We start from the raw sequence: 92504 nt of genomic DNA, 5'->3' as shown, positions 1-92504 counted from the left end.
GCGATGGTTGCTGCCGGACCCACCGGTTGACCGTTGAAGCCACCCACAGACCCTCGGGTGTCCAGCACCCGCGCCGGATCCAAGGCCGTATAGCCGCCGGCGCCAGCTGGCCCCGCCGCGTACCACCCCGCGACATCCATCAACACGTGGGTCGTGCCACCGGAGTTGAATACCGCCACCTTGCCATCGGCACCCAACCTGACCACCACTAGGTTCGGGACCGTCTGACCTGGCGAGAAGTTCAGGTTCGAGGTCACCGGTCGTGTGGACGCACTCGGAAACACCGTTAAGTAGCCGTTGGTTGTTGGCTTGGTGGCCGTGACATTGACCACGACAGCTGCAGCACCTGACGCCGGCACCCCACCACGCCCGGCGACCTGCACCGCGATGGTTGCTGCCGGACCCACCGGTTGACCGTTGAAGCCACCCACAGACCCTCGGGTGTCCAGCACCCGCGCCGGATCCAAGGCCGTATAGCCGCCAGCCGTCGCCAAAGCAATCCGCGCGGGGATGGATCCCCCGGCCATGGCGGACGGCGTGAGAACGGCGAGTACAACGAACGCCAAAATAGACGCCAGTGCCCGGACATATTGAAGGTGAACGCGGATGGCGCGATCGTGCGTCGTCGGGTTGAGCCGAACCGCACTAGCGTCGCACCACCACATGACAGCCCCATCGAGTGCAGAAGCAACGCCGGGAGCTGAGTGCTTCGCGGATCATGCCAACACTCAACCGACCATTATGGCAGGCGACCCCTGTCCGGAGCAAGCGTGCTTGTTGGCGGTCAAACTACCGATCACTACGTGCCTGATTTTGCGGGTCGCACGATGAACAAGGAACTGCGTCCACTTCACCGCATTGTGGGGGTCAACGACGTATGAGCATCGGCTCGATCCGATTCCAGGTCCACCGCGGTTCAGCGGTGGCCTGCCGTGTGCTCGACGACGATCGAGGGGCAAGAGGCGACCACGCGGCGGCCATCGCCGGTCGCAGGGGGCCCAGGCGGTCGTCCACGCGACAGGTCACGACGTAAAGTGTGATGACGATGCGGTCGGCTCCAGTCCGCGTTGTCCATGGTGCCAAGGTGGCGCGCGAGGCCGGGCCCCTTCGTCGCCGCACCGTCCGGGTGAGATCTCCAACAGCCGGCCCCTGCACGGGCAACTGGATATTCATGACGGCCAGGCAGGAACGGACGCCCACGACAGGGGACGTTGTCCACAGATGTGAAAGCCTCGGGATGCGCGGGCGTCGGAGTTGCGGTTCGCTGGAGCCAGGCACGCGGCCGCTTCAGCGGACGGCGCCAGCGCAGGGGACGGGGCGCGGTGGATGCCGTGCGCACCGAGGAGGGTGAGGTTCGCGGGTTCATCCGACGCTCGGGGCTGGACTCGGCCCGTGACGAGGGGGCCGTGCGCCGCTTGGTGCGCGAGGCCGTCAGCGACTACGACGGGCGGTCGGTGCACGGTGGCCCGTCGGTGCTCGGCGACCTCGACGCCGCCTAACGCGCGGTGTGGCATACCGTGGCCGGGTAGGGGCCCCCTCCAGCAGTACCTCGACGACCTGGCGTGGAGGGAGATCTGGATCAACGGTCGGCTGACGCTCGGATGCCCCAGCCCAAGAGTGGGTAGCTTCGACGCGAGTGGGGGCTCCGCGCCACAATGGGCGCCTCACTCCGCCCACTATGGGCGTCCCCCTTCGCCCGCCGCGACCGGGTGCGGGTGTCAGGCGGTCCTTCACACTGCGTGCTCGCCGCGGTCGCGCCGGCGGCCAGGGCTCGAACCACAACCGGGGATAGCCGGAGACGGGATCAGCTGCCGGCAGGCCACTGAGGACAGGTGATCTCGTACGCCCGTCCCGGGAAGTACTCCTTCCACTCGGCGTGGGAGAGGTTGCGGCCGGCGATCGCGCAAGCGCGGTCCACCCACGGGCCCTGTTTGGTGTCGACGGTCCAGGTCCGGCCGTCGAGGCCGGCCACCAGCAGACCGCTGCTGTCCGGCAGGTAGGTGATCCGCGCGGCGGGTGTCAGCGACGGCAGCGAGATGGTGCCCTGGGGCGCGCCGGTGGTTCCATCGAACAGCCCGATCCTGTCGGCACGCAGCGTGGCGAACTGGGTGACGGACCGGTCCTGGTGCTGCAGCGCCACGGCTCCGGCCGCCCGGGCGTCCGCGAGATCGGCCGCGCTGCGGGCCCGGTCGCGGTCGCCTTCCGAGCGCTCCGCGCTGCGCACCGCCAGCACCCCGGTGACGAGCCCGAACACCGCAAGGACGGCGACCCCTGTGAGGGCCCCTCGGAGACGGCGGTTGACCCGGCGTTCGCGACGGACCCGTTCCTGCGCGGTTCGGAGCTCAGACTCCGACAAGGCGGACGACTCTGCCAGGAACGCGCACTCGATGTCGTTGAGGTCAGGCCGCGCCCTTTCCCGCCACTCCAGCGTGCGAGTGAGCCGGAGTCCACGGTAGAGCTCGCTCTCCGGGCGGTCCATGGCGTCCCACGCGTCGGCGGCGCCGACCAGGTGGTGGCACAGTCGCTGTCCCTCGACGTCGTCGTCGAGCCAGCCACGCAGCCTCGGCCAGACGCGGAACAGGGCTTCATGGGCGATCTGGACGGTGTCCCCGTCGATGCTCACGAGTCGGGCGTCGACGAGTTGCTCGACAAGCTGGAGGTGGGCCTCGTCCATCGCCAGATTGGCTCGCGACAACCGGGCCCGCACCGCGTCGCCGTCCTCGCTGGGCGTCACCAGGCGCAGGAGGAGGCTGCGAAGCCGGCCCCGCTGGGCGTCGTCCATGGAGTCGTACAACGCCTCCGCCGACTGGGCGACAGCGTGCCGGACCCCGCCGGTGTCGCGGTAGCCCGCCACGGTGAGGGTCGGCCCCTCCCTACGCGCCCAGGTCTCGCGCAGCACGTGGGAGAGCAGCGGCAGCGCGGCGGGCTCGCCTTCCACCTCACGGACGAGGAGATCAACCAGGCCCGGTTCGAGCCGGAGGCCAGCCCGCCGCGCTGGCCCCTCGACGGCGCTGCGCAGGTCCGCCTCGCCCATCGGGCCCAGCAGGTAGAGGCCTTCCTCCAGGACTCGAGCGACGTCCGGGTACGGGGCCAGGTCACCGATGTGGTCTGCGCGCAGTGAGAGCACCAGCGCCCCGCCCGCACCGACGTGGGCGGCGAGCGCAGCGAAGTACCGTTCCCGCTCCGCGGCATGAAAGCACACGGTGACGGCCTCCTCGGCCTGGTCCACGACCAGGGTCTGCCGGCCCCGGGGCTTCAGGCCGGTGAGTGAGTCCAGGGGGTGCGCTCCGGGCGTGGTCACGAACACCGATGTCCCTGCCCGGGTCAAGGCTGGGACCACGCCGGCGAGGACGAGTGAAGACTTCCCGATCCCCGAGGGCCCGACCACCGTGAGGACCCCGGCGTCGCGAAGCCGACGCAGACACGCGGTTACGTCGTCCTCGCGGCCGAAGAAGGAGTCCGCGTCCTCTGCGCCGTACGGCAACAGCCCCCGATATGGACAGAACGCGCTGACCGTGTGCGCCTCGGGAGGACTCAGCGTCGGGTCCTGCCGCAACAACTGCTATTCGAGCTCGGCCAGCTCACGGCCTGGGTCGAGACCAAGCTCGTCGGCGAACATGGTCCGGGCGCGCTTCACTGCTCCGAGGGCGTCGGCCTGTCGCCCCGCCTGGTGCAGCGCGGTAGCGAGCAGCACCCAGCGTCGCTCCCGGAACGGCGCCTGGGCCACCAAGGCGCGCGCCCTCTCCAGCACCGCCTGCGCGTGCCCGGCGCCCACCTCGGCGGCCACGAGGAGCTCCTCGGCGTCCATGCGAAGTCCCTCGAGGCGGGTGGCCTCCACGCGCCCGGCCTCCCACTCGCCGAGGTCGGCCAGAGCCCTGCCGCGCCACAGGTCCAGCGCCTCGCGGACGAGGTACGACGCCCGCGCCGGATCGCCGCCCAGTGCGTCACGGGCCCCATCGAGAAGCCGTTCGAACCGCCGGTGGTCGACCTCGTCGTCGGTCAGCGTGAGGCGATACCCCCACGAGCCGGACTCAATGGCCGCGGCGCCCAGCACCTTGCGCAGGCGTACGACGCAACCCTGAACGAGTTTGACCGACGAAGCGGGCGGGTCGTCACCCCACAACGCGTCGGCCAAGGCGTCGGCGCTCACGGGGTGGCCGCGACCAACGACCAGCGCCGAGACCACCACGCGGTCCCTCGGGCTGAGTCCGTTCGTCCGGCCGTCCACGTCAAGCGGGCCGAGCACGGCGATACCCATGCCTCCCACTGTCGACCTCCACCGGAGTGCCGTCAACGGCGCCGATACCCAACCGATACCGCTCCGCGGCCGGGCAAATACCGGCGGAGTGCCTGCTGAACCCAACGGCTACCGAAAAGCGGTTCCGCACCACAAGGAGAAGGACAAATGACAATGACAATGACCAGGCATCAGGCCGCCGCAATCGCGGCACTCGCAGTTCTCGCCTCCTGCTCGAACGGCGACTCCCCGGCCCAAACCGGGCCATCCCCGACCAGCAGCGGGACGACCACCAACACAGCGCCTGGCACCGACTACACCGTGGTCGCCGAGACTTACCTGGAAGGACCCGGCCGCTGGGCCATGCCCGCCGCCGGCGACCCCAAGGCGCCGCTGGCCGTTCTCGACGTGCCGGCGGGGTACCAGGGCAAGGAGGACTACGTCTGGACCCACGACGAGCTCGACCTCAAAGAGAACCAAGGACAAATCCTCTACCGGGCGCCCACGCGCGTCCTCAACGACCCATGCGACACCGACGGGCCATCCCCGCGGCTGGGCCCAACCGTCGAGGATCTGGCCGAAGCGCTGGTCGCGCAGAAGCGGACCACCACGACCCAACCGCTCCCCGCAACCCTCGGCGGCTACCGCGGCCTGTACCTCGAGCTGAGTCCCTCCGAAGGAGCCAAGGCCTGTGGTCCCGACGGCGAAATGGTCCTCTGGGAGGCCGGCGATGAGGGGCGCGTGTTCGAGTACCCAGCGACCGACGGTACTGGATCCTCGACATCGAAGGCCGACGCGTCCTCGTCACCGCCTCGACTCCGATCGGCGCCCGCAGCGAGTCCGTGAAGCGAGTCACCGATGTGGCCGAGGCAATCACCTTCGTCAAGCCGGCGCCCTGATCACGCCGTGGTGAAGGCGAAGTACCCGATCTCGCGCGTTGGTGACTCGCGTCTTACCGCCGCAAGTCGGCGCACGCCCTTCACCGGATCTGCCGTATGTCGGACGTTCAAGGTGGACGGTTGTCGCGGGGCCGAGCGTCGCCGACGAGGCCACGCTCGCCGTCCTGCGGACGTGCGACCGCGAACAACCCCCCGTGTCGGCGACGACGGCCTCGTCCACGTCTGAAGCTTTCTACGTCGAGTGAGGAACTAGTCGCCGGAGACGAGTTCCGCACGCGACGCAGGGACGCTTCCGATACACGGACTGCCGCGGGGTCGGGTCTAGAAACCTGTGGCGCAGACCTGTCAACCTTGGGGGCAGTTCTCGGACCTTGGTGCATGGAAGATCCTCAGCCGGAGGTGGTCATGCCGGAGCTGTACCCGGTCACGACCTGGGCGCCCGCCGCGTCGCGCGACGACGCGATCGGCGTGCTGTTCCGCGCGCATGCTCAGGGTCTCGTCCGGCTCGCCTGTGTCCTCCTCGAGGACCGCGAGGCCGCCGAGGACGCGGTTCAGGAGGCCTACGTCTCCCTCTACCGCCACTGGAACGGGCTGCGCGACCACGGCGCCTCGCACGCCTACCTGCGCGCCGCCGTTCTCAACCGGTGCCGGTCGGGACAGGGCCAGCTCATCAGGGCCCGGCGGGTCCGTGGACGGCTCGCCTCGGTCGACTGGCTCGAACCGAGCTCCGAGACGCGGGCCGTCGAGCACGACGACGCCCGACGGCTCGCCGCCGCTGTGCGGTCCCTCCCGACCCGCCAGCGCGAGGTCGTCGTCTGCCGCTACTACCTCGAGCTGACCGAGGCGGAGACGGCCGCGCTGCTCGACATCGGCCTGGGCTCGGTCAAGCGACACGCTTACCGGGGCCTGGCCCGGCTCCAGAACCTACTCGGGGGTGCACGATGAACATCGACGAGCGCCAGGTGACCACGTCCCTGCAGCGGTACGCGCGGGGCATCATCGTGACCGACGACGACCTCGACGGACTCGAGACGCAGATCGGGGAGCGGCTGCACCCCACGCGTTCGCGCGAGCGGTCCCGTCGCCCATGGGACCTCGCGGTCGCGGCCTGCGCCGTCGTGGCGCTCGTCCTCGCGGTCACCGCCCTGTGGCGCAGCGGCCGGACCGAGACGATGCCCGCAGCCCCTCCCACCACGGGGGCGGTGTCCTCCGTCAGCCGGGCCGACCTCATCGGGGTGTGGACGCCCGACCACGGCAACAACCTTGGCTACCTGTGGCTCTTCACGGCCGACGGGCGCTGGACGACGACGAACACGGCGAGCGGCTTCCGCGACGCACACCGCGAGCTTGTGCCGTACGACGTGGAGGCCGGCGACATCCTCCGCTTCGGCACCTGCCGCAAGACCGTCCGCCTTGGCACGGAGGGCAGGATGACCCTCACCGCGCTGCCTGGCGAGACCAAGTGCGACCGCTTCCCGGAGCGGTCGATGCCATTTATCCGGATCTCGCCGTCCTCGCCCCCCGGAAGTTCCCTCGAACGGCACCCTTACGCCGGACCCCCGGAGTCCGCGCGGAAGACGGCGACGATGGACGACGTGAGCGGCACCTGGCTGGTCCAGGGGACCGGGATTATGGTCGTCGTCTCGCCCACCTCGCCCAACACGGGCACATACATCTGGGACGACGACGGTGACGGCTGGAGCGCGCCGGACATACAGGGAAGGGTGGTTCTCGGCCGCGCCGGCCACCTGGAGTTCCGGCCCACCCAGCTAGGGGACGGCGACCCGCCCCCCGACTGCGCGTTCGCCTTCGACGAGGTGACGACCACGAGAGACACCCTTGGGATGACCCCGAGCGCCGCCGGCTGTTGGGTTGACCCCGGCGAACCGGAGCCCAACCGGCAACGATGGGTCCAGCTGAACTGAACCCGTGTGCTGCTCGACCCGTCACCGGCGCCGGGCAGGTCGGGTCAGTCCTTGCCGGTCTCGCCGGGGCTAAACGAGTCCGCCCGGCTCCCAGCCACTGCTCGGATCAGCCTGCTCCTCAGCCAAGCATCCGGTCATGCCGCGATCCACTCGTCAATGCAGTGGTCTCGCGAGGTGCGTCTAACCGCCGCCTGTGTGCGTGCCTCTTGACCACACGACCGCGCGACTTGGAACTGGATCAACGGAGGGCTAACGCTCGGATAGAGCTAAGCCCAAGGACGGGCGGCTACGGCGCGAGCGGTGGCTCGCGCCACTGTGGGAGCAACGACCCTGCGCTGGTCAAGCATGCATGGGGGTGTTTTCAAGTAGGGAGGTAGGGGTCGCGGGCCGACCCAGCGGGCGGGGCAGCATTGTCTCGCATCTGGTCTTGCATCCAGCTGTACCGCGGGCGTCCGGCTGACCTTGATTCTGCCTCTAACCACGGTGGGCTGGAGGCCTGGGGTGAGGCATCGAAGGTCCACGTCCGGAACGTCTCCGGGCGCGCCACCGAACCGATAGTCTCCGAATGACTACCGAAGATAGGAGTCCTTTTGACTGACCATCTCTCCAGATGGGTGGCAGCCATCGGCGCTGTCTTGGCTGGCCTTCTTCCGTGGCTCATGGGAGACCTGGAGGTCGTTTCGCGTATCGCGGTAACGCTCGGGGTTTTGATGATAGCGCTCGTAGTGGTGGTCGCTTTGTTGCTCTTGGATCGGACATCAGCTAATAGCGGTCTGCACACAGAACCGTTCAGCAGCGCACTCGAGAAGTCTGGCGGAAGCAGTGCTATTCGCGCCTCACCCCGCTTGGCCACTGAACTGACACAGGGGGATGAACTTCTCGATGTAGCAGACCGAGCCACGTTCGTCGGGATGACTTTTCGAAGCTTGTCCGCAGCCTTGTCTGGCCACGCAACCTCACCCGTGAATCTCAAAGAAGTAACGCTTAATGTATTTGCTTTACCCGTCCTGCAACTGCTGCACCCCACCTTGCGCGGCAGGCCACAACTACTTGAGGAATGGCGAGCGAACGTCCATTCGACGATAGTCGGAATACTCGCTGCTTCTCCCAACTTGCAACGGCTTCATGTGCACTTGCTCGACGCGGATCCTACGTTCACGATGTCAAAACTTCGAGTGCCTCAAAATGACGATGCGGCCCCGTTGTGGTGCCTGCGCTGGACTCCCGTAGTCGAAGGTATCGCCCCAAATAGAATGCCTACTTTACATCTGGAGTCAAAGGACACCGATACGAACGCTTCTGACCCTATGTTCGTCGCCTTCGATGACTTGGCGTCGGAATTGGTGGAACGCCGAGCGATACGGCACTTCCCGATTTTGCGAAGAGACGTGAACTATCTACGCGCGGACATAGCAGGTTTCGTGGACTCGCTCCTCGAGGTATCCACCCATCCTCTCGTTCGAAAAAGAGACATACCGTTTTCGGTCACCTTGCAAGCGCCAATAGGTATCGTGCCCGATCTTCACTCAATCCAGCCGTGGGAACTAGGTGCCATATATCAACGATTTGTGGCGAGGGATGGCGTGACTTCCTTTGACGTGAACCTCGATGTGGCGAACCGACGAGCGACTGTGCTCGTTGACGACGGCCTGAACACGCCTCGTTTCGAGGGGAATGTTCAAGGCGATCATTACGTGGGAGCGTTCGCTCTCTTGGTGTTGGGGCCGCTGGGCGGCCGGGAAGTCTTAATGGTCGACAAGCCTAAACCAGGTTGGGAACTGGACGTACCCGGTGGCAAGATCGCTGAGGGTGATACGGATTGGTCGTCGGCGGTCCACCGAGAGCTACTTGAAGAGCTGTCCTTTCACGTGAGCAGGGAGGTTACATTCGCGCCTAGCGCCTGGGTATACGACGCCAAATCTAGGAAAGAAGGAAAACCAGTCATTGCCGGATACGCGGTGCATTATCTGGACCAAAAAGACGCGGATTACGCGCGCGCATTCTTGGTAGGTGGTGCTGAAGCGTCTGGCGCAAAAATATCCAAGGTGAAGGTCGATAGGATTCTCGAGCGCAAGCGCGAGGCCTACGGTTCTGGCTTATCAGAGGAGGTTGTATGCCACGCGCCTCTCTCAGCGATGGAGAGAATTTAAGAGCGTGTTCTAGCACTGTCGACCTGGTGGGGTCCTTGCTCGGTGGCGAGCATGTCCCCGGAACTCATTGGGATCGATTCGGCAAATACAACGCCATTGCGTTGGAGAGAGCAGATGGTGCGATTCTTGCTATCCGCGCACATGCTGGAGAGTTGGTGCCGGGTAGCACTGAAGACTTGCTTGACTTTCTGAAGGCTTGCAATGGACGGCATCCAGTCGCCCCTTTCACCCTCGAATTGGACCCAACTTATGCCTGCTCCTCAGTGTCGTGTGGTGGTGCATGCTTCTCGGCCGCCTACCGTTCTCTACGTCCAAAGGCGCAGATCTCCGAGGAGGCTGCTGAAGCGGCGATCAGGGCCTTCGCACACAATGGGGGAAGGGTCGTTAGGTTTGACGGCGGTGGAGATCCTTTGATGCATGAGGGGGTGCGTTCTGGCCGCCTGGTGGTCAAGGCAAATGAGTTGGGTTTAAGAACAACCATTTTGACTTCCGGTGACCTTCTGCATCGGTCCTCTTGGGAAGCGATTATTGACAGCGATTGCTATCTGCGGGTTTCGTTGAACGCTGCCACCACCCCGACTCGCAGGGAGATTCACGGAAATAAAGTGGACATGGCTAAATTGTGGGCAGTACTAGCGCGTATCAGCCAGTACGCCATGAAGGTTTCGGGCCCCCCTGTCGGGGCGACATTCCTTCTGACGGCTATGAATTATCATGAGGTAGCTGAGGCTGCGCGTATGGCGCGGGATGCGGGCATCCGCCACTTCTCGGTGCGTAGGGTGCTAGGTCCGGATCAGTTGCGCCCACAGTTCACCACGACGGACCTAGAAACCCTGCCGGAATTGTTGGCAGACGCGCGTGGAATGTCCAACGACGATTTCGTAGTCTTCACCCCTTTCCGTGAAGTCAACGAACCGGATCTATCACCTCAAAGTGGACAGATTGCCGCATCAAGTTGTTGGCAGTCGACATTTAAGACTGTGATGGAACCGGCTGATCAAGATAGTAAGGTGCGTGTGCAACTGTGTGGAAGATACCGGGGCGACGGCGTCGGCCAAGTCACTCAATTACCCGCGATAGCGACGAGTGCTGAGCCAAGTAGTTGGGTCTCCGATTGGAGGAACAGTTTTCACGCGTACCCTCACTCGCGTCCTTCTCTACTTCGAAAGTGCACGAGTTGTATCGACCGCGGCTTCATCGAGTTTATGGAGGCGCTCATCGAGTTCACCGAGATGGGTTCACGGGCCGTTAATGCTGAGCACTTCTACATTGCACCGCAGGATTTGGGCAGACTGCGCGGTGGCTTAACTTTGAGGTCAGGGAGACCCTCGACGTAGAAGGTGGAATGGGGGCCATGATCCTATGGCTCAACGGCTGTTCTCGTTTGGTCGCCCTACGCAGCCACGTCGGTTGGACCCAGACAGCCTCTCTGGACTTGCGTCGTGGACCGACGGCCAAGCCGAAACTTGGGTGCTTGAACTAGATCAACGGTCGGCCGACGCTCGGATGCCCCCGGCGAGTTCGGTCCATAGCCGACCGAGCAGCGCCATGGTGAGCGCAAGGGAGGGGCCGACGCGACTACGGCTTCCCCCGCTGGAGCTATGAGGTGGGGACCCAAGCTTCACCTTTGAGTGTGTAACGCACAGCCCCCACGAGGAGGGCTTCCTCTGGCTGCGTCAGATTGTCTCGGTAGATCGGTACTTGGTGGGTGACGATGCTTTGGCCCTCAATACGGGCAGTCCTCCCGACCAGGTACCGAGACTCAACGGTCCCCGACGCGTCCCGTGCGTCGGTAGGCCAGATGGATGTGCCGACGCGTCGAGGTGTGGCCCCGGAAACGTCGAGCACCACAATGACGTCCAATACGGACGATCGACCAGCGCAACACAACGCGATACGCGACCCTGAGCACTTGATCCACAGGACAGCTTCCTTGGTCCCGTCACGGGTCAGGTCGACGCTGCCGACGAGTCCGGCGTCCATGATCGACGCGCCCATGTCGCCGTTGAAGGCTTCACCTTGGCCATTGCGCAACTGGATGGGGAAGCGCTGATCCCACCCTCTTCCGTCGGGTCCGCCGCAACTCCCGACAGGGACCAGCATCGCCCTCGCGGATGCGTTCGACACCGCAGTTTTGGGGGCGGTTCGGGTCACGACGATTTGGTAGCCGTTCGTGTCGAAGGCTGTGTCGACGGCGGCGACCACACCGTCGGCGGCGGTCTTCAGACCGTTCATCAACCAGACGACGGGCGCCACGATCGTCCGGTTGATGAAGCCGACGTCGATCGTTTTTATTGAGAGGGCGATGCAGTCGAAAGCCAGGCCGAGGGCGGTCCCGAAGAAGTCCTGAGCCTCCTGAGGGGTGCCGAGCGGCGTGGTCGCCAATGACGCAAACGAAGAGAGGCACTGCTGCCCTTGAAGGGCCCCGAGTAACTTGGTCTGCGCGTCGGATGAACCGATGCGGCCCATCACCATCGTGTAGGTGCCGATCCCGAAATGCAGTGCGGACAGGAGATACCCGCTGGGGTCGGGGCTGAACTTCGCCCCCATACGACTTGGGGCGCTGCCGACGGCGAACTCGACGCGGTTGCCCGACGCGAGGAGTTGGACCTTGTTGCCCTTCATGCTCGGGCTCGGGGTGGCGAGCTTCGCGATCATCCCCAGCAGGTCGTCGGCGTCGGCATATGTTCGTGTCAAGCCTGGGGTTGACTCGGCGGCGACGCCGTAATCCGCGCGCGTTGACCGCCTTGAGCACGACCGTTCCGTTCTCCTTGCCGAGGCACCAGTAGACACGGCGGCCGTTGTCGCTAGTGACGCTGATCCCGTCAGCGCGCGCTTCTTCCTCGCCGGTGCACTTCGGGGCCCTATCAGGGGACACGCTCGCGGACTTGTCGATTTCCTGGGCGAGCCACGCTTTCGCTTCTTGCAGAAGGCCGTCCCACGATTGAGTGAACCAATTGCTGAAGTGGGTGGTCCGGACGGCGATGAACCCGTCTTCCACGGTCACCGCGGTCGCGACCTCGCGCGCCGCCCCAACCCGCGACTCGTAGGTCACCAGTGGCGGTGGTTCGCTGGTGTCCTTGCGGTCGTCGACGAACCGAATTGTGGCCTCGCCGGTGAGGGTGGCACCTGTCAGGTCGATGCTCCAGCCGAACTTCTGGTTGCTGCGTATCAGGGGTCGGATTGTCAGCCGGCCTGCAGCGTCGATGGCGCCCTTCGGGACGGTGACGTTCACGGTCTTGTCCGCGGACGTGACCACGGTGGTTTGGTTTGGCTCAACTCGCCCGTCCGTAGATGCGACAACCTTGGCGGGTTCGGTCTTCGCTGGGGCCGGCGCGGTGGTGCAGGCCGAAGTGCCGATGACCGCAGTTAAGGCGATCACTAGAATGTTGATTCGCGGCCCGCGCACGGGCCTACCGTACTGGCGCACCAAACATGATCGGAGGCGATCGCCTGAAAGTCGTTTCAGACCGGCCGTAATCGGTCCACGGTCTGTACCTGGCCACGGCTCAGTGGGTCGCGGCGGTCGACCAAGATCCAGCCGAAGGATGCGGGCGCGTGGTTTGCGAGCATTCGTATGGGGTGAGGAGGTCGATGTCGCCGAAGAGACTGAGGCCAGCCCACACCTCCAGCGCCTTCCGAGCATCGTGACCTCTTGGCCATCGAGGCGGAAGATGAGGTGGAAGTCCCGCCCGAGGGCTAGTTCAGGGCCCGACGAGTCTGGAACGGGGGAAGCGCCAGTCCGATAGTCAGACGGCTCGGAATGCCGGGGGTCGGCCGAAAGAATCAAGTCACGGCTCATCGCTCCCTGTTTTCACGACACGTGGAACTCGAGCCGCTAGAGGAGAGTTTCGTCATAGATCTGCCGGCTTGAGCCGCCCGGGAACCGGACTGCTTAACGATTGCTCTGACCTTTGCGACGCCGTGGTACCCGGTGCTAGCCGAGAAGGGCCGCCCCTGAAGCGATTCGATCTCGATGAGTATGCCGGCAGCAGGGTGGCGCTCAGCAACCTTGAACCTTGGTCGGCTCCACAGCTCCACGGCCCAAGGTGTTAGATGATGATCGCCCCGATGAGCGGGGAGTTGCTCAAGCGGCGCCCATAGGGGGCTAAAGATGTTGATGGCGCAGACGGTGAATATCGGCACGTGGCTGAGCAACATTGCGAATCTTATGACCGCTCTTCTTGCCGTGGCCGCCATCCTGGGCGCAACTAGGGGTGTCTGGCGACGAACCGTGGCGAAGAGGGCTCGGTTCAAGAGCGCGCTCAACCATCTCGGGGTCGGCATGAACCCCACGTACGTCGATTCACTGCTGGGCAGGGCAGCCATGGGCAGCCTGACAACGGATGCAGACGGCACCATGACCTGGGTGTCCGCTCATGGTTACGTGAGTGTCTCCTTCCGGCGCGGCTACGCCGTTCAAGTGGCGGTAACGGTGACCGATCCAATCCTTCGCTTCGACGTTGGTCAGCTGACGTTCGACCAGCTTCGTGGGCGTCTGGGGGATCGCATCGCACCATCCTTCGGCGAGGCGGCGGCCGGCTACTACTACTCCCTTGGAGCGCGTCGCCAGTGGAGTCTGATCGGATACTTCTTTGGGAATCCGGGCGGCTACCTGTATTACGCCCTCGCACACAACGATGCTTCCCCTCTGGGGCGCTCGGCCAGCATGGGTCCCAGCGCGAGTCCCTCTGCTTACACGCAGGGGATCTTCTCCGACCCTGAAGAGGTGTGTCCGATCGACCGTGCTTTCGAACGGCGCCTTGCGCGGGAGATGATCCCAAACACGCTCATCCTCCGTACTGCGGAGGCGACCCATTTCGAGCGAGACAACTTCGGGGCGGACCTGGACGCCGTGCGGTTGCTCCTTCGTGAAACGACATACGCGGAACGGATCCTGAGTTGGTGGCGCAGGCGTCGGTGGGAGAAGGCAGCAACAGCAGCTTTATGACCTCTGCCCATTTCGACGGGTCTGCTCAGTGCTCTCGAACGGGTTCACTCGGCGGCAGCTGGATGCGCTGCATCCAGGCTCAGGACGCGGCATGTCGCCGCGGACGCCCTGCCGGTCTCTGAACGATTGCTGGGCGACTGCGCCGTTCGTACATTTCCCTAGATTTCTCGGAACAGTTGGCGCGCTACTTCGGAGGATGCACTCTCAGAACGAGGGGTGCGACGCTCGCGCTCCTTGGAACGGTCTGATCGCGTCTGTAGCCACTCCGGCGCAGCCCCTCGGCTGTAGACGGCAACCTGCGAGTGAACAGCTTGCGCTCAGCTGGAACGCTGGGTGGGCTCGCGGTACAGCGCTGTCGCTTCCCCGTAGTGGATTTCCGCACTCCACCGGGAAGCGCACTGGCCAAGGCGTGGGGGGCGTCGTCGGAGGATCTCACAGGTCGCGAACGCTTCGACCTGTGTCGTTGCGCCACAACTGTCCGTGCTGCCGGGCCGACACGACTGCCCGTCCTAGAACTGGATCAAGGGGCAGCTGCCCCTCAGGTCCGTCGCTGCAGGACCGGCGGGCGGACTGGCGGAGGGGGTAGGCCCCCCGAAGGAAAAACCTGCCGTGGAGTGGCTTGGACCGTCGCAGCCGAGGTCCTGACTTTGACCCTGTGATTTGCCACCGCCCGCTCGGCCGCTTTTCAGCGCAGCCAACCTCGTTGCCCAACCAGGACGCGCTCAGGTAGGGTCCAGCCTTTCCTGCTGGGTCAAACTCACAGGACTTTGGCTCGTGCTGCCAACCCCGGACGTCGCTTATGCGACGGTGATCGAGAACGGACTGGTGGCGGTCCAGGCGATGGCGAGTCCGTTGGGGGCTCGAGTGGTCGGGATGACCCACCGCCAGCTGCCGGTCGCGGCCGGGGTGAACCGGTACTGGGCGACCCCGTTGGTCATCGGCATCTGCTTGACACCGACCCACCCGGTAGGGCTCCACCGCTGAAGCAGCGCCGTCGTGGACAGGCCCGGGCTCACCCACACATGCGCGGTCGACCTCTCGCCGCGACGTATCGCCGGGTCGAGGAAGCGTGCCGACCGGACCCAGGCCAGAGTTTGCGACGTCACGGCCGAGGTCACGGCCGCATTGGATGCGGCCCACGTGGCGGGCCAGGACGTTGCGCTCGCGACGACCCTGAACTGCCGGGCGCCGGTGGCCGTCGGCGCGAACCGGAAGACTTCGTTTCCGTCGGTGATGCTTCCCACGCCGTACCAAGGGGCACCGGTGCCGGTGCGTGCCTGTAGGTGCACCTTGCGGACGGGACCGGAGAACGGGGAGGAAACGCATCCGCCGCCCAAGGCCGTGCTGCGCAACCCGCCCGTGATGGCGACCGGTTGGCCGTAGGTGGTCGTCGCCGGATTGGCTATCGATGCGGTTGCCCTCGTAAACAAGACGGATTTCGAGACCGTTGTCCCCCAGGGATTGCCTACCGTCACCTGCCAGCCGGTAGGCGGGGCGGAGGCTATCGGGATGGTGTAGGTGGTGCCCTCGCGTGTCCCCTGTGGAGTAATGCAGTGGTTGAACGGGTCCGAGCCTGTCGTCCCCTCCGGGAATGAGTCGAGCGGGTCGCCGGGGGTGTGGTCGGTCGTCGCCGGCGGCACGTGCCACGCCATGGTGAGCAGGTCACCGTGGGGCACCATGCTGTCCCACACGGCGGGGCCGTCGAGCGAACGGTCGAACTCTGCCGAAAGTCCGGCGGGGCTGGTTGGGCCAGTGGCGTCGCCGACCTCCACCGAGATGCGGTAGGGCGGCGGGGAGCTAACCTGCGCCTGGGGGTTGATCAGCGCCTCATTCGCGGCGGTTGAGGCGACGAGAACGATGTCCTCGGGCTGACCGCCTGAGAACTGGACACGGTTCGGAGTGTCCGGCGGGTCCCGCCACGTCACCTTGATCATGACTCCATGGCTCGTGTCCCACGCGATGGTCACTTCCGTTGGGGGCGCGTCGGCCACGCCCGCGTGGGCCGCTCCCGTCAACCCCACCACGACCGCCCACACGCACACGACGACGACCAAGAGCAAGCGACGCCTCACGAGGCACCTCCTGACCGTGCTGTGCCCTACCGGGACCAGCAACGCTCACCTACTGTCCGCACAAGCCGCGAGGAGGCTATGCGTTGGGACCAGTCTTGCGCGCGTGGTGAGCCCTGTCTGTCACCCGATCGGGGGGTTTGCGCAATGGCGAGGCGAACTAGCCGATACGAAGGTCGGCCGCCTCCAGCCGGGCGCGGCTCCGGGTAGCGATCGGCGGTGGTGCCCCTCGAGGTCAGCGCAGGTAGGTACGCGATCCTCGCGGGCCGCACCACCACCGAGACCGGAGGCCTTCCTCATCCTCCGTGACGATCTGCTTCGCCTTCTTCCAAGGCTTCACTGTTTTCCGGCGGCGATCGACCGAAGCGGCCTCTCGAGACGCGCTTGGCCCGTAAAAATCCTTCCCCGCAGAAAAACGAGTGAAGGAGTTCATCCCTGCGGCCGAGGGTCCCTAGGCTACGACCCATTGGCGGCTCGAGATTCGCACGTGCATGTGAGTCGGCGGGCGAAGCCTATGCTCGAAAATGCATCGTGTCGGTCGCGGCGGGAAATCGTGCTGGCGAGACCAGTTGCCCTGCGACAGTGGCCAAGGTTCGGCCAGAGGTAGGAATCTCTGTGGCTGCTCTCGACGAGAAGGCCTTGACACTAAATCCTTACTCGGGGAACGGGGAGTTCGCCCTTCCAGACTCCGGATTCGAGATGCTTCCGCTCTAACATCAGAGATCTCGAAAGCCTTGTTCAATTCGTGCGTCGTCGAATGTGTCGTCGCCGTCCCGACGGCGACCCTGAGTGTTCGCGGAACTCCCAAGCTGCGTACATCCACGCGAGTGCGTGCTCCAGCGTCTGTTGGTCAGCGAGGAGAATCACGGCATCGAAGAGTGCCGCGTGCTCGTCTTCAGGTGCCTCGGCTGCAACAGCGGATCCTACTTAACGTTGAGCCACCAAACGGCCTCATCACCAAGATCGTTCACGTAGTACACGCCGAAACTCTTGAGGAAGCTCCGAGCGCTTTCCTTGTGGATGCCCCACACGACCCACCCGTCAACGGTTTCCCCCGGGCGAAAGGCACCCCAAGCCGGCCAGCTACCCTCCCTCGCTTCCACACTGGGCAGCGGGTTAATGGTCGCTATGTAGGGGTTTTCCAGGCGCATCTGTGCTGCAGGAAAAATCACCTTGGGGCCGTTCGTCATATTCTTGTACGAAACTAATGCGCTGTAATATGCAAAGTCGTCCAAGGCTTCCTTAGGTCTAATTCTTATGAACTTAGTCACGCTAATCCGGATCCCATCCAACTCAACGGCGTCTCCTAGGCTCAGCGCGTCGGCAGGCCTATCAGGGTCGGCAAGGGGAGTCGGCTTGGGGGTCGGCGTAGGAGTTGTGGTCGGCGTGGCAGTTCGTGTCGGCGTTGCAGTCGGTATCGGCGTCGATGTGGGCACCGTGGTGACCGTAGCCGTCGCAGTCACGGTCGCTTGAGTGGAGGGAATCCTAGAAGCTCCAGAGTTGCCACCACACCCAGCGAGGAGGAGCACCGACCCCATAAGTAGCCCGGCGAAGGCGGGTCCTAACGTCATAAGAATACCTTCCGACGCGAGCGTATGCTCGCAATGTGTTGTTGTGGCCGCCAACTCATCTGCAGCGACGCTGATAAAAACCTAAGGGCGTCGGCAGAATGGGAAACATGCACGCCTGCGGAGCGATCAGGCTCACTGTCATATCGGTGATCGGTCCACTTGCCGTGGCAATCCCTAGAAAGCAAAGTCCGCATACTGAGTGTTGAAGCTTTGGTCATATCCCTCTACTGTCACTACGCCACCCTTAATTGCCTTGATAGGCACGTCGAAAGCCACGTCCAACTTTAGGCTGCCGCCGGGACGGGCTTCGGTCGGAGCGTCATTGCCAGCGGAACTGGTGACGATGAATGCCTGGTCGTACACCTGTCCGTCGGAACCGCCGAATTTCCAGGTGAGAGTCGAGTTCACGTCAGCAGTGCGCTCAGAACCCACGTACTTCGCGGTGTAATTTGAGACGACGTACTGACCCTTGGCCTTCTCGTTGAACTGATTCCACTTCTGGACCTGCTTAGTATTTGGCTGGCTCACCTTGGTGACTGTCACTTCCCAGTCTCCGACTTTCGCCGTGTCGCCCACCTTGAACGAAGTCGCTATGGAAGCCTCCGCTGACGGCTCCGACGAAACCTCGACAGAAGGTTCGCTGGAGGCTTCCGGTTGCGGTTGTGTTGTGACCGCGGGGGAAGGTGTTGTGGAGGGTGTCGGCCTGCTGGCTTCGGACGTCGACGAGACCTTCTCCGCTTCCGTGGGCGCCCCGCAGGCAGATGAGCCCATGATGAGTACAGAGACAGCGAGTGCGGCCGTGATGAAGCGGTTCATTTAGTGTCCTCTTTCGCTTATGGCCAGTGGTGCGCCTTGGCAGTCGCATCGCGGTAAACGCAACGCAAACCATGTAGCCGCTTGTAGATGCGGAGCGCAGGTGATGCCCCCCGAGAAACTCTATTGCTCCGATGCTCGCGGCGAGCCAGTTTCGAGCAAAACGCCGGGTGTTGCGCGAACGTGCGGAGCAAGGCTCCCAAGTACGCCGTCTGATGCCTGCGCGTAGCCAACGCCGAACCAAGGGTTGACCTCTAGCTCAGGGTGAAAATGGCCCGGGTGTTAGCCGATCTTGCGTCTACTTCCAGGGCGGCCGTCGGGTCAGCATGACAGCACGCACCCCACGCAGACCGAGCACCGAAGGGGGTGCGAAACATCCCCCGCTACACCACCCGCAAGGGCGATGAGAACCTTTTAGAGCGGTACTGCTCAGCGGATCACGCCGTCCATGCTGCAGTTTGACCGCAAGATCCGACCCGGCTCTTCCGTGCTGCAGTTCAAGGGCCCGTTGCCTTGTCCGGAGCACCCGGCCCGCTCAACGATGGTGCACCCCTCGAGCCCCCTCGGCGATCGAACGGCTGTCCGGTGCCGTGCTGATAGATCGCTGCGGCACGCACCGTCAAATCCGCCGGTCACGCCTACTTGTCTGGCTAGGCTGACATCGGCGCAGACGAAGGAGTGGCGCAATGAAGCAATTCGATCTCAGTTACCTGGCCCTTGCCGGAACCGCCACAGGCCTCGCCGCCGGAGCTGCCCTGATTAAGGACCAGAACGACAGGTCAAGCGACTTCGTCCGCGATGGAATGGATCCTGGCATAACGGCAGTGGGCCTATTGGGGTGGCTGCTCGCCGTCCTTACGATCGTTTTGATCTTGGGTGCTGTCTTTATCAAAGCCGCACGACGCCTACGAAAAATTGATATCGAGCGCATCCCGTGCCCGCAGTGCGGCGAATTGATCGCTTCGAGCGCAAGGGTTTGCAGGTTCTGTCGGCACCGACTCGTCGGACGGTAAAGCGGTGAGCCCGTCCGGCCTGCGCCCACGCTCAAGCGGGAACCCAAGGACCTAGAGCGATGACGCCAACCCGGGGAGGAGTGCCTTTTCTACAGGTCCTGGAGCAAGGGCACCCCTATGCCGACCGCGGTCACACCAACGCCCCCGCATCCCGGCTCGAGCTACCCGCGGGGGCTGACCGCTGACGCGAAGCGCAGACCTTGCTGCCACCAGGTCATTCGAGTGTGGATGCTTTGAGGACGGCGGGATTCTACAGCTGACGGCCGAGGTCATCTGACAAGGTGCCGGCGGCGACCTGGGACTTGACCGTGCGCGTGGCCGTTCGGCACTGGTTGGCCTCGAAGCCAAGACCGAGCGCGTCGGTCAGGAACTCTTGCGACTCAGCAAGATCATTTGGTGTCTCCAAATCGGCGACCGTGCGACCGATCTGGAAGCCAGAGATTGTGCACATTGCGAGGGCCCTGCCGCCAGACGTGGCGCGACGAAGTGATCTCTCCAGGTAGTCCTCACCCGCGGTTTCTCGGTTGCGTTGCGACTCCGGCCAAGAAGTCGCGCCGGTTACCTCTATGACAAGGTGCTTTAGGTAACTGCGGCCTCCCTGGCCATGGGTACTTCGCGACAAGCCCTACCGCCCTCTGGCGGGGCTGATTCAGACGAGGCAGAGTGGGTTCATGGAACCGCGGGTTGAATTGGAACAGGGGACTGCTCCGCGTGGGTTCGGGACTGAAGTTGCCGCCGATTTGTTCAGGGACCTTGCGGACGTAGAGCGCCAGTCGGTGGCGGCGCGCGTTCGCTGTGAAAACGGGCACACCGTTGCGGTCGTAGAAGGGGTCGGCGGGCCGCAGTCGATCGTGTGTGGCAGCCTCCCGACAGACCTGTCGGAGCAGGGAGAGATCCAGGTGCGGTGTCGGTCAGAGGGTTGTGCGGACGGGGTGTACTACCTGTTGGACGTGTCACTCCTGCGAGCCTGGGTGCGGGATCGACAATCAGCGGTCGCTGAGATACCGCTGGTGGCGGTCGCGCGGGTGCACTCCGAGCCGTAACGACTCCTTGACGTCAGCGGTCCCCAACGCCTAGCGTTTGGGACCGGACACAAGAGAGCCCCAGGGCTCGTCCTGAGGTGGCGTTAACGCCGTCTACCCGACGTCGGCAGTGTGGGTACCTGCCATGACACGTCGAGGTACCCATGTCCGTTTCCACATCGAAGTCTCAACTTGGCAACGCTGTCCGCCGTGCCCGCAAGGCTCAAACAGACCCTGCACTGGACCCCCAGGTGCTCGTCGCCCGCCGTGATCTGGCCGAGGCCCGCATCGCCGAGTTCGTCGAGCGTGTTGTCGCACAGGCTCCGCCCCTCAGCTCCGAGCAACTAGCGCGGCTCGCCTCCCTGTTCCAAGCCGGCCCCCCTCAGCCCGGAGCGACTGACTCGACGGCTGCTCGGTCCGAAGAGTCGACGAAGGGCGGGCGGCGCCCCCGCACGGGCGCCCGGCATCCCCTCAACGGGCAACCTGGCTGGCAGCGGGCCGCAAATTCGGATCGAGGGTGAGCGGGATGCCACATGACGAACGGCGCTCGATGCAGGCGCCGCCTAAGTCCTCGGCCAGGAGAACACATTCAAGAGTATGCGTTGCCAGTGAGCGAGCGCCGTCGAGCCGGCTTGGCCCGGGATCGGACAATGCGGAGGAGAGTCCGCGTGCCACTCCACTCGGCTGGGGGTCCACGCCCCTTCTGAAGGCCGAGGAGGAGGTGCGGCTTTCAATCCGGATCGAGGTAGGCGTTCTCGCGGATGAGAAACTCGGCTCCGGCCGCCGTCACGAAGCGCGGTTGGCTCGCGAGCTGGCTCGGCTAGTGGTCGATGGCGAGAGGGCGAAGGAGCATCTGATCAAGGCGAACGTGCGCCTCGTGGAGCACTTCGCGCGCCGGTTCCTTGGGCGAGGCCTTGACTGGGACGACCTTGTCCAAGAAGGCATGTTCGGACTCATCCGTGCCGTCGAGGGCTTTGATTACACGAGGGGCACAAAGTTCTCCACATACGCGGCGACCTGGATCCGGCAAGCGATGGGGCGGGCAGTGGCCCAGCACGGCCGTACGATCCGGCTTCCTGCCCATGTCCACGCCCACGTCGAGCGGATCAGAGTGATGAGCGAGAAGCTTGCGGGCGATTTGGGCCGAGAGCCGGCCGACGATGAACTCGCCGGGGCCGCTGGCGTGTCATTGCAGCGCCTTCGTGAACTGAGGGGGATAGAGCGCCCCATCTGGTCCCTGTCCATGTCGTGGCCCAACCCGGACCAAGACGTGGATGGCTGGGTGGTTCCGGAGTCGAGTCGATTCGTCCCACTGGGCGACGTCGTAATCGAACTGTTCTGGTCCGAGCCCACCCGACCAGACAACGGCAACTACGACCTCCTCACAGCGGCATTGGCCACGCGGCCTCCACGCAGTCGGGAGATCCTGAACCTGCGGTATGGGAACCCTCCATGGACTCTTGAGCAGATCGGTCAGCGGTTCGGGATCACGCGTGAGCGTGCTCGGCAGATCGTGGCGAAGGAACTGTCCCATCTAGCGGACCGGCTGCGATTGGGTGTCACGGGGGATAAGCCGTGACGGTAAAGCGGGCGCTTTCCGTCCCACGGTCCTCAGGTTTGCCTCTGCGGAAGGCCGCGGTGCTGTACGCCCGAGCGGGCTGGTCCATCGTGCCGCTAGCCCCACAGTCAGATGATCCGGCGTCTCTCCTTGGCGAAAAATGGCAAGAAAGGTCAAGCTTCGACCCGAAAGCGATCAAAGAATGGTTCCGCGAGTGGCCGGACGCAGGGTTCGGGCTGGACCTAGCAAGGTCTGGAGCGGTGGCCCTTTACGTCGAAGCCGGGACTTCCGCTCCCTCGATCGATCTTTTAGGTGCCGTGGTCGACGGCTTCACTGCGAGGCATCAAGGCGAGAAGGGAAGCACCTGGTCCGTCTTGGGACTCGGCGGCCAGACCTCTCTGCCGAGTGGCGGATACGGACCTCTGAAGGGACGGGGGGAGGTGATTTGTCAGGAGCGGATCCTGGTGCCTGCAACTGACGCTCCAGAAGGCCGCGACGGCCGACCTATATGGAGCGATTCTGGCGTCATGCCTACGATCTCGGCCGAGCTGTACGCGCAACTGTCCGAAGGTGCCCCCGCTCCTCGAGATCGTCGGGTCGCAGAGGCGTCATCAAAGAAGGCTCTCCCCCGGGCGAGGACACGGGAGGCGCCAAAGACCGAAGCGCAGGCGGGGACGATCCCCGACGGTGATTCCACACGATCGAGCTGGTCACCGGTACAGCTCGAGGCGGTTCTCGCGACGCCGATCAGTCAACTGACGCCCACCCAAATGCTCAGGACAGACGGGATCGGACTGCTCTACGCGGGGCAGGTCCACACCTTCTTTGGAGAACCCGAATCAGGCAAGTCGCTTCTGCTCCAATGGGCCTGCGTCGAGGCCATCAAAGCTGGTGTGGACGTTCTCTACGTCGACTTTGAGTCTGATGCCAGGTCAGTGCTGCGCCGACTCGTCGCTCTGGGCGCCAAGCGGAAGTGGCTGGGAAAGCACCTCATGTATGTGCGTCCTGACGCGGACGTAAGGGCTCCCATCGACGCGAGTGCTTGGAGTGGCCTGCTTAGCCAATCGTTCGGTCTAGCGGTGATCGATGGAGTCACCGAAGCCCTAGATCTCTTCGGATACCAGTCCACTGACAACGACAACGTGGCGAGGTGGATGCGCGAAGTTCCCCGCCGATTAGCTGATCAGACCGGGGCGGCGGTGGCCCTGATCGATCACGTGACGAAGTCGAGCGAGGGGCGTGGCAGGTTTCCGATAGGGGCCCAGGCCAAGCTGTCAGCAATCACAGGAGCGGCCTATGCCGTGAGTGTCAGCAGCCCTCTGTTGTCCGGCGGGGAAGCGGAGTTCGTGTTGCGCGTGGTCAAGGACCGTCCCGGCGGCGTGCGTCAGCACGCCGTGGCCGGGAGTGGTCAGCTGCCTGTGATAGCTCGGGCTCAGGTCACTTCACGAGTCATGCGCGAGAGTGGAGATGCGCTGCTCGTGACGCTCCATCCACCCGGGAACCCTGAGTCGGGGGCAGAGACTCGCCTTGACTACGACAGGCGCATCCTCGATGCAGTCACAGCACATGGTGGCCTGTCGCAGACACAGCTTCTCGACAAGGTCGGGGGCAACCGTCCAGCTGCCACGGCCACATTGCGCGAGCTGGTGAAGCAGAATGCGCTCCGTATTGAGGCTGGATCCCGCTCATCCAAGCTCTACTTTCTCGAGAAGGATTGACAGACGGCAACAACCACCCCGACCGCGACCACGACCCGATCCCCTTAGGGGTCGGTCGTGGTCGCGGTTGGCGTTTCAGTGGCGCATGCGTTGAGGTGCGGCCGAAAGAAGGCTCCCTGTGACTGATCTATCGCGCGGAATGACCAGCGAGGCGTGCGTTGAGAGCCCTACAGCCAAGCACCGCAGGAGCTCGGCGGGGAACGCGAACTGGGCACCCGCCCCCCACGCGCTGCCGCGCGCGGGGGGGGGTTATACGGAAACAGATCTGTGAGCAAGGGCGTCGCAGAGCTCTGTCTGGTCCAAGCGAGACGACGGCATGGGTCCGCTGCCCGCTCTCACAGTGGCATAACACAGCAGTCAGAAAGGACTACTGATGTCTCAGTCGCAGGACGAGTGCGGAAGAGCCGCATTGTCTGAGGACGCGCACACGGTGCGGGGATGAGCCGAAGCGCGACGGTGGAGACTGAAGCGTGCCGCCAAGCGATGGAGCGACTCTCGCAGCAGCACCTCAGGTTAGGTTCCACGGGACTTCCATCCGGACAGCTCTGCGCTGCGCGCCCTTGGAACCCAGGGACTTCCCATGGAGGCCATTGCCCAATCCTGGCGGGTCGCCCCTGTCTGGGATGCAACGCTTACCAGACTCGGGACCATCATCCTGGGTTTGGCGGGACCAGGCGGCGCGCCGCCGATCGGTGGGACCTGGACTGCTACACGTCGGCCCAAGGATCGAGGAAGGCCTCCGGCCGCTTCCAGCCACCAATAACCTCGGAGGTCACGTCGCGGTCATGCAACGCGGAGACCTCTGGATCTTGAGGGGCCCCGTATTGGGCCATACTTGCGGTGACGAAGGCGCGCCTTCGTGCTCCAGCGACGCCGATGGCAAGGTCAAGACTTATTTCGTCCAGCGACCCGTAGATCTCCGCAAGCGGATGTGGCGACGATTCCGTCACGTCCCGAGTAGTTGCGTGGTGGCACGTGATTCTGAAGGCCCCGGGTGCCGTCGCAACCACCTGCCTATCTCGTACATGGACGCCGAATCGAGGTGGTGGCGGAGCTGGGGGAGCAGGCTCCCCGTTCATTTTCAGGTAGCCGGTAGGGGAAGCGTTGCGAATGCGCACCTCCGGACGAGCTTCGAAGTCACCCGCACGCAGGCGCACGTGTAGGTCTCCTTGCGGGAGGACCAGGACCCCATCTCCGACATGCTCGATGAAGATCGTCGCCGCCAAGTTCACCGTGATACGTGCCGTGCAAGACCCGATGACGCCATGGGCTTCCTTCATTTTCACGAGGATCTGCTCCACGCGCAGATGGGCGGCGGTGACAGTGAACTTAGGGACTAGCAACGTCGGCTTCAGCATGTCCAGAACCTCATGCCGGTACGCGCTTCGAGTGTGGGCCCCTGAACGCATTGGGACGTCGCGCACGCCGTCACTGCCAACGACGAGGTAGGGATACTCATCGGTTGAGAACAGTAGGCCGGTCACGTACTCACCTTCGCCAAGAGCCACTTGCTGATGCCGGACCAACCGAGGCGTGACCTTCTCGTCGAACGATTTGGCCGTCTGCGCGAACCATTCTCCCGCTTCGAAGTTTCCGGGCTCGTGAACTGCTCCTGTGGCTTCATCGATCCCGACGATCAGGACTAACCACTCGCCCGCCTGCCGGTTGGCCGAGCCGGCAAGTTGGCGGGCACCCTTCTTAGGATCTGGCCAAGTCCGCTTTACCTCGACCCCATCGTCCTCAACAGAGTGCCCATTGCGAACGGCCTTCACTCGTTCGCGAATGAGTATCTCGAACTGCTGGGGTCTCATGATGGCTCCTTCGCCGTCCGTACGTGGGCCTGTCTGGGTGCGTCAGACGTTCCCAGCTCCCAGCAGTTAAGTCCTTCGCATGTGCCGACTTCAACTCCACGGATGCGACGTGCCTCCATACGCAAGAGTGTCACGCCACGCGGCCATGCGTGGGATGACTAGGCTCGAAGCAATCGGAGCCGTGAGGGGGAGCGTTGGTGAGCAGCGTCAGGCTGGCAACCTTAGTAATCGCATGGCTTGACGATCATCCGCGTGTCGTCCGCTTAGTGCTTGTTCTGTCGGCCGCTGCGCTCCTGCTGCTGGGGTGGCTAGGTGCCGGATTCTCAGAGGTGGAGTGGAAGTGGCTCCATGACCACCACCCTCTACTGCGGCAACTTGCCGCTGTACCCACGACCGTGTGGGCTGCGTACGAAGCGACCCGCGATGTTGTCCACGGCCGCAACGATGAACGGGAGAAGGCGTTTGTAGACCAAGTGGACGAGCTGTTAGTTGAACTTCAAGACGAATGCGCGCGCCAAAACATTGCTTCACGGACTTATCACTGCGGCGTCATCGTCTGGCGCTTGGAGGAGCTTTCGAAAGAGGACCGAAAGTCTGGTGAGTCACGGCGACCCCTGGAGAGAGTCGCGAGCCGACCGATGCGGTACAGGCGCAGTACCTCTGGGCTGCAGTGGCGGGAGGGAATGGGTGTAGCCGGTGTCGCGCTAGCCGCGCATCAAGACCTTGGTGTAGACGTACACGAAGTTTGGGGACCACTTGTTGACGCCTCCCAAGACGAGTGGGAGCAGGCGTCAGAGCAGGTTAGGCAGGGGCTCACGTATGAGGAGTTCAAACGAGCGGTCGGCGCTTCGCCGTCCGGTCTGCCAAACCAGAAGGCGGGCCCGTTCATCTTGGCAGTACCGATCTGGCATGGGGCAAAAGGAGTCGGAGTCGGGGTACTAGACACGCCGCCAGAGATGAAGTTGGCTGTCACCGAGTCGAAAGCACGTGATCTTCTGTACGCGCTGACCGTCAGTCAGTTAGAGGACCAGTGACGCCTGTCAGTCGTCCCTGGCATCGTGATGAGTGTTGGATCTCGACGAGAAGGAGAAGCCCGTGGCACGAGCGATGACCCCCTCTGTATCAACTTGGGTGCGGCTAGGCCCCGGCATCTACAAGAGCGCTCGACCCGTCGACGGAGTAGCGGCCAGGAAGTTGATGCAGGAACGTCTAGAGCGAGCCGGCCGGCAGCCGAACCTCAAGCACAAGAGGTGACGGCGTTCAGCCGTAGTTACGCGACTGACACAGCCGACTGGATCGACGGTCGGCTGGCCCTCGGTTGGCCTTTCCTTGCACTGCCGTCTTGAAGGTCTTGGTCGGAGTCAGGTGCGGATGCCGTCCCGTCCAAGGCCCAAGATCGTTTGGGGCCGCCTGCCGTCGTTACATGATCCCCGACTTCGTCAATCAGGTCGCATCCGACTTGTACGTGGACATCGAACGTGTTCCGAGGCGCGCTGTTCGAGGGGTCATCGACTCCCTAGCTGGCACACCGTCGGTCGGGTCACCGAGGACCGTGTGTTCGTCGGTCAGCAGCCGGTTGCGCTGAGTGCCTGCGATGAGATGTTGATTCAGGTCAGGTGCGCTCGTGAGGACGTAGATCTGTTGGCGCGTCCTCATTCTGGACAACCCCACCAGTCCCCATGCTGCCTTTTTCCAAACCGAGCAACCGTACGATTTCGGTTCCAGCCATCTCATTCGTTGCGAAGTGCCTCGCCACCCAGACTGTCGCGACGCCGTCGTGCACGACTGTGGCCTGGCGGTCGCCAGATTGTTGCGATGAAATGAGCGTCGTCAGGAGCGGCGCCCACTCGGCCCGATTGCTGTGCGCCAATGCGAGCCCCCGCACCGGCGCCGCGCTCACCGTCGCATTTGGGTAACGCTCGCCCTGATCCAGGCGAGTGGAAACGTAGTCGACCGGCTCCCCGAAAACTCGGGACTTGTCGAATCGAGGGTTGCGAAGTTCGTAGATATTCAAGAGGCCTTGAGCGGGCTCTAGGGCCAGCAGCACATGCTCCTGGCTCTGCCTCAGACCTGCTGCCGCTCGAAAGAGGACGCTTTCCCCGAGTCGCTCTATCGCCAACCGCAACAGATGGCACACGTCCACGAAGTCTTCGACCTGACCGCGGGACGGCACCGTATACTCGTGTTCAGCAAGGTTTCGCTCGAGGTTTAACTTGCGGAATACGTTGAAAGAAATAAGGCCAACGTCGTCCAAAAGGCCCAACTTTTCTGGGAAGCGCAGCTTGGTGTTCTGCGCCAGCATTCCGTAGTTCTGAAGAAGGGTGTCTATCATTAGATGCAGAGATCGCTTCGCATTACCCAATGCGTTGATTGGCCCTTGGTTGCCATCACCTGCCAGATCGCTCTTCGCGTAGGCCAAGTAGTCGTCAGCAGTGACTTGCGTTGCAACCGGCAGCCCACTCATTTCAGAAACCGGCGATAAATACGTGAATGGTCCGTCGTCGAAGAAGTACGTAACGGCCATGCCACGATAACCTACAGCTCGTGGCCCTTGAAAGTGTTAGCAGGTGCCAGGACAACTTCGGCCGCACCCTCCCGCACTCCAACGGCGGGGCGGCGACGCACCTCCAGTCCGGGGGGTCCTCCTTGGTCTGCTGCGGCCGAATAGGCACGTCACGCTCTGAAACGCGCCCTGGCGTGTCCCTTCGTGGCGCGGCCTAGACGTCCCTGATTGCCGCGGAGAGTGCGCGCCAACGTGCCGGTCAGCGGACGTACATCGCCGGGGTCGTAGCTTACTGATGTGGAAGCAGACGCGCCCAGACTCGTCGAGCGGTGGCCCAAACTCGCTCGTCAGGTCCGAAACCCCATGGGACCTCATACCCCGACTGGTCTGCCCGTCTCGGCACCACAGCGCGGAGCACCCAATAGGCCCTGGCCGCCGCAAAGCGGTACCGCGACATGTGAGGCAAGCGCGTCTTTAATCGTCCGCTCATTGCGCGGTGAGTGAGCGCGGCGCTCTGGGCCCATGCCTGGGCAAAAACACGAAAAGGACTCCTGGCCCCCACGCGCCGCGGCGCGTGGGGGCCAGAGGGTCTTGGCTATCCCGCCGCAGACGGGGTCGTGAGTGCGTCATACAGGGTCTGCCGCGCAATCCCCAAGCGGCGAGCAATGACCGCCTTCGGCACACCTGTGCTGATCTCAGCTCGAGCCGCGGCTACCTGGGCGCCATTGAGCCTGCGGGCTCGGCCGCGGTAGACGCCCCGAGCTCTGGCAGCGTCGATCCCTTCGCGCTGCCGATCGCGGATCAGTGCCCGCTCGAGCTGGGCGAACGCGCCCATCACCTGCAGTTGGAAGACGGACAAGGGGTCGGCCTTACCAGTGGCCTGGAAGCTCAGGCCTTCCTTGAGAAAGCGGACGGTGACGCCACGAGCCGTAAGCCGACTGACGAGCTGGTCGAGGTCCACGACGGACCGTGCCAGGCGGTCCATGGAGGACACCACGATTACGTCCTGGTCGCGGAGGTGAGTGAGCATGGCCGACAGTGCCGGGCGGTCGGTGCTGCCACCGGACGAGTGGTCCGTGAACCAGCGGTCCGGTTCGGAGCCTAGTGCGGCTTGGATGGCGATGATCTGACGATCGGGGTTCTGGTCGACAGTAGAGACGCGGACGTAGCCGATGACCTGTCCGGGCATATCTAGACCTCCTTGCAGTTGTGTCCAACAACGTGAAGAAGGGCCCCAAATGGACGGTCAGGGGCCCTCGAGGTGGGTGTCCGGTTGGGGTCTACCCCAAGCAGACACATGCGACGATGCGGTGAGTCGGCGGGCAGGCTGATCGACCCTGCATGGGAATCCCTATCCCCGGGGACCTCATTCGCTCCGAATCGGTTGCCAAGGGGGTTGGCAACAGCGGCAGGGTGTCACCGCATTAGCTGAGACGGTGGGGGCCGCTTATCTCGCCCCGGCTGAGTCTTCAAGGATTGGGGAGACGCGGCGGGCCAGGCCCCTAAAGTGCCGGCATCGTATCTCCCGGTGAGCGCCAGCGTCGGTCCCGAGTCCCGACAGGAGCGAGGGACACGAACTATGGCATAGGGCACCGCGGCGCAGGTTGACTCGTGCCCATGACCATCACCAAACTATCCGCGCTGACGGAGGATTACCTCAGGCCGTACACCGGCCACACGCTCGAGCTATACACCTTCTACCTCGACCGCTTCTACGGCTGGTGCGCGGACGAGGGGATAGACCCCGCCTTGGCTGTGCGCTCCCAGGTTGAGCGGTACATCCAGCACCTGCTTGTGGGACGCCGACTGTCGCCAGCCAGTGTCTGCACCGCCCTGACTCCGGTCCGTGGCCTCTACCGGTTCGCACACCAAGAGTGCCTGATCGCAAGGGACCCTGCGCAGTACGCCCGGCGCCCGCGGATCACCAGCATGCCCAGGGACACGTCGGGCCTGGACCGGTTCCAAATGCAGGCGTTCCTCTTGGCCGGCCAGAACAGCGGCGGGCGCTACTACGCTGCGGCCTACCTACTGGCGTGCATGGCGCTGCGCGCCGCCGAAGCGTGCTCTATCCGCGTCGAGGACTACCAGAAGACCATACGAGGACACCGGGTCCTCGAGTTCCACGGCAAGGGCGGCGCTCCAGCGCGCATGCCGATTCCCGCGCCGGTCATCCGAGCCCTCGATGCGGCCGCTGACGGCCGCTCAAGCGGGAACCTCTTACTGCGCCGGGACGGCGGCGATCTCAGTCGACAAGGGCTCGGCACCATCACCAACACACTGGGTCGACGGGCTGGCATCAGCCAAGTGGTCGTTCGACCACACCTGCTTCGGCACAATTGCATCACCAACGCGTTGGAGTCTGGGGCGTCGATCCGTAAGGTGCAGGACTTGGCTCGCCACACAGAGCCAAGGACAACAATGCGTTACGACCGCAACCGGACCAGTTTGGACGACCACGCGATTCACTCGCTCGTTGCCTACCTTGCTCCGACGCATGAGGATGATTGAGCGGTATCAGGTTGCTTGGCGCGGCCTAAGGCGTGTGCCCTGCCGTGTCTGTTGTGCTGTGTCGACCCTTTTTTGGGGCGCCTCGATCGCCGCCTTGGGTGCGTCATCCCTGCCCTTTGATACGGGAACGGTGGTACCCGGCAGGCCCCCAGCTGCCACTCTCTCGGCGTTCTCGAGGCTCGTCTATCTCCGGCGGAAACTTTCCAAACCCGTAATGCCACCGTGCACGGAGCTTCGCTGTCGTCGGTCACGGGGACCGCTCTGAGCTCGTGCAGGGCGGTGGTCATGGCTCGTCCTCGTAGTCGTACCCGCGGTCGTAGGAGCCGCGGTCGGCCCACGCGGAGGCAGGGGCGGCGCCTTGGATGCGTTGGGTGCCGGCGAGGACGTCGACGACGCCTTCGATGGCCTTGGAGCAGACCAGGACGATGGCGGCTAGTTCGCGGACGGAGCGCAGCCCGGCTGACCCGGCCTCAGGTGAGTGCTCGCGGAGCTTGGTGTAGGCGACGACGGCAAGGGATGCGGCCGCGGCGATGGCGAAGACGATCAGCATGGGTGGTCCTCCTATAGGGAAGGGCTGGCGGGGCCGCTCCGGCCCCGCCAGCGGTTCGGTGGTGGTCAGTGCCGGCTGTGGCGCCGGCGTGCGCGGGCCTGATCCTGCTGCTGTGCGCGGCGTTCGGCGCGGTTGCGCGGCTCGAGGTCGAGTCCCTGATCACCCTCGTCGTCGGTGAGACCTTGGCCGTTGGAGTCAGTGGTTGCGGCAGGCACGTCGAACACCGGCTCTGGCGGTCGCCCGCCCTGAGCCGGAACCGCCGCCGCGACGGGGTCGGATGCCGACCGTCGGAAGGCGCTTGGCATCCCGGGTGCTAGGACGAACGGGAGAGCCAGGAGCTCGAGTGCCACGCGCAGCCACATGGTCGGGACCAGAAGGCCGAGGGCGCGGTGAGCGATGACGCTGTGAGTGAGCGGATGGATCGTCGTGCACAGGCCCCTCAGCGCTTGCACAAGCTGGCGGACCGCCGGGTGTGACGCCACGGCGTGGACAGCCGAGGCGACCATGGCGCCGGCGCTGGACAGGGCCGCAGACAGGCGGATTCCGGTGGCGCCTCCCCGGGCCAGCAGGCGGTGGGTCCGCGCCCACACGTGGCGGCCGAAGGTGGCGAGGGTTTTGCCGACGGCTCGGGCCCAGCGCGCTGCGGTGCGCCGCACCGGCGGGGTGCTCAGGACGGCGGCGGCAAGCGGGAGGACCCCGATGGACCGCAGGAACCGTGACGCGTCTTGCAAGCGACTCGCGGCCCAGCCCAGCAGCCGGTGCTCGCTGACCTCGTCGAGCAGGGTGCGTGCGTGACGTAGGACCCAGCTGGCAGCGCCGCGCGGAAGGGACAGGAGGGTGTCGAGGGCTTGGCGGGCCCTGCGGCGGAGGGAGAGCAAGAACCCGAACTTCTGCTTCTGCTGAGTCGGGTCTGGTACCGCATACAGCGGGGCCCGGTCGTAGGTGGCTGTGCTCATGATGGTGTTTCTCCTTCGTGGGTGATTGGGGCGTACTGGCTTGGGCTTGCGAAGGGCCCGAAGGACCGACTGGGTTGTGTCTAGATGCGGTTCTAATGAGGTCTTTAGCGAGGGTCCTTCGGGTCCTTCGGGCATGAGAAAGGCCCGCCGATGTCGGCGGGCCTGCAGGGTGGCTGGGGGTTATCGGCGGGGTGGGATGGCCAGGTCGAGGATGCGCTCGAGCAACAGGGCGAGCCGGTAGTCCGGTTGGCAGCGGAGGGCCCGGTTGATGGCGACCCGTGCCAGGGCGCCGTCGCCACGCCACCACGCCCAAGTGGCGAGCACGCCGAGCGGTGGGGCGGCGTGGCTGTCTGGGGTCATGGCGCATAGCCGTACCAGCCGGTCCTGCAGTCGGCTGTGGGTGCGGACCCGGTCCCAGCCGCTGTCGGTCTCCCACGCCGGTGTCGGCAGCGAGCGAAGCAGTCCGCCAGTGGTCCCCGGGACGTCGTCGGGGTCGAGGGTTCCCGGAGTCAGTCGGGCGACGAGAAGGTCACGGACGGAGACGTCGTGGATGGCAAGGACGGCGCGGGACGCGACCTTCGGTGTCATCTGCGGAATGCCGTCCCGGGTGTCCAAAACGACAGGCCACGCCGAGCAGTACAGCTCGAGGAGGCCTTGGTCATCCGTGCGTGCACTGTAGCGGGCGATGTGCCGGGCCACTGCCGCAGCGTCAGCCCTCGGTTCCACGACTGCGGCCAGGGCGTCGCGAGACGACAGAGGTGCAACGCCGGCAGCGACGAGCTCCGTGACTGCGGTCGACGTCGCTGGATCGGATGCCGACACCTCGCCGGTGTCCAGCGACCGCCAGCCGTAGCGCGTCACCAAGATGCGGTCGTGTACCCGCACCCCAACCTCCGTGCAAGCCTTTCCCGCGAGGTCGATTACCTCGGCAATCGGGCGGTCGCCCTCATAGCCCAAGACGATGACCGCCTCGGGGTCGGCCTTGGCCATCCCGGCCAGGAGGTCGCTAAGTGCGGGGTGGATCTCTTGCGTGGGGGGCAATGGCTGATGCGCGGTGAGGCAGATCCGCTCTTGGCGCAGACAGACCAAGACGAGGGCGTTGCTGGGGTGATACCCGAGTAGATGGGGCAGGAGTGCGACCAGGTCGGCTCTGCCGCGCACCCTGATCAAAGGGGCTGTGGACATAGCGGTATCTCGCTTTCCGTGGGGTTGCCCGGAAGCATCCGGACATGAAGAAAGGCCCGCCACGCGTGTGGCGAGCCTCGGCGAGGTGGGTTTCTCCAGTCCAAGAGTGGACGTGGTTATCCCTACCTCATGAGATCCATTTTACCACTCAGTTCTGTTGCGGCACAGCCATATTGGGAGCAGCGTGGCTTCTCGGCCCTCACCTCAAGATCACGTACCGTTGGGTGCATGAGGCTCATGATGACGAGGCGTTCAGGACGACGCGCGGAGCGCCTTGCCCGGTTGGAGGAGTTGGAGCGAAGAGTCGATGTGGGGATTGCTCGGTTCGAGGAAAGCTTGGAACGTGTCAACATCGCTCTGCAGGTGTCCGAGAGGGCACTCCGACGTTTCGAGGAGACTTGGGCGCTCAGGCATGCGGGTGATCAGCCGAGGGCCTGCGCCACTGGCGGATCGAGCCTTGACGTTCTGTCCGCCCCGTCACGGAGCGTCGGAGCGGGGTTGGACCAGTGACCCAAGTCTTTCCCGTGGCTCCACGTGTACCTGTAGCGAAACTCAGTCGAACGCAGATGCCATGATGCTGGGAGCCCTTTCGCTCTCTTGGTCGTAGGCCGCGGGGAAGGACACGTCCATCTCAGCTGGGGGGTTCGTGCTCGGCACTTTCCTTCAGAATCGCACCCCGGCACTGAAATCGCCGACTACCGTTACAGATGCCCCTTCGGCAGGGGGGGCCGTCGACGCGGGGACAGTGGTGGCATGAACGCTCCATCGGGGTGGTATTCAACCTTAGAAGGCAATCTCAGGTACTGGGACGGAGCCCAATGGACGAACCACATCGCACCCTCGCCCGCGACGCAAGCTCGTAAACAGTCGCCCACTCTCGCGCTGTCGGCAGAGAACGGGACACACTCAAGTGCTGGCTCGGCCAGACAGGGTGTCATGGCGAGCTGGCTCGGCTGGGGCGGTTTGGGTCTGGCCGCCATTCTTGGCGCCGTCAGCACAGGGGTCAGCGGCTTATTCGCTCTTTCAGGCTCCTACATCTTCGTGGTGGCGGTCCTCGCCTTGATCCGTGGACGCATTGGCTGGGCGCGCCTGAGAAGCAGAGCGACGGCCAGTGGGGCGCTGGGGATCGCCATGGCGCTGACTCTGGTCGGCGCAGCGACCGCGACGCCGCCCGAGCCGGCTCCCCAAGCAGCTGCCCCGTCGCCGTCCCGCGCGACGAAGAGCAAGTCCCCGACACCCACGGCAACGCCGACAGCCACCCCTACTCCGACGCCGACGCCGACGCCGACGGCCACTGCGACGCGCACCGCAAGTTCGGTGCCTACACCGAAAGCAACACCAAAGACGACGCCGTCACCGGCGAAGTCAACCGTCCCCCCGGTCACAGCTGCCAAGGGCACCGCGTTGACCGCAGTGGCCACGCTGACCGTCAAGGGCCGCGCCCCGAAGACCGGGTACTCCCGGGAGCAGTTCGGGCAGGCCTGGTTCGACAGCGACCGGAACGGCTGCGACACCCGCAACGACCTGCTTCGCCGAGACCTCAAGAAGAGGTCCATGAAGAACTCGTGCAAGGTGCTGGCTGGCACGCTGACATCTGATCCTTACACCGCCAAGCAGGTCCGGTTTGTGTACGGCGGACCCAGCGAGGTGGACATCGACCACGTCATCGCGCTGAGCGACGCTTGGCAGAAGGGTGCGGCCAAGTGGGCCCCCGCCAAAAGAGTCCAGTTCGCCAACGACCCGCTCAACCTCTTGGCCGTCTCCGCGGGAGCCAACCGCTCTAAGGGCGACGGGGATACTGCAACGTGGCTTCCGCTGAACAAGTCTTTCCGGTGCGCGTACGTGGCCCGGCAGGTTGCCGTTAAGGCTAGGTACGGGGTGTGGGTCACCGCGGCGGAACGAGACGCCATGGTTCGCGTTTTGAGTGTCTGCCCAACCCAGAAGTTGCCGACGTCCAAGGCCATCCCGCTTGGTGGCGGCACCATTGTGGCTACGCCTTCGACCCCGACACCGACCGCTCCAGCATCGACCAAGCCTTCCGCCCGTCTCGATCCCGATTTCGGCACCTGCCGGGAGGCCATTGACGCTGGGTACGGGCCGTACTACGAGGGCAAGGATCCCGAGTACGACTGGTACCGGGACGCTGACAGTGACGGCATCGTCTGCGAGCCGTAGGCCGCCCGGGGCCGTCGTGGGGACGACGCTGTGCGCATGGGCAGGACTGAGATGTCGACCCTGCACCGACGCCGTAGCATCCTGTCGTGACCCGGGTTGAGCGGTATGAGCGGCGATCCGAGATCCCGCTGCTGCTGCTCGCGGCCGCCTTCCTCGTGGCGTACGCCTGGCCGGTCCTTGACCCCCGCCTCGACCTAGGCCTGCGCACCAAGCTGACGGCTCTATCGTGGACTGTCTGGGTGGCCTTCGCGGTCGACTTCCTCGTTCGGATCGTGCTTGCCGAGGAGAGGGCCAGATATGCGGCACGCCACTGGTACGACGTCGTCCTGATCGCCCTGCCACTGCTGAGGCCGCTCCGCCTTCTTCGGATCCTCGCACTGGCAAGGATCCTCAATCGCTCCGCCGCCAGCTCTCTCGTCGGCCGGGTGACCACCTACGTCGTCGGCGTGGCCGTCGTCGCGGTCGGGCTCGGCGCCGTGGCAACGCTCGACGCCGAACAGGACGTGCCTGACGCCAACATCAGGACCTTCGGTGACGCGCTGTGGTGGGCGGCGACCACCGTGACCACCGTCGGGTACGGGGACCGCTACCCCGTCACGACCGAAGGTCGCCTCATCGCCGTGGCGCTCATGCTCGTGGGCATCGCCATGGTTGGCGCCGTCACCGCGGCTGTGGCGGCGTGGATGGTGAGCCAAGTACAGAAGGAAGGGGCGGAGTGATCCTGATAGCTCCGCGTGGCGACTCACACCACAGCGATTGGCGCGGTTTACGTCTCGCAGCCGATGCCGTCGAGGTTGCCGTCGAAGTTGTGAGGATCGGGCTGGCGCACCACGAAGTTGCGGTACGCGATGTCGCCACAGTTAAGGTCCGGCGGGGGCGGAGGGATGCACACCGTCGGGTAGGACGGGTCGCACCCACCGGACGGCGGCGGGGGCGGCGGCGGTTGCGTCGGTGTCGTCGTCGTGGTCACCTCATAACGCAGGTACCAGGTCCCGTTTGAGGGGCGCCAGACGACGCGGTCGGCCTTGGCGTTCCCCAAGAAGTCACCCGCTTGGGGGACGTCACCGTTGCGGCCCCAGGTGACGGTGTCGCCGCCTCGGACGAACCAGACCCCAGAGCTTGGGCGCCACACGGCGATGCTCGAGGCAGCGCCACCGGTGTAGGTGGACGGCACCAGGCGGTCACCGGACTGACCCCATGCGTAGGTGCTCGCACCGCGGATGAACCACGTCCCCATTGAGGGTCGGAACACCGCCAGCTCGGCCTTCTTGTCAGCCGCGAGGTAGTTGGCGGGCGCGGGGACGTCACCGGACTGACCCCAGCGGATGTTGCCCAGACCGCGGATGTACCAAGTACCAGTGGACGGCCTGAACACGGCAAGGTCAGCCTTGCCGTCGCCGGTGTAGTCCGCGGCGACCGGGACGTCGCCTGCCTGCCCCCACCGGATGGCGGAGCCGCCACGTAGGTACCAGGTGCCGTTGGAGGGGCGGAAGACGGCGATGTCGGCTCTTCCATCACCGGTGAAGTCGGCCGCGGCGGGGAGGTCGGTCCTCACACCCCACTGGTAGTTGCCGACGTTGCGGACGTACCAGGTTCCGTTGCCGGGGCGCCAGACGGCCAGCTCGCGCCGTGCGTCGCCGCCGTAGTTGGCCGCCACAGGCACATCACCAAACTGGCCCCAGGCAACGGTGCTGGTCTGAATGGCGGTGCCAGCGGTTGCCGGACTCGACGCCGCAACCACTGCGCCCCCTGCCAGAACCGCCGCGCACAGCGCCGCCCACATGGACTTCCGTTTCATCAACGCCCACACCCCAAGTCGTGTTCACTACTGCCAAGCCGAATCGAACCACACCCCTCCCTACAAAGGACCGATTCCCGCAATTCGACGAAAACGTGCCGCCGACACCGGCGGGGGTGACCCAGCAAACGTCTCGCCCTACCCCGCCAGATCAGCCAATCCCGGGATACGGCCAGCCCAGGGTGAGAGACTCGGCCCTGAGTTTGTTGCTCAGGGATACGGGGTGCGCGATGCGTCGCGATGCGTGGTGGGGTCGGCTGGCACTGGGTCTGGTGGTGGCGTTGCTTTACGCAGGCGCAGCGCCTGCAACTGCTGCCGCGGAGCAAAGGGTTGCCTCGGCCGCTTCGCCGTCACGGCTGGTGCCGCTGGCGCCGAGCAGGGTGCTGGACACCCGCACGGGGGTCGGTGCACCGAAGGCTGTCATCGCCGCGGGGAGGTCTGTGACCCTGACGGTCACCGGGCGTGGTGGGGTCCCCGCCACGGGTGCTTCGGCCGTCGTCCTGAACGTGACCGTGACTCAGGCCGCACGGGCCGGGTGGGTGCAGGTCTACCCCACGGGTCAGGCGACGGTCGGCTCGTCGTCCAACCTCAACATCGAGTACACCGGCCAGAACATCGCCAACATGGTCACCGTCCCGGTCGGTGACAACGGCACCGTCACGCTGTACACCTCGGGTGGCGGGCACCTCCTCGTCGACGTCTTCGGCTACTACACCCCTGCCGCCTCCGTCGCCTCGGGCCGGTTCGCCGCCCTGACCCCGGCCCGGCTGCTCGACAGCAGGAACGGCACAGGCTCTCCCGCGCCCGTGAACCCGGGAGACACCAAGAACTGCGGGGACTTCGCCACATGGACCGCCGCGAACAACTGGTTTTGGACCTACTACCCGCACTACGGCGACGTGGCCCAGCTCGACGGCAATGACGACGGCGTCCCCTGCGAGAGCCTGAGCGGCGCCCCTGCCACCGCTCGACCGCCGGCGCGTGCCAAGCCCGCGTCCGGGTCCCTGACGAAGTTCCAGGTCACCGGTCGCGGCGGTGTTCCTGGCGGCGCCTCAGCTGTCGTCCTCAACGTGACCGCCACGCAGGCGGCTGGTGGCGGCTGGCTGCAGGTGATGCCGACCAACGGCAGCGTTGCCCCGGGCGCCTACTCCAACGTCAACCTCATGCGCGTCGGTCAAACCGCCGCCGGGTTGACTACGGTGCCCCTGTCGAACGCGGGCACGGTCCAGATCTACACCAGCATTGCGACCCACCTCATCGCGGACGTCGCCGGCTACTACACCGGCGCTTCGGACGAGGTCACCAGTCGCGGCCTGTTCGTCCCCATCACTCCCAGCCGGATCAAGGACACCCGCTCCGCCACCAAGCCCGCCTCTGGGTCCACGGTGAGCCTGGCCCCCGCAGGCAAAGGCGGCATCCCCACCACCGGAGCTGCGGCGATCGCGCTGAACCTCACCGCCACGCAGGCCACCGGGGTGGGCTACCTACAGGTCTACCCCACCGGGCAAGGAACTCCGGGCGCCTCATCCAACGTCAACACCGAACGCGCCGGCCAGACCATCGCAAACGCCGCCATGGCCAAGCTCGGCACCGGCGGCACCGCCACTGTGTACGTGTCCCGCTCGACTCATGTTTTCGGAGACGTCGCCGGGTACTTCACCGGGAACCCCGGTACCAGCGACCCCAGCCTTGACGGGCTGGTCGTCGCGCCGCAAAACACCACCGTGGCCTACAACCGCGACTCATGGAACCACTGGATTGACGCTGACTGGGACTGCCAGAACACCCGGCACGAGGTGCTCATCGCCACGTCCAGAGTTCAGCCCGTCCTGACTGCCGATGGCTGCGCCGCGGTCTCGGGGTCCTGGCTCGATCCCTACACCGGCCAGACCTGGCACCAAGCCACCGAGGTCCAGATCGACCACGTCGTCGCCCTGGCGAACGCCCACCGCTCTGGCGGGTGGGCCTGGACCGCGCAGCAGAAGGAAGCCTTCGCCAACGACGTGCTCACGCCGGAACTCGTGGCCGTCGAAGGATCCGTCAACCAGGCCAAGTCCGACAGCGGACCAGAGACCTGGAAACCACCACTGGCATCAGCCTGGTGCGACTACGCAAGCGACTGGACTGCGGTCAAGCGCAAGTACGCCCTCACGATTACCCAGGCCGAGCGCGACGCTCTTGTACAGATGCTGGCTACCTGCTGACAGGAAGTCTTGACGTGTTCGGCCAGGTGCCAAGAGGCCGCCGGGGCTTGCTCGACGCCAAGCTGCGACGTCAGTAGCCAACGTCTTGCCGTCGCGCCATGCGATTACGTCCAGCACCCGCAAGGCACTCACGGAAGCGGGAAGCTCGGCCTTATCCCGCAGGGCCAGGAGGCGGTGATGCAGAGCTTGGTTCCCTGCTCGCAGAGCCGCGTTCAACGGCAGCCAGTGGGCCTTGTCGAGCCCCATGACCTGGCGGAGCACATCGTCGTAGATCGGAACCAACCGGGGCCGCTTCCTGGCCATCAGCTTGCTTGCAATGGTGTGCCCCACTTCGGGCAACGTCCTCAGTTCCCGCTCCAGGGTCCACGCGGCCGAGTCGGGCGTGGTCTCCTCGGGTGCCACCTCGACGAAGTCTCGATCCTTGCCGACAGCCGCCAGGAGGTCGTTGAAGTAACCAGAGTCCGGCCCGAGCAGTCGGTATGCAGCCGGCGCTAAAACCTTGACCGATAGGAAGGTCACCGCCACAAGGTCATCAGCAGTGAATCGGTCGAGGTCGTCTGCGCGGTGACCTGTGCTGTCCCAGTCGTCGAACGCCGCCCCGGTGCACGAGCCCTTTGATCCAAAGGGCGGGTCGTAGTACCCGCGGAGCTGGGAGAGCGCCTGCTCGTCGGAGTCAGTCTGCAGGCTGGGTGGCAGTTCAAAGCTCATGTTCGCGAGTATGCGGTGAGGGCTCGCTGTCGGTGGGACGTGGGACGGTCGCGCTGTGCCCGACCCTCCCGCACGGGCCGTAGACCGAGGGCAAGGACCCGAAGTGCGAGCGGTACCAAGACCGCGACCATGACGGCATCGTGCGGGTGGCGGACTCAACTCGGCGCGACGATGATGGCCGATGAGTGTTCGGCGGACGCCGACATCGCTAGGGCTCACGGAAGCCCGCTGCTAGGTCGAGAGAAGGAATGGCGATGAGTGAACTCCGATCGAAATCCCGTAGGAGATGCTCAAGCTGTGGAGCGACTGACCCCAAGTGGCTAGTGGCATACAGATACGACCCCACCGAACTCGCGGGACGCCTACTCGTCTACTGCGACGAATGCCGTGGTCGTGAGGAGGGCAAGTACAGCTTGGTTCTCCCCACCGTCGTCCTAGACAAGAACCCAGATCTGATCATGACCCTCCTGTACCAGTGTGAAGTGACGAAGAGTGATCCGGATATCGCCCGTGAAGTCGTCGGAGTTCCAAAAGGGCCTTGGCTTTCGACGGCCAGACACCTCCTTACGGAAGATGATCCGAATCGGTAGGCGCGGCTAACAGGACGAGGGCGCGGCGTAACGGAGATCGGCCAAGGGTTGCGGTCAGACTGAATAGCGTGAGCATCGGAGCCATTCCCCGCGTCGACGGCCAGCACCGCAACAGAGCGCTTGCCGCAGCCCGCCGGACCCGCGCTGTGGAACTTCGCTGCCAAGGTTGGACGTACGAGGCCATCGCCGACGAACTGGGCTATGCGAGCCGCGCAACGGTGTATTCGATCGTCCACAAGGCCCTCGCCACTCAGGAGGCCGGCGAGGTCGAGACCCTGAAGGAGCTGGAGACGGAGCGTCTTGACCGGCTTCAGGCGAGCCTGTGGGCCCAGGCCATGGCGGGGGATGTGGCTGCAGTCACCGAGGTGCGACGGATCATTGAGGCGAGGGTGCGTCTGCTGGGCCTGACGAGCAAGGCAGGTCTAGAGCAGGAAGCCTGTGTAACCGTCGTTTGCTCGTGCGCCCCAGGGACCGGACACCAGCGCCCATCACTAGCCGCCTTTTAACTAGGCGCGTTGCATGCCATGGGTTGCATCTGCGGCCGGAACCGCTGGCCCGTCGGCGCTAAGTCCTTTGGCCGAGCTGCTCCTCCAACGCGGTCGCAGCGGCCCCAAAACCGGCCAAGCCGCCGAGAGATTTCCCACGATTTCTCTGGCCAGCGCTTCGCGCGACGGCAGGCTGACGAGGTCCTCGAGTGAGGAGTCGGTCCGGCTGGGGCGGCGCGCCTGCTCGCCGCCTCGATCTAGCGGCGCGGGCCACAGATGCGCCGACCAATCGACCAACCGCGTCGTGGACACGGCAGCCGCGATCGCTGAGTTAACTCCGCCGGTGCTTCGCCCAGAGCGGCGAGAGAAGGTCGTCGTCTTGGTGCCGACGATGCTAATCGCGTGCTTCGCCTTGTGCCTGTTGTGACTGGCGGATTGGGTTGGAGCGCGCTGCCTGTCCGAGAGCCGCTGCAGGCGGTGCTGCGGTACGACGGTCGAGCGTTCGCCCTAGGGCACAACCACCCTTCGGGTAATCCAACCCCGAGCGTCTACGACCGCGCGGTCACGCAGGCCGTAGGTCGGGCCTGCCGACGCGACTGGGCTTCGTTTCCTTGACCACGTGATCGTCGCTGGCACGTCCTGGCGCAGCGTCAGGTGAGTTCGGCGAAGGCCTCATTTCTCGCTGCGGTGAGAAGCGCTTTCGAAACCACGTCTCGTTGCTCCAACTGTGCGTCGATCGCCTCGACCTGCGAGGCCAGGTCGACCAGATGATGTTGTTGGCGGAGCGGGGGCAACGGAACGGCAAGTTCCAAGAACCGTTGGCTAGACAGCGTTCGATTGCGGTCAGCCGACCCTGGGGAGGCCTGCCCGAGTAAGGACAGGCCGAGAGGCGTACCGAAGAACAGGCGAAGAAATTGCAGGTCGACGGCTGCCGGATCGGCGGCCTCCCACTGAAGGAAACGGTTGGACGCAACCAGGTTTTCGTCGCCAACGCAAGTCATGGCGACAGCCCCCTCCCACGCCTTGATGTTGCTAACCACTAGGCGGTCTGGCTTGACCGAGAAGTAGCGAAGCTTGGAGAGGTCGTCGCCCTTTGTTGACGGGTAGCGAATGAGGCCCTTACCGAACGATCGCACCCCTAGCGGTCTGTACGATTCATCCGCCTGGATGTCGATCGGAATCCTGGCGGTCCGCAGGAGGTCGCCGAGAGGTCGGGCAGGGTATGTCGAGACCTCCGAGATGGCGAGGATGCGCGCCTTGACGCGTGCCAGCCCAGCTCTCGTCCTCTTGAGGTAGCCAGTCATTGAAGCCACGCCGTCGAGGCGAGTAGCGATGTGCTCTTGCTCGGGGAGGTCGGGAAGTGGCAGGGACCCGTCCAAGAACGCTGATGGCTGAAGGCGTCGTCGCCGGACGTTGGTCCCCGTCGAGTTCGCGGCCAAGGATCGCCAAAAGGGCTCCCAGGCGAAAAGATGACGCAAGTAAGCCGCTTCCGCTTCGGCTGAGCAGATTGTGAAGACGCAATACTCCGGCGAGGTGTAGCGATGCCCCAGGTTCTCGTCCACGAAGGCGAACGCTCCTTCCCAGGCGCCGAGTTTGGGATAGATCAGGTCGCCCGCCTCAACCAGCTGCAGCTCCTTGTACTTCGTGTCCGCGCCTCTCAGGGAACCGGCGTCGAATGATCCGCGGGCGAAATTGCGGGCACCGACCATTGGGTATGTATAAGTGGCTGACACAGGCGTCATGCGGCGCACTTGTTGCAGGACGTCCCCGACCCGAACCTGGCGAACAGCCATCAGGCGTCACTCCCGAGATCGGCCTGGAGCTCGCGCAGGGCCGCAAGTATCCCTTCCTCAACCGCAATGAGTTCGTGGACGAGTTCCTCGGGCGAACGGTGCGCCAGGTCGTCGACTCGATGCGGGTTGCGAAGGTCCAGGTTGTAGCCGTCCGCGGCGAGCTGTGCTGCGTCAACCCTCCAGGCGTGCTCGTTCTCGACCCGACCGACTCGGTCCTGCCCACCCCACCATCCGGCGAGGTCGGCGAACTCCTCGTATCGCAGCGGCTTCGTTTTGGTGTAGTTCTTCCGCCCTTCTGGCAGTGGTTGCTCGTAGAACCAGATGTCTCTCGTGGGTCCGCCGTACTCGAAGAAGAGCAAGTTCGAGGGAATGAGGGTGTAAGGCGCGAACACCCCGTTGGGCAGCCGCACCACGGTATGCAGATTGAAGTCGGTAAGCAGCTTCTTCTTGATCCGGGCCGGCGCGCCCTCGTTCGCGAAGAGGACTCCGTTGGGTACGACGATGCCACAGCGGCCCTTCCTCTTCTCGAGGCGTGCCATCACCACCTGCAGGAACAGCCATGCAGTCTCTGAGGTTCGGGAGTCCGCAGGGAAGTTCTCGAGGCTGCTGCTCTCTTCCTCGCCTCCGAACGGCGGGTTGGTCAGAACGACGTCGACCCCGGCCTTGCGCTGGTCAACGAGCGTGAAGGTCAGACAATTAGTGCGGGTGACGGTGGGCTGCTCTACCTCGTGCAGGAGCAGGTTCATCTGGCAGAGAAGGTAGGGGAGTGGCTTTTTCTCGAAGCCGATGATTGAGCTCTTCGCCTTGGCGATCTCGGTTGCCGAGCGAGCTTGGGCTCGGAGATGCTCGTAAGCCTCGACCAAGAAGCCGCCTGTTCCCACGGCCGGGTCGAGCACCGTTTCACCGAGGCGTGGATCGACTTGCTCGACCATTAGTCGGATCACCGGTCGCGGGGTGTAGAACTCACCCGAATCCCCTGCAGCATCCCGCATCTCGCGCAGCATCGACTCGTAGAGGTGCGCCATGGTGTGGATGTCGTCCGTCGATGTGAAGTGCACCTTGTCGATCTGGTCGATTAGGTCACCAAGGAGATACCCGGACAACATCCGGTTGTTGGTCTCCTTGAACACCGACGCGAGCGTGGTGCGAGGGTCGCCGGCTTGGTCGGAACCCTTGAGCCTGCCGAGGCCAGGCAGCAAGGTGCCGTTGACCCAGTTGATTAGGGCGTCGCCCTGCTTGCGCGTCGTTGGATCCGCAGCCCACACGCTCCATCGAAGTTCTTCAGGGAGGGCCGGTCGATAGTCGGGGTCAACGATCATCCGATTCTGCTCGAGGTCATCGAACGCCTTGAGAAAGAGAAGCCAGGATAGTTGGGGGAGTCGGTCAAGATCGCCGTTGAGTCCTGCGTCCTTGCGCATGATGTCGCGACTGGTCTTGATGACCGACGCGAGACGCGTCTTTGGGGTCTGAGCAGCACTCTTGGCGGATGGGCTCACGGGTGGTTCTCCTCGGGGGTGACCGCTTCGGCGAAGAGGCGTTCGGCGGTGGAGCGGGCGGTGGAGTAGGCGACGGGCAGGTCGGCCTCAGCGGCCATGACCGCGTAGTCGGTTTGCCAGGAAGCGGGGAACTCGGGGAGCTCCGCGGGGGGCGGCACGCCGTCCCGCACCTGCCAGACCACCTGAAGCCGGCTGTGCAGGTCGGGGTGCGGCAGCAGCCCTGCATCGGCGAGCAGAACCACGTCGACGAGGTCCTTGACCCGGCTGCTGGGCCGACTGCCGGCGTACGTCCGAGCCATAGCGTGAAACTTCTCCGCCGCATGTTGGGCGACGTCTACCGCCGGCATAGTGGCGCTATTCAGACGCTCAGCAAGGATCGGCGGATGCACCTCGACACTGCCCACGGCACCGGCGATCTCCGCGCTCCGCGCGACCACGTCGAGGCGCAAAGGCGCGAAGACCTTGCCGCCGAGGAAAGACGTGACGGCGAATTTCCAGCCAGGGTTGCCGGTCTCGTCTTCGGCGAGCGCTTTCGGTGCGGATACTTGGAAGGTCAGCCCGTCATCCGCGTCGACGTCGAGAGCATCGAGCAGTCGGTCCTGCACTTCGGCGCCGTCGAGGTCGTCCAGCATCGCGAGGTCAAGGTCTTTGGTAGCCCGTGCCTGAAGGCCGAGTCTCACTTCGAGGGCGAATCCTCCCTTGAGCACCCAGCCGTCGGTAGCGGACAGCCGGACGAGGATCCGCTGGAAGGCGAAGTGGCGGCGCACTCGGTCCGGTGCGACTTGTTGCTCGGCTGCGACGTTGGCCAAGCGGTGGTTGATGCTGTCGCGAAGTGCTCGGTCGACGGTCACGTGGTCGTTGCTCCAAGCGCGCGTTCGATGCGGAGTGCCGCACGGTCGCCGGCCTCGTCAGAGCGGGTTCGTAGCCGGCGCGCGGTGGTCAGGCCCTGGTCGAGCGCGCTAGCGACAGCAGCGTCGAGTTGCTCTTGTGTGGTGTCGCCTGCCGCGAGATCCAGCAGCGTGCGCAGCGGAGTGGTCACTCGCCAAGCGCCGTGGTCGAGGACATCCGCGGTGGGGAGGTCGCTCGCATGAGTTACCACTGCGGGATCCGCCGCCCGGAACTCGGGGGGAACGGACATGTGCACGTGACGGGGATCAAGTTCGCCGAGGTCGTGGACGAGCGCAGCCGAGTCGTGGGACACCACGCCACGGCCCTCGCTCCACAGGGTCCAGCGCACCCACTGATCCTCGGACGCGGAGGGCCAGTCAGGGAGTCGGAACAGGCCACGGTCGACCCGCAGCCAGTTGCCACTATCGGCGTGGTACTTCTGTGCCTGGTAGCTGTACCCGAGGTCGAGAGCCTGTGCGGCGCTGAAGTAGCCAACTTGGCTGAAGGCAAGGCGTTGCAGTGCCAGCCGCAGATCCTGTCGAGTACCGGCCATGGTCCGAGCATAGCGTACGAGAACTCAATCTGAACTTTAGTTGATTGCAGTAGCTGATCATCAAAGTAAAACTCACGCTGAGTACAGCCAACCTTGGAGCTCGCTAACGGCTTGGCGCCAGCCTGCCGCGCCGCCGAAGTGTCGTGCCGCTTCGACCGGTGAGCCGAAGTTGCTCAGCGGTGGCACCTGGAAGGCGTAGACGTGGGTCATCTCCTCGACGCCGTACTCTTCGTAGCGGTCGAGGAGGGCGGAAATGATCTCGCGCGCGGTCGGCACCAAAGCCTCGAGCTCGCTCGCGTGGTCTTCACGCACCAACCGAGCGCGTTCCGCTCTCGTCCGTTGAGGAACGTTCCAGGCCGCGTAGGCGAGGACGTCGAAGGGGTCAGTCTCGGGCGCGAGCTCGAGGCGCCTCGACATTTCTTCGATAGATACGCCGCGGGAGGCGAGGCTCTCTTCCAGAACCGCACGCAACTGTGGATCTGCCCAGCGAGCGCGTAGGTCATCGATGGTCGGACACAGGACGCGGACCTGTCCGGCGAGGTAGTCGGCGTACTCCACCAGGCGGAGGGTCCCGGTGCTGGTGTCGGGTACGTAGTAGGCCTCGGCGGTGACCGTGACTTCCGTGCCATCGACGTAGTACTTCCGCGGTGGTGGCTGGTCGAGTTCTCTCTCGGACTGGGTGCGGTCGAAGGAGGGCTCGGGTTCGCCAACCGACGGCATCTCGGGGGCAGCGTCCCCGAGATCGTCGTCGACGATCCCGCCCGACTCGTCGATGCGCTCGGTCCGGATGCGCACCGGCTCACCGTCGAAGCCCGGATCGGAGAAGAGGACCGACGCGCCGACGTAGTCCACGATCTCGAAGGAGTACTTGTCGTTCTCGGGATACAGGCGGGAACCTCGGCCGACGATCTGCTTGAACTCGACCATCGAGCCGATCGGACGAAACAGCACGACGTACTTCAGGTCCTGCACATCGATTCCGGTGGACAGCATCCGAGATGTCGTGGCGACAACGGGTGACGACGACTCAGGGTCGCTGAAACGGTCGAGCTGGCGCCGGCCGGTCTCGCCTTCGGCGCTGACGATTCGGACGACCCAGAACGGATCGCCGGCCACCTCCGTCGGATTGTGCGCCACCATGGCTTGCCGCATCTGTTCCGCATGTTCGGAGTCGACGCAGAACACGACGGCACGCCCGGGGCGATCGCGGAAGATCTGACTGAGGTGCCGAGCTGCCGTGTCCGTTCGGCGCAGGAGCGACACGAGGCGCTCGAAGTCACGGGTCGTGTAGAGGCCGTCGGGGATGTCCCGGCCGAATGTGTCGACCTCGCCGGGGTCCGGCCGCCAACCCTCGGCGTCCGGGGTCAGGACGATGCGTCGCACGGTGTAAGGGGCAAGGTAGCCGTCGTCGATGCCCTGACGCAGGGAGTATTCGAACACCGGCTCGCCGAAATAGTCGTACGTGTCGACGTTCTCTTCGCGCTTTGGCGTCGCGGTGAGGCCAAGGTGGACTGCGGAGGCGAAGCGGTCGAGCACTGCTCGCCAGGACGATCCGGGCACGGAGCCGCGGTGGCACTCGTCGACGATGACCACGTCGAAGAAGTCCGGCGGGTAGCCCTCGAACGTTGACTCAGCATCGTTGCTGTTCTTGAGCGACTGGTAGGTGGCGAAGTAGATCTCTCGGCCCATCACGGCGTGCCCCTTGATGCGCGTGGCGCCCTCACCGAACACGGGACGGAAGTAGCCCTCGAGCGGCTGCTTGATGAGCGCGTCGCGGTCCGCGACGTAGAGAATTCGCCGGGGTTGCTCGGCATCGACGATCCGCCAGTACGAGAGGAGCTTCCAGCAGAGCTGCAGTGCGGTGAGGGTCTTACCCGAGCCTGTGGCCATGAGCAGCAGGACCCGAGTGTGCCCGGCAAGCACGGCGCGGAGGACGCGGTTGATGGCGACCACCTGGTAGTAGCGCAACAGCCGTATCGATCCGTCGGCGTTCGTCAGGGTCTGCGAGAGGGGTTGGGAAAGCGCCGACCGCGCCTCCACATCCAAGTGGTGGTGGCGCGCGTACCGGTCCCACAGTTCGGGCGGGGTCGGGAAAGCGTCCAGGAGCCTCTCAGTCCCCGTCGACAGATCCCGCTCGATGATGGCGTGACCGTCTGAGGCGATCGCAGTCGGAAGGTCGAGGGCGACGGCGTACTCGACGGCTTGCTGGAGTCCCTGTCCCGGGCTCGAGTACTCGCGCTTTGCCTCCACTACGGCGACAGGCAGCCCGGGCACGATCTCAAGCAGGTAGTCGACCCGGCCATCGCCGCCGAGGGTTGTGTTTGTGGCTAGGTCGGAGCGGACGACGTACTCGGTGCGAAAGCTGTCCTCCCACCCGGACTCCACCAATCTCGGAACGACGTACTCGCGGCAGGTGTCCCGCTCGTTTCGCCCCGTCATGCTCATAGGCTAAGGGGACCGCAGTGGGACCGCCGGAACTTGGCGCCCAAGAGGGTCGGAGCGCAGCACGGAAGCACTCGCGCTGTTGGAGCCTGTGGAACTGTTGCGGCGTGAGCGACAGAGAATCGGCGTGGCCGACAGAGAAGCAACGTTGAGTCTTCTGACCAAGTAGGTCAGCCAGTGCTATCTCGTAGAGGCGGATGGAGAGGCCTGATGGTGGCAAAGAAGACAAGGGCAACGAAGACCGCCAAGAACGCGCCCACCAAGCAAGCTCACCGCAAGCGGCGCAACTCCACGCTGCTGCAAGGCGACGCGGGAGAGAAGATCGTCGCTGACGCCATGCCTGAGCAATGGTTGGTTAGGAAGGTCGATAAAGATTTCGGTATAGATCTTCATGTCGAGGTCTTCGATTGGGTGCCCGATGACCCAACCGCGGCGGATACTTTGGGGGAGCACTTCTTCGTTCAGGTGAAGTCTCAGGCGACGCTCAAGACCGTCAAACACGTCGCCCGTAGCCGAGGCAACGTGGCCAAGCACGTTCCAGATCCCGGTGAGGGGGATGCCGTCGAGTTCAGGGTTGTTTCTTGTTCCATCGAAGTCGGCGAGTTAATGACCATCGAGGCGATGGGCAATGCCGTTCCCGTACTCCTGTGCGTCGCCGCAGTCGACACTGGGGACATCTACTACCTGTGTCTGAACGACTACATCTCCAAGGTGCTGCTGCCCAACAACCCGAACTACGCCGCCGAAAACCAACACATCACCGTTCACCTGCCGACGTGGAACGTTCTCGACCGAGACGATGACAGCATTGGGTATCTCTGGCTGCTCGCTCGACGACCGAAGTACTACTCGGCGTTCAACACGTTCAGCTACCAGAGCCACGAGCTGGACTACGTCCATGATCAGCTGCTGCACCTGACCTGGGCGATGAATGAAGACGGCGCGCTGCCGGTCCCGGACGACATCATCACGATGCTCGAGGTCTTTCTGAAGTCCAACCTGCGCCTTGACATCTGGGAGCCAAGCGGACCTGCCTCCTGGTCTCCCCTCGGCGACGTTCAGAAGGACTTCCTTACCCTCCAGGCGGCTTTGCCCCAGTTTCACGAGCCGCACAGCGCCCAACGTCTGATGGCAGTGGCAATGCAGCTGACCCAGATATTCAACCGGGCAGCGAACCTCGGGCGCATGTACGAGGAAGTCTGTCGTGAGTGGCGCTTACCAACCGCTCTCGCCGTCTTGATGGACGATCATCCCGGGCTTAAGTACAGACCCGAGGCCGTGCCGAAGGTGATCAAGAAGCGTCCTGCTAGAGGATCCCGCGAAGACGACGAAGCTGTGTAGACCAAGAAGGCGGCCGCAGCGACCAACAGAGGCGGAGCGGCGACTAGCAACATCGCGGCCAAGAGGGCCAGCTCATGACAATTCACCTGCTCGTCGACCTGGTGAACTCCGCGCCGACACCGCGCCCTCGCCGAGTCCCGTTCCGGGGGAGGGGTGGGCGGCTACGCCCTTGTCCACACCCACATTGGTCCCGTAAATACGCTCATCGCAGCGGACGCTCGGAGCCGGGGGCTGACCTAGCCGCGGTCCGCAAATAGTCCGCAAGAAGTCCGGACGAGACCGATTATCGCCGAAGACGTCCAACGGCCTCGAGAATGCCTTTGTGCGGGTCACACAGTGTCTTTTCGGCAGCGACCGGCGACGAGCAACATCAGCCGATACCCCGTGATCGTGCGGCTACAACGTCTGCGGGGCCGGAGTCGGAGTAGCTCGTTGGAGCACGAGCCGTGCCACCACGTCAGGCGGTGGCCCAATCCAGTACAAACCGAGATGGGGAGAGGCGTGGTCCGGAGCCAAACCCCACATGCTTGATGGCGAGCCGATCGAATAGCAGACGCAGCACCTCTCGGCGTTGAATGGTCGTCCACCCAGCCCAGGCCTGTCTCGGGTCGATGAGGCTGGATTCGGTGACAAGGCTTGGTGTCGGGTTCTGTTGAGTCTCGAGTCGGCGGAGGCGGTCGGCGAGGGCCTCCAGCTGCGGGCGAGCCTCGTATCGGCTGATGACCCCGTCGCCGACCAGGTTGATTATCTCCTCGCGACGGCGACGGACCTCCTCGAGTTGGCCCTGAACTGCACCCATCATGGTCGCGGGTCGAAAGAGCGCAATGGCGTCAGGACGCCTTAGTCGCTGCACCACGAGACTGGTGATGAGGTCGTCGGCGCTGATTCGACTGACGCCCACGAAGCACTGGCCGGGCACACGTGCCTGATAGAGAACGTCTGCTCCCCGGGTAGCTGCGAAACACGGATGACCGTGCTCGGCGCACGCCAACAGCCCACCGAGAAGCGAGAGGGTCTGGCGGGGCCGTGAGCGTTCGCCCCGAGGCCGTCGGCGAAGGGCTTGCTGGGTCGACCGCCACTCGCTCGCGTCTACTAGCCCCTCGAAGGACGCCTCACGAAACTCGTCGTCTACCTCAACCAGCCCTCCAAGAGCTGGGCTGCCGATAAGCCGGGCGATGCCCGTGTGCGTCCAAGCCTTGCCCCGTTTCGGACGTACGCCTGCTGCGTTGAGGTCTGCGGCGATGGCTGTCAGGGCATCGCCGCGGCGGGCCCGTCCCAGAATTTCCGTCACGATCTTGGCCCGTTCGGGGTCGCCTTCCGGCAGGCCTGGTGTGCCCGATGCTCGCATTCCGTAGGGGATCGGGCCCCTCCACTTACCGTCCGCCTTCGCCTGCTGATGTGCCCGACGCACGCGTTCACCCGTGCGCTCACTCTCGCTGCGCGCCACCGCACCAAGCATCCTGGCGACGAGCCGACCGTGACTGGTGCCCACATCCCATGAGCCGGCCTTGACCGTCTCGACGACGCAGCCCGTCCGCTCCACGAGCTCGATGAAGTCTTCGAGCTCTCTGGGGGAGCGATGCAACCGCTCCGGGGCCCAAGCCACGATGACGTCGATTTCGCCCCCTTCAACGGCTTGGATGAGGTCGTCATACCGCGGCCGGCGACGTCCCGAGTACGCGGACACGTCGTTGTCGACGAAGACCCCAATCACCGACCACCCGCGCCGATCACAGAGCTTGCGGCAGTCCTCTTCCTGTCGCATCACGCCGAGACCGTCACCTACTTCGTCTCGGCTGATCCGTGTGTAGACACCGACTCGCATGGCTCTACCCTAGGTCCAGCCGCTCGTTGATCTGGATCAACGAGCCGACGCGCGTCTTCATCGCCCGCAACGGTGTGGCCGAGCTGACGACGACCCTGCTCACCAGCGACGAGGTGCGCGACCTCGTCGAGCGCATGCTCAAGTCCTCGGGTCGGCGGGTCGACCTGTCAACACCGAACATTTGACATACCAGCACGGCCGGTTTTCCTGATGTCATGAATCGCCCTGTGGCACAACGGAATCCCGTGTCACGGTGGCTGCGTGTTCTCGGCCTGTGGGCCCGGTGCCCGCCACCTTGATACGACTGGCGCCGAGCGACTACGTCAGCGGCCGAACGCTAGGAAATCTCCACCCTCGACAGCCACGGCGTGAGGACAAGACTGACGGCCATAACGGGCCTCCCAAGGGAGGCCCGGCCCATGCGCCAGCGGCAAACGGTGTTGGTGAGGCCACGCTATGCCGGGATCTGGCGGTCGTCAGATCGTCGACTTCATTGCTCGAGTCTGTCAACGCGTGAGGAGAAGCTGATGTGCTCGACCCTGGATACGGCGAAAGTGCGCGATCGCCCTGCATCGACCCGAAGGCGCCGTGTAGCGATACGTTAGGAAATCGCGCGTCTTCGGGGTGGCGCCTCAGCGGTACACCTGCCCGCCGGATTTCACGCCTTCCCAGGAGGATGCAGCTGAGCACACTGCCTCCGACGCTATGAGGTAAGCCCACGATTCGTGGACCTCGGCGCTCGAGTTGACTGTCTTCACCCAGGCTGCCGCAGCGCTGCGCTTTGCGTTAACTACCGGGCTGTTCATCTCCGAATCCCGTTTGCCCTCAACGATCCAGTGGAGGCCCTCAGAGTCGATGACGATGAAGTCCGGCTCGTACTGCTTCTGCACGGCGCCCGCCAAGTACGAAATCCGCAGCGGCACAGTGTCATCGACTCGAATCCACGCCTTAACTGCGGGAGAGGACTCGAAGATCCCCGCCAGAGTGAACTCGGTGGAGAACGCATCGAACGCGTTCACCTCGTAAACCGACTTGGCCCACCCGGTATACGGGTGGCGGGGCTCAAAGTCCCGCGAGGAAGTCACGATCTGGCGGTCCGCGGCTGGCCGCACCTCCAGACGCTCGGAGGGCTCAGGCCAACGCACCGGGTGCACGTCGCGCACCTGTCGGACGGGTGAGGACGTCTGCTTGGCGCCGATCCACTCGGTCAGCCGCGCGGTGGCCAGTCGTCCGTGCTCGGCCCGCCACGGGGTCCGGTCGGTGACGCCGGCCCCGGCAAGAAACGCCCTGGCGACCGCGACAGCCGCATTTATCTCGCCCGCAGTCGCTTCCACTGCGTTGGTGCGGATGAGCCGGCCCACAAGGTCGGTCTCAATCGTGTCAAAGGGCATAACGGTTTGGGTCGCCACCACCTGCTCAAGCTCATCGCGAATAACGACGCGCGTGGTCCCACTAGCGTCGCGCTCGGCGTCCAACGCCTTGCGGGTCAGCGTCGGTGCGTTGTCCTGCGCGAACAGGCGCCCAAGCGCCTCGACCGATTCGAGGTTGATAGACGATAGTGAGAAAAGGTCGCGCTCCCACCGCGTCACCACCGACGGTAGGAACAGCGGGATCCGCACGCCGCCCGGCGAGCGCGGTGTCAACGGCCGGGTCATCGTTGACCGGGCAGCAGCTCCTACCGCGACTCGAGCATCAACGGTCGCCATGCTGAACCCCACATGAGAGCGACCCGCTGACGAGTCGACGTCCGACTTATCGAAGAGCCCAAGTTGGTCGGGGTCAGTGGCGGCGGCGCCTGGCAGGAGAACCTCGACGGTTCCCGACTTGGGCCACAGGAAGTCAGCCGGCAGCTCCCCTTGCGCCCCCAACGCTGCGCCTGCCGCGCGCCGTCCTGGCACCGGGTTCGCCACGACACTTGCCTGATTGATCCGGCCACCCAAGGTCTCCTCCAGGAGCGACTTCGCCTGCTTGAGGAGTGAGGCGAACGACCTGTGCGAAAGCACCTCGACGGTGTCGAGCATCGCGTTGCCGGTGCGCTGGCCGAACGGCAGCCGCAGCCCGCGCCCCAGCACCTGCTCCGTCAGGAGAGAGGATTCCATCGAGCGCACGGATGCGATGACGTAGATGTTTTTGACATCCCACCCTTCCTTAAGCATCGACACCGACACCACGGCCCGCACTGGCGAAGCCGGGTCCTCTAGCCGGTCCAACGCTGCCAAAGTGGTGTCCGGCTCCTCGGACGTTACAAGCAGCACGGCATCGGACGACCCGAGCATGTCCGACCCGACGAGCAGGTCCCGGTACTCCGTGGCCTCCTCGATCGTCGTCGCAACAAGGAACATCACCGGCTCGACGTAGGCCCGCCCTCGCGCCTGAGCGCAGTACACCCGCATCGCCTCGCGCTTGGCATCCAGCAGCGTAAGCCCGTCGGCGAGTTGGGTACGCACGTCATGAATGCCGTCCTGCCGGGTCACGAGCACCGGCACCTTTACGTAGCCGTCCGCAATCGCATCGGACAGCGGGTAGTGAAAGACACGCATTTGGAGGGATGCCTCGTGCGGTGTCGCTGTGAGCCCGATCGTCGCGAGCGGGTGCAGGTCGCCGATTGCGGCCTCGAACTTCTTCGCCGACCCGGAGTAGTACACGTGGTGCTCGTCAGCGATGACCACGAGGTCGTCCGCACCCTCGAGGTAGGTCTGCACTGCCGTGCCCAGCGTCTCGTGCGGCTGGTACGCGCGGCGACGATCCTCCTTATTTGGCCGCAGCAGCGACTGGACCGTGAAGACGAACACCTTGAACACGTCCGGACTGTCCAGCGCAGCCCCGACTTCTCCGCGCTCGACTGTGTCGAGGGTGATGACCATCGGCCGTGACTGCAGCCCGCGCAGGTACTTCGGATGCCCCGGAGTGAGGTTGTCGATTGTCTTGCGCTGGATCGTCGAACCGGGAGTCACAATGAGCACATTGCGGACGCCCGACTCGTAGAGGTAGTCCAGCAGCCCTCCGGCGATGTAAGTCTTCCCGACACCCGTCGCGAGGTCAGCGATGAACTCGCTGCCCGGTTCAGCGCCATCTAGGGCGCGCGCGATCGCACGTAGCGCCGCCTGGTTCGGTTCGCGGAGATCCAGGTTGTATGACACCTGCTCCACGAGTGCGCCGTCGTAGTCGATGCTCACAAGGTCGGTCCTTCCGCAACAGGAGCCGCATACCGGTCAACTGGCTCCGAGCGTCGCCGCACCCGCAGTGACCCGGGCGTCAGCAGATCACGCGGCGCCTTGCGGATCCTCGACCCCCGGGAGATTTCGGCCAGAGTCTCCTCAGCCTGCGCCAGTACGGACTTCGCCACGATGGTGACCCGCTCCTTCTCCGCCAGCGCGCCAATAATCGTGCGCACCTCCTCCTGACCAACCGCGCCGTCCAGCACAGCCAACCGCATCCGACCTCGGATACCGCACAGTGGCTGCGCATCCTTCTGCCAGGCGAACCCAAGCTGCCCCGCGACCGCCCGCGCGAACCGCTCGCCCACCGCCCAGTCGGCAAGAACTACACCGTATGCCGTGTCCTCATACATCGACGGCCCCACCGACACCGTCGCAAAGCCTGACCCGCCCTGCCAGTCGACGGACTTCGTGCTGCCACCCGGGTCCTCCCCGTTGATAACCTTGGTCAACCGCGGATGAGTGAACTGCTCAACCGTGCGGGGGAGGATCTCCGCCGTGACCCATCGGCGCCCCATCTTGTGGGCCACCGCCGCAGTCGTCCCCGACCCGGCGAAGCAGTCCAGAACGATGTCACCGGGAGCGGACGCAACCTGGATGACGCGCTCGAGCAGCGCCTCGGGCTTGGGCGTTGCGAACGGGACCGCTCCCGCAAACAGTCTCTGGATCTCGTTCTTGCCTGATTGGCTGTGACCAACTTCGGCATGCGGCCACCACGTCTGAGGGACGCGCCCCCGAACCTCAGTCAGAAAGCGCTTTACGGCCGGAACGTTCTCCCCCCGGGCTCCCCACCAGATTCGGTGGTCAGCGTCCATCTCGGCGAGCTTGTCCTTCGATACTCGCCAGAATCGACCTGGCGGGGGGCCGGGAATCTCCCGGCCTGAAGGCGTGGTGATTGGGTAGACACCCAGGCTGTACGGCTTGTTGGCAAGTAGATCACCAGCCTTCCAAGGCCCACGCGGATCGTCATCCGCATTCCTGTACGCGGCGTCCATCGCAGCCGTCCGGGGCATCGCATTGGGACGCCACCGCTCCGCATCGCGCGCATAGATGCTGATGTTGTCATGGTCGACGCTGAGGTGCCGTGCGGAGTTCTTCGGGCTGTACGCCTTCTGCCAGACGACGTTGGCGATGAAGTTTTGCGGCCCGAAGACCTCGTCCATAAGGAGGCGCATGCGGTGGTGTTCGGCGTCGTCGAGGTGTACCCACACCGACCCGTCGGGCGCGAGCAGTTCGCGGAGTAGCAGGAGCCGCTCATGCATGAACGACAGCCAGGTGGAGTGCTCCATCCAGTCGTCATAGTGCTCGAAGGCCTGCCCAGTGTTGAAGGGCGGATCAATGTAGACGAGCTTGACCTTGCCCCTGTACTGCGACCGGTACTCCGGGACCTCAGTGAGCACGCGCAGCACATCGAAGCTGTCGCCAGTGAACAGCAGGTTGCCGGCACTCGGGTCCGCTGGCACGTCACCAACTGAACCGGTGAAGTCTGTGAGTCGCACCTCGACAGCCGCCGGGTGGTCCCGCTCGACCCACACCGGGCGGCCAGCCTCGTTCTTTGGGACAAGCAGAAACTTGTCCTTCCCTGGCCAAACCAGCTCGAGTCGTACGGTCATCTCATCCCTTCGAGTCACAATCGCGAGGCCATCTCTGCCTTCAACGGTCCCCTTCCGTGGCAGTGTGTCATCCCTCTGGGCGCTCAGCACAAGGCTCGCGGGATTGTCAGCGCCGACTGATTTCGGAAGGTCCCGATGCGTCCCGAAGGCGGCCCGCTTCCGGCTAGAAGACAACCATCATGGTTCGGCATGCGCTCCCGCTGCGAGCAGCAGGCCGGAGATACGTCCCACGTTGCAGCGAGTACGTCATAGGTAAGTAGAAGCCATGACGGACAGCACCTCGGGGGACGCTGGCCAATGTTCTGTTGTGCCGAGCGGGGGCAGGTCACCACCCAGGCGGTATCCGTCCTTCAACGCTCCGGCAAAGGTGGGCCAACCCACCGCCTTAGAACCAAGACGAGGCATCGTCGACAGGTCACCCGACTCCGGCGGTGCGTGCAGGAGTTCCCAAGCTTCATTCCGAACGACGAGAGGATGCTCGATAGCCCATCCCGGATGGGATATCAGCGTTACGCACAACCCCTCAGTGCCGAGCATCATGAAGTGGAAATCGGTCGTCACCCCATCTGGTTCCCTGACCCATCGCGGCACAGGCACGCTATACGCCGGGCTGACCTCTTCGATGGTTCCGTTGAACACCCACAGTGACAAACCTTCCGGCACCGGGCTCCCGTCCACCATCCAACGGTAATCAGGTGGCTCAGACTCGTAGCGAACCGCAACTTCGTCCAAACGAGGATGCTCATGTCGAGCCAATGGATGCCCCAGTAGAAGCAGCACCTTTGCCCACCAGAGCCCCACCGCCTGCCATGTGGCTTGGCTCTCGATGCCCGACCAGTGCGTAGCCACAAGCCGCTTAATCGCATCCTTCGCAGGCTTCTCAAATCGTCGATCGAGTTCGTTGTTGCACGGCTCGCATGCAGGCAGCAAGACCCTTTGGCGCGCTTTGCCATGGATCTGCTTGCCCTCGCGGTTCCGGACCGGCTCTCCATTGGAGGACCATCCGAGTGGCGGAGGCCCCACTTCGTCGAGAAACCTCAGGTACCACTGGGGGTACACGTGTTCTCCACGACCAACTGCAGGTGCGGAGCGGCAAAGGCAACAGAGTTCGGGGGACACCCACCAATCTTCGTGCAGGACCCACCTCTTTGCACTTGAACCATGGGTCAACGATGCATGGCCGGTGTAGAGCTTGTCTCACTCGTGCTGCGAACGAGCAAGGAGTTAGCCTCCTGCCGGCGACTTACGCCCGGGCGGTGGGCGCGAGCACGATGTACTTGGGACCGTCCGCAGCACCGTTCTCCGGAAGGGCACGCGCGACCATCGCGGTCTCCCCGTTTTCGAAGACCACCTTCACCCGGGTGACCGGGCTGGCAGGGCCGCACAGGTCACGGACACGAACGGTCGCGGTGTCCCACGACTCGTTACCGACGAGCACGGTGGCGGTCCCCTCAGCGTCCACATCAAGCAACCGGGTCACGGCAACCGAGGGGTTTCGGCTCCAGCCAATCGTGAGGAGCAGGTCCTCCCCACCGGGGTGATGGAGACCGGGGAGAAACGCCTGATCCAGCCCCTCCGCAAAGCTCTTCACGCTGTCGTCTCCACCGATCTGGAGGATGCGGGAGGAGTCGACCCCGAGCTCCTCGAGTCGGCTCGCCACGGGACCGGGTTCGCGGTTAACGACGGTGACCTCACATGTCGTCGCTTCAAGGGCATCCGCGAGCATTCCGCTCGTCACCAGGTCGGTCATGGGAATGGAGTAACCCACGATGGCGACGCGTTTGGCTTTCGCGATGGACTCAGCGGTTGTTCGCCATAGCTCACGCGCCAGCGGATTGGCGTAAAAGGCCGACTTCGCGGCGGCAGGGGGGACGATGTAGGCCTCAGTCCCCGGCAGCACCTGCCGACGTTCCTCCTCGGCCGCGATGCGGGGCGCCCCCCATGATCCGGGCAGTTGCCATCGTCCAATGCTTGCACCCGTGGTGTCACCAGGGATCCAAAACGTGTCGACTGACCCGTGCAACTTCATGTACCGGAAGGTGCGGGCTTGTTCTGGACCAAAGCTCATGCCCCCGTACGGTCGATGCCGGGTGGGCGGCATGTGGCGGATGAGCTCTTCGGGGGACACCCTTTTGGCTTCGTCATCCCAGAGCCCGACGGCCGAGACCGCCGTCTCGACAAGGGTGTCGTAGTTGAATGTAACTACAGTGGACTGTGAGTAGTGCAATGCCCCGAGCAAGCGCCGTAGCCACCAGGGCACCTCCGTGCCATGCACGAAGGTCTGCCGCTCAACGATGACTTCTCGCAGAGCCTCCGACACGAGGAGAAACAGGGACTGGTTCGCCAGGTTCCTTGCCGCACTCAGGTCGGGTTGCGACTCGGCGAGCCGTGACAGCCACGCCTCAAGCTGGGGTCCGGAGAATCCACGTGACGGTAGGTCAGCGGTCCCCCTCCTCCGAAGTCGAGCGAGCGCCTCATCGCCGAGTTCCCCAGTCATCGGCATATGGTCTGAGATGGCCTTCGAAAAGCCGGCCCCAAGAATCAGCACACTGTCATTCACCCGCCGAGCCTAGGCCCGGCGGGTGACGCTCCGTGGTCAGGTCCAATGCGGTGCGGCGCCACAGCCTTCGTCGGGGCCGTGTCGGTGCCAGCCGGAACGATGTCTGCATGTCGACCTCCACCCATGGTGCCGCCACACGCAAACAGCGTCGCGCAGACACGATCGCGGCGGCCCTATGGGGCCTGTACTGGCTCGGAGTGTGCTTATACGCGTTGTACAACAGCACCAGCAAAGAGTCCAGTTCCTGGGTTTGGGTCGTACCGACGCTCGTCGCCGTAGGGCCCCTCGTCGCCCTGCTGATGCTGGTGCCGGCTGTCCGTCGACGGCGCGAACACGTGCGTATGTGCCTATCGGCACTGACCGTGACTGTGGTTACCCTCATCGGGCTGATGCAGGGTGAACCTCCTGGACAGGTCGGGCTGTTCGTTGGGCTTCTCGGGCCCGCGTGGGGATTGTGGCTAGTACACCGGGTCAACGAACAAGAAACTGATGCCGAGCGTGAGCAGGCCCGGCGTCTGGCACAGGATCGTCACGAAGAACTGTTGCGGGTCGTGCGAGGTCGGCAGGCGACTGGTCGGCGTGTTGCCGGGCATCGCCGGGGAATGAGAGTGAGGCAACCGACCCGTCGGACGCGGCCAGACTCGGTTTCGTGATGTCAGGGCCACGGAGGACAGCTACGGGTATAGCCAAGCCCCTTCCTCTAGGGCGCATGCGAAGTTCCACTGCCTCGTTCAGTAACTAAACACGTCGCCCAAGCCGCGCTGCTCAAGCTCAACCCGCAGCGGGATGTGTGTCCAGCACCTTGTGGCCAAGTTCAACAGATCCGCTGCGGAAAGCATCTGCGTGAGGTGAGGCAGGAGCAACGGCAAAACCTCAGCGTCTCGCGCCGCGTATGCGACTTGCGCCGGGGAGAGGTGGCTACGAGTCCAGTCGGACATACGCTGTTCCTTCTCCATTGGCACGCCAAGGACGTCGCGGCTAAGCGCCGCCAGCGATTGCCTCTCCTTCTGGTGGGGCCACAGAATCTTGGCTGCGACCTTGGTGCACTTGACTGATGCCGCGGCGACGCCATACTCGGCGTGCAGGAAGCTGAGGTCGAAAACGGCGTGATGGAAGATCTTCACGACCTGCTGAGCCGTAACCAACTCGATGACGCGGCTGGGCGGGCTCCCGTCTCGCAGCTGCACCACCTCGGTGCCCCAGCCGGGAACATGGATCTGGATGGTGCAGAGGCGCGCCGTGCTTGGGTCGAGGCCAGTGGTCTCTGTGTCGACTGCGGCGAGCCCCTCGGCCAAGGCCGCGTGGACGAGGTCATCGGAGGCATCGCCCCTCTGCACCATCCGCCGCACTGTGCCTGCGGTCAGGTCGTTCATGGCTTCAGTCAACACCTAGACACCGACAGACCCTAGGCCCGCGAAGCACCGGCGCGCCTCACCCAGAGCAGCGGGTGGTTGCGGTCGACTTAACGAATCATGACTGGGTTCAGCCTTTACGAGACATTCCGCTTCGTCATACCTGGCGCCATCGCAGCAGCGCTTGTCAGCCTCACCCTGCGCCTGGCGATCGGCTCAGGGGCGATGTACTCAGAGGGTCCCGCGAAGGGCCTAGTCGCAGAACTGGCCACGGCCCGAACCTTCCTGTTCGTCGCCCTGAGTTTTGGTTTCATTCTTTACGCGTTGGATCTTCCAGTCCGGGCACGCATCTATGAGGAAGGCGATCCGGAGCACGGCTACCTCGTTCCAAGCAACACACTTGACAAGATGCTGAGTGCTTGTCGGCCACAGGAGTGGTTGGCGGGTAAAACGCTCTCCGTGTACTTCCTTCTGATGGACGCGCACTTCCCGACGGAGCTCCACAAGAAGGTCTACTTCTTCGGCGGGCTCTACCGCATCTACTTCGATGCTCGCGTGCTCATCGTGACGGCGTTGACCCTTGGTCCGGTCATCGGCTTGGTCGCCCTCCGAGGCGACCCCTCTTCGAGCGAGTTTCACCGAACACATGCGTTGGTTGCCGCAATTAGCATCATTCTCAGCATCGCGGCAGGGGCCGTGGCAACCGTGCTACACAGGAACGCATCCAAGGCACGCCGAGTTCGGCGCGGGGATCTGACCCCGCACGAGTATCTGAAGCGCCTCCGCCAAGCCCTTCGTGAGGCCGGCTGGGTAGCCGCGTTCATCGTTGGGGCCCAAGCTTCGGCCCTCACATTGGCGATGCAGGGCGCGGTCGGCGTTCGCATCATCGGGCTGGGCATGGCCACCACAGCCCTGATCTGTTGGGTGCTGTTCGAGTTCGGTCCTCCGCCGGTGCGGACACCACATCCGAAGACAGGTGAGCTACCCCCGCGGTCCGTTAGGGCGCTCATCCTCAACAGGCTTCGATGCCCCGATTCGCCCGAGACGCAGTTCATCCCTGCGCAGCGAGCCCTGGTGGACGCGGCACTCATGGCCCCTGCCATGATCGCTGCGACCAACCTCACAATCGAGCAGGGGCGCTCCGCGAATGCCGTGCTGTGGTGGGCTCTGCTTCTCGGCATCGGGACTTTCATCGTCGTAAGCAGGAAACATGAGGTCCGACTGCTGAACTCCTTCAGAGATCAGTCAACTTGGCTGTCCTGGAACAGGAAGAAGATAGAGATGCGCGCGCAGGACTTGGCCCCCGACGACGCTTGGGCGTAACGACCTAGGGTCAGGCTGATGGCCAGAAGCCGGTCGTTGCATCCAAACCGTTGCGTGCAACTGCAGCCTGCTGTGCCGCTGCTGGGCCAGCCGCCTGAATCGGGGCACAGGACCTCTAGGACCGCGTGTTGCCCGACGCCCCGAACTATATTTGAACGATGACACGCGCCATGAGCGAAGAATGGGCAACTCAGCGAACCGGGCCAACTGCTCACTACCTGCTGGGGCCTCACAACGACTCCCCTCCGTACGCATACGGGACTCTCTGCGGCTCGCTGAGCGGTTCTTATCACTGGCATGCGGCGGACAAGGGGGATCCTCGTTGCGCAAGGTGCGCTTCCCGTCTTGCAACCCTGGAACAGGAGAAGCGCGACGGGCTCGCCTGATTGCCTATGGCGGGGCTTGACCCCTCGGGCCTTCGGGGAGCGACTGCCATGCCTTCGCGTTCCCGATTGCGCTTTGGCGCGCGGGCACTACAAGAGTCAGTCCGACTCCTCCTCGGGGCTGCTTGTCGTCCGCCTGATGTCGCTCGGCGCGACCCATCAGCAAAATCATGGCGCGGTATCTGCTCTCGACCTTGGCGCCCGCACACCAGTCAAGAAAGTCACCCGCAGCCATGGCCTATGCACGGAGGGGCGATCCACTCCTTGATGCAGCGAAATTAGGGAACTCTGGAACCCACCGTGCGGGGAGGACAGCGTACTACGTACGGAGGTAAGATACCCGGGAGGGGTATCGAGAGGAGAGCGCGATGAGTGGTCAAACCCAGATCATGACGGGGCGATCAACGAGCTTGGAGGCCCGTACCTCCACCCTTGCCCGACAGACCACCGCGCAATATCGCCGGCAGCAGGCCGACCGGGCGATCGCTCGGATCGAGGAGTGCTACCGGCGCGGCCTCGGTATCCCTCAGATCCGATAGGTGATTCGGTGATTGATCGATTCGTCCTATAAAGGACGTCCCAATCAATCACTTCCACCACCAGGGCGAGGCCGCCCTCGCTCCGCTCAGTCCGTCGCGCAGGTTCGCTGGGGCTCACGCGCACGGACAGGAGCCGAGGGCGGCCTCGCCCGTAGTTCAGGTGGGAACGCGCCGACCGAATCATCGGCCTTATTGCTGCCGATATAGCCCGACAAAGGATATAGACCTAGTCCCAGGTCCACCCGTCCCTGTCGCCCGACCACACTCGTTGGGGTATCACTCCACCGATGGACTGGCGCAGCTTCTCGCAGTGAACCTCTCCGTCCTTGATCAGGGCGTCGAGAGCCTTTTCGACCACCTGCTGGTCGGCCGCGACCTGAGCCCTCACGGCCTTGACCGCGTCCACTCGCTTTGGTGGCAGGTGGGCATGGCGCGGGTCGGCATCCCTCGGGCCCTTTCGGAGGTATGCCAGCCATGCGTCCCTTACCTCGTTGGGGCCCGTCGTCGGGATGGCTGCGGGTCGTGCCTTGAGATAGAACCCTGACGGGCCGTAATGCCACTCAGCGACCACCTGTTGCTCGATCCGGTGCCCGTAGCGGTCCTTCGTACACACCACGTGGACGAGGCCGTCAACGGTGCGTCCGCCCTGCACGCGTGTCCAGAGCATGAACTGCGAGACGACCTCGTGCAGCATCGAGGACGACCCTCGGCCCTGCCGCACGTCCTGCCCGACGTGCCAGCCCTTCTGCCGCCCTTGAATCATCACGACCGCGGCATTCGGCCACCGATCGCGCACCGGCTCTGCCACCGTCTGGTACCAGTGGTCGCAGTCGATCGGGCGGTTCTCGTCGAGACCCTGAGCAGCCATCGACTTCGACTGAGAGTCGATGAGCACGAGGTCTGCGTCGTGGTCTACGTCCGCCAGCACCTGGATCAGGTGGTCGTCGTTGCCTGGAAGTTCGGAGAGTCCGCTCCATCGTCTTCGCGCGGGGTCGCCCTCCCCCCGGCGGTCCGTGACGTAGGCGACCCGGTCGAGATCCTCGGGACTCATCTCGAAGTCGCCCATGAGCGTGCTCACATACTCCTTCTCGGAGGTCTCGCAGTCGAGCACCACTACCTGCCCGCCCTGCCGCAGCAGAGCCTTTGTGAGCAGGCTTTTACCGGTACCGGCCTGTCCGGCTAGCCCGTTCAGCCCGGGGTAGAAGAGCGGCAGGTCGAGGCCCTCGATCAGGCCCATTGTGGGGCTCGGTGGCGGAGGTATGCCTTCCTCGCGGTACTGCCGAGCCAGCAGGCCCAACGGTCGGACAAGCTGAGTACCGCCGACGAATCTGAGGTCCAGATCGAAGTTGACCGGCTCCGCGCTCATTTCTCCACGATCTCTCGCAGAGCGGCATACGCCTCGCGCATCTCCTCGAGGATGGACGCCCGAGTCTGGTTGCGTGCGGGCCACCATAGGCCGCCGTTCGGGTCTCCATGCTTGCGCACCCGGTTGTAGTGCACGTTGCACCAGCCCTTGGCGTAATAGGCCCTGTCGCAACCGTGCACTGAGCACGTACGCCCTGACTTGGTGATGCAGGGGGAGGCGTGGCGCGACATCAGCGCTCGCCTCCCTCGTCCTTGACCGGCAGGACGCAGAGCAGCGCGACGACCCGCGCTACCTCGTCATCGGTGAGCGGTTGGAGGCTGGCCGCCGTCTCCTGCGGGCTCATTGCTCGACGCCTTCGACCGGCAGCACCACGTTGCTGAGGTCGATGATCTGCGCGTCAGGGCCGAAGCGCTGGCGCTTGATCGTGGGGTGGGTCTTGATAAGGCGGTCGATCTCGTTGAGGTCGACGGCGTACTTGTTAGGGCCGACCTTGAAGCCTTTCAGTAGGCCCTTTTCGACCCATCGGACGATAGTGCGCTCGCTCTTGCCCGCGTACTCTGCGCCTCGGGCGATGTAGGCCAGACGGCGGGTAGGGGTGGGGTGGGACTGGGACATGAGGGACTCCTGGGAACCGAAGTTCCGCAGCCGCCCGCTGTTGGTCTCATGTCGGGCCCGGCAGTCGGTTTGCGTCCTCATGGCCCCGAGCCGCTAGCTCGATCGCAGAACGCCTGACGCCTCGGGTCTCCCGTCCCTCCCGCTCATGTGGGAAGGGCCAGCGCTTGCCTCGGTGCGGCGAAGTAGGGGAGGCCTAGCCGCCCTGTCCTTCATGTCCGATTCTAACTGCTTGGCGGCTAGCGCGGCGATGCCCAAACACGGCGCGTCCTAGCGATTTGACGGCCTGCCCGCCCTGTCCGGGGCGGGGGTCCGTGCGCCGGCTGTCTGGCATGGCCTCAGCGGCGCTATTTGGGATGTGTCACAAGGGATTTGCTCAGTCCTGGGCTGAGAGCCCGTCACTTCCGCGGGACTTGAGCTCGTCCATGACACTTGGCCACAGTTGCTCACTCATGACCGGTTGGATTGCCTTCAGCGCGTATGTGCGTCTGAGGGCGTCCCTCGTCCCTGGAATGACCTCCGTGTACACGCGGAGCATGGCTACAACGCGATTGTCCGGGGTGAGGTGGAGTTCGGCGACCTGGTGCTGTAACTCCATCGGGACCGACACGGTGATGTTGCGTCGATCATCGGTGATCATGTTCAACTCGGACCTCGACCATCGCCAGCCGTCGATGGTGCCGGAGACCGGAAGGTCCGTCGACTCTGGTTGTTGCTCACGGGACGTCTGGCCGAGGATCTGTGCCCCAGCCAATCCCATCGTCAGACCCTCCTCCTGGGACCCCCGGCGAATCACGCCGCGAAGGTTCCAGCCTCCATCGGTCACGACGTCCGCTACGCGTGCGACGCTCAGGCGGGCACCAACGCCTAAGGGAGCGAGCCGCGAGCGGAGAGCATCCACCTCCACTTCGCCAACCATGGAGTCGGCCGCGGTGAACAGGCCGGCCATGAATACCAACGCTTGACCCTCTGCAGTCTCTGGCGGCTCGGGGAACATCGAGCGAGGGGCTGAACGGTCTGGCTCTACGAACGTCACTTTCACCGAGCCCGGTCCCGGTCCACCGGCCACCAACAGGTCTCGACTCAAGTGATCGATGCCGAGGCTCGACTTCACCAGTTCCTTGACGGAGTCCGCAGTGCGCATGATGAATCGGCCCAGCGTGTACGCAGATGTCTCGTGACCGCGCACCGTGGGTCCTTCGAGGTGCAACTCCAACTGAACTCGTCCCCCGTCAGTGCTGTTTCGGGGGCCCGCGTGTACCGCGGCATTTCGGATCAGTTTCAGCGACGTGTTCCACGACTCCAAGACGTCGTCAACGGGCTCCCCTTCAAACTTGGCCAGCGCCACCGCTAAGCGGTTCCAGGGCGAGGTTCCTACCTCCAGATCGTAAGGAACGACGGCTTCGGCCACGCCACGTGTCCAGATCTCCCCGACTTCTCCAGCCGCGGAGGCGGACCATCCCAGCCCAACGAGATGGTTGAGCACTACTCGGCGAGCTACGTCGCTCACGGCGTCCCAACTCCTCCGCTAAAGCCCTTTCGGGCTACTTCCAAGTCTGCGCTCCACGTGTCCAGCGTATGGACGGTCAGCCTCTGGCTCGCCGGGACCGTGATGCTGGTTTGGAGGGGGTCCAGTGGGTCGATCCTGGTCCAGAACGCGGCCGAGTGAAGAACCGTGGACCAAGGGCGGTGTCCGTGGTGCGCCCAATCATGACTTGTATCGGAAGGCACCGACACAACCACGAAATAGCCCGGGAGGTCGAGGTCAGTCCAGTTCCTCCGCCATGCGTTCTTGATGGCGTAGCTGCGCTGACGCACGATCGGCCTGCTTGTGCACTTCACCTGCACGAAGACCGACAGGGTGGATCGGATGAACACCTGCCCATCAAGCGAGTGGACATCTCCCTGCGGCGGTGACTCCGCAAACAAGAACCCGGCCTGGGCGCACACTGCGCGCACGTACTGAACCCCCCACCAAGCCTTGCGGTCGCTTATCCCGCTCGGTTTGGCGAACCCCACCGTTGCCGTCATGTGGGGACCATAACCTCGCTACCCGCCGCTCGCTCGCGGACCGTAGATTCGCTCAGTCCTCGAGGGGCAGTCGCAGGCGTGTGAGCACGTCCTCATCGAAGTTGGCTTGCTCGCCGTAGTTCTTCTCGGTGGTCGCGAGGTTGAGGATGAACGTTTCTTCAATGGGTGCGCCTTGAGTCCAAAACTTGAGGGTGCGCGGCCCAAGCCGACCGTCAGCGAACAGGTAAAGATTCGTGAAGCTGTAGAACTTGCCAGGCTCCCCGAAGGTGCGGGTCACGCGGACCGCCCGCTCGAAGTCCTCGCGGGTCAGGCCCTCCGTTTGGTCCCGATGGATGTACCAATGCGGAGTGCCCGGCATCGTCGCGGCGAACGTCCACGACAGGCGAGGTGCGAGGTCGAGCCACCATTCGAGGTCGGCCCGGCTCGCGCCCTTCACGACTGGCCCGGGCGCGTGATCCGCAGCCTGTCACTCGTCCACGCCGCGCCTTTGATTGCCGGTCTCACCTCGACTCGCAATAGGGAGCGCAGCAGTGCGCGCTGCACGTCCACCGGCGCAGCGAGGAAGGCCGCGCCCGGGTCGGCGGCTCCTAGGACGGGGGAGGCCGTCGACCGGCGCAGACGTTGGGCCAGTCGTGCGTCCACGGCCTGCAACTCGGCGGTGATCTTCTCGGACTTCGCCTTGAAGCGGCGGGCGTCGATGAGGTCGGCGTCGTAGTCGCGCTCGGTCTGCTCCAGCCGGGCTAGGAGCACCGTGCGGCGCTCCCGATCCTCGGTAAGGTCGAGGTCCGCAGGAACGAGGGAGGCCACCACCCTCGGGTCGCGCACCATCTCGGCCACCACTGCACGCACGTGCTCATCTGTCGGCTCACTGCTGATTGTCAGGTGGGCCGTGGCCGTGCACCGGTACAGGTAGCGCTTCTCGTGCCCGCGCTTCTCGGTCCCTCCGTAGGGCGCGGGCCGCAGCGGGCTCCCGCAGGCGCCGCCGTCGTCGGTCCGCACGCCGCACGTGTAGATACCGCTCCCGAGCCAGCGCGTTTCGTTCCCGTCCTGGGCTCGGCGACTCGGATCGGTCAGGAGGTCGCGCACTGCGCGCCACTCCTCCTCGCTCACGATGGCCTTCCATGAGGCCTGGCCGACGATCTCGAAATCCTTCGGGTCGCGGTCGGCCCGTCCTCGAGAAAGCAGGCCGGCGTTGCGTGGCCGAACCAGAACGTCACGCAGGCGGGCATAGGTCCACTCCCTGCCCGTGGAGGTCGTCGAGCCCTTCTGGTTGAGCTCCTTGGCTAGAGAGGCGAGAGTGCGCCCGGCCAACACTGCCTTGCTCATCTTCTGCACGACCCGAGCCTCGTCGGCCCGAATGGTCGTGCCGTCCTTCTCGAAGCCGTAGGGCCGCATGCCGCCCCGGTACAGGCCGCGCTCGGCCATCTGCCTCTTGTGCCGCCGCAGTCGCTCACCGATCCGCTCGGCCTCGGCGGTGTCCACGTTGCCCTTGATCCTCGCGACCATCCGGCCGTCCGCGGTGCTCAGGTCGTCGTCGCCCGACACCACGGTCAGGAACCGCGTCCCGTACCTCTTGTGGTGCTCGATCAGGTCTTCCATCTCGCGCGGCCGGCGAGTGAGGCGGCTGTTGCTGTAGGCGAGGATCACGTCCACTCGATGGGCCCGGGCGTCGGACATCATCCGCTCGAACTCGGGCCGGGCCTTCTTGCTCTTGGTCGAAGCGCTGATGTCGTTGTCGACGTACAGGTCCACGACCTCGAGCCCCTCCCGTTTGGCGCGGGCTCGGCAGTCCTCCTCCTGTCGCATGACGCCGAGACGCTCGCCCTCGGAGTCGGCACTGATTCGGGCGTAAATCGCGGCCCTTTTAGGGGCGTCAGATGGATCTTCGCGCATATGTCAATTGTATAGTGTCGACCTCTCCAGCCCGTTCGTCGATGCCGTTCTGCCCGACGGCTCGAGGCTCCACGTCGTCATCCCGGACATCACCCGGGAGCACTGGCACGTCAACGTCCGCAAGTTCATCGTCAAGGCCGACAGCCTCGACGACCTGGTCCGGTTGGGCACGGTGACGCGGCAGGCCGCGACCTTCCTCGATGCGGCTGTGGCGTCGGGCCTCAACATCCTCGTGGCGGGTGGCACGCAGGCGGGCAAGACCACGATGCTCAACTGCCTCGCGTCCGCAATCCCGGCACGCGAGCGGGTGGTCACCTGCGAGGAGGTCTTCGAGCTGAAGATCCCGATGCGCGACGTGGCGTCGATGCAGTGTCGCCAGCCCTCGCTCGAGGGCACCGGCGAGGTGCCACTGCGCCGGCTCGTCAAGGAGGCGCTGCGCATGCGACCCTCGCGGATCATCGTCGGTGAGGTGCGCCAGGCCGAGAGCCTCGACCTGCTCATCGCCCTCAACAGTGGCCTGCCGGGCATGTGCACGATCCACGCCAACAGTGCCCGTGAGGCCATCACCAAGATGTGCACCCTGCCGCTGCTCGCCGGCGAGAACGTCGGCAGCCGCTTCGTCGTCCCTACCGTCGCCGGCTCGATCGACATCGTCGTCCATGCCGCCCTCGAGCGCGACGGCACGCGCCGCATCCGAGAGATCGCTGCGGTGCCCGGGCGGGTCGAGGGGGACGTCATCGAGATCGCCGACCTGTTCGTGCGTCGAGGGGACGACCTCGTGCGTGCCGACGGCTACCCTCCCCACCGCGACCGCTTCGAACGGGCGGGATACGACCTTCCGGCCCTGCTCGCCCAGGGGTCGACGTGACGGGGATCGTCGTCGGCCTCCTCCTCGGCACGGGCCTCTTCTGCATCTGGTGGAGCTTCTGGCCCCGCGACGAGAACCCGAGCCGGCAACCCGAGCCACCCACGCTGATCCGGGTCCTACGCGACGACCTGGTCCAGGCGGGCTACCCGACCGTGACACCGCGCATGCTCCTCGTGGGGTGTGGAGTCGCGTTCACCCTGGTCTTCCTCTTCGTGTTTGCCGTGGTCGCCGTCCCGGCGATCGGCTGCTGCTTCGGTCTCATGGCGGCATGGGGTCCCTATGCGCTGGTCCGGATGCGGGCGCGGCAGCGTCGCAACCGGTTGCGCGACCTCTGGCCGGATGCCGTCGACAACATCACCTCCGCGGTGCGGGCCGGCATGTCCTTGCCCGAGGCGGTCTCGCAGCTCGGGCTCCGTGGCCCCGAGGAGCTGCGACCGGCCTTCCAGGCGTTCGCGCAGGACTACCGCATCACGGGGCGGTTCCATGACTGCCTCGACCGGCTCAAGGAGCGGCTCAGCGACCCCGTCGCCGACCGGCTCATCGAGTCGCTGCGCATCGCCCGCGAGGTCGGGGGCAGCGACCTCGGCCGGCTCCTGCGCACGTTGTCCGTCTTCCTGCGTGAGGACTCGCGCACCCGCTCCGAGCTCGAGACCCGGCAGGCATGGACGGTCAACGCTGCCCGGCTCGCCGTCGCGGCACCGTGGATCGTCCTCGCGATGCTGTCGACCCGGCCCGAGTCGGTCCAGGCGTACTCCACGGGCACGGGGGCGCTCGTGCTTCTCTTCGGGGCAGCCATGACCGCCATCGCCTACTGGATCATGGTGCGCATCGGCCGGCTGCCCGAGGACGAGCGGGTGCTGCGGTGACCGATCTCGCGCGCTCCGGCGCCATCCTCGGATTCCTCATGGGCACGGGTCTGCTCCTGACGTGGGTCGGCCTGCCGCGCCATCGTCGAGCTGGGTTGGGTGACCGGGTCCTGCCCTACCTCAAGGACACGCCGAGACCGTCGAACCTGCTCGCCGTGGACAGCCAGACCAAGGGCGTGTTCTCGCTCCTGCTCGCGCCGGTGGTCGGCAAGCTCTCCGGCCACGTCGAGCGGATCATGGGCGGGGCGCCGTCGATCCGCCGTCGCCTCCTCCGAGCCGGACTGGCTCCGGACGTGGACAGGTTCCGAGCGCAGCAGGTGCTCTGGGGTGTGGGTGGCGGACTCGGGATGCTCGCCGTCGGGACGCTGGCCTTCTTCACCCGCGGCTCCAGCCCCGTGCTCGTCGTCCTGCTCACGGCCATCGGTGTCGCATCCGGTGTCGTCACCGCCGACTGGTTTCTCAGCCGCCGCGCCGCCAGGCGCGAGGAGCGCATGCTGGCCGAGTTCCCCACGGTTGCCGAGCTGCTCGCCCTCGCCGTAGGGGCCGGTGAGGGGGCCGTCGGCGCCCTCGAGAGAGTGTGTCGCCTGTCCCATGGCGCGCTATCGGACGAGCTCCGGCGCTGCCTGGCCGATGCCCGAGCCGGCGCCAGCCTCCCGGTCGCCCTCCACGGCCTCGCCGACCGCACCGGGCTCATGAGTCTCACCCGGTTCGTCGACGGCATCGTCATCGCCGTCGAGCGCGGCACCCCCCTCGCCGACGTCCTGCGCGCCCAGGCGCAGGACGTGCGGGAGGAGGGCCGCCGGCTCGTCATGGAGGCCGGGGGCAAGAAGGAGATCGCCATGATGGTGCCGGTCGTCTTCCTGGTGCTCCCCATCACCGTCCTCTTCGCCGTCTATCCCGGCTTCTCGTTCCTGAACTTCTCGATGTGACACCTGAATCTGTCGATGTGACACCAGCGAAAGGCAGCACCATGCAGACCATCCAGCGATCCCTCGTCCGAGCCCACCTCGCGGCCAAGGACCTCGTCGACACGGCCGATCGTCGGCGTGAGCGCGGCGACGTGCCGGGCTGGGTCCTCATCACCCTCATGACGGCCGGGCTGGTCGCAGTGCTGTGGACTGTGGCCGAGGACCAGCTGCAGAACCTGTTCCAGCAGGCCATGGACAGCGTCTCCCGTTGAGATGACCACGCTCGTCCGTCGTGACGAGCGCGGGTCGGCCGTGGCGGACTTCGTCATGGTCTCGGGACTCGTCCTGTTCCTCTTCATGACGGTCTTCCAGCTCGGGCTCGTCCTCCACATCCGCAACACCCTCATCTCGTGCGCGAGCGAGGGTGCGCGGCTCGGCGCCCGTGCTGACGCCGACCCGGGGATGGGAGCCGCCAGGGCGCGCGAGCTCATCGAGGCCTCCCTGTCCGACGACTACGCCGGCAACGTGTCGGTGGGCACCGACGTCGTCGAGGGGGTGCAGGTCGTCGAGGTGCGGGTGCGGACGCCGTTCCCGGTCCTCGGCCTGCTGGGGCCGGATGGCCGGCTCGACGTCACCGGCCGTGCCTTCCATGAACGGCAGTGAGCGAGGTGAGCGCAGTGGACAGGGACACCTGGCGGCACCGACTTGGGCAGGCCCGCGGCGGCGAGGAGGGGAGCGCCATCATCGAGTTCATCTTCCTCGGCGTCCTCATGCTCGTGCCGCTCATCTACCTCGTCATGACGCTGGGGCGGGTCCAGGCCGGTTCGTATGCCGTGACGACGGCTGCGCGCGAAGCCGGTCGCGCCTTCGTCACGGCGCAGTCGGGGCAGGATGCGGCGGCGCGGGCACAGGCCGCCTCCGAGGTGGCGTTCGTCGACCAGGGATTCGGCGGGAGCGGGACGATGGAGATCGTCTGCTCGACCTCCCCGTGCCTCACTCCCGAGGCGCGCATCGAGACGACGGCCCGGGTCATCGTCCCCCTGCCTCTCATCCCCGGCTTCGCCCGCGACGTCGTGCCCCTCGAGATCCCGCTCACCGCGAGCCACCTCTCGACCGTCGACCGGTTCCGAGGTTCACCGTGACCAGGGGTGGCCAGCAGGTTCGAAAACCGCTGCGGCACACGCCTGTCCGACGGGACGAGCAGGGGCGGGTCGCCCTCCTCGTCCTCGTCTTCACGATGATCTGCATCCTGCTCATCACCGGGGTCATCGCCGTGACATCCGTGCACCTCTCGCGGATGAAGCTGCTGGACGCCGCCGACGGGGCGGCCCTGGCGGCAGCGAACGCACTGGACGACGCGGCATACGGGGGAGGTGTCGGTGAGGCGGTCCCACTGAGCAACGCGACGGTCCAAGAGGCCGCAGGTGACTACGTCGCACGACGTCCGATGCCCGCCGGGATGCGCGAGTGGGGGCTCGGCGCACAGACCGGGACACCCGATGGCGAGCTCGCGGTCGTCCACATGTCCTGCGTCGCGAAGGTGCCGTTGGTCGGCTGGATGCTGGGCGACGGCGTGCGTGTCGACGTCGTGTCCCGCGCGCGGGCGGATCTCCAGTAGGGCCATGATGTGCCCGTGGACACCCAGCGACAGGCCCGCACGTGGCACGCCCTCACCGCCGTCGTGACCTGGGCAGCGCTCATCCTCCAGGTCGTCCTCGTCCTCAAGGGCGGCCGGGTCCTCGACGAGTCGGTCGGGCCCGTCCCGCTCGGCACCCGCCTCATCCGGTTGGTCTCCTACTTCACGATCCTGTCCAACCTGCTCGTCGCGATCACGACGACGACGTTGGCCCTCGGACAGGCGGCCTACCCGAGGTGGTGGCGGGTCCTGCGGCTCAATGCCGTGATCTGCATCGCCGTCACCGGCGTCGTCCACTTCTTCCTCCTGCGGCCGCTGCTCGACCTGAGCGGTGCCGACTGGGCGGCAGACAAGCTCCTGCACATGGTCGTCCCGCTGCTCGCCATCATCGGGTGGCTTGCCTTCGGCCCTCGCGGCCGTGTCGACAGCAGCCTCCTGTTGCCATCCCTCATCTTCCCGATCGGATGGCTCGTCTACACGCTCGTGCGCGGCGGGGTCGTCGACTGGTACCCCTACCCGTTCCTCGACGTCGGCCTGCACGGCTACCCGAGCGCCCTCCTCGCCTGTGCCGGAGTCGCCGTCCTCCTCCTCGCCCTGACCTGGGCTGCCATCAGGCTCGATCCGCGCCTCCCCGGCGAGCGAGATGACCATGTCCGCTCGCGGAGCCCGCAGCTCACGTAGTCCCGCAGGGGCACGTCCAAATGGCTCGGATTGGGGGCGCCTCGACGCCTCCATTCCCCTGACGGGCTTTCTCGCCCGGAGCAGAATCCCTCTCCAGGAGCTCTGCCGCACAACCGGCGACGTACCCGTCGCCCCGGCGGCGCTTCGGAAGGGATCCGAGATGGGTCGCACGACCAAGCGCTTCGGCGCCGCCATCGCCATGACGGCAGCCATCGGTCTCGCCACCGCGACAACAGCGGCGGCTCACGAGTGCTACAACGCCAGCCGCTCCGACAAGGGCAACACACAGGCCGGCGCCAACTCCAACGCGTGGTTCACGCTCGTGGTGGCCGACGCCATCGGCGGTGACGTCGCGGACGGTGTGCTCACACCCGAGCAGGGCGAATGCGTCCTCGCCGCATACGAGGCGAGCGGCGCGCCGTCCTCCTTCACCATCAAGACCGTCGCCGGGAAGGACGGTGTCGTCGGTGGTCCCAACAACGCCGACGGCCATGGCATCGACCACGTCTTCGCTGCCTACGGTGACGTCATTGGTGGCGCGTACGCCGGGTGCGGCGCCGGAGGTCCCGGCTGACCGGACGTGACTCTTGACCTGGGCGGGTCACCCAACCCCTCGTCGGTGGCCCGTCCAGCCCGTCCAGCCCGTCCAGCCGGTCCGAGCCGCGGGAAGTGAGCGGACGGCATACGGGCACGTAGTCTTGGCTCTTGTGGCAACCGACTTCCAGCAAGAGATCAAAGACCTGCGCACGACGATGACGTCGGTGCGTGACGTCACCGACCTGAGCGCGCTCGAGGCGACGATCGCCGACCTCGAGCAGCAGGTGGCGGCACCCGACCTCTGGGACGACCAGGAGAAGGCGCAGGTCGTCACCTCCGCGCTCTCTCGCGCCAAGTCCGAGTACGAGCGCGTCACCGGCATGGACACCAAGGTCGACGACCTCGAGGCGCTGGTCGAGATGGGCCAGGAGGAGAACGACGCCGAGACCCTGGCGGAGGCCGAGAGGGAGCTCAGGGCCGTCAAGAAGGCCGTCGGCGAGCTCGAGGTCCGCACGCTGCTCAGTGGCGAGTGGGACGAGCGCTCCGCCGTCGTGACGATCCGCGCGGGCGCCGGTGGCGTCGACGCCGCGGACTTCGCCGAGATGCTCATGCGCATGTATCTGCGCTGGGCCGAGCGGCACGGCTACCCGACCAAGGTCATGGACACGTCCTACGCAGAGGAGGCCGGGATCAAGTCCGCGACCTTCGAGGTCAACGTGCCCTATGCGTTCGGCAACCTCTCGGTCGAGGGCGGCACCCACCGCCTCGTCCGGATCAGCCCGTTCGACAACCAGGGTCGTCGCCAGACGAGCTTCGTCGCGGTCGAGGTCATCCCGCTCATCGAGGGCACCGACAGCATCGAGATCCCCGAGAACGACCTCAAGATCGACGTCTTCCGCTCCTCCGGCCCGGGCGGTCAGTCCGTCAACACCACCGACTCCGCCGTGCGCATGACCCACCTCCCCACGGGCACCGTCGTGTCGATGCAGAACGAGAAGTCGCAGATCCAGAACCGCGCCGCAGCCCTGCGCGTCATGCAGTCCCGGCTGCTCCTGCTCAAGCGCGCCGAGGAGGCCGCCGTCAAGAAGGAGATGGCCGGAGACGTCAAGGCGAGCTGGGGCGACCAGATGCGCTCCTACGTCCTCAACCCCTACCAGATGGTCAAGGACCTCCGCACCGAGTACGAGACCGGCAACCCGACCGCCGTCTTCGACGGTGACATCGACGGCTTCATCGAGGCCGGCATCCGCTGGCAGATCGCCCAGCGCAAGGCTGCTGAGTGAGTCCCGCTGCGGGACAGTGAGATTCGAGACCACCGATGACGTATGCCGTGGAGCTCCCCGCTGACGGACCGGCGGACTGGACGGAGTGGTCGGCGGCGCTGGCGCTGCGGATCCGGGGCCTTGCCGAGGGAGAGGACGTCGTCGTCTCGCTCCCCTCGCTGGCGCGACCGCACCTCGTGCGCAAGAGCCGGTTCCTCGGGATCATCCCGGCCGTCCATGAGGACACCTGGCCGTGGGCGCGCGTACGGCGCGACGACGACCACGCCGTCGCCGAGCTCGTGGGCAGCGAGAGCTTCGGCGGTGAGCTCCTCCTGTCGGACGCCGAGGAGGCCCAGGTCGATGCGCTCGGCTGGCGCCGTCCGAGTCACGACGAGATCGAGGCGCGGGTCTGGTCGCGGTGGTTCCCCGACGACGTCGCGGTGTCGGGCTACCTGCCGGCGTCTGATGCAGCGGCAGCGGCTGCGCTCGTGACCCGCACGCTGCGCGAGCTCTTCGTCACCGACGTCTGAGCGGTCGCTCAGACACACACGCGCCGCGGGGGAATGGGGCCTGCGCACATGGGACTGCGGGTGGTGCCCGAGGATGCTGAGCGCTATGCGCCCGACAATGACGTCTCCTCGCGCGGTCCTCGCCACCCTGACCGCCCTCGCAGCCACCGCCGCTCTCGTGGCCGCCGCACCAGCGGCCACCGCTGACAAGCCGGGTGGCGGACACTGCGCCCGCCAGGGCAAGATCGCGATCCCCGGAGCCGAGAAGCAGAAGGTCTCCTGCCTCGACGACCTCACGACCGCAGGCACGGTGCCGTCCGGTCACAGCAGGGCCGCCGACTTCGCCGGCCTCCACACACCCGGCACGGTCAACCCGACGGGGGTGCCCGGCATACAGATCGACGGCTACTTCCCCGACACGTCGACGACGAACACCAACAACGGCTGGAACCACGACAGCCAGTTCGTCATCCGCATCCCCGACGACTGGAACGGCGGGCTCGTCATCACCGGTGCCCCGGGCAACCGCACGCAGTACGCCAACGACTTCATCTGGTCGGACTGGGTCCTCGCGCAGGGCTATGCGTTCGCGAGCACCGACAAGGGCAACATGGGGCTGCGCTTCTACGACGACGGCTCGGAGCCGGGCGGCAGTGTGCGCGAGTGGAACTCACGCGTCACCGAGCTCACCCTCGCCGCCAAGCGCGTCGTCAAGCAGGTCCGGGCCAAGGCGCCGCAGCGCACCTGGATGGCCGGCATCTCCAACGGTGGCTACCTCGTCCGCTGGCAGCTCGAGAACCGCCCCGACCTCTACGACGGCGGGCTCGACTGGGAGGGCACGCTTCTGCGCGCCGACGGACCGAACCTCCTCACCTACCTGCCGACCGCGCTCAGGCACTACCCCGCGTATGCCGCGACCGGTAGTCCCGCGGCCCACGCTGCGATGATCGCGGCCGGCTTCGCACCCGGCAGCGAGTTCCTCTGGCCGTTCCACCACACCGTCTACTGGGACCTCACCCAGCGGATCTACCGCGAGGAGTTCGACCCCAGCTTTGATGGTGCGACTGACGCGGGGACGCCCTACTGCGCGAGCGGGACTCCCCAGTGCGACGCCGACTACGACTACGCCAGCCGCCCCGCCGCGGTGAAGGAGGCCATGCGGTCGGTGGAGCTCACGGGAGACATCGGCAAGCCGCTCATCACGGTGCACGGTGACCTGGACACCCTCCTGCCGATCGGGACCGACTCCGACGTCTACGAGCAGCTCGTCGACGACGCCGGCCGTGGCGTCGACCACCGCTACTACCGGGTCGAGGACGGCACCCACACCGATGCACTTGTCCCGGCGTTCCCGGACCGGCTCCGCCCGCTCCTGCCCTGTGCCCGCGCCGGGTTCGACGCGCTCACGGCGTGGGTCGAGGACGGGAAGGCACCGCCGGCCGATGCGACCGTGCCGCGCCCGACGTCGGGGGACCTGCTCCACACCTGCGCCCTCTGACGAGCTTCTCGGGCGCGAGGGGCATCGGGCGCCGGATGTCCTCTCCGTGCCGCGGGCGCGCCGTTCTGCTCGGGGGTGTCCCCGGGCCACAGGTCCGGAACCTATGCTCGACGGGCACCCTTCCCCGAGCCGTGAGGCCTGACCCCAGCGCATGATTCGCTTCGACAACGTCACCAAGGTCTATCCGAGGTCGACCCGCCCCGCGCTCGTCGACGTCTCGGTCAACGTCGAGCGCGGCGAGTTCGTCTTCGTCGTCGGCCCCTCGGGGTCCGGCAAGTCCACGATGCTCCGGCTGGCCCTGCGCGAGGAGAAGGCGACCTCCGGCGCGGTCCTCGTCGCCGGTCAGGACCTCGGGACCCTGTCGGCCCGCAAGGTCCCACGCTTCCGGCGGGGGATCGGCGCCGTCTTCCAGGACTTCCGGCTCCTCCCCGGCAAGACCGTCGACCAGAACGTCGCCTTCGCGCTCCAGGTCATCGGCAAGCCGACGTCGGCCATCCGCCAGCTCGTGCCCGAGACCTTGGAGATGGTCGGGCTCGAGGGCAAGGGCAAGCGCCTCCCGCACCAGCTCTCTGGTGGCGAGCAGCAGCGCGTCGCCATCGCCCGGGCGGTCGTCAACAAGCCGCAGATCCTCCTGTGCGACGAGCCGACCGGAAACCTCGACCCCAAGATCAGCCTCGACATCGTGCACCTGCTCGACCGGATCAACCGCGCGGGCACGACCATCGTCATGGCGACGCACGACGCGGACACCGTCAACGAGATGCGTCGCCGGGTCGTCCAGCTCGACGACGGCGTGGTCGTGCGCGACGCCGAGGACGCGACCTACCTGGCTCTGGAGGTGGACAAGTGAAGGCCGGCTTCATCGCGGGCGAGGTCTGGTCGGGACTGCGCCGCAACCTCTCCATGGCGCTCTCGGTCATCCTCGTGACGATGGTGTCGATGTTCCTGCTCGGCATGGGCCTGCTGGCCCAGAAGCAGGCCGACACGATGAAGGGCTACTGGTACGACCGGATCCAGGTTTCGATCTACCTGTGCGCCGAGTCCTCCCTCCAGCCCAACTGCCAGGGCCAGGCCGCGACCACGGCCCAGGAGGAGAGCATCGAGAACCAGCTCCGGGCCATGCCCGAGGTCAAGGAGGTCTTCCACGAGTCGGAGGCCGAGGCCTTCGAGCGCTTCAAGGAGCAGTTCCGCAACAGCCCGATCACCGGCAACGTCCAGCAGGGTGACATCCCGCAGAGCTTCCGCGTCCAGCTCGGCGATCCGACGAAGTATGCCGTCGTCACGAGCCAGTTCGAGCGCGCACCGGGCGTCGCGAGCGTCCAGGACCAGGAGAAGGTCCTCAAGCGCTTCTTCCAGATCATCAACTGGATCACCGTCTTCTCGGTCTTCCTCGCCGGCCTCATGGTCATCTGCGCGACCCTGCTCATGGCGACGACGATCCGTCAGGCGGCGTTCATCCGGCGACGCGAGATCGGCATCATGCGGCTCGTGGGAGCGTCCAACTGGACCATCCGGATGCCGTTCATCATCGAGATGCTCGTGGTCGCCACGCTCGGAGTGGGGCTGGCGGTCGGTGCGTTGTGGCTGGGCCTGCGGCTGATCTTCAACCTCGGCTTCAACCAGGTCGTGCTCAACCAGGCCCTCATCGGGGCGGGCGACGTCTGGTCGCTGACACCGTGGCTCTTCGGCGGCGTCATCCTCATCGCGGTCCTCACGAGCGTGGTCACCCTGCGCCGCTATCTGCGGGTCTGAGCCATTCCCGCCACTGCGTCCGCACCCGCCAATCGCCTGCGGGCCGCCCCTCGCGTCCGCGACAATGGTCGAGTTCCCGAACACCTCTGCAGACCCAGGAGAGACGACGGGCAGGAGAACCTCCCGGCGGGGGAGGTTCCATTCGGAGGTGACTCGTGTTACCAATGGTGACTATGTGGCGAACCCCTGCGCCTCGATCCGCTTCCGTTCGCCGGTATGCCGGTGTGTCGGTGGCGCTCGCGTGCTCCCTGGCCCTCGTGGCTCCCGTCTCGGCGCTCCAGGGCGCTGACCCCGACCCCGGTCAGCAGAAGCGCAAGGTCGACTCGCAGATCAACCAGCTGCGCGAGGATCTCAGCGAGACCAACTCCAGCCTGGCGGCGGCATACACCGCACTGCAGGCGACGCAGGCCAGGCTGCCGGCCGCCCAGGCCGCGCTGACCCGGGCGCAGGGCGCCGCAGCCCGCGCCGAGACCGCCAACGCGATGGCGACCCAGGAGCTCGAGGTCGCCCGGGCCAACGAGACCAAGGCGCAGGACGAGCTGACGTCCACGACCACGCAGATCCGCGAGAGCCGCGACGAGGTGGCGCAGTTCGCCGCACAGATCTACCAGGAGCAGGGCTTCGGCGAGTTCGACATGGCCATGACGTCGACGAGCCCGCAGCAGTTCGCCGACCGCATCGCCCTCATCGGCACGGTCATGGACCTGCAGGGCCAGTCGATGGTGGCGCTCGCGACGGCCAGGGCCAGCCAGACGGCGCAGGAGGACCACCTGTCGGCGCTGCGCGTCGACTCCGAGAAGGCCAAGCGCAAGGCCGAGGCATCCCTGGCGGCCGCCAACGCCGCCCGCGACGAGGCCACCGCCGCCAAGACGGCGCTCGACGCCCTGGCTGCCAAGCAGACCAGCCAGGCAGCCACCGTCAGGGCCCAGTCGATCGCCGAGAAGGCCAGGCTCGCTCAGATGCAGGCCGAGTCGGCGCGCCTCAGCTCGGTCATCAAGGCCCGGGCCGCCGCCGCCCTCAAGGCCGCGCGCATCGCTGCCGCAGCCAACGCTCGCGCCAAGGCCGCGGCTGCGGCACGAGCGGCTTCGGCACGTGCGGCTGAGGCACGGGCCGCGGCTGCGGCCGCCGCGGCGGATCGCGCGGCACGCAACAACAGCAACCGGCCGGCACCTCGAGGGCCGGCTGCCCCGCCGCCACCACCGCCACCGCCCAGCGGCGGTCCGCTCAGTGCTCCGAGCGGAGGCCGGATCAGCTCCGAGTTCGGCATGCGCTTCCACCCGATCCAGCGCGAGTGGCGGCTGCACAGCGGCCGTGACTACGCAGCGCCCTGCGGCACCCCGGTCAAGGCGGCGGCTGCGGGCACCATCATCGAGTCGGGCTACAACTCCGGCTACGGCAACCGCGTCATCGTCGACCACGGGGTCATCAACGGCGTGCACCTCACGACGACCTACAACCACCTGGAGCGGATCCGGGTCGGTTCGGGTGGGGTCTCGCGGGGCACCGTCGTCGGCTACGAGGGCTCGACCGGCAACTCCACCGGCTGCCACCTCCACTTCGAGGTCTACGAGGACGGCACCTTCGTCGACCCGCGCAACTACCTCTGACCGCGTCGGCGCTTCGGGCGGGACGGGCGACGCGGCGGGTGCGGGGCAAAGGCACGCGCGCCCACGGCATACGCTGCAGTAGCGTGTCGCACTGACTCGAGGGAGGTGAGCGTCGTGGCACAGGCCAACAAGAAGAAGAGCGCCAAGGTCGACGACGGGCGCAAGCTCATCGCGAGCAACAAGAAGGCACGACACGACTACCTCATCGAGGACACGTTCGAGGCCGGGCTCGTGCTCATGGGCACCGAGGTCAAGGCCCTGCGCATGGGTCGCGCGACGCTCGTCGACGGGTGGGCCAGCTTCAGCGGTGACGAGCTGTTCCTCGAGGGCGTCCACATCCCCGAGTACCTCTCCGGCTCCTGGACCAACCACACGCCGCGGCGTCGACGCAAGCTCCTGCTCAACCGCAAGGAGCTCGACCGCATCGCCCACAAGACCCGCGAGAGCGGTCACACGATCGTCCCGCTGCAGCTCTACTTCAAGGACGGCCGCGCCAAGGTGGAGATCGCCATCGCCAAGGGCAAGAAGGAGTACGACAAGCGCCAGACGTTGCGGGAACGTCAGGATCGTCGTGAGACCGAGCGCGCGCTCGGCACGAGCAGGGGGTAGTTCGTGAGGGGTCGGCTTCGGACCTGGGGGGTTGGCCTCGGTGCCATGGCAGTGGTGGTGCTCGGCTGCGTCCCGGTGGGAGCGGCCCTGGCAGCGCCCGTCGGTGGCGCGCAGTCACCCTCCTCTCTCGTCGGCTTCGTGCCGATGGACGACGACGCCACCCGCTTCAACGTCTCGTATGCCGTGCAGCCGGACGGGTCGATGCAGGTCACCCAGCGCATCCGCTGGGACTTCCCCGAAGGGGAGGAGCGCCACGGCATCTATCGCACGATCCAGGTGCGCGCCGGCTACCAGGAGTCCACGACCCAGTACCGCCACTACGAGCTCTCCGACGTCGAGGTCAGCTCGCCGACCGGGGCTCCGACGGACACCGACATCTCGGACTTCGGGGCCTACGAGCAGGTGCGCATCGGCAACGCCGACGAGACCGTCGAAGGGGTGCACGACTACGTCCTGTCCTACACGCTCGACAACGTCGTCAACGACATCGGTGACGGGACCGCCGAGCTCTACTACAACCACATCGACCCCTCCAACGAGTACGTCTACCGCGACGTGAGCGCCGAGGTCACGGGGCCGGTCCCCGCCACCAAGGTCGCCTGCTACTACGGCGCGCTCCAGGAGGACACGACCTGCACCGGGACCGCAGGGGCGACGTCGAGGTTCACCGTCCCCGACATCGCACCCGGTCAGGGGGCGACGATCGTCGTCTCGTGGCCGCGCACGGCCTTCGGTGACCTCACCCCCGACCTGCGTGATGCCGAGTCCGACGGCGGTTTCGGTGGAGGTTATGGGGACCCCGGGCCCTCCCTCAGCCCGGACCAGCAGAAGTACCTCGGGGCAGCACTGGCCGGTGGCGGCGTGCTCATCCCGTTGCTCGCCGGCGGTCTCATGGGGCTGCTCGTCTGGACTCGCGGACGCGACGAGGTGTATGCCGGACTGACCCCGGGACTCTCGCCCGGCGCTGGTGAGAGCGTGCCGGTGGTGCGGGGGAGCGCCCCCACCGTGGCGGTGCAGTTCACGCCTCCGGCGGGAGTCCAGCCGGGAATGGTCGGCACGATCATGGACGAGAAGGCCGACGTCGTCGACGTCACGGCCACTCTCATCGACCTGGCCGTCCGAGGGCACCTCACCCTCACGGCCGAGGAGAGGGGGCGCTTCCGCAGCGACGACTGGATCCTGCGCCGGGCCACGCCGCCGGCCGGCGCCGCGGCCCTGGCCCCCTACGAGCAGCAGCTGCTCGACGGCGTGTTCGCCTCCGGTGACGAGACCCGGCTCTCCGCCCTCAAGAACACCTTCGCCGGCACCCTCAAGCAGGTGCAGGCGCTGATGTACACCGAGGCGGTCCAGCGCCACTGGTTCCGTCGGTCACCCGATGCGCAGCGCTCCGCGTGGAGCGGCCTCGGCATCGTCCTGCTCGTCCTCGGTGCCCTCGCCCTGTTCTTCCTGACCTCGACGCTCGGTGAGCTCGGCGGCGGTGGTCTCGTGGCCATGGGCTGGGTCTTCGGCGTCGGCCTCGTCGTCGCCGGCCTCGTCGTCCAGGCCCTGGGCCGCCGAATGGCCTCCCGCACGGCGCAGGGCAGCGCGGTGCTCGCCCAGGCGAGAGGTTTCGAGCAGTACATCGCGACGGCCGAGGCCAACCAGATCCGGTGGGAGGAGGCCCAGGACGTCTTCTCGAAGTTCCTGCCCTACGCCATCGTCTTCGGGCTCGCCGATCGCTGGGCCACGGTCTTCGAGGAGGTGGCGTCGGCCGCCGCCGCGGCGGGCCACGTCATCGCCGCCCCCACCTGGTACCTCGGACCGATGACCGCTTGGAACTTCGGCCACGTCGCCACGAGCATGGACTCGTTCTCGACGCAGGCCGCCGGGACCTTCGTCTCCACCCCCGGCTCGTCCGGCGGCTCGGGGCTCGGCGGGGGCGGCTTCTCCGGCGGTGGTGGGTTCTCCGGCGGTGGCGGTGGCGGGGGTGGCGGCGGCTCCTGGTAGCCGCTCGTCAGGTGGAATCGCATATTTCGCGGTGCGCGCTCAGTTGCTCCTTCGTCGCAAACGCGCGCATCGCGAAATATGCGATTCCACCCGCACGGGGGTGGTCGGCGCTCTGTCACTGTGATGGGCTGGGTGGCATGACCAAGAAGATCGCGTTCCTGACCGCACCCGAGGGCATCGAGCGGGTTGAGCTCACCGACCCCTGGGACTCCGTGTCCGACGCCGGGCACTCAGCCACGCTGCTGAGCACCGAGCCGGGCACCGTGCAGACCTTCGACCACCTCGACAAGGCGGAGACCCGCCCGGTCGACGGCCTCGTCTCGGAGGCGTCGGTCGACGACTTCGACGCTCTCGTGCTTCCCGGCGGCGTCGCCAATCCGGATGCGCTGCGCATGGATGAGGACGCCGTGGCCTTCGTCAAGGCGTTCGTCGAGTCGGGCAAGCCCGTGGCCGCCATCTGCCATGCGCCGTGGACCCTGATCGAGGCAGGCGTGGTCGAGGGGCGGACCCTCGCCTCCTGGCCCAGCCTCCAGACCGACCTCCGCAACGCCGGGGCCACGTGGCAGGACGAGGAGGTCGTCGTCGACGGCAACCTCATCACCAGCCGCAACCCCGACGACATCCCCGCATTCACCAAGGCGCTGCTCGACGCGCTCGGCTGAGGCCCCTTCGAGGCAGGAAGGCCGGTCACCCTCTGGGGTGACCGGCCTTTGCTGCAGGGGACTCAGTTCTTGAAGGCGTCCTTGGCCTTCTCGCCGGCCTGCTTCAGGTCCGCCTTGGACTGGTCGGTGCGACCCTCGGCCTCGAGGCGCTCGTTGTCGGTCGCCTTGCCGGTGCCCTCCTTGGCCTTGCCACTGAGGTCGTCCTTCATGTTCTCGATCTTGTCTCCGATACCCATGGTGAGTCTCCTTGGTTGTGCGGATGGTGATCTGCACCGAGCCAGCGCCGCGTCTTGACGCTTCGGTGCCCTTTCAGGCTAGACCCTTCAGGACGATCAGAAGGTCTCCGCCCTCGACCTGTTGGTGACCACCGATGGCGAGGCGTTCGACGGTGCCAGCGCTCGGCGCGGTGATGCTGGCCTCCATCTTCATGGCCTCGATCGTCGCCACCACGTCGCCGACCTCCACCTCGGCGCCCTCGGCGACCACTGGGGTGACGACCCCGGCAAAGGGGGCGGGCACGTGCCGGGGGTTGCCCGGCTCGGCCTTCTCGGCGGCCTTGACGTCGACCTTGACCGCGCTGTCGCGGACGGTGATCGGGCGGAACTGGCCGTTGAGAGTGCACATGACCGTGCGCATGCCCTTGGCGTCGGCGTCGCCGATCGACGACACCCCGAGGAGCAGTCGCTTGCCGGCCTCGATCTCGACCTCGTACTCACGCCCCTGGTCGAGCCCGTGCAGGAACTCGACCGTTCCGAGCACCGAGAGGTCGCCGTAGCGCTCCCTCGACGTCAGGTAGTCCTGGGTGGGTCCGGGGAAGAGCAGCTCGTTGAGTGCGCCGCGCGGTGTGACGTCGAGGGCCTGCTCCTGCTCGGGCGTCAGGTCGGTCACGCGCGGCTTGCGCCCGCGTCCCTGGAGGGCCTTGGTGCGGAACGGCTCGGGCCAGCCTCCGGGAGGATCGCCGAGCTCACCCTCGAGGAAGCCGATGACAGAGTCGGGGATGTCGTACTTCGTGGGGTTCTCCTCGAAGTCGTCCGGGTCGGCTCCGGCTCCGACCAGGGCCAGCGCGAGGTCGCCGACGACCTTGCTGCTCGGGGTGACCTTGACGAGGTTGCCGAGGATGCGGTTCGCGGCGGCATACATGTTCTCGATGTCCTCGAACCGGTCACCGAGCCCGAGGGCGATCGCCTGCTGGCGCAGGTTCGAGAGCTGGCCTCCGGGGATCTCGTGGAAGTACACCCGGCCGGTGGGGGAGGGCAGGCCGGACTCGAAGGGGGCATAGAGCTGACGCACGGCCTCCCAGTAGGGCTCGAGCGCGAAGACGTGGTCGATGTCCAGCCCTGTGGTCCGGTCCGTGCCGTCCGTGGCGGCGACGAGGGCCGACAGGGACGGCTGGCTCGTGGTCCCCGCCATGGCGGCGCAGGCGGCGTCGACCGCGTCCACGCCGGCGTCGATGGCGGCGAGGAGCGTGCCGACCTGCCCACCGGCCGTGTCGTGCGTGTGGAGGTGCACGGGCAGGTCGAAGCGCTCGCGCAGGGCCGTGACGAGCGTGCGCGCGGCGGGTGCGCGCAGCAGCCCGGCCATGTCCTTGATCGCGAGCACGTGAGCGCCGGTCTCGACGATCTGCTCCGCGAGCCGGAGGTAGTAGTCGAGCGTGTAGAGCTGCTCGGCGGGGTCGCTGAGGTTGCCGGTGTAGCAGAGGGCGACCTCGGCGACGGCGGTGTCCGTGGCGAGCACGGCCTCGACCGCGGGACGCATCTGGCTCACGTCGTTGAGCGAGTCGAAGATCCGGAAGATGTCGAGACCGGTGCGGGCCGCCTCCTGGACGAAGACGTCGGTGACCCGGGTCGGGTAGGGCGTGTAGCCGACGGTGTTGCGTCCCCGCAGGAGCATCTGGAGCGGGATGTTGGGCATGGCCTCGCGCAGGAGGGCGAGCCGCTCCCAGGGGTCCTCGCTGAGGAACCGCAGGCCGACGTCATAGGTCGCTCCGCCCCACGCCTCCATCGACAGCAGCTCGGGGGTGAGACGGGAGACGTGGCCGGCGACGTGGAGCAGGTCACGGGTGCGCATCCGGGTCGCGAGCAGCGACTGGTGGGCGTCCCGGAACGTCGTGTCGGTCACGGCGACGTCGGTGCGCTCGCGCAGCTGGCGTGCGAACTGCGCCGGACCGACCCGCTGCAGCAGGTCACGTGAGCCGGGCGGCACGGGGGCGACGAGGTCGAGCGCCGGCAGCTTGGTGCGCGGCCTGACCCTGGCACGGGCCGGGCCGTGCGGCTGGTTGACGGTGACGTCCGCGAGATAGGTGAGCAGCTTGGTCCCGCGGTCGGCCGGGGTGCGGGCGGTGAGGAGCCCGGGACGCTCGTCGATGAACGACGTGGTGGCCTCGCCTGCCTGGAACTCCGGGTCGGCGAGGACTCCCTCGAGGAAGCGGATGTTGGTGGAGACACCGCGGATCCTGAACTCCGCCAACGCCCTTCGCGCCCGGCGCACTGCCATGGGGAAGCTCCGACCACGACAGGTGAGCTTGACGAGCATCGAGTCGAAGTGGGCCGACACCTTCGCACCGACGAAGACCGTGCCACCGTCGAGCCGCACCCCACCACCCCCGGCGGAGCGATAGACCGTGATCGTGCCGGCGTCGGGGCGGAACCCGTTGGAGGGGTCCTCGGTCGTGATCCGGCACTGCAGGGCGAACCCACGGACGACGATGTCCTCCTGCCGCAGGTCGAGGTCCTCGAAGGTCTCGCCCGAGGCGATCCGCAGCTGGGAGACGACGAGGTCGATGTCGGTGACCTCCTCGGTGACGGTGTGCTCGACCTGGATGCGCGGGTTCATCTCGATGAAGACGTAGCGACCGTCCTTGCCGAGGAGGAACTCGACGGTGCCGGCGTTGACGTAGCCGATCTCGCGCGCGAAGCGCACAGCGTCGGCGCACATCTGCTCGCGCACGGCGGGGTCGAGGTTGGGTGCCGGAGCGATCTCGACGACCTTCTGGTGACGCCGCTGCACCGAGCAGTCGCGCTCGAAGAGGTGAAGGATGCCCGTGTCACCGTTGGTCGTCCCGGTGCCGTCACTGAGGATCTGGACCTCGATGTGCCGCGGGTCGACGACGGCTTCCTCGATGTAGAGCGTGGGGTCGCCGAACGCCGCGTCGGCCTCGCGCTGAGCCGCCTCGAGAGCGTCGCGCAGCTGGGCCGGGTCGGCGACCCGTCGCATGCCTCGGCCACCGCCACCGGAGACGGCCTTGACGAAGCACGGGAAGCCGATGTCCGCGGCGGCCGCCTCGAGCGCGTCGAGGTCGGTCCCGGCCTCGGACCCGCGCAGGGTCGGCAGCCCCGCCGCGCGCGCGGCAGCGATGGCCTTGGACTTGTTGCCGGTGAGATGGAGGACCTCGGGCGGCGGACCGACGAAGGTGATGCCGTGGGCGGCGCACTCCTCGGCGAGGAGCGGGTTCTCGGACAGGAACCCGTAGCCCGGGTAGATCGCGTCGGCGCCGCAGTCGAGGGCGACGCGAACGATGCTCTCGTGGTCGAGGTAGGCCCGGACCGGGTGACCCTCCTCGCCGATCTGGTAGGACTCGTCGGCCTTGAGCCGGTGCTCGGAGTTGCGGTCCTCGTGAGGGAAGACGGCGACCGTCTTGGCCCCCAGCTCGGTAGCCGCGCGGAAGGCCCGCACGGCGATCTCACCTCGGTTGGCGACGAGGACCTTGCGGAACACGGCATACCTCCAGCTGGGACGAGAAACGTGCCTCGATCGTAGTGACCGCTCACGGGGTGAGACGGTCTGCTCAGAGTCCGGACCTGTTCGCGCTCTCGACGCCTGCGGTTCACCGCGGCGGGCCAGGGTGAACGCCATGCCACGTATGCCGTTCGCCCGCCCAGCCGTCCTCCTCTCCGCCCTGCTCGGCGCCGGTCTCGTCACCGGCCCGGTCGCCTCTGCCTCCGTGACGACGATCTCCCCGGAAAGCGTGAGCGCCTCCGCCGCACCGGCACCACGCTCGAGCGTGCAGCCGCTGGAGCGAGCCCACGCGCACAACGACTACGAGCACGAGCGCCCGCTGCTCGACGCCATCGACCACGGCTTCACCTCGGCCGAGGCGGACGTCTGGCTCGTCGACGGCGAGCTCTACATCGGGCATGACGGTCCGGACCTCAGCCGCACCCTGGCCGACACCTATCTCGAGCCGCTGGCCCAGCGTTTCCGTGAGAACGGCGGCGCCATCCACCCGCAGTGGCGCGACGACTTCCGCCTCCTCATCGACGTCAAGAGCAACGGTGCCGCCGCGTGGCCGGTCATCGACCGGCAGCTCGCGGCATACCCGCAGCTCTTCTCGGCCTCCCGCCAGGGGCGAGTGCACGAGCGCGCCGTGACCGCGGTCATCTCCGGCAACCGCGACCTCGCCGCGATGCAGGCTGCGACGACCCGCTTCTCGTTCTACGACGGTCGGATGAGTGACCTCGGTGGGCCGCTGGATGCGGGCATCGTGCCGCTCATCAGCGACAACTGGACGAAGTTCTTCACCTGGCAGGGTGTCGGCGAGATGCCGGCGGGGGAGCGTGCCAGGCTCCACGAGATCGTCGCCACCGCCCACGCCAACGGCCAGGAGGTGCGCTTCTGGGCCACGCCGGACCTCGCCCTGCCCAACCGCGAAGCCCTGTGGCGAGAGCTCGTCGCGGCTGACGTCGACGTCCTCAACACGGACGACCTCGCCGGACTGCAGCGCTTCCTCCTCGCCGAGGACCCGGCCGAGCAGAGCGCCGCTCGCGCCGCCTGAGTCACGACGCGGCGGCGGCATCCTCGAGGATGTCGGGGGCGTTCTCGACGACCCACACCATGAGCGGGTTCAGCAAGGCGGCGAGCTCGAGCCCACGGGGAGTCAGGGAGTACTCGACATGCGGCGGCACGACCGGTCGCGCGTCACGCAGCACGAACCCGTCAGCCACCAGGGTCCGCAGGGTCTGCGCGAGCATCTTCTCGCTCACCCCTTCGGCGCGACGGCGCAGCCCGCTCCACCGCAGGGGCTCGCCGTCGCCGAGAGCCAGGAGCACCAGCAGGCCCCATTTGCTCATGACGTGGTCCAGGACGGTGCGGCTCGGGCAGCCCGCCGCAAAGACCGCGTCGGGGAAGAGCTCACGTAGTGGGGTACTCACCTTCATGTAGGTACCTTACTTGAAAGTGGGTACTAACTTCTGGGAAGTATGCCGTTGTGCCGGTCGTTCTCCGGGTGTCAGCACCACAGCCACCACCTCGAAAGGCCTCACCCATGACCACGATCCTCGTCACCGGCGCCACCGGAGCGCTCGGCCGCCTCGCCATCGACTCCCTGCTCGCCCGCGGCGTCGAAGGCTCTGATGTCGTCGCGCTCGTGCGGGACCCGGCCAAGGCCACGGCCCTCGCCGAACGAGGGGTCGAGCTGCGCGTCGGCGACTATGACGACCCGGCCTCGCTCGACGCCGCCCTCGTCGGGGTCGACCGGGTGCTCCTCATCTCGGGCAGCGAGGTCGGACAGCGCGTGGCCCAGCACCAGAACGTCATCGACGCCGCCACTGCCGCGGGCGTGTCCCTCGTCGCCTACACGAGCATCGTCCGGGCGGACTCCTCGCCGCTGGGTCTGGCCGCCGAGCACAAGGCCACCGAGGACGCGCTCGCGGCGTCCGGACTGCCGACGGTGCTCCTGCGCAACTCCTGGTACCTCGAGAACTACACCGGGCAGATCCCCGTGCAGCTCGAGCACGGTGCCGTCCTTGGTGCGGCCGGCGAGGGCCGGATCAGCGCTGCCACCCGGGCCGACTTCGCCGCTGCCGCGGCGGCGGTCGTCGCAGAGGACGGTCACGCGGGACAGGTCTACGAGCTCGGCGGCGACGACTCGTTCACGCTGGGGGAGTATGCCGCGGCGCTGTCGGAGCAGTCCGGCACGCCGGTCGCCTACCGCGACCTGTCCGTGGACGACTACGCCGGCGCGCTCGTCGACGCAGGTCTCCCAGAGGGCTACGCCCAGGTGCTGGCGTCGAGCGACGAAGGAATCAGGCAGGGTGCCCTCCTCACGGAGTCGGGGGACCTCTCCCGCCTCACCGGCCGCCCGACCACGACGCTGGCCGAGGCTCTGAAGTCGGCCCTGGCCTGATACTTCGCAGATGCCGGACACGGAATTGATTCGGGGGCGCCGCGCGTTGACGGGTAGAGTTCGACGACACAACTGAACAGCGTGGGATGAGCCCCCTCAGGGGGGTGATCGGTTTCGACATTGGTCGGCGGATCAAGGGAAGCGGGTCGAGGATGCACGGTTATCTCGTTAACGCTCCGTGCAAACCAATAGGTGCCGACTCAAAGCGCACCGACTTCGCCCTCGCCGCCTGAGCGAGCTCCGAAGTCCGTCAGCCTGAGCTAGATCTCGACTCAGTGCCTGGCGCCATCTAGAGAACTGGCTGCGTCACTCTTGTCGGGGGGTGGCGTGGGACTTAATCCGACTGGGCCTGTCAGGGAACGTGTGCGCGCGAGCCCTGGGGCCGAGAAAATCCACAGCGCACTGCACCCGGAGAAGCCTTGGTTTCCCGTCAGTGGACGCGGGTTCGATTCCCGCCACCTCCACCACCGTGGTCATCCCACGAACGTCGACACCCGGTTCGGGCGGCCCTGCCGCTCGGACCGGGTGTTCGTGTGTCCCGGACCGTCGGTGTGTGACGATCTCGTATGCCGTCCGCCGCCACCCAGCCCCCCGCGCCGCGCGACGAGGAGCGGGTCGGCACCCGTGACCTCGCGCAGTGGCGCACGGCCTCCGGACGCAGACTCGTCCGCCTCGTCGCCCGGGTGGCCGAGGTCCTGGCCCGGCTCCTGCGCTGGTCGGTGTCCAACATCGCTCTGCTGCTCACCGCCGGAGTGGGGCTCGCCCTCGTGTGGGGTCTCAGCGCAGTGACGGCAGAGGTCTATGAGAACGTCGTCGACCGCGACGGCATCTCGGTCATCGACCAGCCGGTGCTCGACGCCTCCGTGGAGGCCCGAACGCCGTTCCGGGCGGAGCTCGCCACCGACTTCACCGACGTCGGTGGACCGGTGGTCATGCCGATCCTCACGGTCATCGTCGCCGGCGGGCTCGCGCTCCTGTGGCGCCGATGGACACCGGTCGTCCTCATGGCCATCGCCAGTCTCGGGTCGCTGGCCATGACCGTGACGGGCAAGCAGCTCACCGGCCGAGCCCGCCCCCCTGAGTCGCTCGCCGTCCCCCCTTTCGAGACCTCACCGAGCTTCCCCTCGGGGCACACGCTCAACGCGACCGTCATCCTCGGGCTCACGGCATACCTGCTCGTCCTCTGGATCAACCGCCAGCGCTGGCGGGCGGTCGTCATCGTCCTGCTGGGCGCCGTCATCGTCGGGATGGGCCTGTCACGCGTGTTCCTCGGCCACCACTGGCTCACCGACGTCATCGCGGGGTGGGCGGTGGGCCTGGCGTGGCTGGCCAGTGTCATCACCGGGCACCGCGTCAAGATCACCCTCGACCGCCGACGCAGGCGCCGGGCCGACGGTCAGGGGCGGGTGCCGGACACGACGAGCATCTCGCACGGCCCGACGAAGCCCTCCGGCCCGTCGAACTGACCGAGGGCCTCCTCGATCTCCCGCCACGCACCGGCGCGAGCGGTGTCGTCGACGCCGGACAGCATCTGGTGCAGGGCGCCGAACGACTCCTGCTCGAAGCGGACGCACTCTGCGGCGTTTGCCATCCGCACCGGTGAGGGCACCGTCGTGACGGTCACGTCGACGAGTCCCGCCGCTGCGTACGCTGCCTCGGCCACACCGGGTCCGCCCAGGCTGAACGGTCCGGGCAGACCCGGGCCGGGGGCCGGCAGACCGGCGACCCTGCGGATGACCCCCACCGGGATCGAGAAGAAGCCGTTGCGGTCAGGTGTCGAGTAGATGATGGCCGAGACCCGGCCACCGGGCCGGAGCGTCCGACAGATCTCCTCGAGGGCGCGGACCCGGTCGGGGAAGTAGATGAGCCCGACCCGCGAGATGGCCGCGTCGACGCTGCCATCCGGCACGGCGGAGAGGTCCTCGCCGTCGGCCTCCAGGGTCGTGACGTTGGACAGTCCGGCCGCTGCGGCCTCGTCCGCCGTGAACCGGAGGATCGCGGGTGAGATGTCGGTCGCGAGCACGTGGCCGGAGCTGCCGACCCGGCGGGCGGCGGCGAGGGTCTGGCCTCCTGCACCGGCGGCGACGTCGAGGACGCGGGAACCCTCGGTGAGCCGGACGTCGTCGAGCATCTGCCCGGTGGCCGTCCCGAGCCACCTCTCGATCGAGGGGCCCCAGCGGTGCCAGGCCTCGGCTGCGTTCTCCCACTGGGCGCGGGTGGTGGTCTTGAAGGCGATGGGGTCGAAGGTGGTGGTCATGGTTCCTCCTGGTGTCGGGGTGGTGGGACGAGCGTGCGTCCCGGGACCCGTCCCCCTCCAGAACGCAAAGTGGACCGAAGTGGGCCAGTTTCTGGACCGCAGGCCCCTGGCGGGTCGA

Annotated in this window: 76 protein-coding genes, 1 other RNA gene and 4 pseudogenes; 42 read left to right on the top strand and 39 right to left on the bottom strand. The window is 65.9% G+C overall.

The genetic code is table 11. The annotated features are described in order from the left end of the window. Positions 1-665: hypothetical protein (locus tag ACFQW8_RS02295; RefSeq protein WP_380085363.1), on the bottom strand; the 665-nt coding region annotated here is incomplete at its 3' end. Positions 666-1322: 657 nt separating this feature from the next. Between ACFQW8_RS02295 and ACFQW8_RS02290 the strand changes: the two genes are divergently transcribed. Continuing rightward, positions 1323-1499, top strand: coding sequence for a hypothetical protein (locus ACFQW8_RS02290; protein WP_380085362.1), 177 nt, complete (start codon positions 1323-1325; stop codon positions 1497-1499). A 305-nt stretch (positions 1500-1804) separates the two neighbouring features. Here ACFQW8_RS02290 and ACFQW8_RS02285 read toward each other — a convergent pair whose 3' ends face one another. Together ACFQW8_RS02285 and ACFQW8_RS02280 are read right to left on the bottom strand one after the other, a co-directional pair. Next, a complete protein-coding gene (locus tag ACFQW8_RS02285; RefSeq protein ID WP_380088565.1) occupies positions 1805-3556 on the bottom strand; it encodes an nSTAND1 domain-containing NTPase in 1752 nt (583 codons plus the stop codon). Positions 3557-3562: 6 nt separating this feature from the next. After that, positions 3563-4258 carry an AfsR/SARP family transcriptional regulator gene (locus ACFQW8_RS02280; protein ID WP_380085361.1) on the bottom strand — a complete coding sequence of 232 codons (696 nt, stop codon included), beginning with the start codon at positions 4256-4258 and terminating at the stop codon, positions 3563-3565. Positions 4259-4558: 300 nt separating this feature from the next. Here ACFQW8_RS02280 and ACFQW8_RS02275 point away from each other — a divergent pair, with 300 nt between their 5' ends. The 5 genes from ACFQW8_RS02275 (at position 4559) to ACFQW8_RS02255 (ending at position 10548) form a co-directional block, all read left to right on the top strand. Continuing rightward, entirely contained in the window at positions 4559-5083 is a 525-nt protein-coding gene (locus tag ACFQW8_RS02275) for a hypothetical protein (RefSeq protein WP_380085360.1), read from the top strand. A gap of 458 nt (positions 5084-5541) precedes the next feature. After that, the gene (locus tag ACFQW8_RS02270; RefSeq protein ID WP_380085359.1) at positions 5542-6081 is read left to right on the top strand and encodes an RNA polymerase sigma factor; all 540 of its coding nucleotides are present in this window, start codon (positions 5542-5544) and stop codon (positions 6079-6081) included. After that, complete coding sequence (locus tag ACFQW8_RS02265) at positions 6078-7061, top strand: hypothetical protein (protein ID WP_380085358.1); 984 nt, start codon at positions 6078-6080, stop codon at positions 7059-7061. The genes ACFQW8_RS02270 and ACFQW8_RS02265 overlap by 4 nt, the downstream gene beginning before the upstream one ends. 590 nt (positions 7062-7651) lie before the next feature. Continuing rightward, complete coding sequence (locus tag ACFQW8_RS02260) at positions 7652-9211, top strand: NUDIX domain-containing protein (protein WP_380085357.1); 1560 nt, start codon at positions 7652-7654, stop codon at positions 9209-9211. A gap of 26 nt (positions 9212-9237) precedes the next feature. Then, positions 9238-10548: a hypothetical protein gene (locus ACFQW8_RS02255; RefSeq protein WP_380085356.1), complete on the top strand. Its 1311-nt coding sequence runs from the start codon at positions 9238-9240 to the stop codon at positions 10546-10548. 262 nt (positions 10549-10810) lie between these two features. Here the strand turns inward: ACFQW8_RS02255 and ACFQW8_RS02250 are convergent, their stop codons facing one another. Beyond that, positions 10811-11869: a hypothetical protein gene (locus tag ACFQW8_RS02250; protein WP_380085355.1), complete on the bottom strand. Its 1059-nt coding sequence runs from the start codon at positions 11867-11869 to the stop codon at positions 10811-10813. Between the two features lie 1456 nt (positions 11870-13325). Between ACFQW8_RS02250 and ACFQW8_RS02245 the strand changes: the two genes are divergently transcribed. Then, positions 13326-14162, top strand: a complete 837-nt coding sequence (locus ACFQW8_RS02245) for an ETEC_3214 domain-containing protein (RefSeq protein ID WP_380085354.1) — start codon at positions 13326-13328, stop codon at positions 14160-14162. A gap of 797 nt (positions 14163-14959) precedes the next feature. On the opposite strand, the gene ACFQW8_RS02240 is transcribed toward ACFQW8_RS02245, so the two are convergent. The 4 genes from ACFQW8_RS02240 to ACFQW8_RS02225 form a co-directional block, all read right to left on the bottom strand. After that, a complete protein-coding gene (locus ACFQW8_RS02240) occupies positions 14960-16096 on the bottom strand; it encodes a hypothetical protein (RefSeq protein ID WP_380085353.1) in 1137 nt (378 codons plus the stop codon). 1058 nt (positions 16097-17154) lie between these two features. Beyond that, positions 17155-17667: a hypothetical protein gene (locus tag ACFQW8_RS02235; RefSeq protein WP_380085352.1), complete on the bottom strand. Its 513-nt coding sequence runs from the start codon at positions 17665-17667 to the stop codon at positions 17155-17157. Positions 17668-17976: 309 nt separating this feature from the next. Then, positions 17977-18618: a DUF4352 domain-containing protein gene (locus tag ACFQW8_RS02230; RefSeq protein ID WP_380085351.1), complete on the bottom strand. Its 642-nt coding sequence runs from the start codon at positions 18616-18618 to the stop codon at positions 17977-17979. A gap of 1260 nt (positions 18619-19878) precedes the next feature. Next, positions 19879-20079 (bottom strand): hypothetical protein, encoded by a 201-nt coding sequence (locus ACFQW8_RS02225; protein ID WP_380085350.1) that lies wholly within the window; start codon positions 20077-20079, stop codon positions 19879-19881. 1097 nt (positions 20080-21176) lie between these two features. On the opposite strand from ACFQW8_RS02225, the gene ACFQW8_RS02220 reads away from it, so the two are divergent. Together ACFQW8_RS02220 and ACFQW8_RS02215 are read left to right on the top strand one after the other, a co-directional pair. Further along, entirely contained in the window at positions 21177-22229 is a 1053-nt protein-coding gene (locus tag ACFQW8_RS02220; protein ID WP_380085349.1) for a sigma-70 family RNA polymerase sigma factor, read from the top strand. Further along, positions 22226-23926, top strand: a complete 1701-nt coding sequence (locus ACFQW8_RS02215) for a bifunctional DNA primase/polymerase (protein ID WP_380085348.1) — start codon at positions 22226-22228, stop codon at positions 23924-23926. Before ACFQW8_RS02220 ends, ACFQW8_RS02215 begins: the two co-directional genes overlap by 4 nt. 707 nt (positions 23927-24633) lie before the next feature. Here ACFQW8_RS02215 and ACFQW8_RS02210 read toward each other — a convergent pair. Next, positions 24634-25737 (bottom strand): hypothetical protein, encoded by a 1104-nt coding sequence (locus ACFQW8_RS02210; protein ID WP_380085347.1) that lies wholly within the window; start codon positions 25735-25737, stop codon positions 24634-24636. Positions 25738-25934: 197 nt separating this feature from the next. Between ACFQW8_RS02210 and ACFQW8_RS02205 the strand changes: the two genes are divergently transcribed. Then, positions 25935-26771 (top strand): hypothetical protein, encoded by an 837-nt coding sequence (locus ACFQW8_RS02205; protein WP_380085346.1) that lies wholly within the window; start codon positions 25935-25937, stop codon positions 26769-26771. A gap of 578 nt (positions 26772-27349) precedes the next feature. Here ACFQW8_RS02205 and ACFQW8_RS02200 read toward each other — a convergent pair. Next, the gene (locus ACFQW8_RS02200) at positions 27350-28261 is read right to left on the bottom strand and encodes a hypothetical protein (protein WP_380085345.1); all 912 of its coding nucleotides are present in this window, start codon (positions 28259-28261) and stop codon (positions 27350-27352) included. A 574-nt stretch (positions 28262-28835) separates the two neighbouring features. Further along, on the bottom strand, positions 28836-29429 hold the full coding sequence (locus ACFQW8_RS02195; protein ID WP_380085344.1) for a recombinase family protein: 594 nt from the start codon (positions 29427-29429) through the stop codon (positions 28836-28838). Positions 29430-29857: 428 nt separating this feature from the next. On the opposite strand from ACFQW8_RS02195, the gene ACFQW8_RS02190 reads away from it, so the two are divergent. After that, the gene (locus ACFQW8_RS02190) at positions 29858-30748 is read left to right on the top strand and encodes a tyrosine-type recombinase/integrase (protein WP_380085343.1); all 891 of its coding nucleotides are present in this window, start codon (positions 29858-29860) and stop codon (positions 30746-30748) included. 283 nt (positions 30749-31031) lie between these two features. On the opposite strand, the gene ACFQW8_RS02185 is transcribed toward ACFQW8_RS02190, so the two are convergent. The 3 genes from ACFQW8_RS02185 to ACFQW8_RS02175 all read right to left on the bottom strand — a co-directional run bounded on the left by ACFQW8_RS02185 (position 31032) and on the right by ACFQW8_RS02175 (position 33439). Further along, positions 31032-31298, bottom strand: a complete 267-nt coding sequence (locus tag ACFQW8_RS02185; protein ID WP_380085342.1) for a hypothetical protein — start codon at positions 31296-31298, stop codon at positions 31032-31034. A gap of 65 nt (positions 31299-31363) precedes the next feature. Next, positions 31364-32254: a hypothetical protein gene (locus tag ACFQW8_RS02180; RefSeq protein ID WP_380085341.1), complete on the bottom strand. Its 891-nt coding sequence runs from the start codon at positions 32252-32254 to the stop codon at positions 31364-31366. 180 nt (positions 32255-32434) lie between these two features. Then, entirely contained in the window at positions 32435-33439 is a 1005-nt protein-coding gene (locus ACFQW8_RS02175; RefSeq protein WP_380088563.1) for a DUF4192 domain-containing protein, read from the bottom strand. A gap of 753 nt (positions 33440-34192) precedes the next feature. Between ACFQW8_RS02175 and ACFQW8_RS02170 the strand changes: the two are divergent. Then, positions 34193-34285: pseudogene (locus tag ACFQW8_RS02170) on the top strand (DUF2510 domain-containing protein); the annotation flags it as partial. Between the two features lie 185 nt (positions 34286-34470). Here the strand turns inward: ACFQW8_RS02170 and ACFQW8_RS02165 are convergent. Further along, complete coding sequence (locus tag ACFQW8_RS02165; RefSeq protein ID WP_380088683.1) at positions 34471-34860, bottom strand: hypothetical protein; 390 nt, start codon at positions 34858-34860, stop codon at positions 34471-34473. Between ACFQW8_RS02165 and ACFQW8_RS02160 the strand changes: the two genes are divergently transcribed. Together ACFQW8_RS02160 and ACFQW8_RS02155 are read left to right on the top strand one after the other, a co-directional pair. Next, complete coding sequence (locus tag ACFQW8_RS02160; protein WP_380088561.1) at positions 34853-35614, top strand: GmrSD restriction endonuclease domain-containing protein; 762 nt, start codon at positions 34853-34855, stop codon at positions 35612-35614. The two genes, ACFQW8_RS02165 and ACFQW8_RS02160, sit on opposite strands and share 8 nt — an antisense overlap. A gap of 86 nt (positions 35615-35700) precedes the next feature. After that, positions 35701-36333, top strand: coding sequence for a potassium channel family protein (locus tag ACFQW8_RS02155; RefSeq protein WP_380085340.1), 633 nt, complete (start codon positions 35701-35703; stop codon positions 36331-36333). A 47-nt stretch (positions 36334-36380) separates the two neighbouring features. On the opposite strand, the gene ACFQW8_RS02150 is transcribed toward ACFQW8_RS02155, so the two are convergent. Next, positions 36381-37277, bottom strand: coding sequence for an FG-GAP repeat domain-containing protein (locus ACFQW8_RS02150; RefSeq protein WP_380085339.1), 897 nt, complete (start codon positions 37275-37277; stop codon positions 36381-36383). A gap of 641 nt (positions 37278-37918) precedes the next feature. Here ACFQW8_RS02150 and ACFQW8_RS02145 point away from each other — a divergent pair. Beyond that, on the top strand, positions 37919-39616 hold the full coding sequence (locus ACFQW8_RS02145; protein WP_380085338.1) for an HNH endonuclease family protein: 1698 nt from the start codon (positions 37919-37921) through the stop codon (positions 39614-39616). Here the strand turns inward: ACFQW8_RS02145 and ACFQW8_RS02140 are convergent. Further along, entirely contained in the window at positions 39506-40324 is an 819-nt protein-coding gene (locus tag ACFQW8_RS02140; RefSeq protein WP_380085337.1) for a DUF6308 family protein, read from the bottom strand. The genes ACFQW8_RS02145 and ACFQW8_RS02140 overlap by 111 nt on opposite strands. Before the next feature lie 658 nt (positions 40325-40982). On the opposite strand from ACFQW8_RS02140, the gene ACFQW8_RS02135 reads away from it, so the two are divergent. Both ACFQW8_RS02135 and ACFQW8_RS02130 read left to right on the top strand, forming a co-directional pair. Beyond that, positions 40983-41420, top strand: a complete 438-nt coding sequence (locus tag ACFQW8_RS02135) for a helix-turn-helix domain-containing protein (RefSeq protein ID WP_380085336.1) — start codon at positions 40983-40985, stop codon at positions 41418-41420. Positions 41421-41795: 375 nt separating this feature from the next. Beyond that, positions 41796-42014, top strand: a pseudogene (locus ACFQW8_RS02130) (JAB domain-containing protein); the annotation flags it as partial. A gap of 35 nt (positions 42015-42049) precedes the next feature. Here the strand turns inward: ACFQW8_RS02130 and ACFQW8_RS02125 are convergent. From ACFQW8_RS02125 to hsdR, 5 genes are all read right to left on the bottom strand, one after another. Further along, complete coding sequence (locus ACFQW8_RS02125) at positions 42050-43192, bottom strand: hypothetical protein (protein ID WP_380085335.1); 1143 nt, start codon at positions 43190-43192, stop codon at positions 42050-42052. Further along, entirely contained in the window at positions 43192-44688 is a 1497-nt protein-coding gene (locus tag ACFQW8_RS02120) for a class I SAM-dependent DNA methyltransferase (RefSeq protein WP_380085334.1), read from the bottom strand. The genes ACFQW8_RS02125 and ACFQW8_RS02120 overlap by 1 nt, the downstream gene beginning before the upstream one ends. Next, positions 44685-45539 (bottom strand): nucleotidyl transferase AbiEii/AbiGii toxin family protein, encoded by an 855-nt coding sequence (locus ACFQW8_RS02115; protein WP_380085333.1) that lies wholly within the window; start codon positions 45537-45539, stop codon positions 44685-44687. Before ACFQW8_RS02115 ends, ACFQW8_RS02120 begins: the two co-directional genes overlap by 4 nt. Next, positions 45536-46129 carry a type IV toxin-antitoxin system AbiEi family antitoxin domain-containing protein gene (locus ACFQW8_RS02110; protein WP_380085332.1) on the bottom strand — a complete coding sequence of 198 codons (594 nt, stop codon included), beginning with the start codon at positions 46127-46129 and terminating at the stop codon, positions 45536-45538. The genes ACFQW8_RS02115 and ACFQW8_RS02110 overlap by 4 nt, the downstream gene beginning before the upstream one ends. Before the next feature lie 72 nt (positions 46130-46201). Beyond that, positions 46202-48568 (bottom strand): EcoAI/FtnUII family type I restriction enzme subunit R, encoded by a 2367-nt coding sequence (gene hsdR, locus ACFQW8_RS02105; RefSeq protein WP_380085331.1) that lies wholly within the window; start codon positions 48566-48568, stop codon positions 46202-46204. Between the two features lie 213 nt (positions 48569-48781). Between hsdR and ACFQW8_RS02100 the strand changes: the two genes are divergently transcribed. Then, on the top strand, positions 48782-49912 hold the full coding sequence (locus ACFQW8_RS02100) for a DUF4365 domain-containing protein (RefSeq protein WP_380085330.1): 1131 nt from the start codon (positions 48782-48784) through the stop codon (positions 49910-49912). 457 nt (positions 49913-50369) lie between these two features. Here ACFQW8_RS02100 and ACFQW8_RS02095 read toward each other — a convergent pair whose 3' ends face one another. Beyond that, on the bottom strand, positions 50370-51737 hold the full coding sequence (locus ACFQW8_RS02095) for a recombinase family protein (protein WP_380085329.1): 1368 nt from the start codon (positions 51735-51737) through the stop codon (positions 50370-50372). A 29-nt stretch (positions 51738-51766) separates the two neighbouring features. Here ACFQW8_RS02095 and ACFQW8_RS02090 point away from each other — a divergent pair. Continuing rightward, positions 51767-51913: pseudogene (locus ACFQW8_RS02090) on the top strand (CpaF family protein); the annotation flags it as partial. A gap of 456 nt (positions 51914-52369) precedes the next feature. Here ACFQW8_RS02090 and ACFQW8_RS02085 read toward each other — a convergent pair. The 6 genes from ACFQW8_RS02085 to ACFQW8_RS02060 all read right to left on the bottom strand — a co-directional run bounded on the left by ACFQW8_RS02085 (position 52370) and on the right by ACFQW8_RS02060 (position 60501). After that, positions 52370-54913 (bottom strand): DEAD/DEAH box helicase, encoded by a 2544-nt coding sequence (locus ACFQW8_RS02085; protein WP_380085328.1) that lies wholly within the window; start codon positions 54911-54913, stop codon positions 52370-52372. Beyond that, positions 54910-56568 carry a site-specific DNA-methyltransferase gene (locus ACFQW8_RS02080; protein WP_380085326.1) on the bottom strand — a complete coding sequence of 553 codons (1659 nt, stop codon included), beginning with the start codon at positions 56566-56568 and terminating at the stop codon, positions 54910-54912. The genes ACFQW8_RS02085 and ACFQW8_RS02080 overlap by 4 nt, the downstream gene beginning before the upstream one ends. 246 nt (positions 56569-56814) lie before the next feature. Then, positions 56815-57627, bottom strand: coding sequence for a hypothetical protein (locus tag ACFQW8_RS02075; RefSeq protein WP_380085325.1), 813 nt, complete (start codon positions 57625-57627; stop codon positions 56815-56817). A gap of 184 nt (positions 57628-57811) precedes the next feature. Next, positions 57812-59128, bottom strand: coding sequence for a hypothetical protein (locus tag ACFQW8_RS02070; RefSeq protein WP_380085324.1), 1317 nt, complete (start codon positions 59126-59128; stop codon positions 57812-57814). Between the two features lie 458 nt (positions 59129-59586). Continuing rightward, a complete protein-coding gene (locus ACFQW8_RS02065; protein ID WP_380085323.1) occupies positions 59587-59721 on the bottom strand; it encodes a hypothetical protein in 135 nt (44 codons plus the stop codon). 138 nt (positions 59722-59859) lie between these two features. Continuing rightward, entirely contained in the window at positions 59860-60501 is a 642-nt protein-coding gene (locus ACFQW8_RS02060; protein ID WP_380085321.1) for a hypothetical protein, read from the bottom strand. 99 nt (positions 60502-60600) lie between these two features. Here ACFQW8_RS02060 and ACFQW8_RS02055 point away from each other — a divergent pair, with 99 nt between their 5' ends. Continuing rightward, positions 60601-61803 carry a hypothetical protein gene (locus tag ACFQW8_RS02055; protein WP_380085320.1) on the top strand — a complete coding sequence of 401 codons (1203 nt, stop codon included), beginning with the start codon at positions 60601-60603 and terminating at the stop codon, positions 61801-61803. A gap of 1148 nt (positions 61804-62951) precedes the next feature. Here the strand turns inward: ACFQW8_RS02055 and ACFQW8_RS02050 are convergent. The 6 genes from ACFQW8_RS02050 to ACFQW8_RS02025 all read right to left on the bottom strand — a co-directional run bounded on the left by ACFQW8_RS02050 (position 62952) and on the right by ACFQW8_RS02025 (position 68627). Beyond that, positions 62952-64091, bottom strand: a complete 1140-nt coding sequence (locus ACFQW8_RS02050) for a hypothetical protein (RefSeq protein WP_380085319.1) — start codon at positions 64089-64091, stop codon at positions 62952-62954. Between the two features lie 339 nt (positions 64092-64430). Beyond that, positions 64431-64706 (bottom strand): helix-turn-helix transcriptional regulator, encoded by a 276-nt coding sequence (locus ACFQW8_RS02045; protein WP_380085318.1) that lies wholly within the window; start codon positions 64704-64706, stop codon positions 64431-64433. Between the two features lie 373 nt (positions 64707-65079). Next, entirely contained in the window at positions 65080-66213 is a 1134-nt protein-coding gene (locus ACFQW8_RS02040; RefSeq protein WP_380085317.1) for a hypothetical protein, read from the bottom strand. Continuing rightward, positions 66210-66734 carry a DUF4365 domain-containing protein gene (locus tag ACFQW8_RS02035; RefSeq protein WP_380085316.1) on the bottom strand — a complete coding sequence of 175 codons (525 nt, stop codon included), beginning with the start codon at positions 66732-66734 and terminating at the stop codon, positions 66210-66212. The genes ACFQW8_RS02040 and ACFQW8_RS02035 overlap by 4 nt, the downstream gene beginning before the upstream one ends. A gap of 52 nt (positions 66735-66786) precedes the next feature. Next, a complete protein-coding gene (locus ACFQW8_RS02030; RefSeq protein WP_380085315.1) occupies positions 66787-67170 on the bottom strand; it encodes a hypothetical protein in 384 nt (127 codons plus the stop codon). Continuing rightward, positions 67167-68627 carry a recombinase family protein gene (locus tag ACFQW8_RS02025; protein WP_380085314.1) on the bottom strand — a complete coding sequence of 487 codons (1461 nt, stop codon included), beginning with the start codon at positions 68625-68627 and terminating at the stop codon, positions 67167-67169. Before ACFQW8_RS02025 ends, ACFQW8_RS02030 begins: the two co-directional genes overlap by 4 nt. Positions 68628-68643: 16 nt before the next feature. Between ACFQW8_RS02025 and ACFQW8_RS02020 the strand changes: the two are divergent. The 18 genes and pseudogenes from ACFQW8_RS02020 to ACFQW8_RS01935 all read left to right on the top strand — a co-directional run. Then, positions 68644-69495 (top strand): annotated as a pseudogene (locus ACFQW8_RS02020) (CpaF family protein); the annotation flags it as partial. Continuing rightward, positions 69492-70361, top strand: a complete 870-nt coding sequence (locus ACFQW8_RS02015; protein WP_380085313.1) for a type II secretion system F family protein — start codon at positions 69492-69494, stop codon at positions 70359-70361. The pseudogene ACFQW8_RS02020 and the gene ACFQW8_RS02015, both read left to right, overlap by 4 nt. Continuing rightward, complete coding sequence (locus tag ACFQW8_RS02010; RefSeq protein ID WP_380085312.1) at positions 70358-71290, top strand: type II secretion system F family protein; 933 nt, start codon at positions 70358-70360, stop codon at positions 71288-71290. Before ACFQW8_RS02015 ends, ACFQW8_RS02010 begins: the two co-directional genes overlap by 4 nt. 41 nt (positions 71291-71331) lie before the next feature. Continuing rightward, positions 71332-71541 (top strand): hypothetical protein, encoded by a 210-nt coding sequence (locus tag ACFQW8_RS02005; protein WP_380085311.1) that lies wholly within the window; start codon positions 71332-71334, stop codon positions 71539-71541. 1 nt (position 71542) lies between these two features. Beyond that, positions 71543-71932, top strand: coding sequence for a TadE family protein (locus ACFQW8_RS02000; RefSeq protein ID WP_380085310.1), 390 nt, complete (start codon positions 71543-71545; stop codon positions 71930-71932). A 14-nt stretch (positions 71933-71946) separates the two neighbouring features. After that, a complete protein-coding gene (locus tag ACFQW8_RS01995; protein WP_380085309.1) occupies positions 71947-72411 on the top strand; it encodes a TadE/TadG family type IV pilus assembly protein in 465 nt (154 codons plus the stop codon). Further along, complete coding sequence (locus ACFQW8_RS01990) at positions 72408-72887, top strand: pilus assembly protein TadG-related protein (protein WP_380085308.1); 480 nt, start codon at positions 72408-72410, stop codon at positions 72885-72887. The genes ACFQW8_RS01995 and ACFQW8_RS01990 overlap by 4 nt, the downstream gene beginning before the upstream one ends. Positions 72888-72902: 15 nt before the next feature. Further along, positions 72903-73586 carry a Pr6Pr family membrane protein gene (locus tag ACFQW8_RS01985; protein WP_380085307.1) on the top strand — a complete coding sequence of 228 codons (684 nt, stop codon included), beginning with the start codon at positions 72903-72905 and terminating at the stop codon, positions 73584-73586. Between the two features lie 160 nt (positions 73587-73746). Then, entirely contained in the window at positions 73747-74160 is a 414-nt protein-coding gene (locus ACFQW8_RS01980; RefSeq protein WP_380085306.1) for a hypothetical protein, read from the top strand. A 133-nt stretch (positions 74161-74293) separates the two neighbouring features. Continuing rightward, entirely contained in the window at positions 74294-75406 is a 1113-nt protein-coding gene (prfB, locus tag ACFQW8_RS01975; RefSeq protein ID WP_380085305.1) for a peptide chain release factor 2, read from the top strand. 35 nt (positions 75407-75441) lie between these two features. Continuing rightward, a complete protein-coding gene (locus ACFQW8_RS01970; RefSeq protein ID WP_380085304.1) occupies positions 75442-75915 on the top strand; it encodes a TY-Chap domain-containing protein in 474 nt (157 codons plus the stop codon). A 97-nt stretch (positions 75916-76012) separates the two neighbouring features. Continuing rightward, positions 76013-77392: a 3-hydroxybutyrate oligomer hydrolase family protein gene (locus ACFQW8_RS01965; protein ID WP_380085303.1), complete on the top strand. Its 1380-nt coding sequence runs from the start codon at positions 76013-76015 to the stop codon at positions 77390-77392. Positions 77393-77543: 151 nt separating this feature from the next. Then, the gene (gene ftsE / locus ACFQW8_RS01960; RefSeq protein ID WP_380085302.1) at positions 77544-78242 is read left to right on the top strand and encodes a cell division ATP-binding protein FtsE; all 699 of its coding nucleotides are present in this window, start codon (positions 77544-77546) and stop codon (positions 78240-78242) included. Continuing rightward, a complete protein-coding gene (gene ftsX / locus ACFQW8_RS01955) occupies positions 78239-79144 on the top strand; it encodes a permease-like cell division protein FtsX (RefSeq protein ID WP_380085301.1) in 906 nt (301 codons plus the stop codon). The genes ftsE and ftsX overlap by 4 nt, the downstream gene beginning before the upstream one ends. Before the next feature lie 173 nt (positions 79145-79317). Further along, a complete protein-coding gene (locus tag ACFQW8_RS01950) occupies positions 79318-80751 on the top strand; it encodes a peptidoglycan DD-metalloendopeptidase family protein (protein WP_380085300.1) in 1434 nt (477 codons plus the stop codon). Between the two features lie 114 nt (positions 80752-80865). Beyond that, positions 80866-81360 carry an SsrA-binding protein SmpB gene (smpB, locus tag ACFQW8_RS01945; RefSeq protein ID WP_380085299.1) on the top strand — a complete coding sequence of 165 codons (495 nt, stop codon included), beginning with the start codon at positions 80866-80868 and terminating at the stop codon, positions 81358-81360. 45 nt (positions 81361-81405) lie between these two features. Continuing rightward, a complete protein-coding gene (locus ACFQW8_RS01940) occupies positions 81406-83346 on the top strand; it encodes a DUF2207 domain-containing protein (protein ID WP_380085298.1) in 1941 nt (646 codons plus the stop codon). Between the two features lie 137 nt (positions 83347-83483). Further along, entirely contained in the window at positions 83484-84008 is a 525-nt protein-coding gene (locus tag ACFQW8_RS01935) for a type 1 glutamine amidotransferase domain-containing protein (RefSeq protein WP_380085297.1), read from the top strand. Between the two features lie 62 nt (positions 84009-84070). On the opposite strand, the gene ACFQW8_RS01930 is transcribed toward ACFQW8_RS01935, so the two are convergent. Both ACFQW8_RS01930 and ACFQW8_RS01925 read right to left on the bottom strand, forming a co-directional pair. After that, on the bottom strand, positions 84071-84244 hold the full coding sequence (locus ACFQW8_RS01930) for a CsbD family protein (protein WP_380085296.1): 174 nt from the start codon (positions 84242-84244) through the stop codon (positions 84071-84073). Between the two features lie 73 nt (positions 84245-84317). Then, on the bottom strand, positions 84318-87722 hold the full coding sequence (locus tag ACFQW8_RS01925; RefSeq protein ID WP_380085295.1) for a pyruvate carboxylase: 3405 nt from the start codon (positions 87720-87722) through the stop codon (positions 84318-84320). Between the two features lie 136 nt (positions 87723-87858). Here ACFQW8_RS01925 and ACFQW8_RS01920 point away from each other — a divergent pair, with 136 nt between their 5' ends. Beyond that, on the top strand, positions 87859-88779 hold the full coding sequence (locus ACFQW8_RS01920; protein ID WP_380085294.1) for a phosphatidylinositol-specific phospholipase C/glycerophosphodiester phosphodiesterase family protein: 921 nt from the start codon (positions 87859-87861) through the stop codon (positions 88777-88779). Between the two features lies 1 nt (position 88780). Here ACFQW8_RS01920 and ACFQW8_RS01915 read toward each other — a convergent pair whose 3' ends face one another. Further along, complete coding sequence (locus tag ACFQW8_RS01915) at positions 88781-89161, bottom strand: winged helix-turn-helix transcriptional regulator (RefSeq protein ID WP_380085293.1); 381 nt, start codon at positions 89159-89161, stop codon at positions 88781-88783. A 107-nt stretch (positions 89162-89268) separates the two neighbouring features. On the opposite strand from ACFQW8_RS01915, the gene ACFQW8_RS01910 reads away from it, so the two are divergent. From ACFQW8_RS01910 to ACFQW8_RS01900, 3 genes are all read left to right on the top strand, one after another. After that, complete coding sequence (locus ACFQW8_RS01910; RefSeq protein WP_380085292.1) at positions 89269-90129, top strand: SDR family oxidoreductase; 861 nt, start codon at positions 89269-89271, stop codon at positions 90127-90129. Positions 90130-90229: 100 nt separating this feature from the next. Then, positions 90230-90596: a transfer-messenger RNA gene (gene ssrA, locus ACFQW8_RS01905) on the top strand. A gap of 99 nt (positions 90597-90695) precedes the next feature. Beyond that, on the top strand, positions 90696-91595 hold the full coding sequence (locus tag ACFQW8_RS01900; RefSeq protein ID WP_380085291.1) for a phosphatase PAP2 family protein: 900 nt from the start codon (positions 90696-90698) through the stop codon (positions 91593-91595). On the opposite strand, the gene ACFQW8_RS01895 is transcribed toward ACFQW8_RS01900, so the two are convergent. Next, complete coding sequence (locus ACFQW8_RS01895; RefSeq protein WP_380085290.1) at positions 91526-92386, bottom strand: class I SAM-dependent methyltransferase; 861 nt, start codon at positions 92384-92386, stop codon at positions 91526-91528. The two genes, ACFQW8_RS01900 and ACFQW8_RS01895, sit on opposite strands and share 70 nt — an antisense overlap. Positions 92387-92504 lie beyond the last annotated feature (118 nt).

This window comes from Knoellia altitudinis, assembly GCF_042666355.1.
Lineage (GTDB): Bacteria > Actinomycetota > Actinomycetes > Actinomycetales > Dermatophilaceae > Knoellia > Knoellia altitudinis.
This window is presented reverse-complemented; position numbering and strand designations above follow the sequence as displayed.

Excerpts from the sequence above, each read along its gene's own strand:
- ACFQW8_RS02280 (WP_380085361.1), bottom strand. The coding sequence starts at position 4,258 with ATGGGTATCGCCGTGCTCGGCCCGCTTGACGTGGACGGCCGGACGAAC.
- ACFQW8_RS01910 (WP_380085292.1), top strand. The coding sequence starts at position 89,269 with ATGACCACGATCCTCGTCACCGGCGCCACCGGAGCGCTCGGCCGCCTC.
- ACFQW8_RS02210 (WP_380085347.1), bottom strand. The coding sequence starts at position 25,737 with ATGAGACCCCAGCAGTTCGAGATACTCATTCGCGAACGAGTGAAGGCC.
- ftsE (WP_380085302.1), top strand. The coding sequence starts at position 77,544 with ATGATTCGCTTCGACAACGTCACCAAGGTCTATCCGAGGTCGACCCGC.
- ACFQW8_RS02245 (WP_380085354.1), top strand. The coding sequence starts at position 13,326 with ATGTTGATGGCGCAGACGGTGAATATCGGCACGTGGCTGAGCAACATT.
- ACFQW8_RS02220 (WP_380085349.1), top strand. The coding sequence starts at position 21,177 with ATGCCACATGACGAACGGCGCTCGATGCAGGCGCCGCCTAAGTCCTCG.
- ACFQW8_RS02095 (WP_380085329.1), bottom strand. The coding sequence starts at position 51,737 with ATGCGAGTCGGTGTCTACACACGGATCAGCCGAGACGAAGTAGGTGAC.
- ACFQW8_RS02250 (WP_380085355.1), bottom strand. The coding sequence starts at position 11,869 with ATGATCGCGAAGCTCGCCACCCCGAGCCCGAGCATGAAGGGCAACAAG.
- ACFQW8_RS01900 (WP_380085291.1), top strand. The coding sequence starts at position 90,696 with ATGCCGTCCGCCGCCACCCAGCCCCCCGCGCCGCGCGACGAGGAGCGG.
- ACFQW8_RS02225 (WP_380085350.1), bottom strand. The coding sequence starts at position 20,079 with ATGTGCACAATCTCTGGCTTCCAGATCGGTCGCACGGTCGCCGATTTG.
- ACFQW8_RS02240 (WP_380085353.1), bottom strand. The coding sequence starts at position 16,096 with ATGATCAAGGTGACGTGGCGGGACCCGCCGGACACTCCGAACCGTGTC.
- ACFQW8_RS01935 (WP_380085297.1), top strand. The coding sequence starts at position 83,484 with ATGACCAAGAAGATCGCGTTCCTGACCGCACCCGAGGGCATCGAGCGG.
- ACFQW8_RS02065 (WP_380085323.1), bottom strand. The coding sequence starts at position 59,721 with ATGCCCGGCAACACGCCGACCAGTCGCCTGCCGACCTCGCACGACCCG.
- ACFQW8_RS01965 (WP_380085303.1), top strand. The coding sequence starts at position 76,013 with ATGACGTCTCCTCGCGCGGTCCTCGCCACCCTGACCGCCCTCGCAGCC.
- ACFQW8_RS01920 (WP_380085294.1), top strand. The coding sequence starts at position 87,859 with ATGCCACGTATGCCGTTCGCCCGCCCAGCCGTCCTCCTCTCCGCCCTG.
- ACFQW8_RS02140 (WP_380085337.1), bottom strand. The coding sequence starts at position 40,324 with ATGAGCTTTGAACTGCCACCCAGCCTGCAGACTGACTCCGACGAGCAG.
- ACFQW8_RS02190 (WP_380085343.1), top strand. The coding sequence starts at position 29,858 with ATGACCATCACCAAACTATCCGCGCTGACGGAGGATTACCTCAGGCCG.
- ACFQW8_RS02005 (WP_380085311.1), top strand. The coding sequence starts at position 71,332 with ATGCAGACCATCCAGCGATCCCTCGTCCGAGCCCACCTCGCGGCCAAG.
- hsdR (WP_380085331.1), bottom strand. The coding sequence starts at position 48,568 with ATGACGGGGCGAAACGAGCGGGACACCTGCCGCGAGTACGTCGTTCCG.
- ACFQW8_RS01940 (WP_380085298.1), top strand. The coding sequence starts at position 81,406 with ATGGCAGTGGTGGTGCTCGGCTGCGTCCCGGTGGGAGCGGCCCTGGCA.
- ACFQW8_RS01950 (WP_380085300.1), top strand. The coding sequence starts at position 79,318 with ATGTGGCGAACCCCTGCGCCTCGATCCGCTTCCGTTCGCCGGTATGCC.
- ACFQW8_RS02270 (WP_380085359.1), top strand. The coding sequence starts at position 5,542 with ATGCCGGAGCTGTACCCGGTCACGACCTGGGCGCCCGCCGCGTCGCGC.
- ACFQW8_RS01915 (WP_380085293.1), bottom strand. The coding sequence starts at position 89,161 with ATGAAGGTGAGTACCCCACTACGTGAGCTCTTCCCCGACGCGGTCTTT.
- ACFQW8_RS02055 (WP_380085320.1), top strand. The coding sequence starts at position 60,601 with ATGACTGGGTTCAGCCTTTACGAGACATTCCGCTTCGTCATACCTGGC.
- ACFQW8_RS02000 (WP_380085310.1), top strand. The coding sequence starts at position 71,543 with ATGACCACGCTCGTCCGTCGTGACGAGCGCGGGTCGGCCGTGGCGGAC.
- ACFQW8_RS01930 (WP_380085296.1), bottom strand. The coding sequence starts at position 84,244 with ATGGGTATCGGAGACAAGATCGAGAACATGAAGGACGACCTCAGTGGC.
- ACFQW8_RS02110 (WP_380085332.1), bottom strand. The coding sequence starts at position 46,129 with ATGGCCGGTACTCGACAGGATCTGCGGCTGGCACTGCAACGCCTTGCC.
- ACFQW8_RS02230 (WP_380085351.1), bottom strand. The coding sequence starts at position 18,618 with ATGAACCGCTTCATCACGGCCGCACTCGCTGTCTCTGTACTCATCATG.
- ACFQW8_RS01970 (WP_380085304.1), top strand. The coding sequence starts at position 75,442 with ATGACGTATGCCGTGGAGCTCCCCGCTGACGGACCGGCGGACTGGACG.
- ACFQW8_RS02175 (WP_380088563.1), bottom strand. The coding sequence starts at position 33,439 with ATGTCCACAGCCCCTTTGATCAGGGTGCGCGGCAGAGCCGACCTGGTC.
- ACFQW8_RS02050 (WP_380085319.1), bottom strand. The coding sequence starts at position 64,091 with ATGAGCGCGGAGCCGGTCAACTTCGATCTGGACCTCAGATTCGTCGGC.
- ACFQW8_RS02080 (WP_380085326.1), bottom strand. The coding sequence starts at position 56,568 with ATGACCGTACGACTCGAGCTGGTTTGGCCAGGGAAGGACAAGTTTCTG.
- ACFQW8_RS02060 (WP_380085321.1), bottom strand. The coding sequence starts at position 60,501 with ATGAACGACCTGACCGCAGGCACAGTGCGGCGGATGGTGCAGAGGGGC.
- ACFQW8_RS02195 (WP_380085344.1), bottom strand. The coding sequence starts at position 29,429 with ATGCCCGGACAGGTCATCGGCTACGTCCGCGTCTCTACTGTCGACCAG.
- ACFQW8_RS02035 (WP_380085316.1), bottom strand. The coding sequence starts at position 66,734 with ATGACGGCAACGGTGGGGTTCGCCAAACCGAGCGGGATAAGCGACCGC.
- ACFQW8_RS02125 (WP_380085335.1), bottom strand. The coding sequence starts at position 43,192 with ATGGCTGTTCGCCAGGTTCGGGTCGGGGACGTCCTGCAACAAGTGCGC.
- ACFQW8_RS02100 (WP_380085330.1), top strand. The coding sequence starts at position 48,782 with ATGGTGGCAAAGAAGACAAGGGCAACGAAGACCGCCAAGAACGCGCCC.
- ACFQW8_RS02185 (WP_380085342.1), bottom strand. The coding sequence starts at position 31,298 with ATGCTGATCGTCTTCGCCATCGCCGCGGCCGCATCCCTTGCCGTCGTC.
- ACFQW8_RS01980 (WP_380085306.1), top strand. The coding sequence starts at position 73,747 with ATGGGTCGCACGACCAAGCGCTTCGGCGCCGCCATCGCCATGACGGCA.
- ACFQW8_RS02200 (WP_380085345.1), bottom strand. The coding sequence starts at position 28,261 with ATGGCCGTTACGTACTTCTTCGACGACGGACCATTCACGTATTTATCG.
- ACFQW8_RS02265 (WP_380085358.1), top strand. The coding sequence starts at position 6,078 with ATGAACATCGACGAGCGCCAGGTGACCACGTCCCTGCAGCGGTACGCG.
- ACFQW8_RS01895 (WP_380085290.1), bottom strand. The coding sequence starts at position 92,386 with ATGACCACCACCTTCGACCCCATCGCCTTCAAGACCACCACCCGCGCC.
- ACFQW8_RS02045 (WP_380085318.1), bottom strand. The coding sequence starts at position 64,706 with ATGTCCCAGTCCCACCCCACCCCTACCCGCCGTCTGGCCTACATCGCC.
- ACFQW8_RS02025 (WP_380085314.1), bottom strand. The coding sequence starts at position 68,627 with ATGCGCGAAGATCCATCTGACGCCCCTAAAAGGGCCGCGATTTACGCC.
- ACFQW8_RS02180 (WP_380085341.1), bottom strand. The coding sequence starts at position 32,254 with ATGAGCACAGCCACCTACGACCGGGCCCCGCTGTATGCGGTACCAGAC.